The sequence below is a fragment of the Sphaerospermopsis sp. FACHB-1194 genome (assembly GCF_014696235.1).
Taxonomy (GTDB): domain Bacteria; phylum Cyanobacteriota; class Cyanobacteriia; order Cyanobacteriales; family Nostocaceae; genus Sphaerospermopsis; species Sphaerospermopsis kisseleviana.
The window spans coordinates 1-115,343 of record NZ_JACJPU010000004.1; the positions used below are offsets into that span (position 1 = coordinate 1).

The following is a 115,343-nucleotide window of genomic DNA, read 5'->3' on the forward strand; positions in this document are numbered from 1 at the left end:
AGTCAGGAGTCAGGAGTCAGGAGTCAGGAGTCAGGAGTCAGGAGTCAGGAGTCAGGAGTCAGGAGTCAGGAGTCAGGAGTCAGGAGTCAGGAGTCAGGAGTCAGGAGTCAGGAGTCAGGAGTCAGGATAAAGAAGCATATTTATTCCCAGTCACCAATCACCTATGAAATAGAAAAAGAATTACCACAGCTACAGGTAGAAATGGCTATGGGGTTGTAGAAGCGAAAACCTCCACCCATAAGATCCTCTGAATAGTCCAGGGTCAAACCGTTAATATATTTTATGCTTTCTTTGTCTATGACTAATTGAATATTGTTAACGTCAAAAACCTGATCTTCAACTTTAACCGCTTCATCAAAGGAAATATCGTATAACCAACCCGAACAGCCACCTGGTTTCACCTGCAAGCGAAACAAGATATTTGGCTGTTGTTTGGATTTTAATCGCTCCATCTCATTGGTAGCTGCTGGACTTAATTGAATCATGGAATTTTTGTAGCAATCGGAAAATCCATATTCAATATTACAGGAGTTCAGGGAGCAGGGGGCAGGGGGCAGGGAGCAGGGAATAGTAAGAATTTAGTTTTTACCCAGTCACCAGTCACCAGTCACCAGTCACCAGTCACCAGTCACCAGTCACAAGTCACCAGTCACCAGTCACCAGTCACCAGTCACCAGTCACCAGTCACCAGTCACCAGTCACCAGTCCCCAGTCCCCAGTCCCCAGTCACCAGTCACCAGTCACCAGTCCCCAGTCCCCAGTCACCAGTCACCAGTCACCAGTCACCAGTCACCAGTCACCAGTCACCAGTCACTTATCACTACGAGCGTAGTCATCTTGGTAGCGAATAATATCATCTTCTCCTAAATATTCGCCGTTTTGAACTTCTATCAAAACCAAGGGAATAACACCCGGATTTTCTAAACGATGAACTGTACATTGTGGTACGTAGGTTGATTGATTGTTACTGAGTAAAATTTCACTCTCACCACACACGACTTTAGCAGTACCGGAAACAACTATCCAGTGTTCACTGCGGTGATGGTGCATTTGCAAACTGAGGCGATGTCCTGGTTTAACTTCAATACGTTTAATTTTATAACCTTTACCTTCTTCTAAAACTGTAAACGAACCCCAAGGACGCATTTCACTGGCTGCTATTCCTTTTGTGCTAATGCTTGCACTTAAAGATAGTGTATTATTTGTGACTTTTTCAGTAAGTTGAGCCATAATGACCTCGTTGTACAATGTACAAAATTTTAAGATTCTTAATATTTAGTGAAAAAATTTAATGAACTTTTTAAGAAATAAAATTAATCCATTAATTTCACTGTTATTACCATAGCAAAAATAACTCCGATCAAGTACTCCTTAATTATTCAAAATCAGCTTTCTACATTAATTCTTCATGAATGAAATATTAACTTATTCTCAACTTTAAATAGGGCTTGCTGAAAAAGTCTTGTCGTGATGACAGGTGACAGGTGACAGGTGACAGGTGACAGTTTCAAGAGTTGGATGGGAACGATTTTTCCTTTGAGTAAGAATTAAATGCAAGGTTTTTAAGTTTCTACCTCGTAAAAGCTCGCACTTTTTTAAGTTCCAGCAGGCTAAGACCCTTTACCTGTAATCTTTTCATCTTTATTCAGCAAGCCCTAAATATGAACAAGTTTATTATCCTGCGACAATATGTAAATGCAAAACTTAATAATATCTATTCAGAAATATTATTGAAAATTTTGCATTTTTTACGTGGGATTGACCGTTTACCTATGGTTAATAAAGATACCTATACCGTTATGAACACGGGCGGCTGTATTTGGTGAACGGTCGAGTAATTGCCCTCCCAAGTATAAACTTGTGGAACTGCCGCCGTCGAGGTTGAGGGCGTTAACACATCCCATGACCTGCATTAGTTGGGCGTGTTCTGCTAGGGTGGGTCCTAGTCCTCCGGCGCGGTTGTGGACTGCTGCTATGATTAAATTACCTGTACTGGTGGTACAAATGGCACTGCGGGCGGCTCTTTCGATGATAAAGGCGTTGCTAAATTTCTCACTTTGAGCATCGAGGACTATTTGGCGGTTTTGGATTAAAAGCGGACCTGCGCCGATAATGTGGGGGTAACGGTTAAAGTTAGCAGAGTTAGTGGAACTGGTAATGTTAACTTTTGTGCCAATAGATAATTTTGCGGCGTTGCTGGTAGCAGTACCCCGTAAAGTGAGGAGGTAGCCGTCTTTGGGGATGGGAACAGGGGTGACACCTGCTTTACCTCCTGGTGTTTGGTTGGTGATTTGGTTATTTTGAACTGTGAGGATAATTTCGTTATCTAGTAGGGGTGTGTAAGTTTGTCCCCAGGTGGGTGTATAACGAGCGATGCCGTTTTGTACGTAGGCACTGTTTAGGAAGAGTATGGGTAGGGTTTGGTTATTACTGGTGTTTAAAGTTTCGTTTAAAGTGAGACGACCAAAATAAAATTCTCCGTTGTTATTCCAGGCGATCGCACCTCTATTAAGTATGGGTCCTGATAACCATTGATTGTCTCTTTTAACTGCCCCTAGTGGTAATTTATTATTGCGGTTAAAATAACCACCATTAATTCCTGCTACTGCTAAATCCCGTTGTGCTGTTTGGATTAAGGGTGCTATACCTGTTTGACTGTCCAGACTAGAAGATATTGGTTTTAAAGTTAACCCAGCTTGACGGGGGTTAATTTCTAGCCAAACGACGGGAAACCTATCCTGACCTACATTTATAAATCTTTGTTGCCAGCGTAATCCCTGATTCCAGGTAATATCCTTTGTTACTAAAGCATCTGGGATAATGTCAACGAGTAAACGATTAGGGTTAGCTAGGGTAGTAATGCGGGGAGATGAACCAAAGGGAATACTGAGAGTAATCCTAGTTTGATTATTAGTTTGATTATTAGTTTGATTATTTACTGTTTCTACTTTTTGGATCAGTGCGTCCGGGTCTGGTGTGGTTGGTAGTTGTTTTCTTTGGTCTGGTGGTGTGGTTGGGGGTTGGGGTGGATAACGTTGAATTAAGCTATTATCAGCCGTACTATCTAGGGTGATGATCCATTCTCGGTTGGGTGGTGCTGGAGGTGTAGAACTGAGATTTTTGGGATCTGCTGATTTTCTAATGATTTGACCTGGTGCAGCTTTCCAAGGTGTGGGACGATCTAAATCAAAGACTAGGCGATCGCCTGTAGGTCTTTTCCCCTGACGAATATTATTGATTTTCGCCGGAGGGGTAGAAATTACTAGCTGATTTCCGTTAACTTGGATTTGCCAGCCGTTGGTTTGGGCAAAATTAGAAATATCTAAATAACGATATCCAGGAGAAAATTTAGCTTTGAGGGTGGAAGATGATGCAGAAAACCACTCTATTGGTTGCAATTCAGGATTCGTGGTATTTAATAAATCTATGCCTATTAATTGCCTGAGTGCAGCATCACTAACATAAGTGCTTACAGTTCCCGACGTTCCTGGTTGTTGTATCCAAGCACCTGGTAAATTTTTACCATTGAGAAAAATTTGATTACCTGATAATGGTGTTGGTAGTTGAGAAATCATCAGGGGGAGAGATTGAGAACGGATGGGAGATAGTTGAGCGTTAGTAGTATCAGCAATAAGTAAACTAAGTGCTGTTACTAGCATTGAAGACACAGAGTAGAGGAAAAATCGCAGTTTGTTCATTTCGATCATGAGCATTTTTACTATTTGTCAGTTTTGGGGGAATAGGGAATAGGGAACAGGGAGTAGCAAGAATTGAGTTTTTACCCAGTCACCAGTCACCAGTCACCAGTCACCAGTCACCAGTCACCTGTCACCTGTCACCAGTCACCAGTCACCAGTCACCAGTCACCTGTCACCTGTCACCAGTCACCAGTCACCAGTCACCAGTCACCTGTCACCTGTCACCAGTCACCTGTCACCTGTCACCAGTCCCCAGTCCCCAGTCCCCAGTCACCAGTCACCAGTCCCCAGTCCCCACTGGTTAAAATCCTAGATCCAAATATCAGCAAAAATTTTGCTATTTTCCTTGATATATTTATACAAACCAGTTTAAATTAGTCCATTGTCCCAAATAAGCACTTTTACGAGTATTACAGATTAATCTACCTTTAATTTTATATTTATTCACTCATGGCTAAAGTAAAAACCACTAAAACCGATAACGAAACCTTAGAACAAAAGCTGTGGAAGTCGGCGGACAAGCTACGGAAGAACATGGACGCTGCCGAATACAAGCACGTTGTTTTAGGGTTAATCTTCTTAAAATATATTTCCGATTCCTTTGAGGAATTACACCAAAAATTAATAGAGGGTGAAGGAATCTATGCAGGTGCAGATCCAGAAGATAAAGATGAATATATAGCCGAAAATGTGTTTTTTGTCCCAGAAAATACTAGATGGTCTTATTTACAAGCTAAAGCTAAACAGCCAGAAATTGGTAAATTTGTAGATGAGGCAATGATTACCATTGAAACAGAAAACACCCAATTAAAAGGAATTTTACCGAAAGTTTACGCACAACAGAAATTAGATAAAGCCTCACTAGGAAGTTTAATAGATTTAATTGGTAGTTGTAAATTAGTTAAAGATGAAAAAAGCAATGTTGAACAACTAGATTTAGACTTAGAACAGAATGCAGCCAAACTAAAAGGTGATGTTTTAGGACAAGTTTATGAATATTTCTTAGGAGAATTTGCCTTATTAGAAGGACGCAAGGGAGGACAATTTTACACCCCAGAAAGTATTGTTAAATTATTAGTAATAATGATAGAACCCTATTCTGGGAGAGTATTTGACCCTTGCTGTGGTTCGGGGGGAATGTTTGTTTGGAGTGAGAAATTTATCGAAGCACACCAGGGAAAGGTTGATAATATTTCTATTTATGGACAAGAAAGCAACGAAACCACCTGGCGTTTATGTAAGATGAATTTGGCAATTCGGGGGATAGATACTTCTCAAATTAGATGGAATAATGAGGGGTCATTTTTAAATAATGCTCATCCAGATTTAAAAGCCGATTTTATCTTAGCTAACCCTCCCTTTAATGATAGTGACTGGGGAGGGGAATTATTACAAAATGATGGACGCTGGGTATATGGTAAACCCCCCGTAGGTAATGCTAACTTTGCTTGGGTACAGCATTTTATTTATCATTTAGCACCTACAGGAAGTGCTGGTTTTGTGTTGTCCAATGGTTCGTTATCTTCCAATACTGGAGGAGAGGGAGATATTAGACAGAAATTAGTAGAAGCTGACTTAGTAGATTGTATTGTCATGTTACCAACTCAGTTATTTTATAATACTGGGATTCCGGCTTGTTTGTGGTTTATTAGTCGTTATAAAAATGTTAAACAGAATGGGAATAAAAACCGCAGTCGAAAGGGTGAGGTGTTATTTATTGATGCTTCCGAAATGGGAGAAATGATAAATCGCCGGAATCGGATTTTAATTGATAATGATATTAATAAAATTGCTGATACTTACCATCAATGGAAACTGGAGAAGGGGAATTATCAAGATATCAAAGGTTTTTGTAAGTCAGCAACTATTGAGGATATCAAAAAACATAATTTTGTGTTAACACCGGGGCGGTATGTGGGAATACCTGATGTTGTGGAGGATGGAGAATCATTTCAGGAATTGATGGAGAAATTAACGCTGGAGTTGGGGGAACAAATGCGAGAGGGGGAAGATTTAGATAAGGAGATTAAGGAACAGTTAGCCAAGGTGGGGTTTAGAATTGATTAAAAAATATAAGATAGACCTAACCCCCCTTTTACCCCTTTCCTACAAGAGAGTATTTGCAGAATCTCATTTATATTTCTACCGTAACCGTTCTAGATTTAGTGACTGGCAAGGAGTTATAATATATCCATCTCGCAATATAGAACAAAGTGATATTTACCCCCATCGTGGATTGCTAAATAGCGAACAAGTTCATAGAATATATTTAGATGAATTGGGAGATATTCAACAATTACCTGTATGGGTAGGGTTAATGGTACTGACGACCTTAAAAGAAAGTCAAGCACCAGCAGCAGCTAGGTATTTATTAACAAGAAGTAATCAAGAAAATTCATCAAATGAGATGATTTTAGAAATGATTACTACAATAATGATGTATAGGTTTGAAAATCTGACTTTACGGGAGGTTCAAGTCATGTTGGGAATATCATTAGAAAGAAGTCGCGCTTACCAAGAAATTAAGCAAGAAGGACGAGAAGAAGGAAGACAGGAAGGACGAGAAGAAGGAAGACAGGAAACTGCTTTAAATTTAGTCATTCGACTGTTAACTAAACGGTTTGGAGAATTACCGGAGGAAGTAATAAATAATATTGCTAAGTTATCTTTGACTAATTTAGAAAATCTGGGTGAAGCGTTGTTAGATTTTACCAGTTTACAAGATGTACAGATTTGGTTAAGTCAATTGCAAGATTAATTGATTTATTATAGGGGTTTAGCAGTGCTAAACCCTTAATTTAATTATTCATATCAGAGGTTCAAGTTATGCAAAGTAGTAGAGGTAAAATTATGACTCTGGAACAAGCAGTTTTAGAAAATTTGCGAGATTTACCCACAGATAAACAACAGGAGGTTTTAGATTTTATTCAATTTCTCAAGTATAAATTATCAGCTAAAATACCAGTCGCTATATCTGGGAATCAAGAAGTTTTAACAGAGACTCAAGAGGTTAATGATTTTTGGTCAGCTTTACAAGACTTTAGACAAAGGGTGGATTTAGAAAGTATTGATGATGATACTTTTGAGAATTTACGGGATAAGTCACCAGGTAGAGAGGTTAATTTATGAGTCTCAAGTATTTACTAGATACTAATATTTTATCGGAGGCTAAACGCCCTCTACCGAATGAGAAGGTAATGGCAAAGCTCAGGTTATATAGACAAGAAACAGCCACAGCTTCCGTAGTTATCCATGAGATGTTATATGGTTGTTTACGTCTGCCTGTGTCTAAAAAACGTCAAGATATAGAGGATTATATAAATAATGTAATTTTAGCACAATTGCCTTTATTTGATTATACTCTCCAAGTCGCACAATATCACGCACAGGAGAGAGTAAGGTTATCTAAGGTTGGTAAAAGTCCGGCTTTTATTGATGGTCAAATTGCCTCTATTGCGGTGACGAATGATTTGATTTTGGTAACTAATAATGTGGCAGATTTTCAAGATTTTGATGGTTTGCAAATAGAAAACTGGTTTAGTTGATTTAGTAAAGGTGGGGTGTTAATTATGAGTGAGTGGAAAGAAACAGAAATAGGTTTAATTCCTAAAGATTGGGAGCTTGTAAAATTTGATGATGAGATTGAGATAAAAAAAGGACAGGTTAATCCAAATAAAAATCCTTATGCTGATATGTTGCATATTGGATCTGAAAATATCACACCCAATTCAGGAAGGCTTTTAGAACTTAAAACAAATAAAGAACTTCGGATCTCAAGTGGAAATTACCACTTCACAGAAGAGGATATTTTATATTCTAAAATTCGCCCCTATTTTAATAAAGTTTCACTTCCTTTATTTGAAGGAACTTGTAGTGCAGATATTTATCCAGTACGTCCTAAAAATTCCTCATTTGATAAGTTTTTTCTATTTTATTATTTGCTTTCAGAGTTTTTTTTAATCCAAGCCATTTCTTTTCAAGCTCGTACAGGAATCCCAAAAATAAATAGAGAAGAAATAGGAAAAACTATTTTAATTAAGCCACCAATAGAAGAACAAAAAAGAATAGTGGCTGTTTTATCTTGTTTAGATGCCAAAATAGACAACCTCAGACGACAAAACGAAACCCTAGAAAAGATAGCACAAACCCTATTTAAGCATTGGTTTATTGATTTTGAATTTCCCAATGAAGAGGGTAAACCTTACAAGTCCTCTGGGGGTGCAATGTCTCCTTCTGAATTAGGCGATATTCCCGCAGGTTGGAAGGTTGGGAAGTTGGGGGATGTTGTAAAAAAAGCTAATACAGGTGCAGATGCTATACAAAAAGCTCCTATAGTAGATAAAGATACTGGTATTAAATGTTTACGAATTGGAGATTTAAGCAATAATAAACCTTATTATGATTGGGGATTTTGTGAAATTTCAGATAGTAATTACCAGCAGTTTAAGTTATGCAAGAATGATATTTTAATTACTCGTACTAGCATTCTTGGTTTGAATAAGTTTATTGTTGACGATATTAATGCTGTCTATAATAACGGTTTAATCAGAATCAAAATAAAAGAAGATTATTATCCACCATATATTTATGGCTTTCTAAGAAGTAAAAGATATTTTGATTATATCAGCATGATTAATAATGAAACTTCAACACGCCCAAACATGAAAATAAATTATTTACTTGATTTTCCAATACTTATATCTTCCAATTCACCAGTCAACCAATTCTCTAAAATTCAATTAGATTTTTTACAAAAAATTGAAAACAATAATCAACAAATCCAAACATTAACAAAAACCCGTGATGCACTCCTACCAAAATTAATGAGTGGAGAAATCAGAATTAAAGAATAAAAATAATTGTAGGTTGGGTTGTTCGCGTTAGCGTTGCGAAGCATGGAACGAAACCCAACATTTACCCAAAATTGATATAAGCACTTGTTGGGTTTCACTGCGTTCTACCCAACCTACAAACTAATAAACAATAACGCCATAGAGACATCATGTAAAAATCAAATTATAATTGAAATAACCTACTTAAAACCTGAATCATGACTGAAATTACCATTCACCAACTAGAACCAGATATTACCAAACTTTTAGAACAACGTGCAGCCCAAAACGGAAATACCATAGAAGCAGAAATAAAAGCCATCCTGCAAAGTGTATTAATACCAGAAAAAACACCGCAAATTAACTTAACAGATGCCATTGAAAACCGCTTTGCAAAATTGGGAGAATTTCAATTACCAGAAATTAACAGAGAACCTATTAGAACACCACCCAATTTTAATAAGCTGTTACACAGCTAAATTGTATAATCCTAATGTTCTGAACTCTTGTTTAACAGGCAAGATGCCTGTTCCACTTATACAAATTAAATGCACAACAGCTTACAACAGAAATATGAAAATAGTTCTCGATACTAATGTACTCTCAGAACTAATGAATACCCAAGGTTCAAAAAGAGTAAAAAATTGGGTGGCTACACAACCGAGAGAAAAACTATTTATTACCACCATTACCTAAGCAGAAATTCTCTATGGTATTGCTATTCTACCGGATGGTAAACGTAGTCAAGCCTTGAAAGAAACCGCCCAGGCTATGTTTATTGAAGATTTTGCTGAAAAAATTCTCCCCTTTGAAGAGAAAGCGGCTGTATGTTTTGCAGAAATTGCTGCACATAGAAAGAAAATTGGTAGACCTATTTCTCAAGCTGATGCTCAAATTGCTGCTATTTGTTTAGCCAATAATGCCGAAATTGCTACTCGTAATGTTGAAGACTTTAGAGAATGCCAAATTAACATTATTAACCCTTGGGATATATGGACAAACTAAACGAAGATAAAACCGAAGAATACACCATAGAACTATTACAAAATATTGGCTATGCTTATATACACGCTGCTACTATTGCCCCTGACAGCGACAACCCAGAACGCCAGTTAGAACGCCAAAAATATGATGATGTCATCCTCAAAAACCGCCTCACCCATGCCATTAACACCATTAACCCCCACATCCCCCTAGAAGCCAGAGAACAAGCACAACGCATCATTACCACCATTAGCAGTCCCGACCTAATTAATAATAACGAAACCTTCCATAAATACCTGACAGAAGGAATAGATATAGAATATCAATTAGACGGAATTACCAGAGGTGATAAAGTCTGGTTAATTGATTTTCAAACCCCAGAAAATAACGAATTTTTAGCAGTTAATCAATTTACCATCATTGAAAATAACCATAACTGCCGTCCAGATATTATATTATTCATTAACGGCTTACCCCTAGTAGTCATAGAACTAAAAAACCCCACAGACGAAAAAGCCACCATAGAAAAAGCATTTAATCAACTCGGAACATATAAAGCCGAAATCCCCAGCTTATTTACCTATAACGCTTTCTTAATAATTGCCGACGGTTTAGAAGCCCGTGTAGGTTCATTATCTGCTGACTTCTCCCGGTTTTTGAAGTGGAAACTTTCTGAAAAAAACGAACCCCAAGCAGGAAAAGAAATTGAAATAGAAACCGTAATTAAAGGACTATGTAATAAAACCACATTATTAGATTTTATTCGTCACTTTACCGTATTTGAAAAAACCAAACAAGAACACCCCCAAACCAAAATTACCACCATCAAAACCATTAAAAAAATAGCAGCATATCATCAATATTACGCCGTAAACAAAGCCGTTGATAGAGTCATTCAAGCTGTAAACCAACCCGTAGAAATAACTCAGGAATTATCACCAGAAAATAATTATCATCAAACTAGAAAAGGTGGCGTACTGTGGCATACCCAAGGCAGTGGTAAATCTTTATCAATGGTATTCTTAACTGGAAAACTGGTTTTAACCCTAGATAACCCTACCATCATCGTATTAACCGACCGTAACGACCTAGACGACCAATTATTTGATACCTTTGCAGCATCCCGTCAACTCCTGAGACAAGAACCCCAACAAGCAGAAAACCGCCAACAGGTACAAGAACTTTTAAACGTCGCCTCCGGTGGTATCGTTTTTACCACAGTGCAGAAATTCTCACCCCAAGAGGGAGAAACTATTTATCCCCTCATTTCCCCCCGTGCTAACATCGTTGTTTTAGCAGATGAGGCACACCGTAGCCAGTACGGTTTCAAAGCCAGAGAAATTGATATCAAAGATGAAAATGGCGTAATTATTGGTAAACAAACCCGCTATGGTTTCGCTAAATATATCCGTGATGCCTTACCTAATGCTACCTTTGTCGGTTTTACGGGGACACCAGTAGAAAAAACAGATCAAAATACCCCCGCCGTCTTTGGAGACTACATAGACATTTATGATATTGCCCAAGCCGTCACAGACGGGGCAACAGTTCCTATTTACTACGAAAGCCGACTGGTAAAAATAGACCTAGACGAAACCGGAAAACAATTATTAGCAGAACTAGACGAAGACTTAGAAGGACTAGGAGAAGGTGAAAACGTCCAACAAGCCAAAGCCCAACGCACCAAATTAGAAGCTGTCATCGGTGCAACCCAAAGACTAGAAACCATTGCCCAAGATATCATCCAACACTTTGAAACCAGGCAACAGGTATTTTTTGGTAAAGGTATGATAGTTACCTTTAGCCGTGCTATTGCCGTGCAACTCTACCAAGAAATAATTAACCTACGTCCTGAGTGGGGGAGTAACCAACTGGACCAGGGAACAATAAAAGTAGTCATGACTGCCGGTGCTAGTGATGGTGCAGAAATGGCTAAACACCACACCAGCAAACGAGAACGGAGTATTTTAGCTGGCAGACTCAAAGACCCCCAGGACTCACTACAGCTAGTAATAGTCTGTGATATGTGGTTAACCGGGTTTGATGCCCCCTGTTTGCATACCCTCTACATTGACAAACCCATGAAAGGTCATAACCTCATGCAAGCCATAGCCAGGGTAAACCGTGTTTATTTAGATAAACCAGGGGGGTTAATAGTTGACTATTTAGGAATAGGAAATGACTTGAGAGAAGCCCTAGCTTTTTATGCAGAAAGTGGAGGCAAGGGAGAACCTACATTAGACCAAGAAGCGGCTATTAATTTAATGTTGACTAAATTAGAAATAGTAGAACAATTAATGGCTGGTTGTGCTTATAGTGAATATTTCACCAGTGACACTGGACGGAAACTGCAAATTATTTTAGAAGCTGAGGAACATATATTAAGTTTAGAAAATGGTAAGGACAGATTTAATCAAGAAGTTACTGCACTGTCTCAAGCCTTTGCTTTAGCTGTTCCCTCAGCAGCAGCTATGAATGTAGCTGCACAAGTATCATTTTTTCAAGCTGTAAAAGCCAGATTACAAAAATTTGATAGTAACAGTAATGGACTTTCTCATCATGATATTTCCACAGCTATTAAACAAGTGGTAGACCAGGCATTAGTATCAGAAGGAGTAATAGATATTTTTGATGCGGCGGGAATTAAAAAACCAGATATTTCCATTCTTTCTGATAGTTTCATGGCAGAAATTAGAGGTTTAGAACATAAAAATCTGGCTGTGGAACTCTTGAAAAAACTCCTCAATGATGAAATTAGAACCCGTCAAAAAACTAATTTAGTGCAAAGTCGGAGTTTAAAAGAATTATTAGAAAATACTTTAAGAAAATATCAAAACCGTGTTATTAGTGCAGCAGAAGTAATTGAAGAACTGATTAATATAGCTAAGGAAGTTACCAAAGCCGACCAACGGGGGGAAGAATTAGGTTTATCTAATTATGAACTGGCTTTTTATGATGCTTTAGCTGAAAATGACAGTGCTAGGGATGTCATGGGAGTAGATAAACTGCGAGAATTAGCTATTGTTTTAGTGCAAAGAATCCAAAAAAACGCCAGCATTGACTGGAATATTAAAGAAAATGTCAGAGCGAGAATGAAAGTCATGGTAAAAAGGTTATTAAGGGAGTATGGTTATCCTCCTGATATGCAAGCTTTGGCTACAGAATTGGTGTTAGAACAAGCTAAATTATTTAGGGTTTGCTGAAAAAGTTATCTGTATTCTACCACTCCAGGCGATCGCTAATCTTGGTTAAGTCGCTTTATTTGTCTACTGGACAACCTGACAAAATTTTTGTCCACCGAGTGACTGGACAAACTAAAATTGTCCACTAGGAGAGTTGACAAACCCAGATGGACAGTCAAGACACAGAACTGATTAAAATTCACCTGTCACCTGTCCCCAGTCACCAGTCACCAGTCACCAGTCACCAGTCCCCAGTCACCAGTCCCCAGTCACCAGTCCCCAGTCACCAGTCCCCAGTCCCCAGTCCCCAGTCCCCAGTCCCCAGTCACCATTCCCCAGTCACCATTCCCCAGTCACCATTCCCCAGTCACCAGTCACCTGTCCCCAGTCCCCAGTCCCCAGTCACCAGTCCCCAGTCCCCAGTCCCCAGTCCCCAATTATCAGGGAATCTTAAAAAATTGTAATTTTTTTGGTCAATAAAGGTGATAATATGTATATTCCCTATTTATCTATTGAAAAACCATTCACCAATCATCCCGCTAAAACTACCAACGCTCACAGTTCTCAATAACACATCTCAATCACACTTTTAGAGAAACGGTTTATAATAGGGGTTCTAACTGATTTAGACCTTACGCAAGTGTCACACCAAAAATATGTCTTACGGTGCTTTAAACTGCATAAATCCAGTAAATCAATAAATTGTTGATATCTGATGCACCCTACCAATGTGACATTGATTATTGATAGATAGGGTTTGCTGAATAAACCTAAAACCTTGATATATCAAAGGTTAGAGGCTGATAAACACAGAAATTAGTGCAAGGGTTTTGAAGGGTATACCGGAAAAAGTGTGCATTTTTTGGGATTTCAAGAGATGGCAAAGAAATTTTCAAATCTCCTCCTGACTCCTGACTCCTGACTCCTGACTCCTATGCCCTCACGGAAAGACTTTCTCAGCAACCCCTAGATAGTTTCCTAGTTCTCAAACAGAGAAATAGTGTTGTAAAAAAAGAAACTCTCTCTTTAAGTGAAAGGGTGTTTAAGTGTGATAACTGTGGATTTGAATTTGACAGGAATTTAAACGCAGTTATTATTCTCTTAAAAACTATCAGTTAGGCAGTGTTTGCCTGTGGTGAATGGGGTAGTGCCGACATTACCAACATGAAGCAAGAAGTAAACTAACCTCAAAGTATATTTGAGTAGGTTTTATATAGTGGTTTACATAACGGCATATAGTGTTATATTTTGTAATACGCTGTGCTTGTTGCTGCAATAGGAAAATTGCTGGACAAAAGATAGCGGTATGTTCTTTTGCAATTAAATCTCAGGTAAATCCCAAATGGTGATCCTGAACAAATGGCCTATATCTGGCTAAAAGGGGATTAAAAAACACCAAGCTTCACTATCTAAATAAACGTAATAAACGTAATGTCAGGGAAAGCAAATTATCTAGATCAAGGTACTTCTTCTAAAAGTGCGGTGCATAAACACTTAAAAAAATAACGCGGCCATTTTAACATGGGTGAGCAGAAATGTAAACCTCAAGTTAAAATTTTTTTTCCCTAATTTTCCCTTAATTTTTAGTGATTATGTATTTCCCGACCGCTAAATCTTAGATTTTTTTCTTTGCGGTAGCAACATTTGTCACATTAATAACTCAACAATTTCACGATTCTTTCAGGAATAAAATATGAATCATCAATCATTGAATCAGGGTCAAAACATCACAATGACAAATATGGAAAATAGGTCAACTTATCAAGGTCAAAGATGGTTAGTTGAAGAACGGGATGCTTGTGGTGTAGGCTTTATTGCCCATCGCTGCAATATTGCCAACCATGAAATTTTGGCTAAAGCTTTAGATGCGCTGACTTGTTTAGAACATCGGGGTGGATGTAGTGCGGATCAAGACTCTGGAGATGGGGCGGGTATTTTGACGGCGATTCCTTGGGAATTATTGCAACAAGAAGGATTTAAAGTTGCTAATACTGGTAACATGGCTGTAGGAATGATCTTCTTACCCCAAGATGGGGAATCAGCCAAAAAAGTTAAAGAAATCTTTGAACAAGTAGCAAAGGAAGAAAATTTAACTGTACTGGGTTGGCGTAAAGTTCCTGTACGTCCAGAGGTTTTGGGGATACAAGCAAGAGAAAACCAACCCTACATAGAACAAGTTTTTCTTTCTTCGGCTGATAAAAGCGGTGATGAACTAGAACGGGAAATGTATCTTACCCGTCGTCGTGTGGTGAAAGCGGCGAAAAATATTTCTGAAGAATTTTATGTCTGCTCCCTTTCCAGCCGTACCATTGTTTATAAAGGTATGGTGCGATCGGCGGTATTGGGAGATTTTTACCAAGATTTAAAAAATCCAGCTTTTAAATGTGCCTTTGCTGTTTATCATCGTCGCTTTAGTACCAACACCATGCCCAAGTGGCCTCTAGCTCAACCCATGCGGTTACTAGGTCACAATGGGGAAATTAACACTCTGTTGGGTAACATTAACTGGATGATGGCGCGGGAAGCTACTTTAGATCATCCGATTTGGAAAGGACGCGCTGAAGAATTTAAACCACTGGTAAATACTGAAAGTAGTGATTCTGCGACTCTTGATAACGTGCTAGAGTTATTGGTACGTTCAGGACGTAGCCCTTTGGAAGCTTTAATGATGATGGTTCCAGAGGCTTACAAAAATCAACCTTCTTTAAAAGATCATCCTGAAATTGTTGATTTCTATGAATATTACAGTGGTTTACAAGAAGCTTGGGACGGTCCGGCGCTGTTGGTATTCAGTGATGGTAAAAGAGTTGGTGCGACTTTAGATAGAAATGGTTTAAGACCGGCGCGGTATGTCATTACCAATGATGACTATATCGTAGTTGCTTCCGAAGCGGGTGTAGTTGATTTCCCAGAAACGAGTATTATCGAAAAAGGTAGACTCGGACCAGGACAAATGATTGCTGTAGATTTAAACAGCAATGAAATTTTGAAGAACTGGGAAATTAAACAACGTATTGCTAAGTTACATCCTTACGGCGATTGGTTGCAAAAATACCGTCAAGAGTTGCCAGATTTGGTAAAACCATCAGCTAATGGAAATGGTAACGGTAATGGTCATTATGTAACTGAAAGTTCTGAAATACCCGATAAACAAACTTTACTGCAACAACAGATCGCTTTTGGTTACACTAGCGAAGATGCAGAAATGATTATTCAGCCGATGGCGAATACTGGTGCTGAACCGACTTTCTCTATGGGTGATGATATTCCTTTGGCGGTTTTATCGGAAAAACCCCATCTGCTGTACAACTACTTTAAACAGCGTTTTGCCCAAGTAACAAACCCACCCATTGATCCGTTAAGAGAAAAATTGGTAATGTCCTTGACGGTGGAACTGGGAGAAAGAGGTAATTTATTAGATCCGCAACCAGAACACGCGAGAAGATTAAAGTTAGATTCGCCTGTTTTGACTGATGCTGAGTTAGAAGCGATTAAATTATCTGGTTTTGGCACTGCTGATTTATCAACTCTGTTTTCTATTGATGCAGGTCCTGATGGTTTGAAGGCGGCGGTAGAATCTTTGCAAAAACAAGCTGCGGAGTCGGTGCGGGCTGGTGCGAAGATTTTGATCTTGAGTGATAAGGTTGCCCCAAGTGGTGAAAAGGGTATCAGTGCTGATTTGACTTATATTCCGCCTTTGTTGGCTGTAGGTGCAGTTCACCATTATTTGATCCGCGAAGGTGTGCGGATGAAGACTTCTTTGGTGGTGCATACCGCCCAATGTTGGAGTACACACCATTTTGCTTGTTTGTTGGGCTATGGTGCGGGTGCGGTTTGTCCTTATATGGCTTTGGATACGGTGCGTGACTGGTGGGCTGATCCTAAGACTCAACAGTTTAGGGAACGGGGTAAGCTGAATAATATTACTCTGGATCAGGCGATCGCTAATTATCGTCAAGCTGTAGAATCAGGTTTGTTGAAAATTCTCTCAAAAATGGGAATTTCCCTGCTTTCTAGCTATCAAGCGGCGCAAATTTTTGAGGCGATCGGTATTGGTGGCGATTTGTTAAATTTAGCTTTCCGGGGTACTACTTCCCGCATCGGTGGTTTAAGTTGTGCTGAACTGGCTCAAGAAGTGCTTTCTTTCCACAGTAAGGCTTTCCCAGAGTTGTCTGCTAAGAAGTTGGAAAATTTGGGCTTTGTTCAGTATCGTCCCGGTGGTGAATATCACAGTAATAGCCCGGAACTGGTGAAGGCGCTGCATAAGGCTGTAGATGGTAAGCAGTATGACCATTATGAAGTTTATAAACAGCATCTAAAAAGCAGACCTGCAACGGCTTTAAGAGATTTATTGGATTTTGCGAGCGATCGCCCATCTATTCCTTTAGAAGAAGTAGAGTCTGTCAGCGAAATCGCTCAACGTTTCTGTACTGGTGGTATGTCTTTAGGTGCGCTTTCTAGAGAAGCACACGAAACTTTAGCCATTGCTATGAACCGCATCGGTGGGAAATCTAACTCTGGTGAAGGTGGGGAAGATCCAGTTCGTTACAATATATTAAATGATGTTGACGAAAACGGACATTCACCCACTCTACCCCATTTGAACGGTTTGAGAAATGGTGATACTGCTTCCAGTGCCATCAAACAAGTCGCTTCTGGTCGTTTTGGTGTGACACCGGGATATTTAGCCAGTGCTAAACAAATCGAAATCAAAATTGCCCAAGGTGCAAAACCCGGTGAAGGTGGACAGTTACCTGGTCCCAAGGTTAGCCCTTATATTGCCATGTTGCGCCGTTCTAAACCTGGTGTAACTTTGATTTCACCCCCTCCCCATCATGATATTTACTCAATTGAAGATTTAGCGCAGTTAATTTTTGACCTGCATCAAATTAACCCCAAAGCTCAGGTTTCTGTGAAGTTAGTGGCGGAAATCGGTATTGGTACGATTGCTGCCGGTGTAGCAAAAGCTAACGCTGATATTATCCAAATTTCTGGACATGATGGGGGTACTGGTGCATCTCCTCTGAGTTCTATTAAACACGCTGGTAGTCCGTGGGAATTTGGATTATCAGAAGTGCATCGGGTGTTGATGGATAATGGGTTACGCGATCGCGTAATTTTAAGAGTTGATGGTGGTTTAAAGAGTGGCTGGGATGTCCTGATCGCTGCTTTAATGGGTGCTGAGGAATTCGGTTTCGGTTCTATCGCCATGATCGCCGAAGGTTGCATTATGGCGCGGGTGTGTCATTTAAACACCTGTCCCAAGGGTGTAGCGACTCAGAAAGAAGAACTGCGTCTACGCTTTACAGGTATTCCTGATCACGTTGTTAACTTCTTCTATTTCATCGCTGAAGAAGTGCGGAGTCTGTTAGCTAAACTGGGATATCGTTCTTTAAGCGAGTTGACTGGTAGGGCGGATCTGTTCACTGTGCGTTCTGATGTCAAGCTTACAAAAACCCAATCTGTGAATTTAGATTGTTTAACTAAGTTACCAGATGCTAAATCCAACCGTAGCTGGTTAGAACATGAAGAAGTTCACAGCAATGGATCAGTTTTAGATGATCAGTTCTTAGCTGATGCAGAAATTCAAGCAACCATCAAAAATCAATCTACTGTCACCAAGTCTTTCAAAGTTGTGAATACTGATAGAACCGTAGGATCAAGGTTAGCGGGTGCTATTGCTTCTCAATACGGTGATAGTGGTTTTGAAGGTCAAATTAACTTGAACTTCCAAGGTAGTGTAGGTCAAAGCTTTGGGGCGTTTATCTTACCTGGTTTAACCTTAACTTTACATGGGGAAGCTAACGACTATGTAGGTAAGGGGATGCACGGTGGGGAGATTATTATTAAACCCCCAGCAGATGCGACTTACAACTCAGCCGAAAATGTGATTGTGGGTAATACCTGTTTATATGGTGCAACTGGTGGGGTGTTGTTCGCTAGAGGTTTAGCGGGTGAACGCTTTGCGGTACGTAACTCTAAAGGTACGGCGGTTATTGAAGGGGCTGGGGATCACTGCTGCGAGTATATGACTGGTGGTGTAGTTGTGGTTCTGGGTAAAGTCGGCCGCAACGTCGGCGCTGGTATGACTGGGGGGTTAGGTTACTTCTTGGATGAAGATGATTCTTTCCCTGAGTTGGTGAATAAGACCATTGTGAAAATCCAGCGTGTAGCAACGGAAGCTGGTGAGAAACAACTCTATGACTTGATTAAAGCTCATAGCGATCGCACTGGTTCACCAAAAGCGCAGTTAATTTTACAAAACTGGTCAGAGTATTTACTCAAATTCTGGCAAGTTGTACCACCTTCAGAAGCTGATAGTCCAGAAGCTAATGTGGAAGCTGAAAAGGCTGGTAAACAGTTGAGTTCTGTTTAGTTAGCGATCAGTATTGCAGGAGGAAAACTCTAAAGTTGTTGGGAGTAAGTGTCATGTTTAGATGATGCTTACTCCTGGTTTTTAAGTGAAAGATTTGGTGATTGGAACTACATTTTTATATCTCACGCAAAGGCGCAAAGGAAGAAGGAAAGAAGAAGAGAGAGTTTTATTTTAAGCCGTGGCAGATGAAAGCCGCCCAGTAAACTGGATGTGAAAAGGGGCATTGATGGTTATAAGTTTTAATTTGATAAATCTGATATGCTAATTTTTGATATTTTTGATATTCACGATCATACTCTAAATACTTTGCATTATCTTCTTCTCCATGCGCTCCCATACCAGCAGCTATCTGTTTTATGGTTTGCACTAAATCTATATCTATCAGATGTTTGTTATTATCTAAAATTTCTGGTTCTTCTCCTCTCGAAGAATTTAGCAATTTATTAATTAATTCAAAATAAGCTTGTTTTTTTGCTTCATCCATTGGTAAAATCTTATCTGTAGGTATTATTTACAAATTTATTCAGCCCAAAATCTCCCTCAACTTCTCCATCAAGTCTTCCGCCAAATCTAACATTTCAATTTCATCAATTCCTCCATCACTAGAACCGCGATTACTTCCTAAAACCGCAACACCACCAACTAACAAATCCTTCGCAGCAAAAATTCTGTCATTCTCTGTTAATTGACTCAAACAATCTTCTAAACCTGCAATAATTTCATCAATAGATTTATCCTGTAACTGCTTGCGTACCTTCACAGCTACTATATCATCACTTTCTAAGAAAGCCGTCAATTTTTCTATATAACCTGGTTCATCCTCATCATCTCCCCAAGTTTGTAACCAATCACTATCTATATTCTCAAAATATAAATCTACACAATCAATACCATGATTTATCCAATCTTCCTGTAACCTTTTACCTGCTTCTAAATGTTCAAGGTATTGTGTAAAATTATCTGTTTTTTTAATTTCTATTTCTTTTACCATGATGACACTTTATCCTCAAACTGCAAATACAACTAAAAAGCTATAAATTAAATTTTAAGTAAATTCCTATCGGCAAATGATAAGTAAGTTCTAGCATCAATAATTATCTGTTGCAGGAAAAAGAGGACAAACTTTTTAGCAGTCAAAGAACCAGGTTTAACATCTTTAACCCAACGATTAATTTGTTTTAACCTAATTTCTAAACTGGGATCTATGGTTGATGCTGCCTCAATTAATGACTTGAGTTGTTCCTTAATCTCTTGTGGACGCAAAAATATACACCTAAAAAAGTGATTTTATGTTATCTATTTTAACAGTATTTAATAGTTTTGTCCAGCGAAAAAAAATGAAAAAGTAAAATTCTAAAATTCATTCCCATACAGAGTATGGGAACGAGAAAACGAGAAATATTTACCTCCTGCCTCCTTTCTCCTGCCTCAAGGGGCAACTTCTTATCAATTGATAATTGACAATTGATAATTGACAATTGTTTCATTCAAGGTTTAAAACCTCCTCTTTCAAGGGGAAAAAATCAAAAAATTCCGTTTTTTCAATCCTCTCCCTAGAAGGGAGAGGTAATTGTCAATTGTTCATTGTCAATTGTCCATTATTTAATAGCAGCTAACTGTTGCTGTTGATCTTGCATTTCCAAGAGTTCAGGAACAGTAACAAATTTATAGCCTTGCTTACGGAATCTACTGATAATTTCTGGTAAGGCTTGGACGGTGTGAGTGCGATCGCCTCCACCGTCGTGCATTAAAACAATACCCCCTGGTTTTGCCGATTTGAATATATTGTTAATAAGTCTAGGTACAGCAGGACGGGAATAGTCTATAGAGTCAGATGACCACATAATAATTGCATACTTATTATTTCTGGCGTAGGATACGACACCATTAGTCATAATTCCACCAGGTGGACGAAATAAACCGGATTTCACCCCTGTAGTTTTAAAAATAATATCTGTGGTATTGGCAACTTCATAGGCTGCGGCTTGGGCGTTCATGTGATGATACCAATGATGCCAGGTATGATTAGCAATAGAATGGCCTTCAGCAACTATACGTCTAGTTAAATCAGGATAATTTTTTACATTTTGCCCAACAACGAAAAATGTACCTGGAATATTATTTTTTTTGAGAATATCTAGAACCTGGGCAGTGCTTTTTGGCCAAGGACCATCATCAAAGGTGAGGGCAATAACTTTCTGGTTTGGAGGTAGGGTTGCAAATTTAATTGTTGCTCCTTGAAAGCGTGATGGTACATCAGTGATAATACCTTTTGCTTGTGCTTCTTTTTGCCAAGTAGTAAGCATAGCAGCTTTGAATTTCTCAATTCGCTGCTGAGTGCCTGTATTAGCCGCAATCTCATTGATTTTGATATGCTGGTTATTTTGAGCTTTAGAGGTATTTGCCCTCACAAGCATCATTAACCCAATACCCAAAGTACCAGTTAAACATAGCAATACAATCAAAATTCCCTGCGGCCAAAAAAATGACTTATTATTTTCCACTGCATAGCTCCTTCAAGGGTTAAACCGTCGCTCACGTTGATGACGGTAGTTTATAACATATTTTTTTTCTAAATGTTAGATACTCAGTTAGGTACTGGTAATCATCAAAACTACAATGGTAAATTACAGAAATTATTAAGTAGACAATTTATACTTACTGGAATTTGGTTGCCTCAAACGGTGAAATTTACCATTCAGTTACTTCCTTAAGTATGGAATCTATGACTTGTTTACTTTTATCCATAACTACAGGTAATAAATTAATAATTATTCCACATAACCAGCTTTGAGGAATAGAGTATCTAACCCAAAATAAGGACACATACTATCATTAACATTACTAGAGATGTATATTTTAACCTTGAAGTTTCTTCCTGCCTGTAAAAGAAAAAATAAAATTTTTCACTTGATTTTGTTGTTTTTAGAAATCTATCGAATAGATAGACAAAAAACAACTAATCATAGTTTCCCATGATTGAGTCTGAATTATTTGTTAATATAGATACTGCTGTATAAATAATTCTGAATTGGATTTTATTTGCGCCAAATTACTAAGATTACTCCTGTAACAATAAAACCTAATCCTACAAGACGCATCACAGAAATAGGTTCTCTTAAAATAAAGAAACCCAATAAGACGGAAAATATATAACCAACGGATACCGCAGGAGCAGCAACGCTAAGGTTAACTCTTGTTAGTAGTAATATGTATGCTATAGCACCAATACCATAACAGGTTAGTCCTAATAATAGTTCTGGTATGGTGATCATGTTGAGGATGAGATTAATAATGTTACCTGCATGAACTTTTCCTAGTTTCATGGCTCCTGTTTTGAGGAAAAATTGTCCAGCAACGCTGATGAGGACTGAGAAGAGGAGTAGGCTAAATTCTTGGGGTGACACTGGTATTTCCTGAGTATTTTAATGGTGATTTTTTATTAAACAAAAAGATAGACAAATTAGGGAATTAAATAATTAGATTATTTGAGCTAATTAAGTTTTTGTCAAACCTCCCATTTCCTTTACTGTATAAAGAGGACGACCTTTGACTTCTTCATAAATTCGACCAATATATTCACCTAAAATACCAATACAAATTAACTGCACTGAACCTAAGAAAAAGATGGCAATAGTAATTAATGTGTAACCTATTAAATTAGATACTGGTGCAAATATTCGCCAATAAATAACTAACAAGATCATAATTAAGGCAATAGTAGCTGATATGATACCTAAATAGGTTGCCAGTCTTAAAGGAACTGTGGAAAATGAGATAATACCATCAATTGCTAAGGATAGAGATTTACCAAAGGTATATTTTACATCTCCTGCATAACGAGGGCTTCTTTCAAAAAGTACGGATGTTTGACGAAAACCTACCCAAGCACGTAAACCACGAATGTAGCGGTTACGTTCTGGCATAGCATTGAGAATATCTACTACTTGTCTATCCATTAAACAAAAGTCGCCTGTATCTACAGGGATGTCAACTTTAGCCAAACGTTTGAGAATGCGATAAAAAAGATATGCTGTTAAGCGTTTGAACCAATTTTCTTTTTGACGGGACTTGCGCTGGGCATAAACTACTTGGTATCCTTCATGCCATTTGTCAATCATGGTTAAAATTAATTCTGGTGGGTCCTGTAAGTCAGCATCCATGACGATAATGCTTTTACCTTGGACAAAATTTAGACCTGCTGTGACTGCGACTTGATGACCAAAATTTCTCGCTAGACTTAGGTAACGGACTCGACTATCATGATGGTGTAATTCGCGGATCATGCTTAAAGAGCGATCGCGGCTACCGTCATCAATTAAAATCAGTTCAACTTCACCGTCTAATTGTTCCATGACATGAGTGAGACGGCGATACATTTCTGTGATGTTTTCTTCTTCGTTGTAGATGGGGATGACTAGGGAGTATATGGGCTGATTCACGGTGATAATTGATTTGATGGATAATTTATAATTACGGTTGGTTAAGTTGAGAAGTTAAGAGTACAAAGATAGTTTGCAGAAAATCAAGAAAATAAGTTTAAAGTATAGTAAAATTGGAGTATAAGCTAAAGAATTAACATGAATTTTACCACTAATTAACTTAACAATGTATAACGCAGAACTCCCAGATAACTTAGGTGATTTTGGAGAATTACTCGGTAGAGTTTTTTCAGGAGAAGAAGTTATTCTTTCTCAAGGTGGTACTCCTGTGGCTCGTATTTTACCTTTTTCCCAGCAGCCATTACCGCGAATACCGGGTTTAGATCGTGGTAAGGTGGTGATTGCTTCTGACTTTAATTCACCTTTACCAGAAGATATTTTAAAAGATTTTCTTAATCCCCTAGACATTGAGAATGAAAGTATTACTTGATACCCATGCTTTTATTTGGTGGGTTACAGACGACTTGCAACTTTCATCTACTGCTTACAAAATTATTACCGATCCTAGTAATGAGTTATTTTTAAGTTCTGCAAGTGCGTGGGAAATTGTGATTAAGGTACGTTTAGGAAAACTAAGTTTACCTGAACCTCCAGAAATATATATTCCTAAGCTGTTACACAGCTAAATTGTATAATCCTAATATTCTGAACTCTTGTTTAACAGGCAAGATGCCTGTTCCACTTATACAAATTAAATGCACAACAGCTTAGTCGGTTAAAAATAAATCGTTTCCAGAGTTTACCAATTCAAATGGCTAAAATATACAGTTATCAAATTATATACAAAATTCTCTACACTTATGGTTATAGATGATTATTAACTTTTTAGAAAAGATGATTCAGATTTACAAAGTGCGTCCATTCCAAGAAAAAGAATGGTTATTAGCTTTATTGGTAGCATCTCTATTTTTATGGATGATAGGTTTGGGTAATTTACCTTTAAGAGATTGGGATGAAGGTACTTATGCTATAGTCGCTAGAGAAATTTACCGTACTGGTAACTGGTTTTATCCTACCTTACAAGGAGATCCTTTTTTATTAAAACCTCCTTTGATGCAATGGTTAATTGCTGTTTGCTATCACATCGGAGGAGTGCAAGAATTTACTACCAGATTTCCAGGAGCATTTTTAACAGCTTTAGGAGTTCCTTTACTTTACTTAATTGGGCGTTTAGTTTTTTTAGAAACTTTACCAGCTTTATTTTCTGCCTTGGTTTATTTAACATTATTGCCTGTGGTGCGTCATGGTAGACTGGCAATGTTAGATGGGATGGTTATTTCCTTTTTTTTATTGCTATTATTTTGTGTGTTAAAAGCAAGAGAGAATAGAAAATATGCTCTGGGAATAGGTTTTTGTTTGGGTTTAATTACTTTAACCAAGGGAATGTTAGTGGTAGTGTTAGCGGGTATTGCAGGTTTATTTATTATTGCTAATAAACAATTAGCTTTATTGAAAAATCCATATTTATGGATAGGACTATTCTTAGGTAATTTACCTGCTATTGGTTGGTATGTAGCCCAATGGCAATATTATGGTGATACTTTCTTAGATGTGCATTTTCAAGACCAAGCTTTTGATAGACTAGGAACAGCAGTTGAAGGTAATACTGGTCCTGTTTGGTATTATGTACTTGAGGTAATAAAATATGGTTTTCCTTGGTTGTTGTTTTTGCCTGGAGGTTTATATTTAAGTTGGAAAAACCGTGATCGGGCTTGGGGTTATTTGGTGCTTATTGGTGCAATTGTTTATTTTTCTATAGTTTCTTTTATGAGTACGAAATTACCCTGGTATGTGATGCCTATCTATCCGTTTTTAGCTTTAGCAGTTGGGGCTAATTTAAGTTATATTTGGCATAAAAATCAGTTTAAAAGTAAATTTTTGATGGGATTTTTTGCATTTTTAACATTTGTTGGTTTAGGGGGTTGTGTTTATTTTAGTATTTTTGATAAACAGCCATTATTAATTATCATGAGTATTGTTTTAGCAATGACTATGGGCATAATATCATGGTTAATTAATCAGCATAACCGTCAATTTATCCCTGTTTTATTTACTGGAATTTATTTAGTTTTATCACTATTAATGCTTTCAAATTCTTGGATATGGGAGTTAAATGAAGCTTTTCCAGTGCAACCAGTGGCAGCATTAATTCGTCAGCATATTCCAGCAGGAACTACAATTTATACTTCTTTTGGTTATAATCGTCCTAGTTTGGATTTTTATAGTGATTGTAAAGTTATTGCTGTTACTGTAGAGGGTTTGCAGAAAATGTTAAATAAAGGAGCTTATTTGTTGGTTAATAATGATAGTCTTGAGAAAATAGATTTATCTGGAAGTAAGGTTTTCGGTAATGCAGAAAATTTTACTTTGATTTCACTAAAAACTAAATAGTTACTCATCGTCAGTTATTTTCCTCATCTAAGCAACCCATAAATCTCGTGCAAATCGTATAGAAAATGTCACCATTAGTATGGCAAAAAAACACATAACTGGGTATCTTATACGAGGATAACGTTCCAGGAATAAACCAAATGCAATGGATAATGAAACAATACCATAAGCATAGCGTTCAGCTGAAGCAGTAATTCCAGTATTTAAAATTAAACCATAGGAACACAGTCCATATACAAAGGTAACAAGAGGAATTTGATAACGGAAAAAGTATAATAAATATATCCCACCAAAAACAATCACTACTTTAAATAATTCATCTCCTGCTAACAACCAAAGTAATAACCATAGGAAATAAAATCCATAATGTACTTTTTGTAAACCTAATTGTAAGCGAAATCGCCATAAAATATAGCCAATAATGATAATTACTAAAAATAATAATGGATGCCAAGGTTGTTTAATATATCCAGATTGCCAATTATTAAAACCTATAACTACCTGCATTATCATTTTCCACCAACCTTCCCAAGCAAAACCTTTTGCATCTCCTCTCCATGCTTTTTGTGCATGAATAAAAGCCAAAGCATCACCAAATTGAATTTGACAATATAGACTATAAAAAATAATACCTAATGCAGTAGCTAAACTAGCAATATAGGCTTTTATAGGTCTTTTCTCTTTCCAGGAAACAAATAAAAAAGTAGGTAACAATGTAATTCCTGGTACTCTTGTTGCTGTAGATAATGCACCCCAAAAAGCTGCCCAAATATATTGTTTTTGATCAAAAGCTCGCAAAGCAGACGTAGTGCATAATAAAAACAAACCTTCAGTATAAATTACTGTACCATAAAGAGAATAGGGACACCATGCTAAAGCTGTTATTATCCACCTTGCAGCACTTTTCCCATAAAGTTCGTTTGCCCAAGAATAAAGTATAATTAGTGTTGCTAGAAATGCTAAGTTATTTACTAAAATACTGGACACTTTAAAAGGTACACCAGTAATCATTAATAAACGACATAATAATGGAAATAAAGGAAAAAAAGCTACTGTAGGGGTTTCTCTTAATTCACTAGAAAAATCATAGCCATGAGTGACAATTTTTTCATACCAAACACTGTCCCATGCGTGGAATACATCCCAGCTGAAGGTAGCAATAACACCGTTTGATGCAACTGGGAATAAGGGAGCAATTATTAACATTGTAACAGCTATCAGAAGTCGGCTAGATAGCCACATTGAGATAGTAAAAAATAAACCTTTTCTCGACAAATATTCGTAATGTAACATAGAAATTACTCGCATATAATATTCTTAAAACTATCATTTAACCCAGCCATTTATCTTGACCATATTTAATCCACTGTTCTACTAACATAAAGGCAGAAATTAAACTCATAAATAGCAAAATTTTATATTTCATATTACCAGGAATACATAGATAAAAATATCCTAAACCTACGAAAAATAATGGAGTAGCAAATATATATCTACCTAAGCTTAGTAAACGGTCATAAGTGAAAAACATAACCAGTGAATGAGCAGTAACAAAGTAAATACAAAGCCAAAAAATATAGTTTACAGCTAACTTGTTTGTATACTCAGGAAGTTTGATTTGCGATAAATTGATTTTATATTTTATTGATTGAATCAAATTGTAAGCATATACTAATATTAATAAAGGTGGATATATATATAAGGCATTCCACCAAATTCTATATTTAGGCAAAAATATATACTTCTGATTTTCAGTATATTTGTAATATGTGAAAATCAAAGCCAAGATCAAAATTATAAAAGGTAAATAAAGACCTATAATATCAACTAAAGGAGACTTAGGAAATAAAAGTAATTCTAGATGAATGCCTAATTTCTTACCCCAAAGACTTTGGTCATCAAAAGGAGCAAAAAAATTACCTCTAGTCTGGAGACAAAAGCTACCATAGACAGCATAGCCTAGTAAAGATGCAACCCAAATAGTTACAGTTGTTTTAATTAATAGATAATATTTTTGTAGATTATTTAATAAGTTATTCCAAGAATATATCTTGATTCTCAACATTTCCAAACCAATAATAGTTATTAAAGTTAATGTGGTTGCAAAAAATATTTGAATTAATACAGGTCTGGTTAAACTCATCAAAAATGTAATGATGAATAAAAAACAAAGTTTGAGATTTTGATTGATTTTATTATTAGGTAAACAAAGCCAGATAAATAACGTACTCAATAAAGAAAAAATGCTTTCTGTATAACCAAGAACTCTAAATATTGCCATTGGGTTAACAGTATACGCTAACATGATCAAAAAAGCTAATCTTGTACGTTTAAAAGCTATTTTTACAACCCAAAATAGTAAGAAATTATTAATAATAAATATCCCATTAGCAACAATCAAAAAATAATGTGCTGCTTGTTCTATGTTGTGGGGATGAAAGAGGTTACGAATAAGAAATGGCCAAAGAGGATAAAATGCTGTACAACTGGGTTTTATAGCCATTTCCGAATAATGTAAAACATCCCAATAATAACTTTTATAAGGTAATTGAGGAGGAATTTCTCTAGTTATTTGGGTTGCAGAAAAGAATTTATGAAAAGCATCAGGATTGAATAGCATTCCTAGTGATGCACAAATAATAAATATACCAGAGATGGCTAATGGTAATATCCAATTAATGTTTTTTATATTTTTTTTTCTTAATAACATTTAATCGCACATCCCTTATGAAGTTAAATCAACTTATAATTAGTACATAATCTCACTACCACTGCAAATATAATCCCAATAAATAAATAACCGGGAATTGGCGATCGCAGATAGTTAAATATCCTATCAAACTTATGTCTAACTAATTTTAATAATCTATTGTTTGCGGTGATCATCATAAATCTTATATTTTAATATTATAACTTTTAGCCTGGGAAATTTTCCACTCATAGAAGTAAGGCATATATACCATAATCTACTTGGTAGAAATTTTACAGTGATAGCATATTAACAAATACCATACTTTGGTTGCATCAGAGATATAACCAGCGGAAACATTAGAAAATCAATATACAACCTAGTTAAGCAATAACTATTACTAATATGTTAAACTGATATACATAGCTTTCTAATCAAACTAATCAAAAATATGCAACTCACAGAAAAGCAATATTACACCCCAGAGGAATATCTAGAATTAGAAGCAACTGCTGACTACAAAAGTGAATATATTGAAGGACAAATCATTCCGATGGCTGGTGCATCTATAAATCATAACCGCATTACAGGTAATTTTTACGCCGAGCTAAATTTTGCCTTTAGACAACAAGACAAATATGAAGTTTTTAACAGTGATATCCGTCTATGGATACCCCAAAAATTAATATATACTTATCCAGATGTAATGATTATTGCAGATGAACCAGAATTTTTCAATAATCGCAAAGATACAATTACCAACCCCCAGGTAATTATTGAGGTTTTATCTAAATCAACCAAAGGTTACGATAGAGAAGATAAATTTGCAGCTTATAGAACAATTCCCAATTTTCAAGAATATTTATTAATTGATCAAACCCGCATTCATGTAGAACAATTTTCTAAAACTGGCAAGAAAAGATGGAATTTATTTGAGTACGATGAAGAAGATGAAAACATATCTTTGGTAACTGTACCTTTGGAAATTTCTTTACAGAATTTATATAATAAAGTAAAGTTTGGAGTTGTGGAATCTGAATTGGAAAATAATAGTTAAATCTCGTCAAATTTAGCAGTATACTATACTTTGGTTCGGCTATATATCCAACGCAATAACAATATAATAAATTCAATCTTGACATAAGTGCAAATTAGACGGTGGTGAGTGTTAAAAGTGAGTCCTTAACAATTTATAGTTAAGAGTATCCGTAAATTGTTAAATCATTGTGAAAGCTATTACCCTTCTTGGTTCTACCGGTTCTATTGGTACTCAGACTTTAGATATCGTTTCTGAGCATCCAGACAAGTTTCGTATAGTTGGTTTAGCTGCTGGGCGCAATGTGGAGTTATTCGCAGCGCAAATTCGCCAGTTTCGCCCCCAAATAGCCGCCATTTCTGCTGCTGATAAGTTACCAGAACTTCAGGAAGCAATTAAGGACCTTGATCCCCAACCTATTTTACTCGCTGGGGAAGCGGGAGTGATTGAAGTTGCCCGTTATGGCGATTCCCAAAGTGTTGTTACTGGTATCGTTGGTTGCGCGGGTTTACTCCCTACTATCGCAGCGATTGAAGCGGGTAAGGATATTGCTTTAGCAAACAAAGAAACTCTCATCGCTGGGGGTCCTGTGGTTTTACCTTTGGTGGAAAAACACGGAGTGAAACTATTACCCGCAGATTCGGAACATTCGGCAATTTTTCAATGTTTGCAAGGTGTACCCAAAGATGGGTTAAAAAAGATATTATTGACTGCTTCTGGTGGTGCTTTTCGAGATTGGCCTGTGGAAAAATTGCCCACAGTTAAAGTTGCGGATGCTCTTAAACATCCTAATTGGTCAATGGGTAAAAAAATTACTGTTGACTCAGCAACTTTGATGAATAAGGGGTTAGAAGTAATTGAAGCCCATTATTTGTTTGGAATGGATTATGATGATATTGAAATTGTCATTCATCCCCAAAGTATTATTCACTCTTTAATTGAGTTACAAGATACTTCTGTTTTGGCTCAACTGGGTTGGCCAGATATGCGTTTACCGTTGCTTTATGCGATGTCTTGGCCAGAAAGAATTTACACAAATTGGGAAAGATTGAATTTAGTAAAATGCGGTAATTTAACTTTCCGTGAACCGGATCATCAAAAATATCCTTGCATGAATTTAGCTTATGCTGCTGGTAGAGCCGGCGGTTCGATGACTGCGGTTTTAAATGCGGCAAATGAACAAGCTGTGGCGCTATTTTTAGAAGAGAAAATTGGCTATTTGGATATTGCGCGGTGTATTGAATGGGTGTGCGATCGCCATCAAAATGATAACAAACAAAATCCTTCTTTAGATGACATTTTAGCAGCAGATCAATGGGCTAGACAGGAAGTTTTTACTGCTACTGAAAAGTTAGCTACTCAACCTCAGTTTATTTCTGTGGTTTAAGTTCTAGATTCCCGATTTCTTCAAGAAGTCGGGGATCTTCTGCGATCGCTACTCTTTCATGATATAATTAGAACGAATAAAAATAATATTGCTGCAATTGAAGCCATGGAGATAAATGCCATGATTACCCTAAATATAGATGAGATTCAAAACAATTTATCAGAATTTATCAAATTGATTCAAGAAGGTAATAGCTTGATCATTATTCAAGCAGATAAACCTATTGCTGAAATTAAACCCATACCAACAAAACCAACTCAAAAAGAACGCCGTCCTATTGGTTTATGTGAAGGTGAATTTGTTGTACCTGATAATTTTAATGATCCCCTTCCTGAAGAAATTATTAACCTATTTACAAATCCATGAAAATTATCTTAGATACTCATATCTTTTTGTGGTTTATTACTAATAATAAACGACTAGCAGACCAATATTATGATGCTATTAGTAATCAAGATAACGAGATTTATCTCAGTGTAGTGTCAGTTTGGGAAGCAACAATTAAATATCAATTAGGAAAATTACCATTACCAGCATCTCCTGAAATTTACCTTCCCCAACAGCGTGAAAAACATTTAATTTCCAGTTTATCTATTACTGAAACTACAATTACTCAATTAGCTAAATTACCACCGTTACATAATGATCCCTTTGATCGTCTTTTACTCTGTCAATCTTTAGAGCATGATTTCATCATTATGACAGAAGATAAAGCGATTCTCTCCTATTCAATGGTAAAGTTTTTCTAAAAATATAAAAAAGCGAATTGAGAAGTTTACTACCATTTTAATGGTAATATCTTAAACTAAAGTGCGATAGTTATTGATTTTGATCCTTTACAATCTTGCGTAAGCTCTAAATATACTGAATATTGTGATTATTTTATCACAGATGAATGCTTGCAAAATGATTAACATAACTAAATATCTTGCCATTTTCAAATATAATTGATAATCTAATTTAACAAAATTTTCTATTTTTTAGAAAAAGATGAGTATGATCATTACCTTAATAGTCGCTTGGATAATATTTGTCATCCTGTGGAAATTAGTCAAAACCACCATCAAAACTGCCGTAACTTGTGCAGCGATAGTGGTTTTATTATACTTCGGTTTTGGGATTACACCTCAAGATATTTGGCAGAAAATCTCTGAAATTACTCAAAATATCTCCCAAATACTTGTGCGTAATTAAACTTAACTTTGCGAAAAATAAATTTTTAATTGCTGATACTGTTAAGTAACATTTCAAAAGATTCCCAATCCCAAATCCAAAATCTAAAATTGTATTACTTGTATGAAGCCGAAATTTTCGCCAGTGCATCCTTCATTGCTGGAGGTAACTGACGCATAATTTTACCTCTTTCTCTGTCTAATGCTACCAATGTCACCTGAGCAGAAACATATAATTCTTGCTCATCAGCAGAAACAATTTTATAATCCCAGTTCATTCGCACACCGGTTACTTCCAACATCCGGGTTTTCACAACCGCCATCATTCCTAATTGCAGTGCGCGATGATAGCGTACTGATAATTCTACCACGGGTAAATCACAACCTAAAGCTACCAAATCAGCAAAATCAATACCTATAGAGCGCAAACATTCTACCCGCGCTGCTTCCATCCAAGTTAAATATGTACCATGCCAAGTAATGCCAGCATAATCTGTATGATGAGGCTGCACTCTGATCGGATATTCAAACCAAGTATCAAATTCAGTTTTTGTTAACTTGTCGATCGCACTGGTAGGTGGTAATTTTGGTTGACTTGGTGTTTCTTGAGTCATTTTCAATCTTCTGAATAATTGGTTTTCTTACCCATCAGATTTTAACAGACCTGCAAAACACTTGACAAAACCGCAAAAACAAGGTTCATTGTCGGTAATGGTGAAAAGGTGGTAGGCGTTGAAAAAACAAAGCCGCTATCACCAATTACCAATTACCAAAAAACAATTTCCTGTTTACCACAGCATATTGCAGGTAAATGAGGAACAAACAAGATCATAAACAAGATCGTAAAACAGTTTTGCACCAAGGCATTTTTACTGCTGAACACTTCTCTATCTTATTAGGCAATTTATCACTTCTTAACAAGAGTTTTATGACTTGTATAAGTTTGTATAGATTGCTTGACAAGATTAGCTAGTTCCTGCAATTGGCTAATTGCTTCTGCGCCTTCTAACTTCATCAATTCGCGGTCATCCCGCATTTCAGTCCAAGTAATTCCGTAATCTGATACTAAAAAGCGAATAAGATGATTATCTCCTAAACTTACCATGAACGAAGCACTGTTCATTTGGTCGCCACAGGTGTAGCAAGAAGCTGGGTAGCCATTACGCTCTAAAACTATTGCCAAGGCTTGCAAGTTCATTACCAAGTCTTGGACAAATTCCCTATGTTGATGTGCCAGTCTCAGAAACACTTTTTTCCTCCAGACACCACAGTCATTTGAGTATCTTTTATATTTTCTTTAGATTTTCCCATCCTTTGGTATTGTATACTATACAATTCCTAACAGATAGTTAAGTCTGTAATTAGTTACCCTGCTTAGGGTAGTGGATAACTATTCTGTATGTCGTATCAAACAATTCAGTTTGCAATATATAAATCTCAGATAAAACTAGCAAAGTTAACATTGTCTTTATATGTTTAGCACTAGTCTCCTGAGTTTAGTCAGCAATCAGCCTTCAGCCTAACTCAAATCTCCTGCTAGTCAACCCGGTAACAGTTGCATATTACACCTTTATAAGTAGTGTTTAACCGAATTAGCAGTATTTCTTAACTCTAGCGTAAGTTTTTGCCTTTTTCTTCCCATCTCTATTTTGGTGAATTTATGCTTCGTCTACTATTGATTAACAAAGTGCAAGCTTTCTGAGGCTCACAGTACCTAAAACCTTGCACAATTTTAATTTTAATCATCCTCAATCCCTTGATTTCTCTGAGTTTTACGTTTATTCAGCAAACCCTAAGTAAATTTCGTTAAATTTTATACTAAATTTTAGACACAGAAAACCCCAAATCTACAGACTTCCTCTGAAGATAGCGGAATCAAGGATCAGGTAGTAGCCATTTAGGCAATAGTTTCGATGTGACTGGGGACTGGGACAATATCTTAGGGGTTGCTGAGAAAGTCTTTCCGTGAGGGCATAGGAGTCAGGAGTCAGGAGTCAGGAGTCAGGAGTCAGGAGGAGATTTGAAAATTTCTTTGCCATCTCTTGAAATCCCCAAAAATGCACACTTTTTCCGGTATACCCTTCAAAACCCTTGCACTAATTTCTGTGTTTATCAGCCTCTAACCTTTGATATATCAAGGTTTTAGGTTTATTCAGCAAACCCTATCTTAGATTTTAGATTTTAGATTGGAGTTCATGAAATATAATCCAAAAACCAAAATTGTATCACCAATCACCAATCACCAATCACCAATCACCAATCACCTGTTCACTACTTTAAGCCACTACTTGCCACCAACCAAAAGCGGGTCCGATAAAACGGATTGTTACCCATACTACTACCATAGCGCCAATACCAATCCAAGCTCCGCGAGTAGTGATTTTCACAAACAATTCCGCTTGAGATTTAGTGATAGGAACCCAGGGTAAAATGCGAGTTTCTTGCCCGTATTGTTCTCCTAGTGTGCTTTTACGACGTTTTGCTTCACCCATAATCAATAATTTAAAGTTCGTTTTAGCTTCTTAATCTATGTTCGCAGGAATCACGGCGATTTTGGAAAGAAGTCAGGAGTGAGAATTTTTAGTTTTCCAATCACCAATCACCAATCACCAATCACCCATTTGAATTGTCTTCATTATTGGGAGAAAACAGACTGGGATCGAGATAATTTAAGCGTGCTAGAGGACTTAGAGCAGCGAGAATTTGAGCGCCATAACTGCGGTTCACAACACGACTATCAAGTAAAGCCACGATACCTTGATTTTCCCGGACTGGGGCGATCGCTCGTTGCAGTTCACTTAAAGCAGTAGGTAATAAATATAACCTAAACCAATCTTGGTGCGATCGCTTGTAATGAGCTACCCTACCAGCCACCAAAGGATTTTCCAAAGATGGTAAAGGCAAAGTTGCAATTATTAACAACCGGGGTGCTGGTAAAACATCTTGATGCGATCGCCAAAATTCCCAACCACTCACCAAAATTCCATTTTCATCCAAACAAGTTTTTTCCACCTGTACCCGTGAACCAAACTCCGAAGCCAAAATTGCCCCCACCCTTGCTTTCAGCGGCACATCCCCCACCAAAACCACAGTCATACCTGGAGATGTAGCACTTAAACAAACCAAAGTACGAACTTGATGAATAAACGCCCCTTGAAATTCCGGTGTATTAGGTAAAGGCAACTTATAGGGTGCATAAAGTTGAATTGCCTCCCCTTGACTATCACTAGAAAACTTCAAACAAGTCACATCCTCCAACCCCAAACGCTGACGAAATAGAGGAACTTCCGTTTCTGGTTCTACCGCACTACCAATCAATACCACAGGTTGCCGCTGCCAAATAGGGGCGAGTATTTTAGCCAATTCCATCGGGGCATAATGTAAAGAAAATAATCCTTGACGACGAGCAATAGTAGCCCAGAAAAGAGCAGAAGATAGGGTAATAGGGTGATGGGGTGATGGAGTGATGGTAGTAGGAGAAAAATCCTCGGTCAAGTTTTGGAACAGCAGCCAAAATTCCTGCCAGCTTTTTGGTAGATTACTTATAGACTCGAAGCTAGAATACAAACCTTGTAAAATTTCAATTTCCCTTTGAGAAATCAGATAACAGTGGTACGGGTTTTCTGGATGTTGGAATAATTCATGTGTCAATTGTACCCTAGCTTCCCGAATTACCTCAGCTTCCTGGGGACAAGCCAACATCAGTTGCTCCCAGTCATGAGGTTGAATATCTTGAGTTAGCTGATCACGTACCCAATCTTCCAAATCATCAACACCATCAATAATAGTAGGAATATTAGGGGGAAAACTACCATTATCAGCCAACTGCCCTTTTAACCAAGCTTGGGGGGAAGTTAACAGCAACCCTTGAAAATCAGAACCAGGCCAAACTTCACCTGTTCTAATGGGTTTATTAGCTGATAACCACTGCTGTAACCTGGGAATTTCTATATTTAGTAAACGCTGCTGGACAGTTGCCGATGCCACAATAATTACAGGACCATGCCACATCAAAGCAGACGCGATAAAACTGGTGCGATATCGACCCTGGTAGCCACAAACAGCCCCGACTTGAATTAAAGCACTACGTCCCAAACGCAAAGCCCGTGCTACCAACCGTGCCATCGTCAAGTGGTGAGGCCAAGTTGGAAAACCCTCTTGCGATCGCAGAAAGTTATGTAGTGATAAATGAACTTCAGCCTCAATCACGCGCTTTTCATCCCATAACAAATGACTTTTTTCCGAACTGCCACACTTTTATTATGTTGTCAGGGAATAGGGAATAGGGAATAGGGAATAGGGAATAGGGAATAGGGAATAGGGAATAGGGAATATTTATTTTTCTTCTTCCTCCTGTCCCCAGTCCCCAATCCCCAGTCCCCAGTCCCCAGTCCCCAGTCCCCAGTCACCAGTCCCCAGTCCCCAGTCACCAGTCCCCAGTCACCAGTCCCCAGTCCCCAGTCACCAGTCCCCAGTCACCAGTCCCCAGTCCCCAGTCACCAGTCCCCAGTCCCCAGTCCCTAATCACCATTCACTAACATCTTTACATTATGCCAACTTACAAAGGAATTTCCAGCGAAGCCTTCAGACATCCACTAGATCGCCAAGCCGAGGAAGCTTTACGCAGTTTACCGGGCTTTGATTTAATCGCTCGTAAATTTGTGGAATTTGTCTATGAACGTCCGCAATTAATTTATTTAATGGGCAATAATATCCAAGTTGGACCACGCCAATATTCCACTATTTACCAGATGTTTCGCGAATGTGTACGGGATCTGGATATTTACCCAGAACCAGCACTATTTATTTCACAAAACCCCCAAGCCAACAGCTACGCACTAGGGCAAGAAAATCCTTACATAGTAGTTAACACTGGTATACTCGACTTACTCAATGAAGCCGAAATTAGGACAGTATTAGCCCATGAACTGGGGCATATTAAATGTGGTCATACTATTTTAATTCAAATGGCGATGTGGACAATGAGCGCCGCTTCTACCATTGGCGAATTAACCTTTGGTTTGGGAAATTTAGTCACTCAAGCTTTAATTTTTGCCTTTTTTGAATGGCGACGTAAAGCCGAATTATCCGCAGATCGCGCCGCATTATTAGTCATGGATGACCTCAATACAGTCATCTCAACCATGATGAAAATATCAGGCGGTAGTAATAAATATGCCCATGAATGTAGTTTACAAGAATTTATTCAGCAGTCAGAAAAATATCAAACACTAGATGATAATAGACTCAATCAAGTATATAAATTTCTCATGTATAATGGCGCTCAAGGAATGATGATGAGTCATCCTTTCCCTGTAGATAGAGTGCATTATTTACGCACTTGGGCAGTATCAGAAGAATATCAGCAAATCAAGCAAGGTAACTATCAAAAAACCCCATCAGAAGGTGCAGTAAATGTTAAAGTTGAAACACCTGAAGATGAAGCAGAAACATTAAGAAAACAAATTGAAGAATTACAAAAAGAAATTGACAAAATGAGAAAGTGAGGTAATTGGTAATTGGTAATTGGTAATTGGTAATTGGTAATTGGTAATTGGTGATTGGGAAAAATACAAATAACTTCCCCTGCTCCCTGCTCCCTGCTCCCCTGCTTCTTCCCTAGTCCCCATTCCCCATTCCCCAGTCCCCATTCCCCAGTCCCCAGTCCCCAGTCCCCAGTCCCCAGTCACTAACTTTCTGGTTCGCAGTCAGGAACACCTTCTCTAAATACCCGACTAGCGAGAATATCAACCGCTTCAATGGTAATTAAATCTTGTTTATTTAATTTTTTGCCACTACTCAATAAACGATTAGCTTGACGCAAACGCGCCCTGTCTATAGCATTTCTCACACTACGAGCATTAGCAAAATGGGGCATATTCTTCCGTCTAATTAAATATTCACGGAAAGCTGTTTCTGCTTCTGAACTAAAACAATAGTTCTGATTTTTGACTATAGATTGAGCGATAATCATCAAATTATCAACACTATAATCATTAAACTCAATGTGTAACCCAATCCGGGAATTCATTCCTGGATTACTATGAAAAAAATGCTCCATTTGAGTTTTATAACCAGCAAGAATGACAACTAAATCATCTCGCTGATTTTCCATTACCTGCATCAAAATTTCAATGGCTTCTAAACCGAAATCTCCGGGATGATCAGGACGATATAAAGTATAAGCTTCATCAATTAACAAAACACCACCCATTGCATTATTTAACACTTCTCTGGTTTTGGGTGCGGTTTGTCCAATACCTTGCCCAACTAAATCATCTCTCGTGACTAAAATTACGCTTTCTTTGCGGATGTATTCTAAACGATAGAGAATTTCCGCCATCCGCATAGCTACAGTAGTTTTACCCATGCCTGGATTGCCTAAAAAGGTCATGTGTAAACTAGGCGCACCAGCATCTAAACCCAGACTTTTACGGATACGGTCAACCAACAACAAGGCCGCCATTTCTTTAATCTTGGTTTTGACGGAATTTAAACCGACTAATTCCTGATCTAATTTATCAAGAATGTCTTGTACTTGAGATTCCCGGAAAGCAGTCTCTAAATCAATTTCTCTTTCTTCAGTAAGGTTATTGTTGATTGCGGTTTTTTCTAATACCTGTTCACTCATGACTATCACCTCTGATCATGACTTTTGATAATGACTTTGATGATAGCGTCAAGTTGGGAAATATAAAAGAATGTAATTCTAATACCTCTTATATATATTTCTTTATTATCAATTTCTGAATTTAGTCATAGAGAAAAAATATAGGTAATTGGTAAAATTTCACCGGGTTTTCAATCTCTGTCCCTAAACGTAGGAAAATTGTGAGAGTATGACTTATTCTCCAGTCTTAAATTTGATTTAGGTTGTTCTCAACATGAATATTCAATTGACAAAACGGTTATTAGCGTTAGTGCTTGTTGTTTTTTTAGCTTTGTTATTACCAGAAATTACTATAGCTTCTGCTGATAGTTCATCTAGTTCATCTATTTCTCCTCAAGTCATTTTCACTGCATTTAGCGAAAATACTAAAGATACTATTACTGTTTCCGAAAATGATTTAACTCCCCAGGAACGTCAAAAACTGCAAGCTGTCCGTCAAAGACGCAACAAGGAAATTCTGGTAGTTTTAGATGTTGAACAACAGAAACAACTTGCCTATCATTTACATCATGGTAGTAACCTTAACGAAGCAATAGAAGCGGTTAATTTAAGCTCAGAGCAAAGGGATTTAATTAATGCAATTATGGATTTTACTAATTTGAAATTGCAGGGAATTTTTTCCCATCATGCTTTACTTGACCGTCGTCAATAAGTTTATAGCAATTCCCTTGAATTTAGTAAAGTAAAATATTTAGATACCCCTTATTCAGCAGTTCCCCGACTTCTTTTATTTCAGGACTTACGCAAAAAATAACGAAAGTAGAACACCGATTGATTAATCGTAAGGGCGAAGCATTCGGACAGGTCTAATGGTTTCAGCGATAGGTTATCACCCGAATGCTTCGCCCCTACAAGGTAAAGGGTTTTAGCTATTTTGACTTGTACTGAGCGACTTGTACTGAGCGACTTGTACTGAGCGCAGTCGAAGTAAGTCGAAGTAAGCCGAAGTGCTTTCAAAAAGTGCAAGCTTTTATGAGGTGGCAACTGAAAAACCTTGCACTTAATTCCTACTTAAAGAAAAAATAGTTCCTATCCAACTCTTGAAACTGTCACCGTGGCGTAGCATCTGTCACTGGTCCTTCACAGATAACTTTTTCAGCAAACCCTAACTAACCAGTAACTTCAGCCATTTCAATCACACGGCCTTCATAGTCCTTCACCAAAAAATTCAAAGGTTTTTGATTGCGAATTTTAAACTTCAAACCCCGCACTTCCACCCGCATTAAAATCAACTCCAAACAATCACGGTCAAAACAAACATGACGCTGTTGATTTTTAGTTCCTAAACTCGCACCAGTAATAATGTGCAGTTGAGTATTTTTCTTTAATTGATACCATAGTCCATCACTGCCATTAGTCATGGTTTTATTAGACCAACTGGGACTAGAAGACATATAAAGCGGATCAATCCCCGTTGCACCAATAGTTTGTTCGTAGTTGTAATAATAGTGCAAAGGTACTTCCGCAGCGGGCAAATCTAGCAAACCTTCATAGAGTTGTCGGGCAATTTCCAAATCTGACACCATCACAGTATAAACTTTTGGGGCGCTGGTAAGAAACATCCACATTGCACCAGCATAAGCCGCCAACAGCATAATCATAATGCCTTGGGTAGAGAAAAGGCTATCCAAAGGCAAGGAAGGTAAGAAAGAAGCTAAAGTCAAGGAACTATGCAATATAGGTATCAAATTAGCTGCTATAACCATGAATAAATGAAGATTGTATAAAGGAGCGGCTTTTAGTATCGTCAATAAAGACTAGCATATAGCCATTTTTTTAGTTTATCTCAGGAATAGGCGACTGGGGACTGGGGACTGGGGACTGGGGACTGGGGACTGGGGACTGGGGACTGGGGACTGGGGACTAGGAATCAATCCAAAAATTACGCAAAATATCTATCTCTCAAACCCTTAGTTCTCTGTGTTCTCTGTAGCTCTGTGGTTAGTTTATTCTATGGCTTGCGTGTAAGTCCTACAATTTCATTTTTCCCAATCACCAATCACCAATCACCAATTACCCATGACTGTTTACTAACCTTGACTATGTATATTTTAACAACCATTTACTAAAACGCTTGTGCAAATACCATCCTTTCCTGAAGCTAACCATCCGCTGGTGAAGTCGCTGTTTCATCACAGTGATCAAGAACTGCTGACTTTGTTGAGGCGCTATCCTGATCATGGCAAATACTTTACTGCTATTTTTTGCCGTTATAGCCCTATAGTCTATACTTTGATTCAACATTCGGCGCGATCGCCTGTCCAGGCAGATTATCTATTTGCGCTGACTTGGCGACATATATATTATGAACTCGGTGGACTATATTTAACTAACCCAGAAACAGGGGAAGAAGTATTAACTCTGCAAAACTGGTTAATCAACATTACAGCTTTTTGTATTAATGAAATGAAACTACCACCAACGGAGGCTATTCATTATTCACTTAAAGACACGTCACCCCCGTTATGGTGTTATATAGAACAGGCATTAGATCAAGTACCGCCATTATTGCGCTTGATTGTCTTAATGGCGCAAACTTTCCATTGGAGTGAAACTCGCATTTCTGCTTACTTACAAGCTGAAGGTGAAAAAATTTCTCCTCAACAAGTAGCCAATTTGCTTCAAGAAGGTTATCGTATGCTAGAAGACAAATTACCAGCTGATATTCACGCTATTTACTTAGATGAAGATACTGCTTAAAGCTGAAGATGCTATCCGTCGTCGCTTGGGTATAGCTCGTGATCATCAGGATTTTCACAATCAGATTTTTGCACTTAATAATCATTGATAATTTATCGCCCGAATGCTGATGCTTCCAGCACGCTTCGCAAATGCCCGTACAGGAGTCAGGATAAAAATGACTAATAACTAATAACTAATAACTAATAACTAATAACTAATAACTAATTCAAAAACACTGATCCATTTGATTCAATTCTCATTGCACTTCTATCCTGGTTGACATCAGTTGTTTCTTTTAATGTCACTTCTAAAATTCCTGTTTCTTCACCAGGTTTAGGTGTCACCATCAAAAGTCCTCGATCTTGTCTTTGAAATGTCACTGTGACAGGTGTATTCAAACCGCGAAGGGTGACATCTGATTTACCTGCTAATGTACGTGGTTCTGTATCACCAATTACTTGATAAGTTATATCTGCCCTTGTATCATTAATTAATTGGATATTTGCTTTACCATTTGCTAAATCAATTCTGGTGCTGGGTTCTTGTCTTTGTTCTGGTGCAGGTGGTTGTAACACCCTACCGGAAATGGGAGGAGTTGGTTGTTGTTGCGTATCACTTCCCGGTATATACCCCCGCTGGTAAAGATTATAAGGCGGTTCATTAAAAATACTAGGATTGGGATTAAGTGGTGATGGTGCTTCACCTCCAACACCTAAACCTCTTTGGTAAGGTAATGGGATAACAGGAATTGGTATTATCCCTAGTTGCATGAGTCTGAGAGTTAAAGCATTAGGGGGACATCCTGCGGGAACTAATACCCTATAATTATGTGGTTCTTCGTAGAAAATACCCGGACAAGGATTCACTTTAGAAGTCGGTTTTGGTGACATTTGTTGTGCCATTCCAACTTGAGGAATAACTGATAAACCAATCAGTAAACTACCACAAACAGTCCCAACTAATTGAGTATTTTGGGCAAAATTCATTCCTCTTACTCCTGTAATTTGATTTGAGATTTTGGATTTTGGATTTTAGATTGTAGATTTTAGATTGTAGATTTTAGATTGTAGATTTTAGATTTATATCCCCTCTTCCCTCTACCACTTTCACCAATTACCAATTACCAATTACCCATCACCAATTACCCATCACCAATTACCTAATTAACCTTCTTCCCAAAGTTGGCGAATTTTATCAGGCAACCAGATGGAAATTTCTTGAATTATTTCTGGTGATAATTCGTCTTTTGTGGCAGAAAATACAGCTTTAATTACTTGTTCTACTTCTACATTTGGTGGCATTCCACCTTCATTTGCAATTCTAAATAAAAAGCGATCGCTATCAATTCCTTTAAACATTCCTATCGGTTGTAAAGGTGGACGTATGCGGCTTAAAAATGCCACAATTGGATTTGTATCATGCCATAAATCAGCAATTTCTAATTGCAGGGATTTATCTTTAGTTATTTCTGCTGGTTCATGCAGTTCTACTTCTACTCTGTCAGCAGTTTCAGTATTCATTAAATCCCGCATTACCCGAAATACAACTTCTGTTAAATCTCTTGCATCAAAAATATCTGTCACCCCACTTTTAACCATCACCTTTTCTAAAAAAGGTAGATTTTTATCAGCAATAGCAACTGCTGGTTTTCCATTTGATACTTTTGGTTTATTATCTTCTAATTTCTCTAATAGTTTCTGACCTTTTTCCGTCATTTCTGCTTTTTTGAAAGTAATCAAATGTGGTAATGGTCCATCCGGTGCGCCCAGAGTATTAGCAATTCGCAAATCAAATTCCTGGGGATGAATTAAATCAGGAACATCTTCTTGAGTTGCGTAAGCATTACCTGTAAACTCAGCATTGATATAATGCTTTTGATTTAAATAATCTAAATGTCCTAAAAAGTCAGCAATTGTGATTCTATGTCCAGGAAAATCATCTTGATTAAAATGTATTTCGTGCATTCCCTGACCAGTTGCGTTGATTTTTTTGAGTAAATTGTAAGTGACATCTTCTCTGATATAAATTGGCATTTAATCCTCCTATATTCTATATAGAACCAATTTTTAATCAATATTAATAGACATTCCAATCTATCAATGAAATCAAAATTCAAAATTTAATTAGTGATGTGTACGGATTTTTGTTCAAAATTCAAATATTATTCCTATAGATATAGCGTTTCCCAGTCTCATGAGGTACACTCTAATTTATTTACTGTTCTCAATTCTCAATTCTCAATTCTCAATTCCCAATTCCCAATTCCCTAACATAAAAAACTTTGTACCTCACTAGCTTGGTAAATGCTATTCTCATATTAAATTATGCAACTAGCTTTCTTCATCTATCACAAGAAACAAATGTTGCATAAATAAGTAACTCAACCGTAAAAAATGTCATACCTAATATCCAGATCCCCGACTTCTACCGACTCTTGAGGGCAACCACAGGGGGTTTGCCCCTACTGAATTATATTTAATACTCCAGAGAGATGGGTAAAGTGACAATAAAAGTAGTACCTTTACCAACAACACTTTCCACTTGAATTTGTCCTTGATGATGTTCCACAATAGCTTGAGCGATCGCTAAACCCAAACCTGAACCAGTGCTATTTTCCCTTATTTCCCGACTTTGATGAGAACGCGCTGGATCTACACGATAAAATCTATCAAACAATCGTGGTAAAGACTCACTAGGAATACCAATTCCCGTATCACTGATTTTAATTTGTAAACAAGTAAAACCATAACGCATTCCCGCAACTCGCCCTAACTCCACCTGTACCTTTCCTTGAGTTGGAGTATATTGCAAAGCATTACCAATTAAATTTGTAAATAACCTTACCAGTTCATCCCAGTTACCCATCACAGTAAACCAATTTTCCTGTAATTCTGGGTCAATTTCCCCTGGCGGATCAACTAAATTCAAAGTTAGATAAATTTCCTTGTCTGTAGCTAAAAGTTGTTGTTCTTCCACCACTTCTATTAACAAAGCATCCACAGGACAAGGTGAAAATAAAACTGCACCAATACCACTATCTTGTCGTGCAAGAAATAATAAATCATTCACCAACCTACCCAAACGCTGAGTTAATCTTTCTACTAATTTTAACTGTTGACGATAATGAGAAATACTACTAGATTCTAAGTCTAAATCAGCCAACGCCACTTGTACATTAGTTTGAATTAAAGCGATCGGACTTCTGAGTTCATGGGAAGCATCAGCTGTAAATTGTTTTAACCGTTGGTAAGACTCCCCCACAGGTTCCATCGCTTTACCAGACAAAAACCAACCACTAGCAGCTACCGAAAGCACCATCAACCCAGTACCCAAACCCAAATCAAAAATTAACTGACGACTGGGTTTAGTCACTTCAAACCAAGGATGACTCACACGCAGATAACCTAAAACCTGTCTTCCCACCTCTACCCGATGGGTAACTTGTCGCAATAACAGTTCTGAGTCTCCCCATCCCCCCATCCCCACTAGACGCACAGTTTCACCCGTATTACTATGAATAGGAATATTTAAAGCTTCGGAAAAAGTTGACCACCGTAATTCACCAGTGGGACTAAACCATTCTAGGTCAATATGATCATCTTCCGCTGTATCAGCATTATTCCGAAAACTCGCTTCTACATTGACACGGAGTTCATCAGGTTGTACATTAACGGGTTCAATGACTAAAGAACGCTCTACCACTTCCACCACATGATTTAGGGTATCATCAATTCTTTCTATCAGAGTGCTGCGGACATATAAATATACCCCAGTGGCAAACAAGAGTAGTAAGATAGCAGTAACAGCAGTGTACCAAAGAGCAAGACGGCGACGAGTAGCTTGAAACATTACACTAGGGAATAGGGAATAGGGAATAGGGAATAGAACAGTTTGTTTTCGTCCAACTTACAACTTCTATATTTCCCCATTTTTAAATATCTCTTAACCAAAAATTAATATATTAGTTAGATTAATTAACTACTACATCTAAATATTAACTCTTACCTCTTACCTCGTGCCTTCTGCGTGACATCTACTAGCCCGTAATTAATTATGCCAAAATCTAAAAAGACTGCCCCTAGCATTAACCTGAATGATTCAAAATACTATATCAACCGCGAATTAAGCTGGTTAGAGTTTAATAGTAGAGTATTACACGAGGCTTGTGATCAACGCACCCCACTACTGGAACGGTTGAAATTTTTGGCTATTTTTAGTTCTAACTTAGATGAGTTCTTTATGGTGCGAGTTGCAGCCTTAAAGCAACAGGTAGACGCTAAAGTAAACTCCTTAACTCCTGATGGACGGACACCCGAACAACAACTAGATGAAATTAGGTTGCACCTGAACCCGTTGGTGAAAAAACAGAACGAACAATTTGAACAAGTTTTACAACCGCTGTTAGCCAATCATGGTATTCATATTCTGAAATATATAGAAATGAATGAAAAACAGCGAAATTATTTAGATAACTACTTTAAAGAACAAATCTTTCCCGTACTGACTCCTTTAGCAGTTGATCCTAGTCATCCTTTTCCCTACATTTCTAATCTCAGCTTAAATTTAGCTGTGGTGGTGAAAAACCCAGAAACAGAAGAAGAATTTTTTGCCAGAGTTAAAGTTCCTAATGTTTTACCGCGATTTATACCTTTACCATCAGAGTTAGGAATTGACAACAACGGAAAAACCGCTAACTGGATCGGTGTACCATTGGAACAGGCGATCGCTCACAATCTAGAACATCTGTTTCCAGGGATGAATATTCAGGAATATCACCCCTTCCGCATTACACGGGATGCTGATCTAGAACTCGAAGAAGACGAAGCCGATGATTTATTATTAGCTATTGAACAAGAATTGCGTAAACGTCGTATGGGGGGAACACCAGTTAGGCTAGAAATTCAATCCCAAACACCAGAAGTTTTACGTTCTCGGTTATTGCAAGATTTGGAATTAAGCGAAAATGACGTTTATGCCGTAGATGGTCTATTGGGACTACGAGACTTGATGTATTTTATGGCTTTACCATTGCCAGAACTGAAAGATCCCCCACGTCAGTCCGTTGTTCCTTCCCGCTTGCAACGCCTCAGAGAACCCAGTATAGACCCAGATGTATTAGACGTAGAAGAAGGAAAAGATTTTTTTGCTGTAATTCGGGAAAAAGACTTACTGGTACATCATCCCTATCAATCATTTTCCGGCACAGTGGAGCGTTTTATTACCCACGCTGCCTGGGACCCTCAAGTATTAGCTATCAAAATGACGCTTTACCGGACTTCCGGGGATTCACCTATTGTTAATGCTTTAATTGCCGCCGCAGAAAATGGTAAACAAGTTTCTGTATTAGTAGAATTAAAAGCTCGGTTTGATGAGGAAAATAATATTTACTGGGCTAGACGTTTAGAAAGAGTTGGTGTTCACGTTGTTTATGGTTTAGTCGGTCTAAAAACCCATAGCAAAATTGTCATGGTAGTGCGCCGAGAAAAAGATCGGATGCGTCGTTATGTACATATTGGGACAGGAAATTACAACCCAAAAACAGCACGACTATATACAGATTTGGGTTTGTTGAGTTGTCGGGAAGAATTGGGCGCTGATTTAACAGATGTGTTTAACTTCTTAACAGGATATTCTCGCCAAAAAACCTATCGAGAAATATTAGTTGCACCTGTGAATATGCGCGATCGCTTTCTCGAACTAATTAACCGAGAAATGGAAAATGTCCAAAATGGATTTTCCGGGCGCATTGTTGCTAAAATGAATTCCCTCGTCGATCCGGAAATTATTACTGCCCTATACAATGCTTCCCGTGCTGGCGTACAAATTGATTTGATAGTCCGGGGTATATGTTGCTTGCGTCCAGGACTCAAAGACATCAGTGAAAATATTCGCATTATCAGCATTATCGGTCGCTTTTTAGAACACTCCCGCATTTTTTACTTCTACAACAATAATCAAGAAGAAATATATATCGGCAGTGCTGACTGGATGCGTCGTAATTTAGATCGTCGAGTCGAAGTTATCACACCTATTAGAGATCCAGAAATTGCTAAAGATTTGCAAGAAATTCTGGGAATTATGTTAGCAGATAATCGTCAAGCTTGGGATTTACAAGCTGATGGTACTTATATCCAAAGACGACCCTATGATGATTCTCAAGAAGCTAATTCTCAAAAAATTCTCATGTCTATGGCTTTACGTTCTACACACACCACATAAACAGGGACTGGGGACTGGGGACTGGGGACTGGGGACTGGGGAAATGAAGAGGACAAGGAGCTTTCTAGCAGGGAGCAAGGGGGAAAATACCTCTCCCCTGCACCCCGCCCCCCGCCCCTCACAGGGGTAGGTTTTTAATATTATCTGTTGAGGCAGGACTAGGAAGACAAGGAGGGAAAGTAGACAAGGAAGATTTTCTCCGCACAATAGTCTTTTTGTTACCAAGATAATATGATTTTGTACGGTTTTCCTCCCTTGTCCACTATCCTTCCTTGTCCCCCAAGTCTTGCCCTCACGACAATGTAAAATACCTACCCTTGTGAGGACCCCCGCCCCCCTGCTTCTTCTGCCTCCTGACTCCTGCCTCAAAACTTCATCATTTCTTTATACACAAACACCCGTTATTCATCCGTAGGATAGAGTTAAGACAGGCACTTACTCCCATACACTATAGATACTCTTGTATATAATTTTCAGTTTCCGGGAATGGTAATGTTGTCCTGTGAGTCTTTTTCCTTGCGCGTTCTATTGGTTGATGATCATGAACTAACTCGTTTAACCCTACAGTTCGCTTTTTCTGCTCAAGAGAATATGCAAGTTGTAGGTTTAGCTAGTAATGGTCAAGAAGCTATAGAAATGGTCAAAAGTTCCCACCCTGACGTAATTGTGCTAGATTTACATATGCCAGTTATGGATGGTTGGCGTGCTTCCGGTTATATTAAATCTATATCTCCAAATACTCAAATCCTGGCTTATTCATCAATAGATGATGCACACTTGCAACAAACAAAGGCAATGCCCAGTTTTGATGAAGTTTGCAAAAAAGATGTACCCACAACAGAACTCATCGCTTTGGTTAGACAACTAGGCCAGCGTGCTATCAACAATTCAGTGATGGGTTAGTGAAGATTTTTTTAGGAAAATCAAGATTGTCGGCTGTACCGGAAAATTACGGTTGCCGACGTATATTTTGATTTTGCTTATTTTAGATTATTTAGGGTTTGCTGAATAAACCTAAAACCTTGATATATCAAAGGTTAGAGACTGATAAACAGGAAAAAAGTGCAAGGGTTTTGAAGGGTATACCGGAAAAAGTGTGCATTTTTTGGGATTTCAAGAGATGGCAAAGAAATTTTCAAATCTCCTCCTGACTCCTGACTCCTGACTCCTGACTCCTGACTCCTATGCCCTCACGGAAAGACTTTCTCAGCAACCCCTAATTAGTTTCTGATTCGGGAATATTGCGTCTAAATTCATCAATTAAATCATCTAATTCTTCTAAAGCTTGATTTACATCAACTCTCAAAGTGCCTAAATTTGGTTGTTCCAGAAGACTCAGCAAGTATTCACGTTTACTTTGAACTGAGGCAATTCGTTCTTTAAGTGTTTGTAGATCCATTGTTTTATTCCTATTTTACCTATTCTTCATTAAACTTAACGCAAAATCGGCTAAAGCTGATCAATCAAGAATAGATCCCTGACTTCTCAAAGAAGTCGTGGATCTGGGTAAGATGTTAAGAAATGATCAACATTTCAAATCATGCTGGGCAAAATTTCTTTGGGAACACTCGGTTTAACCTTGGGTAGCATATTAACCATTGTCGGTTTCGTCGCTTATGCTGCTGATAACGCGACTCTCAACTTGGTGGGCTTTTTTTATGGCTTTCCTCTCTTGCTGGGAGGTTTAGCACTCAAAGCTAATGAACTCAAGCCCATACCCTTTAGCCAACCTACCACAGAATCAGTATTAGCACTCAGAAAACAACAAGCTACTGTAACTCAAAATAAAATCCGCACTGACATAACTAGATTTTGCTACGGACAAGAAGCTCATTTAGACCGGGCGTTGACATACTTAGGTTTGAATCCTAACGATGAAGAACGTCCAGTAGTGACTGGTTTAAGAGAAATAGAAGTTAACGGTGCTTATTCCTTGATTTTAGAATTTGATTCGCCTTTTATTCCTCTTGATATTTGGCTACAAAAACATGAGAAAATGACTAAATACTTTGCTCCTAATGTTGAGGTGAAAATTACACAACCTGATGAAGATAGAATTGAACTAGAATTAATTACTACTCAAAATTAATGGGTAATGGGTAATGGGTAATGGGTAATGGGTAATTCGTAATTGGTAATTGGTAATTGGGAAAAATAAAATGATTACCCAGTCACCAGTCACCAGTCACCAGTCACCAGTCACCAGTCACCAGTCACCAGTCACCAGTCACCAGTCACCAGTCACCAGTCACCAGTCACTTTTCTAATCTCACAGCATACCACTGTAAATATTTTCCTGGTCCTACATCTAATTCACAACTGGTATCAATTAAATATTGTGCTTGTTCTGTGACAGAATCAAATTTCTGGATATCAGGAGTTAAGTCATCAAAAGCCAGTTGTTTTAAAGTATTTTCCAGCTTTTCTAGTAATTCTGATTTCGTCAAAAATTGTTCTTCTTGGTTAGTTTCGAGAACAACAAAATTGTCCTCTTCATACATTAATGGATGTGGCATTTATGAATTTATTTGCTAAATAAAGGTTAATTAAATTGTGTGTCAGGAGTCACCAGTCACCAATCACCTATGATGGATAAACTGGTAAAGTAAAATGAAACCATGCACCACCATGAGGATTTGCATCTACCCAAATTTGACCATAATGCGCTCTAATAATACGTTGACATAAAGCCAGACCAATCCCATAACCATCTGTTCCTTCATCTCGTTGCAGACGGAAATGATTTTCAAAGATGCGATCGCGGTTTTCTGGGGGAATACCAGGACCTGTATCACCAATACTAAACTGTACTTTTTGAGTGGTGCGGTGTAGTCCGGCTAAACTAATCATGCCTCCTTCGGGTGTATATTTAATAGCATTATCCAATAAATTTACTAAAACTTGACGGATACGCTCAGGATCGGCATATACATAAGGTAAATCTTTGGGGATATCTGTTTCTATTTTTTGAGCTTTGCTAATATAGCGATCGCGTAATTCTTCCAATACTTCATAACTAAGTTTTCCTAATTCTACTTTTTGTGGTATGATATTAAATTCTTTATCATTTCCCCTTCCCACTTGTAACAAGTCAGCTATCATCCGGTCAATGATTCGTGTTTGATTACGGGCTTGTTTTAAAAAATGTTCAGCCATAGCTGGTTTTAAACGGTGAAATGCTCCCTTTTCAGAATTGTAGTTATTTTGAAGCGTTTCTATAGCTATAGCAGCAGCAGTTAAAGGATTACGGAGGTCATGGGCTAACATTGCCATTACCCGGTCTTTAAATTGTAACTGTTCTTGCAGTTTCTCTTTTTCCTGCTTCAAGTTAAAAATTTCATCTGAGAGCTTGATCAACTCCGCAGAAACAGCAACAGAATGTATGGTAGATGTGGGTAATGTTGCCCGCACATTCTCATCTTTGAGTTCTTGTAAGTCTTCCTGTAACTTTAAGAAAGCGTCTACAGCAACTTGCCAGCGAGGCCACCAGTTTTTTAATTGGGTTATAATATTGCTTCCCGCCAGAGTCTGTTGAGGTTCTGGATGAATTTTAATTAAAGCCGGCGTTGCTACTAATTTAAAATGTTCCGCTAGATACGGTTGTTGGCCGACATCAATAATTTGTAGTTCAAAACTATACTCTGTTTCTAATTCTCTTAAATAAGAGCGTATGCGCTGTACCTGTTGTCGGGACTTTGGTCGTCCATCGACAAAAAGCAACAGCTGGAGTGGAGCCTCAGAATAGATAGGCTGATCCTGGGAAACTTGCATGTAATCTTGTTTCAGCACTGGTAACAACCTGGCGACGCTTTACAGAAAGTAAAATAAACTGACGGTTGTCGATGGTCGTTGTTTTCTTCCAATTTAATATCTATTTTAAATTTTTCATACACCCATCAGATTGGCATTTTTGACATGAGAAAAATCTTTGTGGGACTTTCACTGTCTTTGACGCTGGGTTTTACTCCCAGTTTTGCCTTAGCTCTGGAATATAAGTCTCAGTTAGACCTGAGTCAAAGTGTTGATTCAGTAGCAGGAGAAAATATATTTTATACCAAAGCTATGCAGCTAGTACAACAGCAGATTTATTTAATTGCTCGACTTGAGCAAGCACTGAGCAGTTCAGACCCCAACAGAATGAGATCCGTGAGGGGGCAATAACTGTTTATACCCATTCTGTAGAAACTTTTCTCAAACGTCAGTACCCAAGTCCGAAAACTTTGTGTACCGCAAAAGGAGATTTGTCTCAACAGTCTGATTTAACTGTGCAGTTAACTGATTCTCAATTACAAATTTACTGCTCTTTGTATGCTGCCAACCAGGAATTGTTAAAATTATCCCCAGTTACAGATCGGCTGTTGTCTCGACGGGGTGAGTTAGGGTTAGTGAGAAAGTTACCTTTGGTTTCTGGAGAAAGAAAATCAGATCTGGTGATTTCTATTGCACCAGTACAGCGTCCTGATCTTAGTAAACCTGCAACACCTTTTATTCCTAAAGAACCAAATTTAACTTCTTCCCCATTACCAGTGGTTGGCAGCCCGGCAAAAACAGCTATAGCTAAACTATAAACCGCCTATCCAGCCCGCGATCGCACCACCAGAGGAAGCTATCAGCACTCTTAGAACTGCCAATCAAATCTTGCAAGCAGCCCAAAAAAGATTTCCTGACAACATCAAATTTATCAATCCACAGGAAGACGCAGCGACACTAGACCGTTTTGCTTACGACATTGATTCCCAAGAAAAACAAATCTACACTCAGTTTTTGCAATTGCCTAACACGGGCATTTTTCGAGTTTTACCTGATTCAGCCTACCGTCGTCGGCCGAATACCCTCCAAAATCGATTACAACCAAGTGTTATTGAGCGTTATCCTTTTCCCTCTGTAGGTGAGGGTAAGGGAGATTTTACTCCTAGTTTAGCATTGAAAATGATTGACGATAACTTCCAGTTATTCCCTCAAGGAATAGATTATGGTTTTATCGTTAATATAGGTGATGTACCTTTAGAAAAATTGGATGGTAGACTACAAACTCTTGATCTATCAACGCGGGACTTTTTTCTCAACTACCAACCACCGAGAGAGTTAAAAGCCTTACAGGTAGATAGAAGGCGGTTTATTACAGGTAAAAATCAAAATTGGCAACAGTCGCAAATTTATTTGAGTGGTGCTAAAGCGGAAGTAAATAAAACTTATTTAGTGCGATCGCTCCAATTTCAACTCCCAGAAATCATCTCAGAACGTCAACCCGTACGCCGTTAAAATAGCCGTATCAGGCAACAATTAACAGAAGTGCCTAGTAGTGATACTATCATAGCCTTTCGTGCCGTGCGTCGCCGTCCTGATGGCAGCTACACTATTCTTTGGCGAGTTCTCAACCAGTTACCCGCACCGCAAATAAATGATTTAGAAAAATATGTGATTGGTGATTGGTGATTGGTGATTGGTGATTGGGGACTGGGGACTGGTGATTGGTGATTAGGTTATTTATCTCCCTGTTCCCTGTTCCCTGTTCCCTGAAATGCTAATGTAGAAATTGATAATAAATATCTATTTGTGATTTCCTGTGGTGCTTTATAAAAATCCTGTTATCTTTTTCAGTATAGCTGTTTTACTTTCTACCTTAACAGCCTGTGCTAATGGTCCTACTGCCAAAAATTTAGAACAGTCTTTAGCAGCAGATCCTAGACTGCAAACAAATACTGCGGTTTTTGGTGAAAACAAGAATCCAGAAATATCAACTGCACCTAAAGTTGAATTACCTGCTGACTTTCCTCAAGAAATTCCTATTTATCCCAATGCTAAGTTAGCAGAAATTCAACCTGCAAATAATAATTCAGATAATTCAGATAATTCAACAAATTCAGAAAATCAAACTGAAAATAGAATTGTAACTCGTTGGCAAAGTGCAGATCCTAGTAATATGATTGCCAACTTTTACAGCAGTGAGTTTAAAAATCAGAATTGGCAAATTTTACAACAACCACAAGACGATACAGAAGGAACTTTTGAAGTCAAGCGGAATGATTTATTATTGAAAGTAGCAATTAACCCAAAAACCGTTACAAATCCAACACCAAATCAACCACAAACAGCTACAGAATTAACAATTGAATATACATCTAATAAGAGTAATAGTGTAACTGCAAATTCTGGGACAAATTCTGGGACAAATTCTGGGACAAATTCTGGGACAAATTCTGGGACAAATTCTCAACCAGGAGATTCGCAATTTATTGGACCAGTTTCACCAGGGGTTGATGTTTCTAATCAACCAACAAATACAGAAATTACAGCAATTGAAAATTCACAACCTCAAGAATTTACTGATTTGAATAAAGTACCACCAGAATGGCGGAAACAGATTGAAGATTTAGGTAGATTAGGAGTTTTATCAATTGCATCAAACTCCAATAACAGCAATTCTAATCCTACAAATGCTCAACAATTTGCACCTGATAAAATCATCACTCGCAGAGAATTTGCACGCTGGTTAGTAACTGCAAATAATGTCATGTATGCTAATAATCCTGCGAAAAAAATTCGTTTATCGTCCACAAATACACAACCAGTCTTTAGAGATGTTTTACCTAAAGATCCTGATTTTCCAACTATTCAAGGATTAGCAGAAGCGGGATTAATTCCTAGTATTTTATCAGGAGATACAACCGCAGTTTTATTTCGTCCTGATGCACCTTTAACCAGAGAAAATTTATTAATGTGGAAAGTTCCTTTAGATACCCGTCAAGCTTTACCGAATGCTAATTTGGAAGCTGTGAAACAAACTTGGGGTTTTCAGGATACAGAAAAAATTGATCCTAAAGCATTAAGAGCAATTTTAGCTGACTTTCAAAATGCAGAACAATCAAATATTAGGAGAGTTTTTGGATATACTACTCTTTTTCAACCGAAAAAAGCTGTAACTCGTGGGGAAGCTGCTGCTGCCATATCTTATTTTGGTTTGCAAAGTGAGGGGATGTCAACTACTGAAGCTTTGAAGTTGAAAGGGGAGTAAATTGTCAGAGTGAGGATTTTTGGGATTTGGGTATGTACAGGATTGATTTATTTGTCTGAATCATGATGTCCGGGATTTGAGGATTTATGGCTAACGCCACGCTTCGCTATCAGGATGAGATTTAGGAAGATAGAAAACTGTTATTTTATAATTAAGGAGTGATAATTTTTGATAAAATAAGATATTGAATTATTATTTCTAGGGTAATCTTAATTAAGAACACATACACAAAAACCATGAATCAGCTTTTAGAACAAGCATTCGCTTTAGTATCACAGCTACCAGAACAAGAACAAAATGAAATTGCTCAAATAATTTTTCAAAAAATAGTTCAGAATCAACAATTACTGCAACCCAAATATATGGATAAAAATATAGATTTTATGCAATTTGCTGGTATTGCTAATTCAGAAGAATCTATATTGTTACAGCAGCTTGAACATGAGATTGAAGAACAAAGATTACTAGACTCATCAAGGGAAATTGAATTGTGAAAAAAGTGATGTTAGATACTAATATCATCTCATATTTTTTGCGAGGTGAAACACAAGTAGTTCAAAAACTTCGGGAATATCAAAAAGTTGACTTAAAAAATAATCTAAAGTTTAATTCCTAGTTATTCAAATTCCTTCTGGTTGGCAAATTTTTAGATTGTCAGAATCAGGATTTACAGGATTTGAGGATTTACAGGATGTTATTGTGAGAGATGTTCCAGGTTTAACTATAGGTCTAATTCCAATAATGTTTGATCATATCTACCAGTTAATAACCAGTATATTGGTGCTATTAAACCAAATGGTTTCCATATTTTAGGATTTTTAATACCTTGATATCTACCTTGACAATTTGCTTGTGAAGTATCTCCTATCATCCCAAATGCAGAATAAGCAAAATAAGCAACTGCACAATTCCAATTATTACTCCAAATTTGTAAGGCTAATTTTGTATGAGGAAATTTCAGATCCACAAATTGATGCAGATTATTTTTGTAAGGATATACTTCAGGTAGATCAAAATGAGAAAACATTACTGCTATGCGATATTGAGGTTTATCATTTTGATAGATTTTTAAATTTAATATCCTTTCTAATACTGTGAGACTGTGAGCTATTTCAATATCATTTATAGCTGTAGATTTAACCACTGCCTAATACTGGTACTTATTCTGGCATAAGATGGTGGTGAGTGGTGGTTTATTCAGTAATTGGGCGGACAATCTTGTTAGAATCTTTAATGCCAACCCACATCCTGTAAATCCTGAAATCCTGGATATCCTGATTCAGACAAAAAATCAAACTTCCATAAACTGCGGAGATTTGATTTCCGCATCCTCACCAAAATGCTTATCTACCAAAATAGCAACTTGTGAAGGTTGAACTTTAGTATACCGGGTTTTATCTGGCATGACTAAATTAGGTCCAGCCTTACAATTTTTCATGCAACCAGTACCTTTAAGATCAACTGTATCCTGTAAACCGCGATCGCTCAACTCAGACACCAACACCTGACACAACGCTTTACCACCGCGTTTCATGCAATCAGATTTTTGACACATTAAGATAGTTTGCTTTTTCGCTCGTTTGGGTTTACTCGTTTCCGGTGCTAAAGACACTCTTTCCATATTTAAATTAGGCGCAATTATTTCTACTTGAGAGCGCCCAGCCATTACCCGTTCAGCTTTTAACGTGACTTCCTCTTTTTTAGCGTCATACTTTTTAGTACCTACCACCTGTAACCAAGTACCACGAGGTAAACGCAAATCAAAAGCTACCCGTAAATGCTTGGCTAACTTTACATAACATTCACCGTCAGAAGTCGCTAATAATAAACCTTTTAACTTATAACCATCTTTAATCACAAAATCTAAAAATCTACCTTCTAGGCAAAATTCTGATACTTCTACACCAGTATAGATACTCATCTTTCGTTCACCCAAGATTAACTAACTACAAAGCAGATAAAAGGAAAACAGAAAATAATTACAAATTACAAGGCTTGATAACGCAAACGCAAACAATCTTTTAAATGACAAATTAAATCTTGACGAGAAGCTTTAACTTGTCTCACCACACTCCAAACTTGGATAGCTATTTGTGGGTTAGTAATTTCTACCTGCAATGGTTGGTTACTCTGACAATGACAAGGAATATCTAATTCATTTAAGCGTTGATAAACTTGCCAACGTTCTGACCAACTCACATCAATAACGTGCTGTGTTCCTAATTGTGAATTATGTGAATTAGAGAATTTCAAGTGAATTACCCTCAAAGTGCAACAAAATGGCAGTAAATAAAACAGAATAACCCCCTGTGACTGGGAGTTTATTGGACTTGAGCCTTATCAACCAGAATAGCGTAAGTGCAAATTATTGTCATTAAATTTGCAAAAAATTTTCATAAAACTTGAACCACCACACCCCGAAGGGTGTTATGCACAATGTGTAAATAAAGTCAAGGATATTAGCAAACAAACAGAGATGAAATTAATAGTTAACACCAGACATAAAAGGAAAACGAATACTTGCAGCGATAAAAATTAGAAATTCTGTCATATTTAGCAGACTGGCATGAAAATTTTTTAATGTTAAGATATAACAAAAAGCAGTAGTTGAAAAAAACAACTGCTACAAAGCGAGGAGAACCATGTCTGATACTCAAACTTTGATTCAAAATTTTGGTCAAGTATATGACAACCCTGTATTACTAGATCGCAGTGTTACCGAACCAGTAATTGAAGGATTTAATATTGCATTAGCTAGTTTTCAAGCACTTTACCTACAGTACCAGAAACATCATTTTGTAGTTGAAGGTGCAGAATTTTATTCACTGCATGAGTTTTTTAAGGAAAGTTACGAGGAAGTACAAGATCACATCCATGAAATTGGTGAACGTTTAAATGGTTTGGGTGGTGTTCCCGTAGCTTCTTTTACTAAATTAGCTGAATTATGCTGTTTTGAACCAGAAGCAGATGGTACATTTTCTTGCCGGAAGATGATAGAAAATGACCTAGTAGCAGAACAAGCAATGATTAGCTTAATTCGCCGTTTAGCCTCTCAGGCAGAGAGTTTGGGAGATCGGGGGACAAGATATCTCTATGAACAAATCCTGCTAAAAACAGAAGAAAGAGCTTATCATTTAGCACATTTTTTAGCTAAGGATAGTTTAACATTAGGTTTTGTTCAAAGAACCACAAACTAAATTTAACCTCATCTTAAATTTCTGCATTTATATAGATGCAAAATTTAGTAGAGTAGATTAGAACCGAAAATAAAAAATTGGCAGCTAGGTAAAACCACAGATGAGTTACCTATCTGTCATTTTTTGTATTTATCAGTGCAATTATTATTAATTATATAAAATGCAAATATTTGTCATTTGCTGATCAAGCAGGACTTACGGAAAACAGAAAGGAGGTAGGGGTAATTCATGAATTACCCCTACGAATAAAACATCACTAAAAATTGTTAAAAATCATATTTAACAGTTATTGAAAATAAATTTCAGGAAAATTTATCAACTCAGAAGCTATAAATTCTCAAAAATAATCTGAAAAATAGGATCATCATAAAATGAACATTCATCCTCAAAGCAAATATTCAGGAAAAAATCTCACAATAGCTGCAAACTATTTAGGACTTACGCAGAAGTTATGGAAGAATGAACCGCAGAGGCGCAGAGGACGCAGAGAATGAGAGTTTGAGAGGTATTTTGGGTGAGTCTTGAGTTTCTTCCTTTGCGTCTTTGCTTATTTGCGTCTACCCTGCGGGATCTCCTGACGGAGATTGCGCGAAACACAATATCTGGAAAAGAGAATTGTTCAGTTATTCTTTTACATCTGCGTTTATCTGCGTGTATCTGCGTTAAATTACTCAAGATAACCGAAAAATTAGGCTACACTGTTAAAAAATCTACCTAATCACAAGAACTAAGAAAACTTAATAATAAATATAAGGACTAGGGGTAAAGACCCTTAAAATAGTCAAGATTTGTATTTTCCTGATCTAAAGTAACAACTATGCCTCGTCGTCAAGATATCCACAAAATTCTTCTGTTAGGTTCTGGTCCTATTGTCATTGGCCAAGCTTGTGAGTTTGACTATTCTGGTACTCAAGCCTGTAAAGCTTTACGGGAAGAAGGTTTTGAGGTGGTGCTGGTAAACTCTAACCCGGCTACTATTATGACTGATCCAGAAACGGCCGATCGCACTTATATCGAACCGCTAACACCGGAAATGGTAGAAAAGGTTATTGCTAAGGAACGTCCTGATGCTCTTTTACCGACTATGGGGGGACAAACTGCTTTAAATATTGCGGTTGCTTTAGCAAAAAATGGGGCTTTAGAAAAGTATAACGTCGAATTAATCGGTGCGAAATTACCAGCGATTGAAAAAGCTGAAGATCGCAAGTTGTTTAACGAAGCGATGGATAAGATCGGGGTGAATGTTTGTCCTAGTGGTACAGCGTCAACCTTAGAAGAAGCTAAGGCGATCGCCGATCGGATAGGATCTTATCCTCTCATTATTCGTCCTGCTTTCACAATGGGCGGTACTGGTGGCGGTATTGCTTACAATAAAGAAGAATTTGAAGTGATGGCACAGGTTGGTATTGATGCTAGTCCTGTTTCTCAAATTCTTATAGATCAGTCTTTATTAGGTTGGAAGGAATATGAACTAGAAGTGATGCGGGATCTTGCGGATAACGTTGTCATTATCTGTTCTATCGAAAACTTCGATCCGATGGGGATTCATACAGGTGATTCTATCACAGTCGCCCCTGCCCAAACTCTCACAGATAAAGAATATCAACGTCTGCGGGATATGGCGATCAAAATTATCCGGGAAATAGGGGTGGAAACCGGTGGTTCTAATATTCAGTTTGCGGTGAACCCAGTAAATGGGGATGTGGTAGTTATTGAAATGAACCCTCGTGTTTCCCGCAGTTCTGCGTTAGCTTCTAAAGCAACTGGTTTTCCTATTGCAAAGATGGCCGCAAAGTTAGCTGTGGGTTACACTTTGGATGAAATTAGTAATGATATTACTAAGAAAACCCCCGCTTCTTTTGAACCGACTATTGACTATGTAGTTACAAAAATTCCCCGGTTTGCGTTTGAAAAGTTTCCTGGTTCTGATCCAGTGTTAACTACGCAAATGAAGTCTGTGGGGGAAGCAATGGCCATAGGAAGAACTTTTAATGAGTCTTTCCAAAAAGCTATGCGGTCCTTGGAAACTGGCCGCGCTGGATGGGGTGCTGATAAACCAGAAAAGTTACCCAGTGGGGAACAAATTCGCGCTCAGTTACGTACACCTAACCCAGAGAGAGTTTTTGCTTTGCGTCATGCAATGCTGTTAGGTATCAGTAATGAGGAAATTTACGAACTAACTGCCATAGATCCCTGGTTTTTGGATAAATTACAGCAAATTCTGGAAGTTGAGAAGTTCTTAAAACGCAGTCCTTTACAGCAGTTGACAAAAGAGCAAATGTATGATGTCAAGCGTAATGGTTTTAGCGATCGCCAAATTGCTTTCTGTACCAAAACCAAGGAAGATGAAGTTAGAGCATATCGTAAACAGTTAGGTGTTATCCCCGTTTACAAAACTGTGGATACCTGCGCTGCGGAGTTTGAAGCGTTCACACCTTATTATTATTCTACCTACGAGGAAGAAACGGAAGTTTTACCCACCGATAAACCCAAGGTAATGATTTTGGGAGGTGGTCCAAACCGTATTGGTCAGGGGATAGAATTTGATTATTGTTGCTGTCATGCGGCATACTCTTTGAAAGCTGCGGGTTATGAAACCATGATGGTGAACTCTAACCCGGAGACGGTTTCTACTGATTACGATACTAGTGATCGCCTATATTTTGAACCTCTGACTAAAGAAGACGTACTCAATATTATTGAAGCGGAAAACCCTGTAGGTATTATCGTCCAGTTCGGTGGACAAACTCCATTAAAATTAGCAGTTCCCCTACAACAATACTTACAGCAATCACCAATCACCAATCACCAATCACCAATCACCCAAATTTGGGGTACTTCTCCTGATTCTATCGACATGGCAGAAAATCGGGAACGGTTTGAAAAGATTCTTCAAGAGTTGAATATTGCCCAACCGCCTAATGGTATCGCTAGAAGTTATGAAGATGCGTTAATTGTCGCTAAACGGATCGGCTACCCCGTTGTGGTTCGCCCTAGTTACGTTTTGGGTGGACGAGCAATGGAGATAGTCTACTCTGATGCAGAGTTAGAAAGATATATGACTTTTGCAGTGCAGGTAGAACCAGATCATCCAATTTTAATTGATAAGTTCCTAGAAAATGCCATTGAAGTGGATGTAGATGCGATCGCCGATCATACGGGTAGAGTGGTTATTGGTGGCATTATGGAACACATTGAACAAGCGGGTATTCACTCAGGAGATTCGGCTTGTTCTCTCCCTTCCATTTCCCTCTCTCCCGCAGTCCTTAACCAAATTAGAACTTGGACAGTTGAACTGGCAAAAGCTTTATCTGTAGTGGGTTTGATGAATATTCAATTTGCCGTTGTTGGTGCAAATAGTTATTCTCCCCAAGTCTACATTTTAGAAGCTAACCCCCGTGCATCTCGCACTGTTCCATTTGTGTCTAAAGCAACAGGCGTACCTTTAGCTAAGTTGGCATCTTTAATTATGTCTGGTAAGACTTTAGAGGAATTAAACTTTACTCAGGAAGTCATTCCCTCTCATATAGCTGTGAAAGAAGCAGTTTTACCCTTTAATAAATTCCCCGGTACTGATACCATCTTAGGTCCTGAAATGCGTTCCACTGGGGAAGTTATGGGAATTGATGCTGATTTTGGGCGGGCATTTGCTAAAGCGGAAATGGGCGCAGGAGAAAAATTACCCCTCCAGGGTACTGTATTTGTGTCTATGAGCGATCGGGATAAAGCCTTAGTTGTGGATGTGGTGAAAGAATTTATCAACCTGGGTTTTCATATTATCGCTACCCAAGGTACACGCCAATATCTGAAAGAACAGGGTTTAAAAGTTGAGCAAGTGCTGAAACTTCATGAAGGTCGTCCTAATGTGATTGACGCGATCAAAAATCAACAAATTCAGTTAATTATTAACACACCATCAGGGGAAGAAGCCCGTACAGATGGACAACTGATCCGCCGTACAGCTTTAGCCTACAAAATTCCCATAATTACAACTATAGCAGGTGCGCGGGCAACAGTAGCCGCTATCCGTTCCCTGCAAAACACCACCTTAGATGTGAAAGTGATCCAGGAATATTGTCCTATCTAGGTGACTGGGGACTGGGGACTGGGGACTGGGGACTGGGGACTGGGGACTGGGGACTGGGGACCTCACAGGGGTAGGTTTTTAATATTATCTGTTGAGGCAGGACTAGGAAGACAAGGAAGGCTTGTCCTGAGCGTAGTCGAAGGGATGGACAAGGAAGATTTTATACGGACAATGGTTTTTTGACGGACTATTTTTGTGACTAAGAATACAGAATTTGTACTGTTTTCCTCCCTTGTCACCTTGTCCACCAAGTCTTGCCCTGACGACAATGTAAAATACCTACCCTTGTGAGGGACTGGGGACTGGGAAATAATTTTCTCCCCTGCTTCCCCATCTTCCTATTCCCTATTCCCTATTCCCTATTCCCTATCCCCTGTTCCCTGTTCCCTAAACATTAAGCAATCATTATAAGAGAATCCTTATAGTTAATATTGAGATATTTTAACAAATATGAGGAAACCATCTACTTCTCATTTTTACTTCTAAACTCCTGACTCTTGTCTTATGACTCCTGTCTCCTGCCTCCTGACTCCTGCTTCCTATAATATTTCAGTACAATTACGACATAACCTAACCTGATGTAACCAGGAATTTTCCAGTTACTCGGTAGTCAAGCTTTTTTAATAAATGTTACAATTATTAACAATCACATCAAACGGAAAATGTTAGACAGATCATGGTATCTCTAAGTACAGGTACTTGTAATTACAAGTAAATAACTGTACCGTCTAGCAGTTAATAAGCCTAAATTGACGACATACCGGAAACAAAGCGGATCGGGTATGTAAATTGCAAACCAGAGCATAGTTTTCTAGTTAACCTGGGTATTATCTTCTCAAGGCATCAGCTAATGACACTACCAACCAACCCAACATCAACCAAGAGTAGCGCCATGAAGACGGCTCAGACACCTACAGACCTCGTGCGGACCTACCTAAGAGAAATTGGTCGCGTGCCACTTTTAACGCATGAGGAAGAAATTCACTTTGGGAAACAGGTACAAAGATGTACCGCGTTGTATGAGGTGAGAGATAATCTTGCTACTCAGTTAGAACGTCAACCAACTGTAGAAGAGTGGGCAAATGTAGCTGAGTTAGAAGTAAAAGAATTAAATAGAGCGATCGCCGAAGGTGAAATTGCTAAACGGAAAATGGTAGAAGCTAATTTGCGTTTAGTAGTGTCTGTAGCGAAAAAGTATATTAAACGTAATGTTGATTTACTTGACTTAATCCAAGAAGGTAGTATAGGAATGCAACGGGGTGTAGAAAAATTTGACCCCACAAAAGGCTATAGATTTTCTACTTATGCCTACTGGTGGATACGTCAGGCGATCACTCGCGCCATAGCGGAAAAAGCCCGCACTATTAGGCTACCTATTCATATTACGGAAAAATTAAACAAAATTAAGAAAGCCCAAAGGCAATTATCCCAAAAATTGGGACGTGCGCCTAGTATTTCTGAACTAGCTGACGAATTACAATTAACGCCTAAACAGGTGCGGGAGTGTCTAGAAAAAGCACGTTTACCCTTGTCTCTTGATTTGCGTCTAGGTGATAATTATGACACCGAACTAGGGGAAATGTTGGAAGATACAGGTGCATCACCTGAAGATTTTGTGATGCAATCTTCTCTATCTTGCGACATAGAACGGATGATGTCAGAACTCACACCCCAACAAAAAGAAGTCATTAGATTGAGGTTTGGGTTATCAGATGGACAATCTATGACATTAGCCCGAATTGGTGAAATACTTAATATTAGTCGGGAACGAGTGCGACAAATTGAAAGAGAAGCCTTAACAAAACTTCGTAAATCCAAACATAGCATGAATGAGTATCTTGCTAGTTAGTCAGGAGTCAGGAGGCAGGAGTCAGGAGGCAGGAGTCAGGAGAACATTAATAACTTTATTACTTATTCCCTTCTTTTGCCTTTTGCCTCTTGCCTCTTGCCTTCTTACTGTCACCTAGATTCATTCGCAATAATACGCTGTTTTTGGTACGGTTAAACCGACTCCCCCGACTGAAATAACCTGTTACATTGAATGACATAGACACAAAGTTAAATTTTCGTTGTCATTAAGTCGTCATTAAATAGAAAACAGGTTATTTATCATTGTAGTCACAATTACCATAGATAGTAGTTGTAGCAAAGGAGATCAAAAGTGAGTAACCAACCTAATCGAGTATCAGAATTTTTCAACGGTGAAACAGAAAATAGCAACTTATTATGGCAGTACGTTAAATCTCTAAGTCCAGAAACCGTAACACAGTTATCTAAACCTACTTCTGCGGAAGTATTTCAAGTGATGGAACGAAATATTGTGGGACTGTTGGGAAATCTACCTTCTGAACATTTTGGTGTTACCATTACAACTAGCAGAGAAAATTTAGGTAGATTATTAGCTTCTGCAATGATTAGTGGTTATTTTCTGCGGAATGCAGAACAAAGAATGAACTTTGATATGGCTATACAAGGAACAGAAGCAAGCAGTAGTGATGTTGCTGAATAAGTTAACAAATTAGCACCAATTAAATAAATTCTCTGATAAATCCAAAATGAAGATACCAGAATTTTAATAATTGGTGTTTTTTTATGACGTAAATGTTAAAATTAGGTAGTTTTCAGTTTTCAGATCCCCGACTTCTTTAAGAAGTTGGGGATATATAACGATTTTAGAATGATTAAATTTTACCATAATTATTATGACAGAAATATCAAATGTTACCCATAAAATTATTGGTGTTGCTGTTATTTGGAACAACGAAAAACAGATTTTAATTGATCGTCGTCTTCCCACAGGAACAATGGCGAATTTATGGGAATTTCCTGGAGGTAAAATTGAAACAGGAGAAACTATAGAAGAATGTATAGAAAGAGAAATTTTAGAAGAGTTAGGAATTAAAATAGAAGTTGGCAAACATTTGATTACTGTTGATCATACTTATCCTAATTTACGAGTAACTTTGACAGTGCATCATTGTCATTATTTATCAGGTATTCCCCAAGCTATTGAATGTGCGGAAGTGCGTTGGGTGGGTTTGGATGAGTTGGATAATTTTGATTTTCCTGAAGCAAATGGAGAAATTATTGCTGCTTTGAGAAAAAGGTAAGAACAATTATTTAAATTCATCAAGTTATCAAAGATGATAAGCGAAACCTAAAAAATAAAGCAGGGTTAGAAATTGGTGAAATAAAAATGGAAGAAAACAGAATACTTACTGATAAATTTCCCACACCTAATCCTTTAGAAATTGTGGTGACATTAAGACAAGAAGAAGATAAACCTGATGATTTAGCTGCATTTTGAGAGTCTTTGCGTTATGGGTTTGGACATTATAAAGAATGGACAACAATACCCGCACCTCTATTTTTTGAAAGAGTTGTCAGAGACTATATTAGTGAGTTTTTGATTACTGATGATGTGGATGATGAAGAATTAGAAATAGAAGACAATCAGACAAATGAAGGAGAACCTAGACAACTAAGTTTATTTTGATTGATTAACGGAGTTGGGATTTCAAATCAAATTTTTTGAGACAATTAATAGTGTTGGGTTTCCTGACCTCAACCCAACCTACAAAATAAATTTCTTTTCCAGATTAAAAGTAACAATCTATTAAAAGTTTTCATTGATTAGTCATCAATTACCTACAATAATAAAAAAGACTTTTATAAAAGGTGTAAGTAAAAAAAATGCTTAAAACCGTTGCAGAAGTGATGACCCATAATCCAATTATGGTTAATCCTCAAACTCCTTTAAAAGAAGCTATCCAAATCTTAGCAGAAAAACGCATTAGCGGTTTACCTGTAATTAATGATGCAGGGAAATTAGTGGGGATCATATCCGAAACAGACTTGATGTGGCAGGAAACCGGTGTCACTCCACCTGCATACATCATGTTTTTGGATAGTGTAATTTATTTACAAAATCCTGGTGCTTATGAACGGGATTTACATAAAGCTTTAGGACAAACTGTAGGGGAAGTAATGAGTAAAAATCCTCTCACTATTACCCCTGATAAGTCCCTAAAAGAAGCTGCAAAAATCATCCAAGAACATAAAGTACATCGTTTACCTGTGCTGGATAGTACGAGTAAAGTTATTGGTATTCTGACTCGTGGTGACATTATCCGCGCTATGTCCGCTGAGTAGGTGACTGGGGACACTTCGACAAGATCAGTGCATCGCTGGGGACTGGGGACTGGGAAAGATTAATAACCCAATGCCCAATGACTAATAAAATAGGATCATTAAAAATAGGATCATTAAATGAGTATATCTGCTGAATCTGTAAAAGAATTACTGAGTTCTGATAACTTGGGCGATCGCCTCCGTGCAGTCAATCAAATTCGTGAACTCGAACCCAAAACCGGTTTAGAATTAGTACAAGTCGCTATCCGTGATAAAAATTCCCGTGTGCGTTATTCTGCTGTTAGTCAAATGGACACATTGGGAGAACAGGATTTAGATTTATCCTTGCAGATATTACGGGAACTACTCAACGATCCTGAAGCAGATGTACAAGCAGCAGCAGCAGACTGTTTAGGGGCGCTGAAATTACAGGCAGCTTTTGAAGATTTACAGGAACTCTATCATCAAACCCCAGAATGGCTCGTACAATTCAGTATTATTGCTACCTTGGGAGCATTGGGAGATCCACGGGGTTTTGAACTCCTCAAACAAGCACTTGCTTCAGATAATGGTTTAGTGCAAACTGCGGCTATTAGTTCCCTGGGAGAGTTGGGAAACCCAGATGCAGTTTCCCTTTTAGCAACCTATTCTACTAATTCAGATTGGCAGGTGCGTTATAGAGTTGTTCAGGCTTTGGGTAATTTAGGTGGTGCAGAAGCTAAAGCTATTTTAGAGACTTTGGTTAATGATGAAGTAGAAGCGGTTGCTAAAGAAGCGAAAAGAGCAAGTCCTAAGTTGACAATTTCATAGACAAAACTATACTTATATTGACAAAAATCAATATATTTTTAGGAAAAAATCAACTACTTGATATATAATACGGTGATATCAAGTATTGAATTGAGACTATTGCCGACGCGAAAACCAAGCAATGATGGTGGTAGTCTTTTTCAGAAACTTAATTGGAACACAATCGCGTCTGGCTAAGGCGTGAAAGTCTACTGAGGGATAACTGCTCCCATGCTCCCGTTGAAGTAGAAAGTAAAGTCTAGTTTTGTCTAGGTTTTATATAGCAGCAAACCATAGTTAAAATACTACCCACCAAAAACCTGTGTCCATGTAGTCCAAATAAAAACTACCACCGCACTCACAGCAAGAACACCCTGAAGTAAATTCCCTACTACTGTTCCTACAGTGATTCCTATACCTGCTTTCACTGCTTTACCCAAATCTTTTTGATACAGCAACTCACCAATAATTGCCCCTAAAAGTGGACCAATTAACATTCCCAACAATGGTCCACCGAAGGGTAAAGCTGGCAATAATCCGAAAAATCCCAGAAGTAAACCAACAAACGCCCCTATTTGTCCCCATTTACTTGCACCGGCTTGTTTTGCGCCTATGTAACCTGCTAAAAAATCAACAGCCATACTTAGAAGTAGAACAATACCTGTAACAATCAGGGGTATTTTAATAACTGCTACAGAACCATTAACAATTCCCCAGATGATGATAGCGGCTAATATTAAACTACTACCAGGAATTGCAGGAACTACAGAACCAATCACACCCACAAGCATTAAAGCTATTAATAAACAGTAAATAATTTGCATAGTTTTTTAAGGAGTCAGGAGTCAGGAGTCAGGAGTCAGGAGTCAGGAGTCAGGAGGTAAAGATTTCCCCCCAGTCACCAATCACCAATCACCAATCACCCATTACCAATCACCAATCACCCATTACTAAGATTAACAGCTAATTTATCAGCTATTCCCGCAATCCAATTTTCATCTTGTTTTGTATAACTGCGGGGAGCATTTGCTCCTAAAATTAACACACCTTCTTTACCAATAGGTTGACAAATTACACCTTGGGTATTTTCGGGTAAATAATCAAATTCAATTTTGCCAGGATAGACTTTTAAAGCTACTAAATAAACCGGTTTTTGGGTTTCTAATACTCTTTTCAATATTGCACCAGGGGTAACTTCTGATTTAGCACCCAGAATACCGCGACGTAACAGAACTTTACCTTGGTAATAAACTACAAGCGATCGCGTAACTGTATTAGTTAACAATAACCTTGATGCCCAAGCTAATTCTGTTTTCACGGTTTCTGGTAAATCAGGATCTAACACAAAACCCTCTTCTCCGATCAGTTCTACTGTATCAGGGGTTTTAGGTTGTACTTGTTGCCAAATTAAACCTGTTAAAATTAACACTGCACTCAAAATCACTCCCAGCACATCCCCCCGTGCTTGAGAGTCTGTCAGTTCCGGTGTTAACAACCGATTTACAAACAAAAGCACAGCACCTAAACCCCCAACTACCAAGGGTAAACGCCGTAAAACTCGATTAGGATCAGATTTGGTCATTGGTAATGGGTAATGGGTAATGGGTAATGGGTAATGGGTAATGGGTAATTGGTAATTGGTAATTGGTAATTGGTAATTGGTAATTGGTAATTGGTAATTGGTAATTGGTAAGAATAAACTTTTGCCTCTTGCCTTTTGCCTTCTTACTGTCACCTGTCACCTAATTACTCTTCCCCTGCTTCCAGGATGCGTTGAAATAGATAACCAGTACCTCTAGCAGTAAGTATAAGTTCTGGGTTGCTGGGGTCATCTTCTAATTTTGCCCGTAACCGGGAAATATGTACATCTACTACGCGAGTATCTACATGGCGTTCTGGTGTGTAACCCCAAACTTCTTGTAAAATTTCAGAACGAGAAAAAGCCTCTCCAGAACGACTAACTAATAGTTCTAATAAGCTAAATTCCATGCCGGTTAAGCGGATGCGTTCATCCCCTTTGTAAACTTGGCGTTTATTGGTATCTATCCTGATGTTTCCAACATGAATCACTCCAGAACTGGGAATACCACTAGCACCAGTTTTATCTACTCTGCGTAAAACTGAGCGAATACGCGCTTCTAGTTCTTTGGGAGAAAATGGCTTAACTACGTAGTCATCAGCGCCTAATTCTAGTCCGGTGATCCGATCAGCTACATCACCCAAGGCTGTTAACATGATGATGGGAACATCGGATTCTTTGCGTAGTTCTTGACAAACACCGTAACCATCTAGCTTTGGCATCATCACATCCAAAACTACCAGGTCTGGTTCGGATTTGTGAAAAGTTTCTAAGGCTTCTTCTCCATCACCTGCTGTCACTACATCATAGCCAATCATGGAAAGGCGTGTTTCCAAAATCCGCCTAATGCTTGCTTCGTCGTCTACTACCAGGATTTTTTCTTTATGACTTTCCAAGTTTCTTCACGCTCCCTAACTAAATTTTTAACATTATGAATTTTATTACCATAATATTAAGATATCATTGCATCAGTTAATCTGAAAAAGCTGTAACTACTACTATTATTTAACTTGAGTTTTTTCTAAAACTTAAACAAAAATTAAGATTCTTAAATAAAAATTACCCATGGCAAAGCCCAAAACTATTTTTATATGTAGCAAATGCGGAGCCGAGTTCTCCCAGTGGTTCGGCAAGTGTGCAAATTGTGACACTTATGATTCTTTAGTGGAAGAGAATGCTACACCTTTTGGAGTAGATATACCCAGTCGGGGGGGAGTAGGTAACTGGCACGCTGCACCAGGGGGAATTAAACCCAGCAGCAGTAAACCCGCTAAACCAAGGGCTTCTCTGACTTTCGATCAAATTAGCGATCGCCAAATTGCTCGGTGGGAATCCGGTTATGGCGAGTTAGATCGGGTACTTGGTGGCGGTGTTGTCCCTGGTTCGATGGTTCTCATCGGTGGTGATCCCGGTATTGGTAAATCTACTCTCTTACTGCAAGTTTCTAACGAATTATCCCAAAGATACCGTATTCTCTACGTTACTGGTGAGGAATCAGGACAACAGGTAAAATTACGCGCTTCTCGTTTGGGAATGTCTAAACCGATCAATGTTGTCACTGAAGAAAATTCGGAGAACGAAGAAGAAGGTAAAGATACTGATAAAGTATGTAAAAATACTGAAGAAATCATAGAACATCATACCATTGGTTCTGATTTATATGTCTTACCAGAAACGGATTTAGAGGAAATTTTGCGGGAAATTGATTCTCTCAAACCTAATCTGGCGGTGATTGATAGTATACAAACTGTGTTCTTCCCAGCTTTGACATCTGCACCCGGTTCAGTAGCGCAGGTGCGGGAATGTACCGCCGCTTTAATGAAGGTGGCAAAACATGAAGATATTACAATGTTAATTGTTGGTCACGTTACTAAAGAAGGAACTATCGCAGGACCGAGGGTTTTAGAACATTTAGTAGATACGGTTTTGTATTTTGAAGGCGATCGCTTTGCTTCCCACAGATTATTAAGAACTGTTAAAAATCGTTTCGGAGCTACCCATGAAATTGGTATATTTGAAATGGTGTCTAATGGATTAAGGGAAGTACCCAATCCTTCAGAACTGTTTCTGGGAAACCGCGACGACCCCGCACCCGGTACAGCTATTGTAGTGGCTTGTGAAGGAACAAGACCGATAGTTGTAGAATTGCAAGCTTTAGTTAGTCCTACCAGCTACCCTTCACCCCGACGCGCTGGCACGGGGATAGATTATAACCGCTTAGTGCAAATTTTAGCAGTATTAGAAAAGCGGGTGGGGATACCCATGTCAAAATTAGATTCCTACGTTGCATCTGCGGGGGGTTTGAATGTAGAAGAACCTGCGGTAGACTTAGGAATTGCGATCGCCATTGTTGCCAGTTTTCGAGATAGAATAGTTGATCCCGAAACAGTATTAATAGGGGAAGTAGGTTTAGGGGGACAAGTGCGATCGGTTTCCCAAATGGAACTGAGGTTAAAAGAAGCAGCAAAACTGGGATTTAAACGAGCGATAATACCCAAAGGTCAAAAGTTTCCTGATTTAAACATAGAAATTTTACAAGTTTCTAAAGTCATAGATGCCATAATTGCTGCTATTCCTCATCAATCTTTGGAAGATATTGATTTAGAAACAGATGAAAAAGATGAGGATGAATAACAAATATCCGCGTTCATCTGCGTTTGATGTTTATTCAACGAACCACTCCAGACACAGAGTTTTGATCCCCGCTAAAAATTTTAATTTTTTCCTGTTTTAAGGGAGATCAGATTTTTTAACTATCAATAACTAATTTTAAAACTTGATCCCATTCTGGCATTTTTAACCCAAAAGTATCAGAAAATTTTTGATTATCTAACAAAGAAAAAGCTGGTCTAGATGCAGGTGTAGGATATTCTGGAGTAGTAATAGGAATTAACCGTTTTAATTTACGTTCATTATTGGGAAAATCATCATTAAAAATCGCCTTTGCAAAACCATACCAGCTAGTTTTTCCACTAGGAGATAAATTATATATTCCTCCTTTATTAGCCAAAAAATCAGTTAGGTTATTTTGACCTTGAGTAATAACTTGTGCTGTGATTTCTGCAATCATTCTACTCCAAGTCGGTGCGCCAATTTGATCATCAACTACTTTAATTTCTTCTCTTTCTTTTGCTAATCTTTGCATCGTTAATAAGAAGTTTTTACCACGCAAACCATAAACCCAGCTAGTACGGAAAATAAGATGATTAACACCGACAGATGTAATTGCTTCCTCACCAGCTAACTTAGTTTTACCATAGACATTTTGGGGATTTTTGAGTTCATCTTCTTGATAAGGAAGACTGTTATTACCATCAAAAACATAATCAGTAGAATAGTGAATTATAGCTGATCCCAAACGTTTAGCTTCTTCAGCTATAATACCAGGTGCAACACCATTAATTGACATTGCTAAATCGGGTTCTGATTCTGCTTTATCCACCGCAGTATAAGCAGCAGGATTGACAATTAAATCTGGTTTTATATCCCTAATTATAGCACTAATTGTATCTGGTTGTGCTAAATCTAATTGATTTCTTCCCACAGAAATAACATCACCCATAGTCATTAAAGTACGTTGTAATTCCCAACCCACCTGGCCAGAAACACCAGTTAATAGAATTTTCATTGATAAACCTCCGCTTCTGAAAATAACTTACCTACTTTATCCTTAGTAGAAATAATTGGTTCATCTTCAATCGGCCAAGCAATAGCTAAATCAGGATCATTCCATAAAATAGTGCGGTCATATTCTGGTGCATAATAATCAGTGGTTTTATACAAAAATTCCGCATATTCAGAAAGCACCAAAAAACCATGAGCAAAACCCGGTGGTATCCACAATTGATGTTTATTTTCTGCTGATAAATGTACACCTACCCATTGACTAAAAGTAGGAGAACTTTTTCGCAAATCAACAGCAATATCAAAAACTTCACCAACTACAACTCTGACTAATTTTCCTTGTGGTTTTTGAATTTGATAATGCAACCCGCGTAACACATTTTTCACTGAACGCGAATGATTATCTTGAACAAAATGAGGTAATATTCCGGTTTTGTCTAAAAAAACTCTTTCATTAAAACTTTCATATAAAAAACCCCTGTCATCTCCAAAAACTTTAGGTTCAATTAATAGCACATCAGGAATTTCTATATTTATAATCTTCATCAAATCATCCTCTTGTGTAGTTCAAACCTTATATCCTGGTTATTTGTTATTAACTAACTCTAGATCATAGCTGATTACTGATTACTGATAGCTGAATACTTAGGTTTTCTCAATTAAAAGTAATTTCATCTTCTAAAATTCGTCTTAAATAAAGACCATAACTACTTTTACCCATAGACTCAACCAAATAACTAAGTTGTTGAGTATCAATATATCCTTGATAATAGGCAATTTCTTCAATACAAGCTATTTTCAATCCCTGTCTTTGTTCTAAAGTTTGGATAAAATTACTAGCTTGATGTAAAGATTCATGTGTACCCGTATCTAACCAAGCATATCCTCTTCCTAAAATTTCTACCTTTAATTGATCTTGCTTTAAATAAGCTAAATTCACATCAGTAATTTCTAGCTCACCCCGTGCAGAAGGTTTCAAACTAGCAGCTATTTCTGTAACTTGGGAATCATAAAAATAAATTCCCGGTACTGCATATTTTGATTTAGGACTTTTTGGTTTTTCTTCAATACTAATTGCTTTACCTGTACTATCAAATTCAATCACACCATAACTTTCAGGGTGAGTGACTTTATAACCAAAAACTAAACCTCCATTTTGCAATTGAGCAGCACGGGTTAAAACTTCTGTGAAACCATGACCATAAAAAATATTATCTCCTAAAATTAAACATACTGAATCATTTTTGATAAAATCTTTTCCCAAAATAAAAGCTTGTGCTAAACCTTCTGGTTTTGGTTGTTCTACATAACTAAACTTTAAACCCCATTGACTACCATCTTTTAGCAATCTTTGAAAAAGAGGTAAATCTGTGGGTGTGGAAATAATCAAAATTTCTCTAATTCCCGCTAACATCAACACCGATAAAGGATAATAAATCATCGGTTTGTCATAAACCAACATTAATTGTTTACTCACAACTTGTGTTAATGGATAAAGTCTTGTACCCGAACCACCTGCGAGAATAATACCCTTCATTTTACCATCCTTATACAGCGAATTAATTATTACTAAATAAATCCTAAATAAATCCTAAATAAATCCAGGACTTACGCAAAATAAAACGGAAGTGGGGGGAATTCATGAATTACCCCTACTCCTTTAACGACTTTCGTAATTTTTCTGAATCCAGTTTTTATATTCTCCTGTAAAAATAGATTCTACCCAAGCAGAATTATCAAGATACCATTGCACAGTTTTTAACAAACCACTATCAAAATTTTCCTTGGGTTGCCATCCTAATTCTTTGGTGATTTTACTACAATCAATAGCATAGCGGCGATCATGTCCAGGACGATCTTTAATAAAGGTAATTAAAGATGAATATTGAAAATTCTCTTTGGGTGCTAACGTATCCAAAATTTCACAAATTTTATTCACAACTACTAAGTTAGTTTGTTCATTCAATCCCCCAACATTATAACTTTCGCCAATTTTACCTTCCTTTACAACCAGATAAATAGCATCACAATGATCACTTACATATAACCAATCTCTAATATTTTGACCGTCACCATAGATAGGTAATGGTTTACCATTTACAGCATTGAGAATCATTAAAGGAATCAGTTTTTCAGGAAACTGTAACGGTCCATAATTATTGGAACAATTAGTAGTTAAAGTAGGTAAATTATAGGTGTGATAGTAGGATCTAACTAAATGATCTGCACTAGCTTTAGAAGCTGCATAAGGGCTATTTGGTGCATAAGGTGTATCTTCTCTAAAAGCTGGATCTTCTGGATTTAAAGAACCATAAACTTCATCGGTAGATATATGCAAAAATCGGAATTTTTCTTGTTTTTCTGATTTGAGTTTTTGCCAATAAACTTTACTTGCTTCTAATAAATGAAACGTTCCTAATACATTAGTTTGGATAAAGTTAATGGGTGTTAAAATAGAACGATCTACATGAGTTTCTGACGCAAAGTTAATTACTGCATCTGGTTGATATTTTTCTAACAAATAACTGACTAATTCAAAGTTACCAATATCTCCTTGAATAAAAGCATAATTGGGATCATCTTGTAATTCAGCTAAATTTTGTAGATTACTAGCATAAGTAAGTTTATCTAAATTAATGATATTAGCCCAATGATTTTTTCTAGCTTGGAGAACAAAGTTAGCCCCTATAAATCCTGCACCACCTGTAACTAATAAAGTTGGCAGATCATTTTTCGGTACGTTTGACATATAAACAGATTTTTCCTATGTGTTATTGTTTGATTTTTAGTGGAAATGTGGTAATTTCAATTGTTGGAATGTCACGGCTAATCATCGGATTACAGCTATTTTCAGGTAAATAAACCACATTTTGATTTAGGTTTCGCGTCAACAATGTAGGGGCGTTCGCGAAGCGTGCTGGAAGCATCAGCATTCGGACAATTAATTATCGGTTTTTACCTAAGACTATCATCCGAATGCTTCGCCCTTACTGTGGTCTAAAGACATGAAAACTGCTGTAAAAACCAGAGATATGAGGTAGATAATTAAACAATATCTTACACTAAAGAAGAGAAAAACTTAATATTGAGTATAGAAATTAACTAATAATGAATAAATTAAAACCTCGAAAACAAGCTAATCTATGGTTGGAAAAGTTAATGGCGATCGCAGCCAGTCTTAACTTAGGGTTAGTAGTGTTTGATTTGAGTTACGTACCTTGGCGGGATTTCTATTTTCGCCAACTTCCCCAAATCACCCAGATTTATGACCCGATTAAAGGTATTGAACCCCATCGAGACACGAAAAATTATCTAGAAACAGTAGCAGCTTTAGAAGCACAAGTTAGCCAAACCGGTTTAAACTCCCCTCAAGTAAAAATCAAGTTAGCAGAAATCAGCCGTCTCAGCAACGAGATGATTGATAGTAATCCCTTTGCAGGTGCTGGTAAAAGTGGAACTCTGGAAAAAATTAAAAACCGGATGCGGGAACACATCGGTCAAGAATCAGCCAAACGCGCCTTTGCTACTTTTTGGAGTGTGGAATATTTATCTAAACGGGGTTGGATACAAGAAATTAATTTTTTTAACCAGCAAATTCGTCCAGGCATTGCCTCTAATTATTATCGCAAAATAGGCGAAAATGGCGAATTTATAGATGATTTTTGGTTAATTGATTTACCGTTTGTCGTGATATTTGGCTTAGAATTGCTATTACGTACTTTTTATATAAAACGTCAAAATCGCCATTTAAGCTGGTTAGAAGCGATTTTATGGCGTTGGTATGACCTATTTTTAGTAATTCCCTTTTGGCGTTGGTTGCGAGTTTTGCCAGTATTAGTTCGTCTAGATCAAGCCGGGTTAATTGATCTACATTTAGTGAGAAGGCAAATTCACCAAGGTATAGTAGCCAATTTTGCCGAAGAAATCACAGAAATTGTGGTAGTGCGGGTAATTAACCAAATGCAGGTTTCAATACAGCGCGGTGATATTACTAGGTGGTTATTACAACCGGAAAAGGAGCGTGCCTACATTGATATTAATAATATTAACGAAGTAGAAGCACTTTCAGGATTGTTAATACAAACCATCGTTACTCAAGTCTTACCAAAAATACAACCAGAAATGAATGCCATTTTGCGGCACAATATCGAACTTGCTTTTAGGCAAGTACCTGTTTATCGTAACCTGCTCATGCTGCCAGGAGTAGGACAGGCACAAAATCAGCTAAGTGAACAATTGGCCAATCAAATCACCACAAACCTATATCTTGCCTTGGTTAGCGCCTTTAAAGATCCAGTGGCAGCCCAACTTTCTAGTCAGTTAGTGGAAAAATTTAATACGGTTTTAGGTGCAGAAATCCAGGAAAAACACGTAATTTCAGAGATTCAAAGTTTGCTCAATGACTTTTTAGAAGAAGTGAAAATTAATTATGTTCAACGTCTATCCCAAGAAGATATTGAGCAAATTATCGAACAAACAAGAAGGATGCGATCGCAAGCTACTGTTCCCACAGTTATTGATAAAAGCTTTAGAGCATAAAAGTGTACAGTTGTTGTGTGTATAGGTGTATAGGTAAATTAATAACCCAATCACCAATTACCAGTCACCAATCACTAATGACTAACGAAAAAAATACGCTACACTCATGTTAGGGGCGAACCAATACAGGTTCGTCACAAGACTTCTTGGAAGATATCCCTATCGCCGGAAGTGGGTAGAAGCCCACTTTTTTTATTGAATTTTCCCATGACTCATCCTTTAGTTCCACAAATTATTGAATTGGCGAAACCAGTAGCAGAAGAACTGGGTTTGGAAGTAGTTGGCATAGTTTTTCATACCAACCAACGTCCACCAGTTTTGCGGGTAGATATCCGTAACCCTCAACAGGATACTGGTTTAGACGATTGCGAACGAATGAGCCGTGCTTTAGAAGCCTCCTTAGACGCGACAGAGATGATTCCAGATGCTTACGTATTGGAAGTCTCCAGTCCTGGAATTTCCCGACAATTGAACACAGACAGGGAGTTTATTTCCTTTAAAGGATTTCCCGTGGTGATCTCCACTTCTGAACCCTACGAAGGAAAACAAGAGTGGATTGGTAACTTGATGCGCCGGGATGAAACAAAAATTTACTTAAACCAAAAAGGTCGTGTAGTACAGATACCCCGTTCCCTCGTTACCAGGGTGCAACTCGATGAGGGCAGTTAACTAAAATTGAGATTTTAGATGCAGGGTTTTAGATTCAGGGTTTTAGATACAAATCTAAAATCCCAGATTTAAAATACAAAAAATTGCTGGTTGCTGACATAAAAATTTAAAAATTAAGGAGATGTTGCTTATGTCAATGGTTGCTTTACCTGGATTAAAAGATTTAATTGAAAGCATTAGCCGCGAGCGAAATTTACCACGTTTAGCAGTGCAATCATCTATTAGAGAAGCATTACTTAAAGGTTACGAACGTTATCGCCGCGCCCAAAATTTAGAGCGCCGACAATTTGATGAAAATTATTTTGATAATTTTGAAGTAGAACTTGATATTGAAGGAGAAGGATTCCGAGTTCTTTCTACCAAAACAATAGTCGAAGAAGTTACTAATACAGATCATCAAATTTCCTTAGATGAAGTACAACAAGTTGCGCCAGAAGCTCAATCAGGTGATTCTGTGGTCTTAGATGTCACCCCAGATCAAGGAGAATTTGGACGCATGGCAGCCATGCAAACTAAACAAGTGCTGGCACAGAAATTGCGGGATCAACAACGTCAAATGGTGCAAGAAGAATTTCAAGATTTAGAAAGTACCGTTTTACAAGCAAGAGTTTTAAGATTTGAAAGACAATCAGTAATTTTGGCAGTTAGCAGCGGTTTTGGTCAGCCAGAAGTAGAAGCAGAATTACCAAAAAGGGAACAACTACCCAATGATACATACCGTTCCAATACCACCTTTAAGGTATATCTAAAAAAAGTTTCCCAAGGACAGCAAAGGGGTCCACAGTTATTAGTATCTCGTGCTGATGCTGGGTTAGTAGTTTATTTATTTGCCAACGAAGTCCCAGAAATTGAAGACGAAGTAGTGCGAATAGTGGCAGTAGCTAGAGAAGCAAATCCTCCTTCCCGTTATGTCGGTCCACGGACTAAAATAGCAGTAGATACACTTGATCGAGATGTAGACCCAGTTGGAGCTTGTATTGGCGCGAGGGGATCACGCATTCAAGTGGTAGTCAATGAATTGCGGGGTGAAAAAATAGATGTAATTCGCTGGTCTCCAGATCCAGCAACTTACATTGCCAATGCCTTGAGTCCGGCCAGAGTTGATGAAGTGCGCTTAATGGATCCCGAAAGTCGGCAAACCCACGTTTTAGTAGCAGAAGATCAACTGAGTTTAGCTATTGGGAAAGAAGGACAAAACGTGAGATTAGCTGCCAGACTGACAGGCTGGAAAATTGACATTAAAGATCAAGCTAAATATGACTATGCCGCAGAAGATGCGAAATTTGCAGCTGTGAGAGCAAAATATCAGGCAGAAAATGATGAAACCGAGATGGAACAACTAGAAGATGAATATCAGGACAAATTAGAATTAGAGAATGATAATTTTGAAACTAACGAGGAAGAGACAGATTAATTCTCAAATGTTTTTTGACAATAGTCTGTTCACTATCAACAGTTCACGGTAAACTAGAAGACATTTAGCAAGTGTGAAAATTAACAAAAACAAATCTGAGGTAAGTATCTCAAGCAAGTAAAAACTGCTCACCTGACTGAACAAAAACCCGATGAAACCAAACTATCGGCGTTGTATTAGTTGTCGCCGGGTAGGACAAAAACAAGAGTTTTGGCGGATTGTCCGCGTCTTTCCATCTAGGAAGGTACAATTAGATCAGGGCATGGGGCGTTCTGCCTATATTTGCCCGCAAGCTGACTGCCTACAAGCAGCACAGAAAAAAAATAGATTAGGGCGATCGCTACATGGAACAGTGCCAGAAACACTGTATCAAACATTGTGGCAGCGACTTAGTGAACGCAATCCCCCAAATCAAATTTAATTAAACTAAATATTCTGGTTTGCCCAAGGTAGTCTACTGCCTGATTTCCGGCCAGATCAAAGGTTAAAATACCAGAGAGGCTGTGTCAGACAAAGGTTAAAAGCTAGTTAGTGTTTTCCTAAAAAAAGCTAACAAATGCTCACATTTGATCAAGATTTATGTCTACTCATTGACAAAAAAACTTGAGAATTGAGAATACTAAAGATCCTGTAGCCTGAGAGTCAGCAGACAGGGCAAACAAGAAAATGCTATTATTGATAGGTATTTTAGGTGAGAACCAAGCCTAAATACTTAATAGTAGGGTGAGATAGACCCAATCTGAAAGCCTGTAGACTAGATAGTGCCGACACTTCTAGGAGTTCAGTGAGAGTAGTCGAAACTGATGAAGCAGGAAGGAAAAGCATCAAAGCTTGTTAGCATTAGTTAGCTTTTTGTATCGGATTAGTGCCAAAATAGTAAATGGGTGTAAAAGGCAAGTGGCTCTCTAAAAATGGAGAGAGACGAAGCAATACTCCCAACAAGTTTTACTCGATTGTGTTGTGGAAGACTCAGAATCAGCAAAACAAAAACCTAAAAAATGGCAACCTGGTAGCGTTAAAGCGCAGTTCGGCATCAAGGATGCCCAAAAAAATTTTTTATTGAGAAAAATTTTATGGGGTCCAGTCAACCATCATTCCCGGTGGGGATGCCAGTATTAAACCGAAACATCTCTCTTTCCTAATTATTGGAGGCACCGGCAACATCACCAAGGGCAACCTAAAAAACAGTGATCAAAGGATGGAGATGTCGCAAACCAGGCAACCATCCGTTAAAACTGTAAATTAAAGGGGAAAGAGTGGATGAACAACGGCAAAGTTAGAATCTACGAATTATCAAAGGAATTGAATTTGGATAACAAAGAGCTATTAGCAATTTGCGACCAGCTCAACATCGCGGTCAAAAGCCATAGCAGCACGATTTCAGAAACAGAGGCAGAACAAATTCGACAGGCTGCGGAAAAACTCCCAGCCACGAGTGTCACGCCCAAAAAGGAATTAGGTACAAATAGCCATAAACCAAATTCACAAAAAACTGGCTCCCGAAACCGACCTGCTGCACCCCATAAACAACAAATTTTGGAAATTCGCAAACCCAAAATCTTGAGAAACACTACCTCCAACGCCTCAGAAGCGTCAGTTGCTACCAATAGCCAAGTTGCTTCGTCTGATAGTGTACATGGCGAAGTTACAGCTAATTCTCCATCACCTCCACGGCCTTTCGCTACACCAGTCTCACCCATGAAACCGACGGCACCAACTCGACCTGTACCCCGGAATCAATCTGAGACACCACAGAAACCTGTGGCAGAAACAGATCATAAACCCAATGTCCAAGCAGCCCCAGAAAAAATAAAAGCGGAAAAACCAGAAAAACCGGCTGGTCATCGACCCAAACCGGAAAAACCCCAAAAACCGCAACTGGTTGCTCCACCAGCAAGGCCTGTGGAAGAAAAAGCTTCTGCCACAGAACAGCTATCTCCTGCGGAAAAACCAATTCTCAAACGCGATCGTCAGCAACGGCGTGAAGAAGAAAGAGAACACTCAAAACCCAGGGGCAACAAAGGAACAGCAGAGCAGACACCACAAAAACAGGGTCGCTCAACTCCATCACCTGTGAAACCAGAACACAGGGGAAGTAAATCTGCACCCACACCATCAACTGAGGTGCAACGACCCAGCAGGCCAACACGTCCTGCTGAACCTGTAGCCACCATGCCTGTAGCCACTCCACCCAAACCAATGTCTGGAGGAGGTAAAAAAGAGGCATTGGTGGATGAGCCGATCGCACCAGCTTTGCTGGATTTGAAACGGCCAACACCACCACGCCTATCTAAAGGTGGGAAGAAGTGGCAAGAAGAAGAAATAATTGACGAAATCAAAGAGAAAGCCAAGGTTGGACCTAAAGGCAAGCGAGCTAAACCCATCCTCGATGATGATTTTGAAGAAGACGACTTACTGGATGAAGAAGGTCTGGAAATTCCAGCCGCAGTCCAAGTCAGCCTGTCTATAGCTCGTCCACCCAAGCCCAAGGCTGCTCGACCTGCACAGCAACCAACATTGGTTACATCTGCACCCACGAAAAACAAAAAGCCTGGTTCCCAACGCGACCAAAATCGCCGTCAGCAGGAAGTAGAAGTTAAGCGTGAGCGTCCAGAAAAACTGGTTGTCACAGGACCAATGACAGTACAAGAGTTGGCGGATGCTTTGGTCATTGCCGATACAGAGATTGTGAAAATCCTGTTTATGAAAGGCATGGCGGTAAGTATCACCCAAAATCTGGATATTCCCACCATTACCCTAGTAGCTAAAGAACTAGAGGTAGAAGTGGAAACGGCTGAACCAGAAGCAGAAGCCCGCAAAGTCACAGAAATGATTGACATTGAGGATCTGGAGCATCTGATTCGTCGTCCTCCCGTGGTGACAATTATGGGTCACGTAGACCACGGTAAAACTACTCTACTGGACTCCATCCGCAAAACTAAAGTGGCGGCGGGTGAAGCAGGTGGTATTACCCAGCATATCGGCGCATACCATGTTGATGTAGAACATGATGGTAAGCAACAACAGATTGTCTTCCTAGATACTCCTGGTCACGAAGCTTTCACAGCAATGCGGGCTAGAGGTGCGCGGGTGACAGATATTGCGATTTTGGTTGTAGCCGCAGATGACGGTGTACGTCCGCAAACAGTGGAAGCGATTAGCCATGCTCAAGCCGCAGGTGTACCGATTGTTGTCGCTATTAACAAGATTGACAAAGAAGGCGCACAACCAGAGCGGGTTAAACAAGAACTGACCAATTATGGTTTAACCGCAGAAGACTGGGGTGGTGAGACAATTATGGTTCCTGTGAGTGCGATCAGGGGCGAAAACCTGGATACACTCCTAGAAATGGTTCTCTTGGTGGCAGAAGTTGGAGAACTTTCCGCTAACCCCAATCGTGTGGCTAAGGGAACAGTCATAGAAGCTCACTTAGATAAAGCTAAGGGTGCGGTTGCTACCTTGTTGATTCAAAACGGTACTCTCCAAGTGGGAGATATGCTAGTTGCGGGATCGGCATTTGGTAAAGTCCGGGCAATGGTAGATGATCGAGGTAAGCGTGTAGAAGCTGCTACTCCCTCCTGTGCGGTTGAGGTACTAGGCTTAAGCGATGTACCCGCAGCAGGTGATGAGTTTGAAGTGTTCGAGAATGAAAAACAAGCACGAGCGATCGCTGCTGATCGAGCCGACAAACAACGTCAATCTCGTTTGTTACAAGGAAGAGTTACCCTCACAACCCTATCGGCTCAAGCTCAAGAAGGCGAGTTGAAAGAACTCAACTTGATACTCAAAGGCGATGTCCAAGGTTCTGTAGAAGCTATTATCGGCTCTCTCAAGCAAATACCTCAAAACGAAGTACAAATTCGGATGTTATTGGCTACTGCGGGAGAAATTACAGAAACAGATATCGACTTAGCTGCGGCAAGTAACGCTGTCATCATTGGCTTCAACACTACTTATGCTAGTGGTGCTAGACAAGCTGCCGATGAAGCAGGTGTGGATGTGCGGGAATACAACATCATCTACAAACTACTAGAAGATATCCAAGGAGCTTTGGAAGGTCTACTAGAACCAGAGTTAGTGGAAGAACCTTTAGGACAAACAGAAGTCCGTGCTGTCTTCCCAGTCGGTCGTGGCGCAGTTGCTGGTTGTTATGTACAATCTGGAAAACTGGTTCGTAACTGTAAAGTGCGAGTTCGTCGCGGCAGTAAGGTGATCTACGAAGGTGTTCTTGATTCCCTCAAACGGATGAAAGAAGATGTGCGCGAGGTCAACTCTGGTTATGAATGTGGTATTGGTATTGATAAGTTCCATGACTGGGCTGAAAATGATATCATCGAAGCTTACCAAATGGTAACTAAACGCCGTACCCTGACCTTAACTAAGTAGTCTTGAGTACCAACTTTTGAGTGCTGAGTAAATTGATGAGTGTTGAATGGATATAGGTTTTATTTCAACATTCACATACATAAATCTCAGCACTCATATAGCAGGTGGCAGGTGGCGGGTGACAGGTGAGAGCGAAGAGATAAAAGAAAAAAATAACTATCTATCACACAGATAAAACAGTTTAAAACCCATAAGTAAGTTGGCATAAAAAAACTGAGGTATATTACAAAATGTAAAATCGCTAAAAGTCTCTTGCCTCTTGCCTTGCCACAACGATAAATTTCAACGCCCACTTACTTAGTTAAAAATCCTTTGGTTAATTTAAAAAGCTTATTTGGCAGAATTTTACCGAAAATATCCTTAGTTTTAGTGATCAATCACACAGAATTTGTTGCTGTGTAACCGTTATCTTGAGAAAAGATTAAATAAGATTGCAAAATTTTCGGGGTAGGTATGGATCACCTCCTGCCCCATTTAAAAAATGTTAGATTTAGCTTATTTGGTTTCTTTGTTGTCGTTCTAGGCAAAACAATAATCCATTTCAAGTCTAAAATCTAAAATTGTTTGACTCTAAAATTGAAAAACGAGGAATGAGGAACTATGGCTCAAATTTCAGCTTCTATCACCGGCCAGCTTTCTCGTGATGCTCACATTTGGCAAAACCTGAAGTATGCCATTTCTGCTAGTTCCGGTTTCCAACGCTGGCAACTAGAAAGTAATGCTCAGTTAAAGGGTTTGCGCCTAGAACAGCAAGTACAACGGTATTTACGAGAAACTTTAGAAACTTTAGCTTATTAAGAAAACAACATTTTTCACAATAACCAGGTATAAAAGGAGTCAGGAGTCAGGAGTGATTGATTTTGGATTTTGGATTTTGGATTGTTTTTGTCAACTCTAATCTAAAATCTAAAATCTAAATTTTTAGTAACTATATGTGAAATCTTCCACCAGCATTCCTGGAACTAAAGTACCACCTAATTGACGACTTTCATAAGTACCGACTTCGGGAATAAATTCTTGAAAGTTGGTTAAGTCAACTAAATTTTCTGATCCCCAACAGCGATAAAGACTTTCATCAAAACGGAGGTTTTCTATAGGTGCAACTATTTCTCCATTTTCTACCCAAAAACAGGCATAACGAGTCATACCTGTAATTCTAGCAGTTTGGCGATCGCTCCAATTTAAATAATGCAAATTAGAAACATACAACCCAGTATCTAAACTGCGTAAAATATCAGCAAAAGCTAAATTACCTGTGTTTATTTCTGGAGAACGTAAAGTTTCTGAACTATTAGCACCATTGGCAGGTTTATTATATTCTTTCGCTGTGCGAGAATTAATTAAACTATTTACCAAAACCCCATTTTCTATTAAAGTTAATTCTTCTGGTGCAACTTCTCCTAAATCATTAAACCTGGGAACTAAACCAGATGTGAAATTTTCTTTTAAAACGAATTTAGATGAAAGTTGTTTTTCCTGACGTGATAAAGCAGATAAAGCACTATTTCCCTGTTGAATAGCAGCTTCACTAATAGCACCCCAAGAAAGCATAGCTAATAATTCCGATACAGCAGCAGGAGCAAAATAGGTTTTATAATTTCCCCTGGGTAACTCTTTGGGTTCACGAGACAATAATACTAATTGTTTTTTCCCATCATTTATCTTATCTACATAAGCAGATTCATCCCATTTACTACCAGCAAAAGTACCTTTTACCGCTTTTCCTGATTTGATAATTAAAGAATAATCTAAATTAAAAGAATCAGTTGCAAACCAGTGTTTTTGCCCATTAGAATCACCATAACCTCTAATAATCACTCCCCCAGCATAAATACCAGTAAAATCTAAATTAGCAACCGATTCTAAAATAGAATTAACCACATTTTCCGGTGCTAATAATTTACCTGTATGTACTTCTCTACTAACATTATTTCCTGTAGGTAAAACCAAATAAGGATCAACGGGTAATAGATGTAATTCTTCTCGTAAATCTTGTAAAGCTTGGTATGCTGTTTGCCAATCTATATCCCAGTTACCAGTAAAAGGAAATTTACAGAAACTACTGCGCTGATTTTCCATTAAAGTTAGGGTAATTGAACCATCAGCAACTAGTCCTGTTTGTCTAACTTTAGCATGATTAAAACGGGTAAATTGACTTCTTTCGCTGTTAAGTCTGACGGTAAAATGTTCGCTATCTGCTTTTTTTGCAAGCAGCATTTCTATCAGTTGATTAAAGTTACTTTCTAAGATTGATAATTCTTCAATTTGCATTTTCATTTTTTTAAAAGTCGCTTTAAATGTTCTCAGGATCAATATTTAATTCTCGCAATTTTGCCGCTAAACGTTCTGCTCTTGCGTCTGCTTGTGCTGCTCGTTTAGCTTCTTGGTTTGCTCTTTTCTCTGATTTTACTGCTTTCTTAGTTTCCTCTTCTGCGGTTTCTTCTGGTGTGCAGTTCTGTTTCCACTGGTGGTTCATCACTATATAAATCACTAGGGGGAAATGTGACCTCTGGGGAGATGTCTTTTGTTTGTTCTAAGTCTTGTGCAATCATCATATTGATATAGCATCAAGTAGTTATTGGTTGATTGTAGCATTGATTATACATTTGGCGGTAATTCAATTTGCATAATCTGAAACCGTTTTAGAGACAATTCATGAATTATTCCTACCATAAATGATTACTTTTTAGTGCAATAGATAATTGTCGCCATTTATCACTAACTTCTAAATTAGATGTTTGAGAATCAAATTAAGCATAATTTGCTTTCTAATTATTTAATAGGACAACTAAAACGTCCAGATATTGCTATGTCAATGGTTTAGTCTTTAGGCGCTCGGTGCGGCGTAGCCGCACCATCGCTTGTGCCAGTTGCGTAAGTCCTAATAGTAATAACCTGTGTCAAGATTGAAACAGGTTTAAATTTTAATTTTTTGTGTCTTTTTTATAAAAAGATAATACTTATTTTGAAATATTATGTAGATAATTAAATTTGTGTAAACAACGACTTGGGAATAAATAACCAAGATCACTGAAACAAATTGAGGAAATAGAAACAGCAATTCAAGATAATGAGAAGATTATAAATTACATCCACACAAACAAAACCTTGGGAAATGAGATAAAATAATAATATGATAATAATAATTATTCAAGAGGTGAATCATGGTTCAAACAATAATTAAACCAGTAACCTTTGAGGAATTTATCGAATGGTATCCAGATACAGGATTACGCTATGAATTACATAATGGAGTAATTGTTGATATGAACCCACCATTAGGAGATCATGAATTAGTTATTGGTTTTTTAGTCCGTAAATTATCAGCAGAATTAGATAAACTTGATCTTCCTTATCTCATACCTAAAACAACATTGATTAAATCATCAAGTTCTGAATCGGCTTTTTATCCAGATATTTTATTACTAAATCCTGAAAACTTAGTTAATGAACCTCTGTGGAAAAAAGAATCAACAATTACTCAAGCTGCTTCTGTTCCTTTAGTAATAGAAATTGTTAGTAGTAATTGGCAAACAGATTATTCGACTAAAACTAATGAATATGAATTAATGGGTATTCCTGAATATTGGATTGTTGATTATGCTGCTTTCGGTGGTAGAAGGTTTATTGGTAATCCTAAACAACCCACGATTTCAGTTCATACTTTAATTGATGGAGAATATCTAGTTAATCAATTTAGAGGAGATAATTTGATTGTATCCCCACTATTTCCAGAGTTAAAATTAACTATTGCGGATATTTTACAAAGAATATAATGATCTGGTGTTGTTGCAGATCCCCGACTTCTAATATTAACTTATAAGTTGTAAAAATTAAGTAAATAAAAAGTCGGGGATCTTATTTAATCGGTCTCTAACCACCACCAAAAACTTCTACATTTGCAAATACACAAACAGGTGAACCATGTCCTACCCAAATAGTTTGATTAGGTTCTCCCTTACCACAAAATGGTGTACCGTACATTTCCCAATTTGCATCATTCCCAACTTTAATTAAACTGTGCCAAAATTCGGGCGTAGTAGCTCTATAATTAGGATTACGCAAGGTTTTAGTGAGTTTACCGTTTTCAATTAATTTGGCATATTCACAACCAAATTGAAATTTATGTCTTCTATCATCAATTGACCAAGAACGGTTGGATTCCATGTAAACACCATGTTCTATATCCGCTATCATTTCGGAAAAATTTGTGTTTCCTGGTTCTAAATTTGGTTCTAAATTTAAGTTAGCCATTCTATCAATGGGTGGACGATTCCAAGAAGTAGCACGCGCACAAGCTACCCCTGGCAAACCAGAACGATTTTGACTTTCTAAACTACCTAAACCTCTTTGTAAAATGCCATCTTTAATGATATATTCTCTGGTGGCTTTTGTACCAGTATCATCAAAACTATAACTGGCAAATTCACCTTCAACGGTAGGATCAAAAGTAATATTCATTAAAGGTGAACCGTATGCTAATTTACCAAAATCTTCGGGTTTCACAAAACTACCACCTGCGTAGTTTCTTTCATCTCCTAAAATGCGGTCAATTTCCAAAGGATGTCCCACACTTTCATGAATTTGTAGCATCATTTGATCTGGCGCTAAAACTAAATTAGTGCGTGTATTTGGACATTCTGCTGCTGTTAATAATTCTAATCCTTGTTCAGCAATTTGTTGGACTCGATGCCATAAATTATCTTGTTTTAATACTTCCCATCCACCTTGATAACAATTAGCGTGCATTCCGTTATTACTACGTTGTTGCACAATATTACCATCTTGGGCAATAACACCAAAATGGTTTCCTAAAGAAATGATTTTTTGATAAACTTCTGAACTGTTACTGCTAACAAACCAAGTTTCTTTTTCAGATGTGTTAATATTGGCTACGGTTTGGACGATTTTATCACTAATTTTTAAGCCGTGACAAATTCTCATTAATAAATCATTTATTTCCCCTGGACTGATAGAATTTAATGGTTCAAAAAAGGGTGAGTTATATTCACCGACGACTTTGGGACGGGTATTTTTACTAAAGGGATATATCCAAAATTCACTTGCTGCAACTGCTTGTTTATAAGCTATTTCTGCGGCATTTTGCAATGATGATAATGCTAAAGAGTTGGTAGCAGCATAACCCAAACTACCATTAACCATGACTTCTATCATTGCTCCCATTGTTAATGATTTACCGTTGCTTTGGGGTAAACCATCTCTGACAAAATGGGTTCTGGTTGTTTCTTTGACTGCACGAATACCGATCCAATCAGCAGGAATGTTAAAATTAGATATGGCGGTTGTTAGTTCTTTCCACATAGGTTAAATTGAAAATTAAAAAATTCAAAGTTAAAAATCTGTTTTTACATCATAAGTTATATATGGTGTAAAGAATAATAAACCACAGAGGACACAGAGGAAAAGAGTTTCTGAGATATTGGTTAGTTGTGAATAATTTTTCAAGAGAATGAACCACGTTCAGCGAAGCTGTTCCCGCAGGGTAGGACGCAAAGAACACGAAGGAAGAAGCTATGTAGGGTGCGTTAGCGGTAGCGTAACGCACCATAATTTTAATCAAGGTGCGTTACTAATGGTCATTTTGTTATAGGTATAATTTCAGGATGCCAAAATGTTCCATCTTTTGTGTCAGTTAAAACCACTCCTTTTGCTAAAAGTTCATTACGAATGCGATCACTTTCTGCAAAGTTTTTTGCTTTTCTGGCTTCCCATCTTTTTTGAATTAACTCCTCAATTTCTGCATTACTTATACCATCTTGTTTAGGAGTTTTTGTTTCTGGTTTGGCGGTTAAACCTAAAACATCTGCTAATGTGACTAGGGTTTGCCATTTTTTAAGTAACTCATTTGCTGGGGTTTCTGTTTTTCTTTGATGAACAATAATATTTCCCTGCTTACGTAATTCTTTGGCGATTTCAAAAATAACCGCTAACCCACCAGGAAAATTAAAATCATCATCCACTGCATTAGTAAATTTCTCAACTTCTGATTTATCAATGTTGGCGTTATTTAATTCGATATTTTCCCAACCCAACTTTTCACCGTGTTGATGTCCAAAAAGCAGACCTTCCTTAATAGTATGCCAGCCGTTTGTTGCTGCTAAAATTGCTTCATCTGTGAAATCAATGGGTTTACGATATTGTGCCATTAACACAAATAATCTTAATGCCATTGGGTCAACTCCACGATCTAATAAATCGCGGATTGTGGTAAAATTGCCTAAAGATTTAGACATTTTTTCACCATCAACTTTAACCATGCCATTGTGTAACCAATAGTTAGCTAAAGGTTTACCGGTTACTGCTTCTGATTGGGCAATTTCGTTTTCATGGTGTGGGAAAATTAAGTCAGCACCACCAGCATGAATATCTATAGTATCACCCAAGCGATCGCGCACCATTGCAGAACATTCTATGTGCCATCCGGGGCGGCCTTTTCCCCAAGGTGACTCCCACGCAGGTTCGGAAGGTTTTGCAGCTTTCCACAAGGCAAAATCAAAGGGATCTTTCTTTTTCTGATATTCTGGATCTTCTACGTTTACTCTTTCGCTTGCACCTGCTTGTAAATCTTCTAATTTCCGTCCTGAAAGTTTACCGTACTGATCAAACTTTCGCACCGCATAATAAACATCACCATCAGCAGGATAAGCAAAACCCTTGGTTTCTAAATCATGAATTAATCTTTGGATACCATTCATGGTATGAGTTGCACGAGGATATTCATCTGCTTCTTTTATCCCCAAACGTCCCATATCTTCAAAATATGCCTGGATATAGCGTTCTGAAACCGCTTCCATTGTTGATTTTTCTTCCCGTGCGCGGTTAAGAATTTTATCATCAATATCCGTGAAATTTTGGATATACCGCACATCATAACCAATAAATTGTAAATAGCGACGCACTACATCCCAAACAATACAAGCTCTAGCATGACCCAAATGGCAATAATCATAAACCGTCACACCGCAATAATACATTTTTACCTTACCAGGTTCGACGGTTTTAAATTCTTCTTGACGACGGGTGAGAGTATTGTAAATAGATAGGGTCATAATATAAGGGATAAGGCAATCTAACGATTAGCAATGATAGCGTATGTAGTGAGTAACCGGATAGGTGAGACAGATTAAGTTACAGATACAGTAAAAAGCGATCGCTCTTATCATCTATGATATCTAAATATAGTTCTCTAGTTGATTTCCAGTAATATCATGTAATATAGTTGTCAGAGTTAGGTAACTTATGATTCTAGCTTTACCCAGAACTAAACAAGTAAATTTTGCAGAGTTGGCGTAATTTAACCCAAGATCAAAATGATTTAACTTTATATTTAGGTTTAGGTATAATTTCTGATATTGCAAATCTTCAAACAACAACTATTGCTATTGAGAATTGCATCAATGAAAACATCACTTTAAGCAATTTATAAATGATTCAAAAAATGATAAAATAACTAGCTAACAAACACTTCCCAAGTGACAATTAACAGCTACTCGGATTTTTGCAAATCACGCTAACATTCAAAATAGACTCAAACCCTACTTCATAAATATGACATCAGCAGTTACTTCAGAATCTCACGTAATGGAAGCAACCAAACAGGGATTACCTGTTACCATTATCACTGGTTTTCTTGGCAGTGGTAAAACTACCTTACTAAATCATATTCTTACTAATCAGCAAGGTGTAAAAACTGCTGTTTTAGTGAACGAATTTGGCGAAATTGGTATTGATAACGAATTAATTGTTTCTACAGATGATAATATGGTGGAACTTAGTAATGGTTGTATTTGTTGCACCATTAATAATGACTTAGTTGATGCTGTTTACCAAGTTGTAGAACGTGAACAAAAGCTAGATTATCTAGTAGTTGAAACTACAGGTTTAGCAGATCCTTTACCTGTAGCAATGACATTTTTAGGATCTGAATTGCGAGATTTAACCCGATTAGATTCAATTGTCACTGTAGTAGATGCGGCAAATTATAGTTTGGATTTATTCAACTCTCAAGCTGCATTTAGTCAAATTACTTATGGTGATGTAATTCTGCTCAATAAAACCGATTTAGTTGATGAAGCTGCTTTAAATTCATTAGAGAAAAAGATTAATGATATTAAGGAAGGTGCAAGAATTATCAGAACTAAAAATTCTCAAGTTCCACTTCCTTTAATTCTCAGTGTTGGGTTATTTGAATCTGATAAATATTTTGATTCAGAAACCGATGAACATGATCATCATCATCACGATCATGATCATTCTACCTGCGAACATGAACATCACGACCATGATCATTCTACCTGTGGACATGACCATCACGACCATGATCATCACCACTCTGATCACTTAGAAAATGATGGTTTTACATCCATATCTTTTCAAAGTGATCAACCTTTCTCGATTAGAAAATTTCAATATTTCTTAGATAATCAACTACCCACAAATGTCTTCCGCGCTAAGGGTATTATGTGGTTTGAAGAAAGTCCACAACGTCATATTTTCCACCTTTGCGGTAAACGCTTCACTATTGATGATGATCAATGGAAAGGTGAAAAGAAAAATCAACTGGTTTTAATTGGTCAAAATTTGGATCAAGAGACTTTACTTCAGCAATTAGAAAATTGTCTGTGTTTACCTTCAGTTAGCAAAGGTAAAGGTTTCGGGAAATAGATAATTGGTGATTGGTGATTGGTAATTGAGAAATAAGGGTACAGGGAACAATTAAAAAATTTTCACCCCATCACCCCATACCCTGACTCCTGTGAGGGTTTAGCATTGCTAAACCCCTATCTTTATCGTTAGTAAAAAATCTGAAATATGCGCGTTATTGTTCAAAGAGTTAAATCATCCCAAGTAACTATAGACGGGGAAATTGTTGGTAAAATTGGTCGAGGTTTAAATTTACTTGTGGGTATTTCTCATACTGATACTGATGGGGAAATTGATTGGATGGTGCGTAAATGTTTAGAATTACGTTTATTTCCCGATGATGAAGGTGGTGATAAATGGCAAAAATCTGTACAAGAAATTAATGGGGAATTATTAGTAATTAGTCAATTTACATTATACGGTGATTGTCGTAAAGGTCGTCGTCCTTCCTTTGACCGTTCTGCTACACCCACATTAGCAGTATATTTATATAATCGCTTTGTATCAAAATTACAGGAAAGTGGTTTAAGGGTAGAAACTGGTAAATTTGGCGCGATGATGCAAGTTGCAATTGAAAATGATGGACCAGTTACTTTAATTTTGGAAAAAGAAGCTATTTAGCGACACCCACCCAAAATGAAAAACAGATTTAATCAAGATAGCCAAATCGCTGCTATATGATGAGAGAATATTAACCTAAAGATCATAAAACTTAAACAAACATTCATCATGGCAAAAATCCAATTTTCTAGAGGCATTGACGAACCAGTAGTTCCAGAAGTAAAGTTAACAAGATCACGTAGTGGTGATAGTGGAACAGCAACATTTACTTTTGAAAATCCCCAAGCCTTCAGTGAAAATAGTACAGAAGAAATTACAGGGATGTATATGATTGACGAAGAGGGGGAAATTATCACCCGTGAAGTCAAGGGTAAATTTGTTAATGGTAGACCAGAAGCAGTAGAAGCTGTTTACCTGATGAAAAGTGTAGAAGAATGGGATCGTTTTATGCGGTTTATGAATCGGTACGCTGAAGAGAATGATTTAGGATTAAGTAAATCTTAAATTACTTAGTGGTGATTGGTGATTGGTAATTGGTGATTAGTGATTGGGTTATCAACACTCCACACTTCGCACTCCGCATCCTGCACCCCATCACCCGATTTAATTATATTGTTAAAATAGTAAATATCAGCAGTCAGCAGTTTATAGGAGTAATAATCATGACAGTTGCAACTGCTAAAAAAATGACTTTTGCAGAATTTCTAGAATTTGATGGCGGTACAGATAATTTCTATGAGTTGGAAAATGGGGAATTAATTGTTATGCCTTCTGAAAGTGAACTAAATCAAAGAATAGCAATGTTTTTACTTGCCTATTTTCTCAAATTAGGTATTCCCTATTATCGGTTAAGAATGAAAACAGAAATAGCTGTAAATAGTAAAATGGTAGGGGTGAGAGTTCCTGACTTAGTGATATTTTCCGAAGAACTAGCAGAAGAAATGAAAGAAGCTAAACGTTCCCTAGTTTTAATGGACATGACACCCCCATTATTAGTAGTTGAAATAGTCAGTCCTAACCAAGAAAATCGGGATTATCGTTACAAACGTTCAGAATATGCAGCGCGAGGTATTGCTGAATATTGGATAGTTGATCCCATGCAAAAAAAGGTAACAGTTTTCGAGTGGGTAGAAGGTTTTTATGATGAGCATATTTTTACTGATGATATGGTGATTTATTCCCCTTTATTTTCTGATATTAAGTTAACTGTGGGTGAGGTTTTACAGGGATAAAAATTGATGAAAACTTTAGCAGTAGCAGCAGCAAAACTCACCCAATAATTGAAAAAAGGCCTAAGTATTTATTTCTATATATAGATTATCAAAATATAACATTTCTTCTTCCTTTCTTCTTCCTTTCTTCTTCCTTCCTTCTTCCTTCCTTCTTCCTTCGTGTTCTTCGTGCCTTCGTGGTTTATTAAATCAGTATTATTCCGGTAGGAAGGGAGTAAACTATAGCAAAATTAATAATACAGGACTTACGCAAAAGGGAACGAAAGTAGGGGTAATTCATGAATTACCCCTACGCAAGAATAAGGTTTTCAGTGACATCTTGCGTAAGTCCTATAATAGTAATTGCATTTTCCATATCCATATATGATCAAATCACATCCACATCCAGATAGAGAAAATATCACAGTAAAATGTGCAGTTGTTACCGTCAGCGATACCCGCACATCAGAAACAGATAAAAGTGGAAAATTAATACAGGATTTATTATTATCTGCTCATCATTTAATTGCAGATTATCAAATAATCAAAGATGAACCAGACAAAATCCAAGCATATATAGAAAGTATCAGTAAAAATCAGAATGTAGATGTAATTATTTTTAATGGTGGTACAGGAATAGCACCCAGAGATACTACTTATGATGCGATCGCTAATTTATTAGAAAAGACTTTACCAGGTTTTGGCGAAATATTCCGTTTTCTCAGTTATCAAGAAATCGGTTCTAGAGCGATCGCTTCTCGCGCTGTAGCTGGTATTTATCAAAATAAATTAATCTTTTCCCTTCCCGGCTCTAGTAACGCAGTCCGTCTGGGAATGGAAAAATTGATATTACCAGAAATCATCCATCTTTTCAAACAAATGCAAAATCACTAAAAAACAAGATCCCCGACTGCTCAAAAAATCGGGGATCTAGGCTGTGTTATTGATATTTTGTTAAAAATCTCAAAATTTAATGCTTGTCAAGCATATAGTAGCCAAAATTGCAGCAATGATATAAAACGCACCAACTACTTGCAATTCTGTCCAACCAGATAATTCTAAATGGTGGTGTAAAGGGGCCATTTTAAATAACCGTTTACCTTTCCCATCTGGTCCCTTGGTAGCTTTGTAATAACTGACTTGAGCCATCACAGACAGAGTTTCCACAAAGAAGATACCGCTGAGAATGAACAAGGCTACTAAACTATTAGTAAGCAGTGCTACAGCAGCCAACGCACCACCCAAAGCCAGAGAACCTGTATCACCCATAAAAACACGGGCTGGGTTGCGGTTATGGGCTAAAAAGCCTACACAACTACCACTCATAGCCGCACAGAATATCATCAAATCAGGTGAAGTGGGTGCAATTAAAGCGCCTAAAGCAAAAATTGCGATCGCCACCGTTCCCCCAGCCAACCCATCAATACCATCAGTTAAATTAGTAGCATTGCTTTCTGCAACCAACACAAAACCAGCCACAGGCCAGAAAAGTAAACCCAGAGGCAAAGATAAACCAACCCAAGGCAAGGCAATATTTGTTATACTAAAATCTCTGTTAAACATCATCCAGACACAGAAACCAGTTGCAAAAACAATCTGCAAAACCAATTTCATCTTTGGAGATATACCTTTATTTGATTTTCGATGCAAAATTTGCCAATCGTCGATCCAGCCTATTAAGCCATAGCTGAGAGTTAACACAGAAACAGCAAGTACATCCTGAGCAAAATTAGACAAAATACAAGCAACTGTTACAGCTACAGGTATGAAAAAGATCCCCCCCATAGTCGGAGTACCAGCTTTTTTCAGATGCGCTTGCGGTCCATCTTCCCTAATTATTTGTCCTGTTTTCAAAGCTTGTAGCAACGGCACAACCCAAAAACCAGCAGCACCAGCGCCTACAGCACATAGAAAAAACGGCATAGTCAGCGAATTAGCTTGCCAGAATACTCTATGTCCTAGCCCATCTAAAATCAATGCAGTTGTAGTCAGCGAGAGAGCTAACAGAGAGGCCAGCCCAATTCCAGAAATGTTTAATCCTTGGTTTGGAGATAATTTAGCGTCCACAAAAAATTTCCCTTCACTCCACACTTTTAAAAAACCGAAAACCGAAACTATTGATCAAACCCAGTCCCCACAGTCCTCAAGACTAGTCCTCATCTATACTGATATCGCCATCATCATCATAGTCAAGGTCAGCAATTCCATCTTCTCCCGCCAAAAAATCAGATATTTCTTCTTCAGGCTCCGAAAAAGTCGATTCGTTAAAGTCACGAGCGATGAGACGACCGCTAGACTGCAACCAGTCCAACATCGAAGACTTTTGCTTCAAGGGAATTACAGTAGCTCTTTGGTTCCGGGGTTGCTCATTTAGGGGAGAATTTAACATATCAACGAAGACAGAAAAAGGTACAAGTTCTGGACATTAAGAGTCTATCATTTGATACGGGATAATTTAGTTAATGATTCAACTCTTTGATTGATCTATCCGAATTAAACACAAAAATTTATTTAATAGCCCTACGCCAAACAGCAAGCTATTCTTCGACGATTACACCAGCCTATACATATAACATTTAACCCTTGTTAATCCTGATTTCATAGCTATATTTTGAGGTCAAGAGTTATGGTAACAAAAAGTACGCTTTTAGATGCAATTGCTGGTACAAACCGGGGTTTACTGGCAACTGAAACCCAAAAACAGGCTATCCTAGCAGCGATCGCCAGTCTAGAAGACTTTAACCCCACACCCCGCCCAATGCAAGCCAGCCATTTACTAGAAGGTGATTGGCGATTACTTTACACCACCAGCAAGGCCTTATTAAACCTGGATCGTTTCCCTCTTTGTAAACTTGGTCAAATTTACCAATGTATTCGAGTCGAAACTAACAGTGTTTATAACATTGCTGAAATTTATGGACTACCGTCTTTGGAAGGATTAGTTAGCGTCGCTGCTAAATTTGACCCTGTTTCCGAACGTCGAGTCCAAGTCAAATTTCAACGTTCTATTTTTGGCTTACAAAGGTTAATTGCCTATAAATCACCTGCAACGTTTATCCAACAAATTGAATCAGGCAAAAAATTTACCGCTTTTGATTTTCCCATCAACAGCGACCAACAACAAGGATGGTTGGACATCACTTATCTAGACAATGATCTGCGTATTGGCAGAGGTAACGAGGGGAGTGTCTTTGTGTTAAGCAAAGCTTAAAAGGCATAGGCAATTTATTCGCAAAAAGTGTTTGCGAACGACATTATTCTATTATAGGTACTTTGTCAAGTAGGGTTTGATACTTTTTCGGGTAATTGGTAATTGGTAATTAGGTTATTCATCTTCCCCAGTCACCAGTCACCAGTCACCAGTCACCAGTCACCAGTCACCAGTCACCAGTCACCAGTCACCAGTCACCAGTCACCAGTCACCAGTCACCAGTCACCAGTCCCCAGTCACCAGTCACCAGTCACCAGTCACCAGTCACCAGTCCCCAGTCACCAGTTCCCTAACTTATGACAAATAACTTAACAAATACGCTAGTAAAGACCTTCTAGTTGTAGAGTGAAATCAAATAGCCCTAATTTATTCTCAATTGAACATTCAAAGGGAAGATAATCATGGTTCAACGTGGTTCTAAAGTACGTATTCTCCGCCCTGAGTCCTACTGGTTTCAAGAAGTAGGTACTGTTGCTACTGTAGATCAAAGCGGAATTAAGTACCCTGTAATTGTACGTTTCCCCAGTGTTAATTACGCTGGTGTTAACACCAACAACTTTGCTTTAGATGAATTAGTAGAAGTGGAAGCACCCAAAGCTAAACCTGCTGCTAAAAAGTAAGCAATACAACAGTCATGAGTCCTGAGTGCTGAGAATTGAGTATAAAAACATGGAAAAGCAGTAAACTAAATATGCTGGTTCCATGCCCTTAATCTACGGTTGAGGTATGACTCTAAACTAAACACCCAGCAATCATTACTCTGAAAATGCCTGAATTGCCTGAAGTTGAAACAGTACGACGGGGTTTAAATCAATTAACCCTAAATCAAGAAATTACGGGGGGCGATGTGTTGCTACCACGCACCATCGCCCACCCTTTTTTTGTTGAAGAATTTATAGAAAAAATTAAAACCAGTGCCATTACATCTTGGCATCGTCGCGGTAAATATCTTTTAGCTGAACTCTCCCCTTTTTCCTGGTTAGGCGTTCATCTGCGAATGACAGGGCAATTATTATGGTTAAATCGAAATGAACCCTTACACAAACATACAAGAGTAAGATTATTTTTTGGAGATCAGCAAGAATTACGCTTTGTAGATCAGCGCACCTTCGGGCAAATGTGGTATGTTCCTGGGAATGTACCTGTAGAAAGTATTATTACAGGTTTAGCCAAACTAGCAGTAGACCCATTTTCCCCAGAGTTTACAGTTGAGTATTTAGCAAATAAACTGCAAAAAGTCCGTCGTCCGATTAAAACAGCCTTATTAGACCAGTCAATAGTAGCAGGATTAGGTAACATTTATGCTGATGAGGCTTTGTTTAAAAGTGGCATCTTACCTACCACCATCTGTACAGAATTGCAGAAAAAACAAATAGAACCTTTAAGAACAGCGATAATTGATGTTTTATCCGCCAGTATTGCCGCAGGTGGGACAACTTTTAGTAATTTCCTCAATGTTAAAGGCGTTAACGGCAATTATGGCGGTGAAGCGTGGGTTTATAACCGTGCTGGAGAGCCTTGTAAAGTTTGTAGTAATATCATCCAGCGTATTAAACTAGGTGGGCGTTCTAGTCATTTTTGTTCTCAGTGTCAAAGTTAGTGCTGAGTCTATATCGCTGTTAAAATTTTATGAGGAGAAAAATTATATCTGAAAATGGCGGCCAATTTAGCCGCTTTTTTGTTGACGTTACAAAAATTTATGATTAGAATAGCGACTAGGCAGTTTTGGTAAATATTTATTACTATTTATTACCTAGATTGAAATTATGTTAAGAAATGTGTTTACAAAAGTAACGATTTCTTAATATAATCTAATTAAAAGAAAAATGCAAAATTGATTGTCAACAGTGATGAATCCGATACAAATTCCTTGGCTATCAGCCATAATTTTTTTGCCGTTAGTGGCATCCTTAGCCATTCCCCTCATTCCCGACAAAGACGGTAAAACCATTCGCTGGTATGGTTTAGGAGTAGCTTTTGCAGATTTAGCATTAATGATTTATGCGGTTTGGCAAGGTTACGACTTCCAAAGTTCAGCTTTACAACTCACAGAAACCTATAGTTGGATACCTCAAATTGGTTTAAATTGGGCATTAGCGATTGATGGTTTATCAATGCCCTTAGTATTACTCACAGGTTTAATTAACACATTAGCTATATTCGCGGCTTGGAAAGTAACCAATAAGCCGCGTTTATTTTATGCGTTAATGCTGGTAATGTACAGCGCCCAATTAGGTGTATTCCTCGCCCAAGACTTGTTATTATTCTTCTTAATGTGGGAAATCGAATTAGTACCTGTTTATTTATTGATTTCTATTTGGGGAGGCAAAAACCGCCGTTACGCAGCTACTAAATTTATTCTCTACACAGCAGCCGCATCTATATTTATTCTCGTAGCTGGTTTAACAATGGCGTTTTACGGTGATAACTTCACCTTTAACATGACAGAATTGGGACTTAAAGAATATCCCCAACTGTTAGAATTAGCTCTCTATGCAGGTTTCTTAATTGCTTACGGTGTAAAATTACCTATTTTCCCCTTTCATACCTGGTTGCCTGATGCCCACGGTGAAGCGTCTGCACCTGGTTCTATGATTTTAGCTGGTGTGTTATTAAAAATGGGTGGTTATGCCCTAATTCGCTTTAACATGGAAATGTTAGGTGATGCCCACGCTGTTTTTGCTCCAGTTTTAGCAATTTTAGGTGTAGTCAATATTGTTTACGGTGCTTGTTGTGCTTTTGCCCAAACTAACCTCAAACGCCGTTTAGCTTACTCTTCTATTGCCCACATGGGTTTTGTGTTAATAGGCATTGCATCTTATACCGAAATTGGTATTAGTGGTGCAGTGTTACAGATGGTTTCTCATGGTTTAATTGCTGCTAGTTTATTCTTCTTGTCTGGTGTTACTTATGAACGCACCCATACTTTAATGATGAACCAAATGGGTGGTATTGCTAAGGTAATGCCGAGAACCTTCGCTCTTTTTACTGCTGGTGCAATGGCTTCTTTAGCTTTACCCGGTATGAGTGGTTTTGTGGGTGAGTTAATGGTGTTCTTGGGTATTGGTACTAGCGACGTTTACAGTTCTAGTTTCAAGGTTGTAGTTATTTTCTTATCAGCAGTGGGTGTGATTTTAACACCTATCTATTTACTCTCAATGTTGCGTCAGGTGTTCTACGGTAAGCAAAGTGAAGAGTTACATTTAGATACTGTAGTTGCTGATGTGAAACCCCTTGAGTTGTTCATCACTGCTTGTTTGTTACTGCCTATCATCGGTATTGGTTTCTATCCTAAGTTAGTAACAGAAACTTATGATGTAAAAACTGTAGAAGTTGCGGCTCATGCCCGTCAAGTGTTGCCTGTGATCGCTCGTCAACAACCTACAAGTTTATATTCTCAAATCTTTTCTGCTCCCACTTTAGCTAGTGCTGAGTAGTTGTTAAGTTACAAGTTGTTTTGGGGGTGGTTGTGGAAACTGCCCCTATTTTTTTCTCACGCAGAGACGCAGAGGCGCAGCATTCGGGGGATAAGTTATCCCTGAAACCATTGATTTTCTTTCCGAATGCTTCGCCCTTACTTATTTGAAAATACTTGTAATTGCTTATGCACAGAAGATGGTTATTCCTCATCAAAACCAGCATAACAGGGTTTTCAGGTGGTGTCAAGGGGTCTACTCTTTACTATTGCGGAAATTTTGATTTTTGAAATTAATGTTGAGTTTCCTTGCGTCAACCCAACCTACTACTAAAATATTGTAATCATACTATTCTAAAATTCCTAACAAAATTCTCATTAAATCTTCTAAATCATCAGGAATACGATATAATGAGATATCTTGAAAAATTTGCTGATTTGTTTTATCTAACCTACCAAAACGCCAAGCATCCCCAATAGTTACACATCCATAAAAAATATCACCTTCTTCAACTTCAGAAATAGCAATTAATTCTACAGCTAACTGAGTAAAACCTCGTGTTAAATCATCATTTTTTGCCTCAACTACTAATAAACCGGGATTTCGTTTTAGGAAATAATCTAAATTACCTTTTAACCAATTATTCACAGATAATGGATACTCGATTCTGATTTGACATTGACAATAACGAGCAACTTCTAATAATGTAGGTGCTACTAAAGTTTCTCGTCGTGCTGTTTCGCTACTTAAACTGACTAGAGTTAAAGATTCTTCAATTCTTTGTTTTAACTCTTCTAATCTTTCTAAAGGATGATTACTTTTAGGTAAATCAATATGTCTTCTGAGTAAAGAATAACCTAATTCTGCTAATATTTCATCAGCTTCATAGGTCATTTCAAAGTAAGATCGGAATGTGTAGGATTGATTTTCTGATAATATTTTTCTACGAGTCATAATTTGTCTGAATCAGGTGGTTATCGAGCGACCTGTACTGAGCCTGTCCTGAGCGGTGTCGAAGGGCGCAGTCGAAGTAAGTCAAGATAATATCCAGGATTTGAGGATTTACAGGATGTTTATTACCATCATACATGAGAATAATTAATTTATTGCTACGGAAGATTTAGTAAGTGATGACAAGAAAGTGATTATTTCTTGAATTAATGGATGTTGTTGTAATATTTTAATTTCTTCATCATTGATATTACTAAATATTTTCTCATTGATTGATGTTTCTTTACCTAATACTGTTTCTAAAAATTCCTTGGGTTTACTTTGGGCAAGTTGCCATTCTAAATCATTAAATTCACGTTGGGCGATTTTTTCAATTAATGGTTTATTTTGGAGAAATATAATTTCTATTTCAGGAGTAGCAAGGGAGATTTGAAAAGGAATACCTGAAGATACTTGACGTAATAAATAATTAATTAAATCTTTCTTTTCAAATACTTTAGATGGGTTATCTGTAACTGCATCTATAATAAGAAAAACAGGTATTTTTTGAGTCGCAAGTAGTGAACTAGCTAAAGAACGCGCTCTGTAAGAACTTGCACCTGCTATAAATTTAATATCTTGAATTAAATTTTTTGGTAGCAATTTCTGTAAAATTTCTATATCTTTATCACTTTCTGTCAGGATGTATGCTAGTGTCATGAGAAAATCTCCGTTGTAATGTCGTAATTAGGTATACATTTTTGAACACAAACACGATATTTTTTGACTAGGAATTTACATATACATTTATTTGTGAGTGAATATTCAATTTCTTCTCCTCCCCATAGTAGAATAGTTTGCGGAGAAATAAACCCAGTTAATGTTACTGTTGCTTCTGTAAATCCACTGCGACTAAACACACTACCAATAGCTGATGCTGGTCTTCGTAGCAATTGATTTCTTAGTTTAGCTATAGGTTCAATATTAACCTCGTCACTTGTATCTTTACATTCTATCAAACAGGCTAGGCTATCTGTATAGATTACTCCGTCAATTTGTTCTACTATTTTATCTTGAATTTTGACGATGTAAGGCCAAGCTACTTCTGCACCATCAAGTTGAAATGCACGTAATACCAGATATTCTAATGCTTTACCTGCATCCCAAAAGTTTGAGGTCTTTTTTGCTTTAATTTCTGACCATAATTTGATTAAATCATCCCAGTTATAGCTGGTAATTCTTGCTTGATATTCTGCATCTGTGGTCATGATTTAATTTTAGTTTTTCAGATTTTTATATATTACTATTATGTGCTGTTTGTGATTGTTGTTGGGTTTCCTTGCGTCAACCCAACCTACTAAATTACTAATTTTTAACGAACCACGAAGACACGAAGGACACGAAGATAAGATACAAAGAGAAGAAAAAGAAGCATTATAAATGATTTAATTATATATGATTGTTATAGTTTATTAGATCAGCCTAAAAATTACCATAATGCTCTTTCCGGTTTTATTTCTTTTTCTTTTTCTAACCGAGATTCAATTTCCAATTGCCAACGAGCAATTAATTCTTGTGCTTTAATATATACTTCCCTAGAAGCATCAATTTGTTGAGCTTGGGAAATGGCGCTCTCTAAACCAGCAACCGTACCTATCCAAGCACTTCTTTGGGCTTCACCCAAAACAATAAAATCATCAATTTCTGATTGTAATTCAGCAATAGGCGGAGTTTTTCTAGCAATTTCTAATGCTGTATCTGCATCTTTCTCATTCATTTTCTCCTGTGCTAATTTGAGTATTTTTATAACAAATTCAGATTTTAACTTTTGGGATTCTTGATATACATAACTTTCAGGTTTAATCGCCTCAGCTAATCTAATAGCTTTGAGTAAATTATCTACATTGGGACTTTTTGCTAAATCTTCTGCTTTGTAAAGTTTATCCCGATCTTCCCTAACTTCGACAATAATTTTATTATTAAGTTGGTTCAATGCAGCAATAGCAAAAAATCCCACACCTAAACTAATTAACCATTGCCAAGGTTTATGTTTTTTCTGAATTGGTTTAGCCGTTGTTGTGACTGGTTTACCTGGACTCACTGCAACAGTCCCAGAAGCACTATTTTTAGATTGAATCTTTGTAGTGTTTCTGAAAATATGAACTTGATTTAAACCTTGTTCAATTTCCTTTAATCTCTGTAAAATAACTCTTGTATTTTCAGGACGCTGATTTGCGGTAGGCGCAATTAAGTTATCAATTAAATCTGCTAAAACAGGAGAAATATTAACTGCATATTTTCGCCAATTTAACTCATTAGTCAGAGGATCATAAATAGCTTTATCCTGTGGTTCTTTACCTGTCAGTAAAAATATAAAAGTCCGTCCCAAAGCAAAAAAATCAGACTGTTGTACAGAATAACCGTTTTGTTGTTCTGGTGGTGAATAACCTTGGGAAATAATTCTAGTATGGGAGTTTCCCGCTAAAATTGTGGTGGTGATTTGTCGCACTGCACCAAAATCAATTAAAACCAGTTGCCCACTAGGTCGCAGCATGATATTCTGAGGTTTAATATCACGATGAAAATATTTTTGAGCGTGTACTAAAGCCAGAATTTCTACAATTTGTTTCAACCAATGGATAGCTTGAGTTTCAGTAATAGGTTGATAATTGCGAATTTCCATCCATTGCTCTAAATTTACCCCTTCAATTTTCTCCATTACTAAACAGTGCAATGGTACAGAACTATTTTTAGGTAAAACCGTAAAATAACCATCTGCTTCGACTTTGGGAATACCTGCACTATTTAACTGACTCAAAACCTTAGCTTCTTGTTGAAACAGTTCCACAGCTTTGGGGTTATTCTCAGTCAGCACTTTTAAAACTTTGGTTTTTCCACCGTCGTCAATTTCAAAAGTGTTACCAAAACCACCTTGACCTAGTTGTTTAAGTACCCGATAGCGATTTTGCAGTAGTATTTGTGACCCACAGTTACAGCAAATAGGATTATTTGCATTTGCAGGATCAGCAGGTTTGGCACAGTGAGGATTGATACAATAGGACATCGCGCAAAAATCCGCCCCATCAATAAATGACTGTTATTCATCACCAGTACAGGAATTAAGAATATAAAGTAATCATAATATGTTTAAATATACTCTAAGTAGATTAACATAGTTGTCGTATTTTTGGCAACTGGTTTTACTATAAATAACAAAATAAGTAACGTCTGCTGTTCCCGCAGCGTGCCATTAAGCATATAAATACAAAACTGAATCAAGGGATTCAGGGATAAAAAGGGGAAGAAAATCCCAGGAATAGACATTACAACCATCAAAAGCTGCCCACTTTTCCCCCTGACTCCTGTACGGGTTTAGCACTGCTAAACCCCTACTGACTCCTGACTCCTGACAATTTAATTCTTATTAGTTGTTGTAGTATTTTGAGCAGCTTGTTTACCTAAAATTTCCAAAGCTTTAGCAAATTGGGGATCTTCTAAAGTAGCCAGTTTATCACGTTCGTTTAACCACAACTCTTGTCTTTGGGCATCAGTTAAATCTACTTTGATATCAGGGTCAATACCGTGCTTGTTAATATCTTTACCGCTAGGAGTATGATATTTAGCAATAGTCACCGCTAAACCAGAACCATCTTCCAACGGACGCACAGATTGTACCAAACCCTTACCAAAAGTTTGTGTACCCACTATCGTCGCCCGTTTATTATCCTGCAAAGCACCGGACAGGATTTCACTAGCACTAGCAGAACCCTTATCCACCAAAACTACTAAAGGTTTATTAGTTAAAGCACGTCCTCTGGCTATTTCCCGTTCTTGCTCACCTTGACGATCAATAGTGGAAACAATCGTACCTTTATCTAACCACATCCGGGAGATTTCTATACTGGAAAATAATAAACCACCAGGATTACCACGCAGATCCAAAACGTAACCAGTGACGTTTTTAGCTTCTAACTTATTAATGGCATCTCTCATTTCTTTGCCAGCATTAGCACTGAATTGATTCAGTCGAATGTAGCCAATATTACCTGCTGGACTTGGTTTTTCAGCAAACTTAACCGGATGAATTTCGATTCGCGCCCTGGTGATGTCAAATATTTTTTGCTGACCATTTCGGAGAATTTTCAGTCTGACCTGAGTTCCCGCTTCACCGCGAATTAAAGATACAGCTTGGTTAGTATCCATGCCTTTAGTGCTTTTGCCATCAATTTCTAAGATGACATCTTTAGCTAAAATTCCTACTTTAAAAGCTGGTGTATCTTCAATAGGGGAAATTACAACTAATTCCTTTGTTTTTTCATCCTGACTGATAGTGATACCAATACCTGTTAATTCTCCAGAGGTATCAACCTGCATACTCTTAAATTCCTCTGGATCCATAAACCGGGTATAAGGGTCTTCTAGCTTTTTCAGCATCTCCCGGATGGATGTATAAGCTTCCTGCTGATTACTGTAGGACTTGCTTAAATATTCTTTACGAACAGCTTGCCAATCTACTTGATTAAAAGTCCCGTCTACATATTGACGGTAAACAATTTGCCAAACTTCGTCTACCAATTCCTTGGGACTTGCTTTAAACAAAGCCTGACCACGGGAATTAATACCAAGACTAGTAACAGCAATTGTAGAAAGCGTCACTGCTGTAGCACCTAAAACAAGTCTACTTTTTGTAATCACCATAATGACATCTATGTCAGAGGGAAAATCTATTGTCAGTATGCCCAATCTAACACAGGATTTGGTGATGGGTGATGGGTGATGGGTGATAGGGGAAAAATATTTCTCTCCCGACTTCTCTACGGGCGAAGCATTCGGGCTACCAATTCTCAATTTTATGAAAAGGTTATTTTCCGAATGCTTCGCCCCTACGACTCCCGACTCCCCATTCCCCAAATTAAGGATCTACCCAACGTCCATCAGCTTTAATTAAATTGATCAATTCCTCTACACCTTGATCTTCTGGAACTTTTTTGATTTCTTCTCTGCCACGGTATAAAGAAATAAAACCAGGATTTTTACCTACATAACCATAGTCAGCATCGGCCATTTCTCCTGGTCCGTTGACAATACAACCCATGACGGCAATATCTAAACCTGTTAGGTGTTTGGTTGCTTCCCGGACTTTGTGTAACACTTCTTCTAAGTTAAATAAAGTTCTTCCGCAAGAAGGACAAGCGACATACTCAACCATTGTTTTCCGCAAACCTAAAGCTTGCAGAATGCTGTAACAAACGGGAATTTCTTTTTCTGGTGCTTCTGTCAAAGATGCGCGAATTGTATCACCAATACCATCGGCTAATAATGTAGCTATTCCCGCAGTAGATTTAATTCTGCCATATTCCCCATCTCCGGCTTCGGTTACACCCAAATGTAAAGGATAATCCATGCCTAAATCATCCATGCGTTTGGCCATTAACCTATAGGCTGCTACCATGACGGGAACTCGTGAAGCTTTCATGGAAATAACGATGTTGCGAAAATCCAAAGATTCACAAATGCGGATAAATTCTAAGGCAGATTCTACCATTCCTTCGGGAGTGTCACCGTAGGTAAATAGCATTCTTTCTGCTAACGAACCATGATTCACTCCTATCCGCAAAGCTTTACCTTGATCTCTTAGGGAAACTACCAAGGGTTCTAAGGTTTCACGGATTTTCTCGCCAATTTCGTCAAATTCGGCTTTTGTGTATTCGGTGCGGTTGGTGTTGGGTTTTTCAAATACATACAACCCTGGATTGATACGTACTTTTTCGATATGTTTAGCTACTTCCAGGGCAATTTTCATGCCATTGTGATGCACGTCGGCAACAATGGGAACATCACGGTAAGTTTGCTTTAATTTCTGTTTAATTTCTGCTAAGGCTTTGGCATGAGCCATACTAGGAACTGTAACGCGGACAATTTCGCAGCCAATTTCATGAAGACGACGAATAGCTGCTACAGAACCATCAATATCGAGGGTATCTTCGTTAATCATTGACTGTACCACCACAGGGTAGCCTCCGCCAATGGTGACATCTCCTACCTTGACAGGACGAGTTTTGCGGCGTTTGATGGTGGTGTCAAAGACGGGTTGACTGGATGTAATGTTGTTAGTTTCAAGGGGTGGTAGGGTTTGCATAGCCTCAACAGGTAGATTTTCTGTAGCTAAAATATCAGATTGCAAGGGGTTATGTTTCTCAGATTGCCATAGTTGAGGCTCTTTTGGGTGGTGAAGTGGAAAATTTCCAACTTCATTTTGTTAGCATTTATTAAATGGTATTGATAGGTTCAACGCTATTGATATGAATCCTACTGTCACTCGATTACAGGAACACATTGAATATCCCCGTGAGGGAGTTTTAAGCAAGGTGCTGGCAAAAGATACAGTTTGTCAATATACTCTCTTTTGTCTAGCAGCTAATACGGAAATTTCTGAACATACCTCTACACGCAATGCTACTGTCAATGTTTTGGAAGGTAGAGGTTTATTAACTTTATCAGGAGAAGAAATTCTACTCGAACCCGGAGTTTTTATTTTTATGCCTGCTAATGCCCCTCATGCGTTACAGGCTGAATCTAATTTATCATTTCTGCTCACACTTTCTGAAAGGTCAGCAGATATTAATTAATCATTTTGGGAGGTTTGGAAAATGTTAACAGCAATTTCTACCTTTACTCAGCATTTAGATTTTTCTCAATCAGAAATAGAAGCAATACTTTCTACACCTTTAGATGAGGTACTGAAATCAGAAGCACTAAAACAAGAATTAGACAGTTTAGATATTCAATTACTGCGTGAAACTTTACCCACAGCAGGACAAGTTTTAGCTGAAAATTTACCGCTTTTCTATCATTGGTTAAAAAACGAATTAGGGGTTAAGCGTGTTCCTGATAGTCCAGATCATACAACAAAATGGGTAATTAATTTTCTCCATCATCAAGAAAGTTTAAATCACCTCGTTGAGTTACATCATCCAGTTCCACCAGCAGCTTTAGAAGAAGCTGTTCCTCGTTTAGTTAGTTTATTTGATGGTGTGGAAGATGTCAAAGTTCGTCAGGAATGGGAAAAAGCGGTTGCTGCACTTTGTTTAGTTTTGGTTGTTGATAAAAGACAGAATAATTCGTAATTCGTAATTCGTAATTCGTAATTGCTGTCAAAATTAAAAATTTACAGAATTTTAGGAAAAACTTGATTGATTTTTGCTGACCATCCTGTAAATCCTGAAATCCTGGATATCCTGATTCAGACAACATTACCATCTTATTAACACTAACTCAGAGATTTGGACGATGTTGAATCCAAGGATTAGCGGTTTCTAATTGTGCTGCTAAACTAATAATAGTAGACTCGTCCGCAGGTTTACCTATTAATTGCACACTCAGGGGTAAACCATTACTATCAAAACCTACAGGAATCGCTATTGCAGGTAATCCTGTTGCGTTTGCTACTGGACAAGGTGCAACCCATTTGATAATATTTTGAAATGTCTCTTCTGGGGTTAAATTTTGCCATTCACCAACTTTAATGGGTGAGTGCAAATAAACCGGTAATACTAACACATCAATATTATCAAAAAAGGCGACAATTTGCCGGGAAACTATCTGCATTTGTGCTAAAGCTTGCAAATATTCACCCGCAGAACCGGTTCTAGATAATAAAAATTGATTCAATGGTTGCAGTGCTTCTAGGGGTATTCCTGCTGCTGCTACTCCAGATTGCCATACTATTTGAAATGGTGCTACTAAACCACTCATATCAGGACATTTTTCTGCTATTTCATGTCCCATTTCTGCTAATAATTTAACTGTTTTTAATACTCCTTGTTTGCAGTTTGTGTCAGCATCTCCCAAGGGAGTAATACTGGTACTAAAAGCTATTTTTAACTTCTGGGTTTTTACTTGGGTTGCTGCTAAAAATGAAGGTTCTGGATTTGTCAACCAGTAAGGATCTCCGGTAATATATCCAGAAATCACATCTAACATGGCTGCTGCATCTGATACAGTTCTAGCTATGGGACCATGAACAGCAATTCCTCCCATACGATCGCCTACCGGTGCTTGTGTGACTCTTCCCCTTGCTGGTTTAATTCCCACTACACCACAACAAGCCGCAGGTCCTCTAATTGAACCACCACCATCTGAACCTTGAGCGATCGCACATAATCCTGCTGTCACAGAGGCCGCAGCACCACCACTAGAACCCCCAGGAGTATATTCTAAATTCCAAGGGTTTCTAGCTGGGGGAAAACCTGTAGGTTCACTGTAAGGATAAGAACCTAATTCAGACGTGGCAGTTTTTCCCAAAATTGTAAAACCGGCTTGTTTAATCTTGCTCACTACGCCATCATCATAGTTAGAGATATTTTTAACGAAAGCTGGATTTCCGTAAGTGCAAGTAACACCAGCTACGGCGTTTAAATCTTTAATAGAAATGGGAACACCAAAAAATGGCGGTAATTCTGAAGCGGTTGTGAGTAATTCTGTTTTTGCTTTAGCGTCAGCAATAGCTAAATCTGCTGTGACAGTAAAATAACTTCCTAATTGGGGATTGAAGCGAGAAATTCTATCTAAATATAGTTCTGTCAATTCGAGAGGTGAAACTTCCCGACGACGAATTAATTGTGCTAACTCTAAAGCTGGGGTAAAAGCTAAATCAGTTTCATTCATTGTTGTAATTTGCAACTTTAAATTTGCAACTTTAAATTTTATACATCTATCAGAAGTTATAAATCTTCCATATTTCACAAATATTAACTTATAGCCCAACACAGGGTAGTTAAGACATCAATTTATCATGAAAGTCTTACTAAAATAGGCATATACTCCTGACTTCTGACTCCGGTTGGTGAGCGACTTGTACTGAGCGCAGTCGAAGTAAGTCGAACCACTGACTCCTACTATATTACTTTTTCACACTTGACCACCCCAAACTTGTAGACTGTTGATAAATCTTCTTTAAAGTATTCACATCTCTGCTAGAAATAGATACAGGGTTACGAACTTGAGAAAAATAAAGTGCGTCAGTTTCTACGGGACTATGACCCCAAATTCCTAAAGCGTGTCCCATTTCATGACGTGCTGCTGCTTGCAAATGTTCCCCTGTTTGAGTGGGACTTAATAAAATAGTAAAACGGTGTAATAAAAAATTATTTTGATTATATAACTCGTATGTCGCTAATGCAGAACGCGCACGGGGAATTTTACTAATGGGGTTTATTTGTAAAGGTGGACGTTGACGCATAATTTTAATATCAGCTTTAATATCAGTAATTTCTGAATTTTCTACTAATTCTAAAGGTAAAAAATTATTCCACTCTTTAATAGCTTGTGAAACTTGATTTACCCATGTTTGCGCTTGTTGTTGATTGATATTTGTAGGAGTTTCAATATTTACTTTAATCGGGAAATGTGACCAAATTAAATAACCATATTTTGTAGGTTGAATTTGCTCAAAATAATCACCACTATTATTTTGATCTTGCCATTTTTCTAAACTTAGTGGTAAAGGATGGGGTTTTTGTATTGATTTTTCCCCTAACCTCTCTGCTACAAGGAAAGGGGAAATTATAGTCTCCTTCCCTGCTAGGGAACGGGGTTGGGGGTTAGGTTCTTTGGCTTGAGTATGAAAATTCGTCAAAATAACTAACAGTCCTGAAATTATGAATAAAGTCAGAACTGTTAATAATTTCCACCCAAAAAAATGATGATTTCTATTTTGGGTTTTGGATATTGATTTTTGGGATATTTTTCCCATTTTTACTTATCTAGGTTTTACTTATTTAGGTAGCCAGTTAGCACTTAAAACCACTGTTAAACCGAGAAAAATTACTACTAACGCCCAGGTGACACGATTTAATGTATTTTCTGCGCTTTTGGTACTGCTAAAGAGTTGAGCTTGGCCACCAATAGCACCGATACCATCACCTTTAGGGCTATGTAGTAAAACCAGGACAATTAAACCTAAGGCAGAAAACGCCCAAATTCCTTGCACAATGTTAGTAATCGACATACGTAATTAAAAATTCCCAAAGATGATCTTGAATATTATTTAACGTAACACGGTTAATTAAAAATTTGATGATTGGTGACTGGTGACTGGTGACTGGTGACTGGGATAATATTACCAATTACCAATTACCCATTACCCATTACCCATTACCCATTACCTCTAAAAAACAGTTAACTGTGAAAAGTTAACTGTCAAAGAAGAGAAATAGATTACAACCCTACTTGTACAGGAGTACGAGAAAGTTGTAAATCATATTCTGCGGCTCTTAGTAGAGATTTACCAGTCATTTCTTCTGGTTGAGGAATTTGTAAAATATCCAAAATAGTGGGTGCAATATCAGCTAACTTACCATCATGTCGCAAGTCAACATTTGCACCATATCCGGGTATTTTCACTTTTTCCCCTTCTACCAAAATGAAGGGAACGGGGTTAGTTGTATGTGCCGTCCAAGGATTACCATCCTCATCTGCCATATACTCAGCGTTACCGTGATCGGCTGTAATTAGCATTGTACCGCCAACTTTGCCGACACTTTCTATAAGTCTGCCTAAACATCGGTCAACGGTTTCAATCGCTGTGACTGTAGCTTCTATTTTTCCTGTGTGGCCTACCATGTCAGGGTTAGCGTAGTTCATCACTACTAAAGAGTAAATACCCTTTTCAATGGCAGCGATCGCCACATCTGTCACCGCCTGGGCGGACATTGCGGGTTCTGTATCGTAGGTGGCTACCATTGGACTGCTGACCAGTTCCCGATCTTCTCCCTTGTATGGGTCCTCTAGTCCCCCATTAAAGAAATAGGTGACATGAGCGTATTTTTCCGTTTCTGCCGTGCGGAACTGTTTTAGACCATGATTTGCAATCACTTCACCCAGAATATTCGTCAAGTTCTGGGGAGTAAAGGCCACAGAGACAGTTAACTCTGGGTCATATTGGGTAAATGTCAGAAAAGACAGAGGTGTAATTTGCTGTCTCTCAAAACCCTGAAAATCAACACTAACAAAAGCTTGAGTTAATTCTCTGGCGCGGTCGGGACGGAAATTGAAAAAGATCACCCCATCGCCAGGTGCAACTGCGCCAGGAGTAATTCTGATGGGAACAATAAACTCGTCGGTTACGCCTTCAGCATAAGAGGCTTGCAAGACTTCTAACGCTGTTTTTCCGTTGCCAGCGCCTTCTTGCGTCATTACATCATAAGCTCGTTGGACTCGATCCCAACGGCGATCGCGGTCCATCGCATAATAACGACCGCTAATAGTGGCTATCTGCCCTATTTCCACGCGGTCTATATAATCTTGCAGTTGTGCGATGGCTTTTATTCCATCTGCGGGAAGAGTATCACGCCCGTCCATGATAGCGTGAATACATACATCAGCAATTTGCTGTGATTTGGCTAAGTCCAGTAACCCAAAGAGATGGGTAATGTGGGAATGTACCCCACCGTCAGAACAAAGCCCAATCAAGTGTAACTTGCCATTTCGTGATTTCACTTCCTGGCAAATGTTTACAAGTGCTGGGTTAGCGGCCAGAGAACCGTCTTCAACCGCATCGGAGATGCGTACCAGTTCTTGGGGGACGACACGCCCAGCGCCAATATTCAAATGACCAACTTCCGAGTTGCCCATTTGACCTTCTGGCAACCCTACGGCTTTTCCTGAAGTGCGAATGAGGGTGTGGGGGTAGGCCGCCCACAAACTGTCCATAATGGGAGTTTTAGCGGCAGCGATCGCGTTTCCTCGCTTGTCCTCACAGTAGCCCCATCCATCTAAAATGACTAGCACCACAGGAGCAACAGGTGCTTTGGTCATAGTAAAATTGCCCTTTACTTTTTGTAATAACCGAATGATACCACTACTAACCGCTAGTTGAAGAAAGAAGTTGGAAAAGATAGTATTTGCAGGAGTTATAGCTGTTAGAAGTCAAGAGGCAGAAGTTAGGAGTCGTAGGGGCGAAGCATTCGGGCGACCAATTATCAATTTTATGAGAAGGCTATTTTCCGAATGCTGATGCTTCCAGCACGCTTCGCGAACGCCCGTACAGGAGTCAGGAGTCAGGAGTTTGACTGTTATCCCTGTAACCAATTTTCTAAACTTAAACCTTCAACTCTTGCTAAATCACTATCATTAGAAACCACGGTTAAACCTTTAATTATCGCTGTAGCCGCAATTAAAACATCTTCACTTTGAATCGGTAAACCTTTTAATCTTAAATTCGCATGAATTTCCGCAGCTTTTTCTAAAATCGCTAAATCATCTAGAAAAATTATCGGATATTTTTGACAAAGTTGGTTAAATCTTTCTCCTTGTTTAGGAGCATCAAACGCTAAAAAACCTCTTCTCACTTCAAAATAGGTGATACAGCTAATGTAAATATCTATCCCCTCAAATTTGATGACTTGTAGCCTTTGCTTGATGCGAAAATCATTTTTAATCGCTAAAGAAACAATATTAGTATCTAACAAATAACCCATAATATTTACTTATTCACTCACTTACGTTTAATTGCTTCATCAAAAATAGCCATTTGTTCAGGTGTCAAATCTTCCCCAATTTTGGATAATACTTCTGTTGACATCACAAAATCACAATTTTCCTTTAACTTTTCATCAGACATATTATTAAATCTTTCAGGTGTGAGATTTTCCTGAACAATTTTCAATATATGTTTCACTATTGCAGCATAATCAAGATCCTCTTTAAATATAGGATTTTCTTCCATTAAAATAGATACCACTTTCTCAACTCTCTTAATCACGGATTCTTGCTCAATGTTTGTTGATAACATAATATTATCCTCCTGTTATAAATTTAAACTATAAAATTTAAGTATTAAAATTATATCATTTTTAATTAGGGAACAGGGAACAGTAAAGAAGTTAGGTATACCTCATGAGATTGAACAAAGCTATAATATATTAACTAATAATAAGATGTGTGTTTTTTTATGTATTATAGAGTGATTTCATTGAAAGCCGGGTAAAATAAAAAATATAGATAGGCCATGACCAACCTATAGAGAAATATCTAGAAAAAACACAATATCAGGAGGTCAACAGTTATGATAAATGCAACTGTTGTCTTTATTGACTCCTCTGTTACGGATCGTGAAACCCTACAGACGGGAGTTGTTGAAGGTGTAGAAACAAGCATCCTTAACCCAAATCACAACGGAATTGAGCAAATTACCGCAGTTTTACAACAGCATCCCCAAGTTAACACCATACATATAGTTGCTCACGGAACGCCGGGATGCTTATATTTAGGCAATAGTCAGCTGAATTTAGAAAACTTACAAACTTATAAATTACTCATTGCCAATTGGAACGTTAAAAATATTCTTCTCTATAGTTGTAATTTAGCTGCTGGTGATGCTGGAGAAGAATTTATTCGCCAATTATATCAGATTACCAATGCAACCATTAGCGCATCAACAACAAAAACCGGCAATGCAGTATTAGGAGGAAATTGGGAATTAGAAATTACCTTGGGTAAATTCACCCCTAACCCAGTCTTCACCGCAGCAGCAATGGCTCATTATGCAGGTGTTTTAGCAGCCCCCGTACTGGTAAATAAAAGCTTCACAGTTAACGAAGGCAGCAGCATCATCGTTACCAATAGTATGCTGCGGACAACAGATGCAGACAATACCGATGCTCAACTTATTTACACCCTGAAATCACTACCTACAAATGGCACATTACGCTTAAATGGCGTTAATTTAGCCCTGAACAGCAAATTTACCCAGGATGACATCAATAACAACCGTCTGAGCTACATCCACAATGGCAGCGAAACCATAGGTGATAGCTTTAACAGGGTCTTATAGTACACTTGCTTTGGCTAGGGCTGTACAAGTTGTTGGTAACTATGCTTATGTTGCTAGTGACTTCAGAGGTTTGACAATTATCAATATTAGCAACCCCTCTTCATTGACAAAGACAGGAAGTTATGAAACATCGGGTTATGCTTTTGGTGTGGCAGTAGTAGGGAGCTATGCTTATGTTGCTGCTAGTGATGCAGGACTGCAAATCATTAATATTAGCAACCCAGCTGCTCCCACCCTCAAGGGTAGTTATCAAACATCCGGTATTGCTTATGGTGTGAAAGTAGTCGGTAATTACGCTTATGTTGCTGCTGGTGATTCTGGACTAG

General features: G+C 37.9%; 123 protein-coding genes and 1 pseudogene (1 of these 124 running past the window's edge). 69 read left to right on the plus strand and 55 right to left on the minus strand.

The annotated features are described in order from the left end of the window. Positions 1 to 161: 161 nt before the first annotated feature. A complete protein-coding gene (locus tag H6F45_RS03480; RefSeq protein ID WP_187041166.1) occupies positions 162 to 485 on the minus strand; it encodes an iron-sulfur cluster assembly accessory protein in 324 nt (107 codons plus the stop codon). Here H6F45_RS03480 and H6F45_RS03485 point away from each other — a divergent pair. Further along, positions 477 to 851 carry a hypothetical protein gene (locus tag H6F45_RS03485; RefSeq protein ID WP_190346468.1) on the plus strand — a complete coding sequence of 125 codons (375 nt, stop codon included), beginning with the start codon at positions 477 to 479 and terminating at the stop codon, positions 849 to 851. The two genes, H6F45_RS03480 and H6F45_RS03485, sit on opposite strands and share 9 nt — an antisense overlap. Here H6F45_RS03485 and H6F45_RS03490 read toward each other — a convergent pair. Next, positions 811 to 1,230, minus strand: a complete 420-nt coding sequence (locus H6F45_RS03490; protein ID WP_096570173.1) for a cupin domain-containing protein — start codon at positions 1,228 to 1,230, stop codon at positions 811 to 813. The genes H6F45_RS03485 and H6F45_RS03490 overlap by 41 nt on opposite strands. A 536-nt stretch (positions 1,231 to 1,766) precedes the next feature. Then, on the minus strand, positions 1,767 to 3,713 hold the full coding sequence (locus tag H6F45_RS03495) for a phosphodiester glycosidase family protein (RefSeq protein WP_190346469.1): 1,947 nt from the start codon (positions 3,711 to 3,713) through the stop codon (positions 1,767 to 1,769). Between the two features lie 57 nt (positions 3,714 to 3,770). Here H6F45_RS03495 and H6F45_RS03500 point away from each other — a divergent pair, with 57 nt between their 5' ends. The 13 genes from H6F45_RS03500 to H6F45_RS03555 all read left to right on the plus strand — a co-directional run bounded on the left by H6F45_RS03500 (position 3,771) and on the right by H6F45_RS03555 (position 19,072). Next, positions 3,771 to 4,076: a hypothetical protein gene (locus H6F45_RS03500; protein ID WP_190346470.1), complete on the plus strand. Its 306-nt coding sequence runs from the start codon at positions 3,771 to 3,773 to the stop codon at positions 4,074 to 4,076. Positions 4,077 to 4,148: 72 nt separating this feature from the next. Next, positions 4,149 to 5,765 carry a class I SAM-dependent DNA methyltransferase gene (locus H6F45_RS03505; protein WP_190346471.1) on the plus strand — a complete coding sequence of 539 codons (1,617 nt, stop codon included), beginning with the start codon at positions 4,149 to 4,151 and terminating at the stop codon, positions 5,763 to 5,765. Further along, positions 5,758 to 6,456: a DUF2887 domain-containing protein gene (locus tag H6F45_RS03510; protein WP_190346472.1), complete on the plus strand. Its 699-nt coding sequence runs from the start codon at positions 5,758 to 5,760 to the stop codon at positions 6,454 to 6,456. The genes H6F45_RS03505 and H6F45_RS03510 overlap by 8 nt, the downstream gene beginning before the upstream one ends. Positions 6,457 to 6,524: 68 nt before the next feature. Then, the gene (locus tag H6F45_RS03515) at positions 6,525 to 6,827 is read left to right on the plus strand and encodes a DUF2281 domain-containing protein (protein WP_242052549.1); all 303 of its coding nucleotides are present in this window, start codon (positions 6,525 to 6,527) and stop codon (positions 6,825 to 6,827) included. Continuing rightward, on the plus strand, positions 6,824 to 7,243 hold the full coding sequence (locus tag H6F45_RS03520) for a type II toxin-antitoxin system VapC family toxin (RefSeq protein WP_190346473.1): 420 nt from the start codon (positions 6,824 to 6,826) through the stop codon (positions 7,241 to 7,243). Before H6F45_RS03515 ends, H6F45_RS03520 begins: the two co-directional genes overlap by 4 nt. Positions 7,244 to 7,267: 24 nt before the next feature. Next, positions 7,268 to 8,551, plus strand: coding sequence for a restriction endonuclease subunit S (locus H6F45_RS03525; RefSeq protein WP_190346474.1), 1,284 nt, complete (start codon positions 7,268 to 7,270; stop codon positions 8,549 to 8,551). Positions 8,552 to 8,748: 197 nt separating this feature from the next. After that, positions 8,749 to 9,009: a plasmid stability protein gene (locus tag H6F45_RS03530; protein WP_190346475.1), complete on the plus strand. Its 261-nt coding sequence runs from the start codon at positions 8,749 to 8,751 to the stop codon at positions 9,007 to 9,009. 43 nt (positions 9,010 to 9,052) lie between these two features. Further along, a complete protein-coding gene (locus H6F45_RS27250) occupies positions 9,053 to 9,226 on the plus strand; it encodes a hypothetical protein (RefSeq protein WP_347237700.1) in 174 nt (57 codons plus the stop codon). A 6-nt stretch (positions 9,227 to 9,232) separates the two neighbouring features. Further along, a complete protein-coding gene (locus H6F45_RS03535; protein ID WP_347237704.1) occupies positions 9,233 to 9,535 on the plus strand; it encodes a VapC toxin family PIN domain ribonuclease in 303 nt (100 codons plus the stop codon). Beyond that, positions 9,523 to 12,717 (plus strand): type I restriction endonuclease subunit R, encoded by a 3,195-nt coding sequence (locus tag H6F45_RS03540; protein ID WP_190346476.1) that lies wholly within the window; start codon positions 9,523 to 9,525, stop codon positions 12,715 to 12,717. Before H6F45_RS03535 ends, H6F45_RS03540 begins: the two co-directional genes overlap by 13 nt. A 146-nt stretch (positions 12,718 to 12,863) precedes the next feature. Then, positions 12,864 to 13,160: a hypothetical protein gene (locus H6F45_RS03545; RefSeq protein WP_190346477.1), complete on the plus strand. Its 297-nt coding sequence runs from the start codon at positions 12,864 to 12,866 to the stop codon at positions 13,158 to 13,160. Between the two features lie 574 nt (positions 13,161 to 13,734). Next, on the plus strand, positions 13,735 to 13,815 hold the full coding sequence (locus H6F45_RS27255; protein WP_236104013.1) for a transposase: 81 nt from the start codon (positions 13,735 to 13,737) through the stop codon (positions 13,813 to 13,815). Positions 13,816 to 14,389: 574 nt separating this feature from the next. Next, on the plus strand, positions 14,390 to 19,072 hold the full coding sequence (locus H6F45_RS03555; RefSeq protein ID WP_190346478.1) for a glutamate synthase-related protein: 4,683 nt from the start codon (positions 14,390 to 14,392) through the stop codon (positions 19,070 to 19,072). 166 nt (positions 19,073 to 19,238) lie between these two features. Here the strand turns inward: H6F45_RS03555 and H6F45_RS03560 are convergent, their stop codons facing one another. The 6 genes from H6F45_RS03560 to H6F45_RS03585 all read right to left on the minus strand — a co-directional run bounded on the left by H6F45_RS03560 (position 19,239) and on the right by H6F45_RS03585 (position 23,514). Continuing rightward, entirely contained in the window at positions 19,239 to 19,556 is a 318-nt protein-coding gene (locus H6F45_RS03560) for a hypothetical protein (RefSeq protein ID WP_096570182.1), read from the minus strand. Positions 19,557 to 19,595: 39 nt separating this feature from the next. Next, positions 19,596 to 20,063 carry a hypothetical protein gene (locus H6F45_RS03565; protein ID WP_190346479.1) on the minus strand — a complete coding sequence of 156 codons (468 nt, stop codon included), beginning with the start codon at positions 20,061 to 20,063 and terminating at the stop codon, positions 19,596 to 19,598. A gap of 47 nt (positions 20,064 to 20,110) precedes the next feature. Continuing rightward, a complete protein-coding gene (locus tag H6F45_RS03570) occupies positions 20,111 to 20,335 on the minus strand; it encodes a hypothetical protein (RefSeq protein ID WP_190346480.1) in 225 nt (74 codons plus the stop codon). A 335-nt stretch (positions 20,336 to 20,670) separates the two neighbouring features. Further along, entirely contained in the window at positions 20,671 to 21,576 is a 906-nt protein-coding gene (locus tag H6F45_RS03575) for a polysaccharide deacetylase family protein (RefSeq protein WP_190346481.1), read from the minus strand. Positions 21,577 to 22,110: 534 nt separating this feature from the next. Beyond that, the gene (locus H6F45_RS03580) at positions 22,111 to 22,479 is read right to left on the minus strand and encodes an EamA family transporter (protein ID WP_137666813.1); all 369 of its coding nucleotides are present in this window, start codon (positions 22,477 to 22,479) and stop codon (positions 22,111 to 22,113) included. A gap of 90 nt (positions 22,480 to 22,569) precedes the next feature. Next, a complete protein-coding gene (locus tag H6F45_RS03585) occupies positions 22,570 to 23,514 on the minus strand; it encodes a glycosyltransferase (protein ID WP_190346482.1) in 945 nt (314 codons plus the stop codon). Positions 23,515 to 23,680: 166 nt separating this feature from the next. Here H6F45_RS03585 and H6F45_RS03590 point away from each other — a divergent pair, with 166 nt between their 5' ends. The 3 genes from H6F45_RS03590 to H6F45_RS03600 all read left to right on the plus strand — a co-directional run bounded on the left by H6F45_RS03590 (position 23,681) and on the right by H6F45_RS03600 (position 25,905). Next, a complete protein-coding gene (locus H6F45_RS03590; protein WP_190346483.1) occupies positions 23,681 to 23,944 on the plus strand; it encodes a type II toxin-antitoxin system prevent-host-death family antitoxin in 264 nt (87 codons plus the stop codon). Next, entirely contained in the window at positions 23,928 to 24,140 is a 213-nt protein-coding gene (locus H6F45_RS03595) for a type II toxin-antitoxin system VapC family toxin (RefSeq protein ID WP_228051742.1), read from the plus strand. The genes H6F45_RS03590 and H6F45_RS03595 overlap by 17 nt, the downstream gene beginning before the upstream one ends. Before the next feature lie 184 nt (positions 24,141 to 24,324). Further along, positions 24,325 to 25,905 carry a glycosyltransferase family 39 protein gene (locus tag H6F45_RS03600; RefSeq protein WP_242052550.1) on the plus strand — a complete coding sequence of 527 codons (1,581 nt, stop codon included), beginning with the start codon at positions 24,325 to 24,327 and terminating at the stop codon, positions 25,903 to 25,905. Positions 25,906 to 25,932: 27 nt separating this feature from the next. Here the strand turns inward: H6F45_RS03600 and H6F45_RS03605 are convergent, their stop codons facing one another. Genes H6F45_RS03605 through H6F45_RS03615 form a run of 3 tightly spaced genes read right to left on the minus strand, consistent with a single transcriptional unit; the run spans position 25,933 to position 28,794 of the window. Next, positions 25,933 to 27,213 carry a hypothetical protein gene (locus H6F45_RS03605; RefSeq protein WP_228051744.1) on the minus strand — a complete coding sequence of 427 codons (1,281 nt, stop codon included), beginning with the start codon at positions 27,211 to 27,213 and terminating at the stop codon, positions 25,933 to 25,935. Between the two features lie 22 nt (positions 27,214 to 27,235). After that, a complete protein-coding gene (locus H6F45_RS03610; protein WP_190346484.1) occupies positions 27,236 to 28,615 on the minus strand; it encodes a mannosyltransferase in 1,380 nt (459 codons plus the stop codon). 23 nt (positions 28,616 to 28,638) lie between these two features. Beyond that, positions 28,639 to 28,794: a hypothetical protein gene (locus H6F45_RS03615; RefSeq protein ID WP_190346485.1), complete on the minus strand. Its 156-nt coding sequence runs from the start codon at positions 28,792 to 28,794 to the stop codon at positions 28,639 to 28,641. 251 nt (positions 28,795 to 29,045) lie between these two features. Here H6F45_RS03615 and H6F45_RS03620 point away from each other — a divergent pair, with 251 nt between their 5' ends. From H6F45_RS03620 to H6F45_RS03640, 5 genes are all read left to right on the plus strand, one after another. Further along, entirely contained in the window at positions 29,046 to 29,651 is a 606-nt protein-coding gene (locus H6F45_RS03620; RefSeq protein ID WP_190346486.1) for a Uma2 family endonuclease, read from the plus strand. A gap of 169 nt (positions 29,652 to 29,820) precedes the next feature. Then, on the plus strand, positions 29,821 to 31,017 hold the full coding sequence (dxr, locus tag H6F45_RS03625) for a 1-deoxy-D-xylulose-5-phosphate reductoisomerase (RefSeq protein ID WP_190346487.1): 1,197 nt from the start codon (positions 29,821 to 29,823) through the stop codon (positions 31,015 to 31,017). 120 nt (positions 31,018 to 31,137) lie between these two features. Continuing rightward, complete coding sequence (locus H6F45_RS03630) at positions 31,138 to 31,383, plus strand: type II toxin-antitoxin system Phd/YefM family antitoxin (protein WP_190346488.1); 246 nt, start codon at positions 31,138 to 31,140, stop codon at positions 31,381 to 31,383. After that, the gene (locus tag H6F45_RS03635; RefSeq protein WP_190346489.1) at positions 31,380 to 31,766 is read left to right on the plus strand and encodes a type II toxin-antitoxin system VapC family toxin; all 387 of its coding nucleotides are present in this window, start codon (positions 31,380 to 31,382) and stop codon (positions 31,764 to 31,766) included. The genes H6F45_RS03630 and H6F45_RS03635 overlap by 4 nt, the downstream gene beginning before the upstream one ends. A gap of 247 nt (positions 31,767 to 32,013) precedes the next feature. Continuing rightward, entirely contained in the window at positions 32,014 to 32,211 is a 198-nt protein-coding gene (locus tag H6F45_RS03640; protein ID WP_096570202.1) for a hypothetical protein, read from the plus strand. A 94-nt stretch (positions 32,212 to 32,305) separates the two neighbouring features. Here the strand turns inward: H6F45_RS03640 and H6F45_RS03645 are convergent, their stop codons facing one another. The 5 genes from H6F45_RS03645 to H6F45_RS03665 form a co-directional block, all read right to left on the minus strand. Further along, entirely contained in the window at positions 32,306 to 32,803 is a 498-nt protein-coding gene (locus H6F45_RS03645) for a thioesterase family protein (RefSeq protein WP_096570204.1), read from the minus strand. Positions 32,804 to 33,096: 293 nt separating this feature from the next. Further along, positions 33,097 to 33,438, minus strand: a complete 342-nt coding sequence (locus tag H6F45_RS03650; protein ID WP_096570206.1) for a DUF1815 family protein — start codon at positions 33,436 to 33,438, stop codon at positions 33,097 to 33,099. Positions 33,439 to 34,465: 1,027 nt separating this feature from the next. Next, positions 34,466 to 34,681: a DUF2839 domain-containing protein gene (locus H6F45_RS03655; protein WP_096570208.1), complete on the minus strand. Its 216-nt coding sequence runs from the start codon at positions 34,679 to 34,681 to the stop codon at positions 34,466 to 34,468. Between the two features lie 121 nt (positions 34,682 to 34,802). Next, the gene (locus H6F45_RS03660) at positions 34,803 to 36,398 is read right to left on the minus strand and encodes an ATP-dependent DNA helicase (RefSeq protein ID WP_096572759.1); all 1,596 of its coding nucleotides are present in this window, start codon (positions 36,396 to 36,398) and stop codon (positions 34,803 to 34,805) included. Between the two features lie 59 nt (positions 36,399 to 36,457). Then, entirely contained in the window at positions 36,458 to 36,619 is a 162-nt protein-coding gene (locus tag H6F45_RS03665; protein WP_190346490.1) for a hypothetical protein, read from the minus strand. 120 nt (positions 36,620 to 36,739) lie between these two features. Here H6F45_RS03665 and H6F45_RS03670 point away from each other — a divergent pair, with 120 nt between their 5' ends. Together H6F45_RS03670 and H6F45_RS26880 are read left to right on the plus strand one after the other, a co-directional pair. Beyond that, complete coding sequence (locus tag H6F45_RS03670) at positions 36,740 to 37,696, plus strand: M48 family metallopeptidase (RefSeq protein WP_190346491.1); 957 nt, start codon at positions 36,740 to 36,742, stop codon at positions 37,694 to 37,696. A gap of 54 nt (positions 37,697 to 37,750) precedes the next feature. Next, positions 37,751 to 37,882 (plus strand): hypothetical protein, encoded by a 132-nt coding sequence (locus tag H6F45_RS26880; RefSeq protein WP_277876952.1) that lies wholly within the window; start codon positions 37,751 to 37,753, stop codon positions 37,880 to 37,882. Here the strand turns inward: H6F45_RS26880 and H6F45_RS03675 are convergent. Further along, complete coding sequence (locus tag H6F45_RS03675) at positions 37,879 to 38,820, minus strand: AAA family ATPase (protein ID WP_096570212.1); 942 nt, start codon at positions 38,818 to 38,820, stop codon at positions 37,879 to 37,881. The two genes, H6F45_RS26880 and H6F45_RS03675, sit on opposite strands and share 4 nt — an antisense overlap. A 253-nt stretch (positions 38,821 to 39,073) precedes the next feature. Here H6F45_RS03675 and H6F45_RS03680 point away from each other — a divergent pair, with 253 nt between their 5' ends. Next, positions 39,074 to 39,511 (plus strand): hypothetical protein, encoded by a 438-nt coding sequence (locus tag H6F45_RS03680; protein ID WP_096570213.1) that lies wholly within the window; start codon positions 39,074 to 39,076, stop codon positions 39,509 to 39,511. 457 nt (positions 39,512 to 39,968) lie between these two features. Here the strand turns inward: H6F45_RS03680 and H6F45_RS03685 are convergent, their stop codons facing one another. Beyond that, a complete protein-coding gene (locus tag H6F45_RS03685) occupies positions 39,969 to 40,565 on the minus strand; it encodes a glyoxalase-like domain protein (RefSeq protein WP_190346492.1) in 597 nt (198 codons plus the stop codon). Between the two features lie 370 nt (positions 40,566 to 40,935). On the opposite strand from H6F45_RS03685, the gene H6F45_RS03690 reads away from it, so the two are divergent. After that, positions 40,936 to 41,559, plus strand: coding sequence for an RNA polymerase subunit sigma-70 (locus H6F45_RS03690; RefSeq protein ID WP_096570217.1), 624 nt, complete (start codon positions 40,936 to 40,938; stop codon positions 41,557 to 41,559). 203 nt (positions 41,560 to 41,762) lie between these two features. Here H6F45_RS03690 and H6F45_RS03695 read toward each other — a convergent pair whose 3' ends face one another. From H6F45_RS03695 to H6F45_RS03705, 3 genes are all read right to left on the minus strand, one after another. Next, positions 41,763 to 42,527 carry a hypothetical protein gene (locus H6F45_RS03695; RefSeq protein ID WP_190346493.1) on the minus strand — a complete coding sequence of 255 codons (765 nt, stop codon included), beginning with the start codon at positions 42,525 to 42,527 and terminating at the stop codon, positions 41,763 to 41,765. Positions 42,528 to 42,704: 177 nt separating this feature from the next. Further along, positions 42,705 to 43,175 (minus strand): DUF2267 domain-containing protein, encoded by a 471-nt coding sequence (locus H6F45_RS27260; RefSeq protein WP_307722546.1) that lies wholly within the window; start codon positions 43,173 to 43,175, stop codon positions 42,705 to 42,707. Between the two features lie 841 nt (positions 43,176 to 44,016). Beyond that, a complete protein-coding gene (locus H6F45_RS03705) occupies positions 44,017 to 45,390 on the minus strand; it encodes an ATP-binding protein (RefSeq protein ID WP_096570223.1) in 1,374 nt (457 codons plus the stop codon). Positions 45,391 to 45,594: 204 nt separating this feature from the next. Between H6F45_RS03705 and ppk1 the strand changes: the two genes are divergently transcribed. Beyond that, positions 45,595 to 47,760: a polyphosphate kinase 1 gene (ppk1, locus tag H6F45_RS03710; RefSeq protein WP_137667378.1), complete on the plus strand. Its 2,166-nt coding sequence runs from the start codon at positions 45,595 to 45,597 to the stop codon at positions 47,758 to 47,760. Between the two features lie 492 nt (positions 47,761 to 48,252). Continuing rightward, on the plus strand, positions 48,253 to 48,663 hold the full coding sequence (locus H6F45_RS03715; protein ID WP_137667379.1) for a response regulator transcription factor: 411 nt from the start codon (positions 48,253 to 48,255) through the stop codon (positions 48,661 to 48,663). Positions 48,664 to 48,976: 313 nt separating this feature from the next. On the opposite strand, the gene H6F45_RS03720 is transcribed toward H6F45_RS03715, so the two are convergent. Further along, positions 48,977 to 49,159: a hypothetical protein gene (locus H6F45_RS03720; RefSeq protein ID WP_096570227.1), complete on the minus strand. Its 183-nt coding sequence runs from the start codon at positions 49,157 to 49,159 to the stop codon at positions 48,977 to 48,979. A gap of 141 nt (positions 49,160 to 49,300) precedes the next feature. Between H6F45_RS03720 and H6F45_RS03725 the strand changes: the two genes are divergently transcribed. Beyond that, the gene (locus H6F45_RS03725) at positions 49,301 to 49,849 is read left to right on the plus strand and encodes a DUF2854 domain-containing protein (protein WP_096570229.1); all 549 of its coding nucleotides are present in this window, start codon (positions 49,301 to 49,303) and stop codon (positions 49,847 to 49,849) included. A 49-nt stretch (positions 49,850 to 49,898) separates the two neighbouring features. Beyond that, on the plus strand, positions 49,899 to 50,027 hold the full coding sequence (locus H6F45_RS26125; RefSeq protein ID WP_199301751.1) for an alpha/beta hydrolase: 129 nt from the start codon (positions 49,899 to 49,901) through the stop codon (positions 50,025 to 50,027). Here H6F45_RS26125 and H6F45_RS03730 read toward each other — a convergent pair. Together H6F45_RS03730 and H6F45_RS03735 are read right to left on the minus strand one after the other, a co-directional pair. Then, a complete protein-coding gene (locus H6F45_RS03730) occupies positions 50,016 to 50,276 on the minus strand; it encodes a chlororespiratory reduction protein 7 (RefSeq protein WP_096570233.1) in 261 nt (86 codons plus the stop codon). The genes H6F45_RS26125 and H6F45_RS03730 overlap by 12 nt on opposite strands. A 67-nt stretch (positions 50,277 to 50,343) precedes the next feature. Beyond that, positions 50,344 to 51,549 carry a histidine kinase gene (locus H6F45_RS03735; RefSeq protein WP_190346494.1) on the minus strand — a complete coding sequence of 402 codons (1,206 nt, stop codon included), beginning with the start codon at positions 51,547 to 51,549 and terminating at the stop codon, positions 50,344 to 50,346. 126 nt (positions 51,550 to 51,675) lie between these two features. Here H6F45_RS03735 and H6F45_RS27265 point away from each other — a divergent pair, with 126 nt between their 5' ends. The 6 genes from H6F45_RS27265 (at position 51,676) to H6F45_RS03750 (ending at position 55,269) form a co-directional block, all read left to right on the plus strand. After that, the gene (locus H6F45_RS27265) at positions 51,676 to 51,921 is read left to right on the plus strand and encodes a hypothetical protein (protein ID WP_347237701.1); all 246 of its coding nucleotides are present in this window, start codon (positions 51,676 to 51,678) and stop codon (positions 51,919 to 51,921) included. Between the two features lie 80 nt (positions 51,922 to 52,001). Continuing rightward, on the plus strand, positions 52,002 to 52,328 hold the full coding sequence (locus tag H6F45_RS27270) for a hypothetical protein (RefSeq protein ID WP_347237702.1): 327 nt from the start codon (positions 52,002 to 52,004) through the stop codon (positions 52,326 to 52,328). Between the two features lie 70 nt (positions 52,329 to 52,398). Beyond that, the gene (locus H6F45_RS27275) at positions 52,399 to 53,022 is read left to right on the plus strand and encodes a hypothetical protein (RefSeq protein WP_347237703.1); all 624 of its coding nucleotides are present in this window, start codon (positions 52,399 to 52,401) and stop codon (positions 53,020 to 53,022) included. Positions 53,023 to 53,052: 30 nt separating this feature from the next. Further along, positions 53,053 to 53,196, plus strand: coding sequence for a hypothetical protein (locus H6F45_RS27280; protein ID WP_242027437.1), 144 nt, complete (start codon positions 53,053 to 53,055; stop codon positions 53,194 to 53,196). A gap of 130 nt (positions 53,197 to 53,326) precedes the next feature. Continuing rightward, on the plus strand, positions 53,327 to 54,775 hold the full coding sequence (locus H6F45_RS03745; RefSeq protein WP_190346495.1) for an S-layer homology domain-containing protein: 1,449 nt from the start codon (positions 53,327 to 53,329) through the stop codon (positions 54,773 to 54,775). A gap of 236 nt (positions 54,776 to 55,011) precedes the next feature. Beyond that, a complete protein-coding gene (locus tag H6F45_RS03750; protein ID WP_137667381.1) occupies positions 55,012 to 55,269 on the plus strand; it encodes a hypothetical protein in 258 nt (85 codons plus the stop codon). Between the two features lie 227 nt (positions 55,270 to 55,496). Here the strand turns inward: H6F45_RS03750 and H6F45_RS03755 are convergent, their stop codons facing one another. The 3 genes from H6F45_RS03755 to H6F45_RS03765 form a co-directional block, all read right to left on the minus strand. Then, positions 55,497 to 55,919: a hypothetical protein gene (locus H6F45_RS03755; RefSeq protein ID WP_190346496.1), complete on the minus strand. Its 423-nt coding sequence runs from the start codon at positions 55,917 to 55,919 to the stop codon at positions 55,497 to 55,499. A gap of 147 nt (positions 55,920 to 56,066) precedes the next feature. Then, positions 56,067 to 56,696 (minus strand): (2Fe-2S) ferredoxin domain-containing protein, encoded by a 630-nt coding sequence (locus tag H6F45_RS03760; RefSeq protein WP_190346497.1) that lies wholly within the window; start codon positions 56,694 to 56,696, stop codon positions 56,067 to 56,069. Positions 56,697 to 56,761: 65 nt separating this feature from the next. Further along, complete coding sequence (locus tag H6F45_RS03765; RefSeq protein ID WP_096570245.1) at positions 56,762 to 57,028, minus strand: Asr1405/Asl0597 family protein; 267 nt, start codon at positions 57,026 to 57,028, stop codon at positions 56,762 to 56,764. 389 nt (positions 57,029 to 57,417) lie between these two features. Here H6F45_RS03765 and H6F45_RS03770 point away from each other — a divergent pair, with 389 nt between their 5' ends. The 10 genes from H6F45_RS03770 to nblB all read left to right on the plus strand — a co-directional run bounded on the left by H6F45_RS03770 (position 57,418) and on the right by nblB (position 67,000). Continuing rightward, entirely contained in the window at positions 57,418 to 57,972 is a 555-nt protein-coding gene (locus tag H6F45_RS03770; RefSeq protein WP_137667384.1) for a Dps family protein, read from the plus strand. An 817-nt stretch (positions 57,973 to 58,789) separates the two neighbouring features. Then, positions 58,790 to 62,059 (plus strand): carbamoyl-phosphate synthase large subunit, encoded by a 3,270-nt coding sequence (gene carB / locus H6F45_RS03775; RefSeq protein ID WP_190346498.1) that lies wholly within the window; start codon positions 58,790 to 58,792, stop codon positions 62,057 to 62,059. Positions 62,060 to 62,951: 892 nt separating this feature from the next. Next, complete coding sequence (locus tag H6F45_RS03780; RefSeq protein WP_137667387.1) at positions 62,952 to 63,908, plus strand: RNA polymerase sigma factor, RpoD/SigA family; 957 nt, start codon at positions 62,952 to 62,954, stop codon at positions 63,906 to 63,908. Next, complete coding sequence (locus tag H6F45_RS03785) at positions 63,889 to 64,026, plus strand: hypothetical protein (protein ID WP_190346499.1); 138 nt, start codon at positions 63,889 to 63,891, stop codon at positions 64,024 to 64,026. Before H6F45_RS03780 ends, H6F45_RS03785 begins: the two co-directional genes overlap by 20 nt. A 194-nt stretch (positions 64,027 to 64,220) precedes the next feature. Next, a complete protein-coding gene (locus H6F45_RS03790) occupies positions 64,221 to 64,568 on the plus strand; it encodes a DUF760 domain-containing protein (RefSeq protein ID WP_096570254.1) in 348 nt (115 codons plus the stop codon). A gap of 193 nt (positions 64,569 to 64,761) precedes the next feature. Further along, positions 64,762 to 65,169, plus strand: a complete 408-nt coding sequence (mutT, locus tag H6F45_RS03795) for an 8-oxo-dGTP diphosphatase MutT (protein ID WP_190346500.1) — start codon at positions 64,762 to 64,764, stop codon at positions 65,167 to 65,169. A gap of 86 nt (positions 65,170 to 65,255) precedes the next feature. Beyond that, a complete protein-coding gene (locus H6F45_RS03800; RefSeq protein WP_190346501.1) occupies positions 65,256 to 65,366 on the plus strand; it encodes an RNaseH domain-containing protein in 111 nt (36 codons plus the stop codon). Between the two features lie 6 nt (positions 65,367 to 65,372). Further along, a complete protein-coding gene (locus H6F45_RS03805; protein WP_190346502.1) occupies positions 65,373 to 65,555 on the plus strand; it encodes an RNaseH domain-containing protein in 183 nt (60 codons plus the stop codon). 197 nt (positions 65,556 to 65,752) lie between these two features. Continuing rightward, positions 65,753 to 66,211 (plus strand): CBS domain-containing protein, encoded by a 459-nt coding sequence (locus tag H6F45_RS03810; protein WP_190346503.1) that lies wholly within the window; start codon positions 65,753 to 65,755, stop codon positions 66,209 to 66,211. A gap of 117 nt (positions 66,212 to 66,328) precedes the next feature. Further along, the gene (gene nblB, locus H6F45_RS03815; protein WP_096570262.1) at positions 66,329 to 67,000 is read left to right on the plus strand and encodes a phycobilisome degradation protein NblB; all 672 of its coding nucleotides are present in this window, start codon (positions 66,329 to 66,331) and stop codon (positions 66,998 to 67,000) included. A gap of 284 nt (positions 67,001 to 67,284) precedes the next feature. On the opposite strand, the gene H6F45_RS03820 is transcribed toward nblB, so the two are convergent. The 3 genes from H6F45_RS03820 to rpaB form a co-directional block, all read right to left on the minus strand. Further along, positions 67,285 to 67,803 (minus strand): DUF456 family protein, encoded by a 519-nt coding sequence (locus tag H6F45_RS03820; RefSeq protein WP_096570264.1) that lies wholly within the window; start codon positions 67,801 to 67,803, stop codon positions 67,285 to 67,287. 116 nt (positions 67,804 to 67,919) lie between these two features. Then, complete coding sequence (locus H6F45_RS03825; protein WP_096570266.1) at positions 67,920 to 68,561, minus strand: cofactor assembly of complex C subunit B; 642 nt, start codon at positions 68,559 to 68,561, stop codon at positions 67,920 to 67,922. A 164-nt stretch (positions 68,562 to 68,725) separates the two neighbouring features. Further along, the gene (gene rpaB, locus H6F45_RS03830) at positions 68,726 to 69,454 is read right to left on the minus strand and encodes a response regulator transcription factor RpaB (RefSeq protein WP_096570268.1); all 729 of its coding nucleotides are present in this window, start codon (positions 69,452 to 69,454) and stop codon (positions 68,726 to 68,728) included. A gap of 169 nt (positions 69,455 to 69,623) precedes the next feature. Between rpaB and radA the strand changes: the two genes are divergently transcribed. After that, a complete protein-coding gene (gene radA, locus H6F45_RS03835; RefSeq protein WP_190346504.1) occupies positions 69,624 to 71,192 on the plus strand; it encodes a DNA repair protein RadA in 1,569 nt (522 codons plus the stop codon). A gap of 115 nt (positions 71,193 to 71,307) precedes the next feature. Here the strand turns inward: radA and rfbD are convergent, their stop codons facing one another. The 4 genes from rfbD to rfbB all read right to left on the minus strand — a co-directional run bounded on the left by rfbD (position 71,308) and on the right by rfbB (position 74,931). Further along, on the minus strand, positions 71,308 to 72,186 hold the full coding sequence (gene rfbD / locus H6F45_RS03840) for a dTDP-4-dehydrorhamnose reductase (RefSeq protein ID WP_190346505.1): 879 nt from the start codon (positions 72,184 to 72,186) through the stop codon (positions 71,308 to 71,310). Then, positions 72,183 to 72,728 (minus strand): dTDP-4-dehydrorhamnose 3,5-epimerase, encoded by a 546-nt coding sequence (gene rfbC, locus H6F45_RS03845; protein ID WP_190346506.1) that lies wholly within the window; start codon positions 72,726 to 72,728, stop codon positions 72,183 to 72,185. The genes rfbD and rfbC overlap by 4 nt, the downstream gene beginning before the upstream one ends. Positions 72,729 to 72,837: 109 nt before the next feature. Beyond that, on the minus strand, positions 72,838 to 73,719 hold the full coding sequence (rfbA, locus tag H6F45_RS03850) for a glucose-1-phosphate thymidylyltransferase RfbA (RefSeq protein WP_190346507.1): 882 nt from the start codon (positions 73,717 to 73,719) through the stop codon (positions 72,838 to 72,840). 123 nt (positions 73,720 to 73,842) lie between these two features. Continuing rightward, a complete protein-coding gene (gene rfbB, locus H6F45_RS03855; RefSeq protein ID WP_190346508.1) occupies positions 73,843 to 74,931 on the minus strand; it encodes a dTDP-glucose 4,6-dehydratase in 1,089 nt (362 codons plus the stop codon). 359 nt (positions 74,932 to 75,290) lie between these two features. On the opposite strand from rfbB, the gene H6F45_RS03860 reads away from it, so the two are divergent. From H6F45_RS03860 to H6F45_RS03885, 6 genes are all read left to right on the plus strand, one after another. Next, complete coding sequence (locus tag H6F45_RS03860) at positions 75,291 to 76,721, plus strand: hypothetical protein (protein WP_190346509.1); 1,431 nt, start codon at positions 75,291 to 75,293, stop codon at positions 76,719 to 76,721. 207 nt (positions 76,722 to 76,928) lie between these two features. After that, positions 76,929 to 77,390: a ribosome maturation factor RimP gene (gene rimP, locus H6F45_RS03865; protein ID WP_096570282.1), complete on the plus strand. Its 462-nt coding sequence runs from the start codon at positions 76,929 to 76,931 to the stop codon at positions 77,388 to 77,390. 130 nt (positions 77,391 to 77,520) lie between these two features. Next, complete coding sequence (nusA, locus tag H6F45_RS03870) at positions 77,521 to 78,804, plus strand: transcription termination factor NusA (RefSeq protein WP_190346510.1); 1,284 nt, start codon at positions 77,521 to 77,523, stop codon at positions 78,802 to 78,804. Positions 78,805 to 78,955: 151 nt separating this feature from the next. After that, entirely contained in the window at positions 78,956 to 79,225 is a 270-nt protein-coding gene (locus H6F45_RS03875; protein ID WP_096570286.1) for a YlxR family protein, read from the plus strand. Positions 79,226 to 80,064: 839 nt separating this feature from the next. Then, positions 80,065 to 83,190, plus strand: a complete 3,126-nt coding sequence (gene infB / locus H6F45_RS03880) for a translation initiation factor IF-2 (protein WP_137666007.1) — start codon at positions 80,065 to 80,067, stop codon at positions 83,188 to 83,190. 600 nt (positions 83,191 to 83,790) lie between these two features. After that, positions 83,791 to 83,988 carry a hypothetical protein gene (locus H6F45_RS03885; RefSeq protein ID WP_096570288.1) on the plus strand — a complete coding sequence of 66 codons (198 nt, stop codon included), beginning with the start codon at positions 83,791 to 83,793 and terminating at the stop codon, positions 83,986 to 83,988. Positions 83,989 to 84,111: 123 nt separating this feature from the next. On the opposite strand, the gene H6F45_RS03890 is transcribed toward H6F45_RS03885, so the two are convergent. The 3 genes and pseudogenes from H6F45_RS03890 to H6F45_RS26345 all read right to left on the minus strand — a co-directional run. After that, positions 84,112 to 85,461, minus strand: a complete 1,350-nt coding sequence (locus H6F45_RS03890; protein WP_190346511.1) for a TldD/PmbA family protein — start codon at positions 85,459 to 85,461, stop codon at positions 84,112 to 84,114. A gap of 22 nt (positions 85,462 to 85,483) precedes the next feature. Then, on the minus strand, positions 85,484 to 85,669 hold the full coding sequence (locus H6F45_RS03895) for a hypothetical protein (protein ID WP_242052554.1): 186 nt from the start codon (positions 85,667 to 85,669) through the stop codon (positions 85,484 to 85,486). Continuing rightward, positions 85,629 to 85,745: pseudogene (locus H6F45_RS26345) on the minus strand (Uma2 family endonuclease); the annotation flags it as partial. The pseudogene H6F45_RS26345 and the gene H6F45_RS03895, both read right to left, overlap by 41 nt. A gap of 609 nt (positions 85,746 to 86,354) precedes the next feature. Between H6F45_RS26345 and H6F45_RS03900 the strand changes: the two are divergent. Then, complete coding sequence (locus tag H6F45_RS03900; protein WP_187038931.1) at positions 86,355 to 86,966, plus strand: Uma2 family endonuclease; 612 nt, start codon at positions 86,355 to 86,357, stop codon at positions 86,964 to 86,966. Between the two features lie 97 nt (positions 86,967 to 87,063). On the opposite strand, the gene H6F45_RS03905 is transcribed toward H6F45_RS03900, so the two are convergent. Together H6F45_RS03905 and cysS are read right to left on the minus strand one after the other, a co-directional pair. After that, positions 87,064 to 88,512 carry a TldD/PmbA family protein gene (locus H6F45_RS03905; RefSeq protein ID WP_190346512.1) on the minus strand — a complete coding sequence of 483 codons (1,449 nt, stop codon included), beginning with the start codon at positions 88,510 to 88,512 and terminating at the stop codon, positions 87,064 to 87,066. Between the two features lie 275 nt (positions 88,513 to 88,787). After that, entirely contained in the window at positions 88,788 to 90,260 is a 1,473-nt protein-coding gene (gene cysS / locus H6F45_RS03910; protein WP_190346513.1) for a cysteine--tRNA ligase, read from the minus strand. Positions 90,261 to 90,487: 227 nt separating this feature from the next. Between cysS and H6F45_RS03915 the strand changes: the two genes are divergently transcribed. The 6 genes from H6F45_RS03915 (at position 90,488) to H6F45_RS03940 (ending at position 94,520) form a co-directional block, all read left to right on the plus strand. Continuing rightward, positions 90,488 to 90,637 carry a hypothetical protein gene (locus tag H6F45_RS03915; protein ID WP_162501819.1) on the plus strand — a complete coding sequence of 50 codons (150 nt, stop codon included), beginning with the start codon at positions 90,488 to 90,490 and terminating at the stop codon, positions 90,635 to 90,637. Positions 90,638 to 90,759: 122 nt separating this feature from the next. Then, complete coding sequence (locus tag H6F45_RS03920) at positions 90,760 to 91,875, plus strand: GTP-binding protein (protein ID WP_190346514.1); 1,116 nt, start codon at positions 90,760 to 90,762, stop codon at positions 91,873 to 91,875. Between the two features lie 147 nt (positions 91,876 to 92,022). Then, on the plus strand, positions 92,023 to 92,475 hold the full coding sequence (gene dtd, locus H6F45_RS03925) for a D-aminoacyl-tRNA deacylase (RefSeq protein WP_137665999.1): 453 nt from the start codon (positions 92,023 to 92,025) through the stop codon (positions 92,473 to 92,475). 108 nt (positions 92,476 to 92,583) lie between these two features. Beyond that, on the plus strand, positions 92,584 to 92,919 hold the full coding sequence (psb28, locus tag H6F45_RS03930; protein ID WP_096570300.1) for a photosystem II reaction center protein Psb28: 336 nt from the start codon (positions 92,584 to 92,586) through the stop codon (positions 92,917 to 92,919). Positions 92,920 to 93,077: 158 nt separating this feature from the next. After that, positions 93,078 to 93,647 carry a Uma2 family endonuclease gene (locus H6F45_RS03935; protein ID WP_190346515.1) on the plus strand — a complete coding sequence of 190 codons (570 nt, stop codon included), beginning with the start codon at positions 93,078 to 93,080 and terminating at the stop codon, positions 93,645 to 93,647. Between the two features lie 366 nt (positions 93,648 to 94,013). Continuing rightward, positions 94,014 to 94,520, plus strand: coding sequence for a molybdenum cofactor synthesis domain-containing protein (locus tag H6F45_RS03940; protein WP_190346566.1), 507 nt, complete (start codon positions 94,014 to 94,016; stop codon positions 94,518 to 94,520). 69 nt (positions 94,521 to 94,589) lie between these two features. Here the strand turns inward: H6F45_RS03940 and mraY are convergent, their stop codons facing one another. Together mraY and H6F45_RS03950 are read right to left on the minus strand one after the other, a co-directional pair. Beyond that, positions 94,590 to 95,693: a phospho-N-acetylmuramoyl-pentapeptide-transferase gene (mraY, locus tag H6F45_RS03945; protein WP_236103950.1), complete on the minus strand. Its 1,104-nt coding sequence runs from the start codon at positions 95,691 to 95,693 to the stop codon at positions 94,590 to 94,592. Positions 95,694 to 95,775: 82 nt separating this feature from the next. Then, a complete protein-coding gene (locus H6F45_RS03950) occupies positions 95,776 to 96,015 on the minus strand; it encodes a DUF3134 domain-containing protein (protein WP_096570306.1) in 240 nt (79 codons plus the stop codon). 237 nt (positions 96,016 to 96,252) lie between these two features. On the opposite strand from H6F45_RS03950, the gene H6F45_RS03955 reads away from it, so the two are divergent. The 5 genes from H6F45_RS03955 (at position 96,253) to H6F45_RS03975 (ending at position 100,274) form a co-directional block, all read left to right on the plus strand. Beyond that, a complete protein-coding gene (locus tag H6F45_RS03955) occupies positions 96,253 to 96,837 on the plus strand; it encodes a PAP/fibrillin family protein (RefSeq protein ID WP_190346516.1) in 585 nt (194 codons plus the stop codon). A 102-nt stretch (positions 96,838 to 96,939) separates the two neighbouring features. After that, on the plus strand, positions 96,940 to 97,137 hold the full coding sequence (locus H6F45_RS03960) for a hypothetical protein (protein ID WP_190346517.1): 198 nt from the start codon (positions 96,940 to 96,942) through the stop codon (positions 97,135 to 97,137). A gap of 101 nt (positions 97,138 to 97,238) precedes the next feature. Next, positions 97,239 to 97,457, plus strand: coding sequence for a photosystem I reaction center subunit IV (locus H6F45_RS03965; RefSeq protein WP_096570310.1), 219 nt, complete (start codon positions 97,239 to 97,241; stop codon positions 97,455 to 97,457). A gap of 146 nt (positions 97,458 to 97,603) precedes the next feature. After that, complete coding sequence (locus tag H6F45_RS03970; protein ID WP_137665995.1) at positions 97,604 to 98,437, plus strand: DNA-formamidopyrimidine glycosylase; 834 nt, start codon at positions 97,604 to 97,606, stop codon at positions 98,435 to 98,437. A gap of 250 nt (positions 98,438 to 98,687) precedes the next feature. Then, positions 98,688 to 100,274, plus strand: a complete 1,587-nt coding sequence (locus H6F45_RS03975) for an NAD(P)H-quinone oxidoreductase subunit 4 (RefSeq protein ID WP_190346518.1) — start codon at positions 98,688 to 98,690, stop codon at positions 100,272 to 100,274. A 327-nt stretch (positions 100,275 to 100,601) separates the two neighbouring features. Here the strand turns inward: H6F45_RS03975 and H6F45_RS03980 are convergent, their stop codons facing one another. The 6 genes from H6F45_RS03980 to ispG all read right to left on the minus strand — a co-directional run bounded on the left by H6F45_RS03980 (position 100,602) and on the right by ispG (position 107,322). Continuing rightward, positions 100,602 to 101,207, minus strand: a complete 606-nt coding sequence (locus tag H6F45_RS03980; protein ID WP_190346519.1) for a hypothetical protein — start codon at positions 101,205 to 101,207, stop codon at positions 100,602 to 100,604. 144 nt (positions 101,208 to 101,351) lie between these two features. Then, positions 101,352 to 101,903 (minus strand): hypothetical protein, encoded by a 552-nt coding sequence (locus H6F45_RS03985; RefSeq protein ID WP_190346520.1) that lies wholly within the window; start codon positions 101,901 to 101,903, stop codon positions 101,352 to 101,354. After that, complete coding sequence (locus H6F45_RS03990) at positions 101,900 to 102,451, minus strand: restriction endonuclease (RefSeq protein WP_190346521.1); 552 nt, start codon at positions 102,449 to 102,451, stop codon at positions 101,900 to 101,902. Before H6F45_RS03990 ends, H6F45_RS03985 begins: the two co-directional genes overlap by 4 nt. A gap of 221 nt (positions 102,452 to 102,672) precedes the next feature. Then, complete coding sequence (locus H6F45_RS03995) at positions 102,673 to 104,247, minus strand: serine/threonine-protein kinase (protein ID WP_190346522.1); 1,575 nt, start codon at positions 104,245 to 104,247, stop codon at positions 102,673 to 102,675. Positions 104,248 to 104,597: 350 nt separating this feature from the next. After that, positions 104,598 to 105,881 (minus strand): carboxyl-terminal processing protease CtpC, encoded by a 1,284-nt coding sequence (gene ctpC, locus H6F45_RS04000; RefSeq protein ID WP_190346567.1) that lies wholly within the window; start codon positions 105,879 to 105,881, stop codon positions 104,598 to 104,600. Between the two features lie 214 nt (positions 105,882 to 106,095). Further along, positions 106,096 to 107,322, minus strand: a complete 1,227-nt coding sequence (gene ispG / locus H6F45_RS04005) for a (E)-4-hydroxy-3-methylbut-2-enyl-diphosphate synthase (RefSeq protein ID WP_096570327.1) — start codon at positions 107,320 to 107,322, stop codon at positions 106,096 to 106,098. Positions 107,323 to 107,485: 163 nt separating this feature from the next. On the opposite strand from ispG, the gene H6F45_RS04010 reads away from it, so the two are divergent. Continuing rightward, positions 107,486 to 107,812, plus strand: coding sequence for a cupin domain-containing protein (locus H6F45_RS04010; RefSeq protein WP_190346523.1), 327 nt, complete (start codon positions 107,486 to 107,488; stop codon positions 107,810 to 107,812). 21 nt (positions 107,813 to 107,833) lie between these two features. Continuing rightward, on the plus strand, positions 107,834 to 108,310 hold the full coding sequence (locus tag H6F45_RS04015) for a hypothetical protein (RefSeq protein ID WP_190346524.1): 477 nt from the start codon (positions 107,834 to 107,836) through the stop codon (positions 108,308 to 108,310). Between the two features lie 148 nt (positions 108,311 to 108,458). On the opposite strand, the gene H6F45_RS04020 is transcribed toward H6F45_RS04015, so the two are convergent. From H6F45_RS04020 to H6F45_RS04045, 7 genes are all read right to left on the minus strand, one after another. Then, a complete protein-coding gene (locus H6F45_RS04020; protein WP_190346525.1) occupies positions 108,459 to 109,850 on the minus strand; it encodes an amidase in 1,392 nt (463 codons plus the stop codon). A gap of 235 nt (positions 109,851 to 110,085) precedes the next feature. Next, positions 110,086 to 110,820 carry a peptidase gene (locus H6F45_RS04025; RefSeq protein ID WP_307722494.1) on the minus strand — a complete coding sequence of 245 codons (735 nt, stop codon included), beginning with the start codon at positions 110,818 to 110,820 and terminating at the stop codon, positions 110,086 to 110,088. Between the two features lie 138 nt (positions 110,821 to 110,958). Then, on the minus strand, positions 110,959 to 111,192 hold the full coding sequence (gene secG / locus H6F45_RS04030) for a preprotein translocase subunit SecG (RefSeq protein WP_096570332.1): 234 nt from the start codon (positions 111,190 to 111,192) through the stop codon (positions 110,959 to 110,961). Continuing rightward, on the minus strand, positions 111,179 to 111,310 hold the full coding sequence (locus H6F45_RS26885) for a hypothetical protein (RefSeq protein WP_268932381.1): 132 nt from the start codon (positions 111,308 to 111,310) through the stop codon (positions 111,179 to 111,181). Before H6F45_RS26885 ends, secG begins: the two co-directional genes overlap by 14 nt. 91 nt (positions 111,311 to 111,401) lie before the next feature. Continuing rightward, positions 111,402 to 113,000: a 2,3-bisphosphoglycerate-independent phosphoglycerate mutase gene (gene gpmI / locus H6F45_RS04035; protein ID WP_190346526.1), complete on the minus strand. Its 1,599-nt coding sequence runs from the start codon at positions 112,998 to 113,000 to the stop codon at positions 111,402 to 111,404. Between the two features lie 257 nt (positions 113,001 to 113,257). Beyond that, a complete protein-coding gene (locus tag H6F45_RS04040) occupies positions 113,258 to 113,662 on the minus strand; it encodes a type II toxin-antitoxin system VapC family toxin (protein ID WP_137665983.1) in 405 nt (134 codons plus the stop codon). Positions 113,663 to 113,679: 17 nt separating this feature from the next. Continuing rightward, the gene (locus tag H6F45_RS04045; protein ID WP_190346527.1) at positions 113,680 to 113,976 is read right to left on the minus strand and encodes a hypothetical protein; all 297 of its coding nucleotides are present in this window, start codon (positions 113,974 to 113,976) and stop codon (positions 113,680 to 113,682) included. A 273-nt stretch (positions 113,977 to 114,249) separates the two neighbouring features. On the opposite strand from H6F45_RS04045, the gene H6F45_RS04050 reads away from it, so the two are divergent. Next, positions 114,250 to 115,017: a DUF4347 domain-containing protein gene (locus tag H6F45_RS04050; protein ID WP_190346528.1), complete on the plus strand. Its 768-nt coding sequence runs from the start codon at positions 114,250 to 114,252 to the stop codon at positions 115,015 to 115,017. After that, positions 114,992 to 115,343, plus strand: partial view of a hypothetical protein gene (locus H6F45_RS04055; RefSeq protein WP_190346529.1) — the 5' portion only. 836 nt of this gene lie beyond the right edge of the window; the window shows 352 of its 1,188 coding nt (coding positions 1-352); its start codon is at positions 114,992 to 114,994; its stop codon lies off the right edge, out of view. Before H6F45_RS04050 ends, H6F45_RS04055 begins: the two co-directional genes overlap by 26 nt.

Excerpts from the sequence above, each read along its gene's own strand:
- H6F45_RS03480 (WP_187041166.1), bottom strand. The coding sequence starts at position 485 with ATGATTCAATTAAGTCCAGCAGCTACCAATGAGATGGAGCGATTAAAA.
- H6F45_RS03490 (WP_096570173.1), bottom strand. The coding sequence starts at position 1,230 with ATGGCTCAACTTACTGAAAAAGTCACAAATAATACACTATCTTTAAGT.
- H6F45_RS03495 (WP_190346469.1), bottom strand. The coding sequence starts at position 3,713 with ATGCTCATGATCGAAATGAACAAACTGCGATTTTTCCTCTACTCTGTG.
- H6F45_RS03505 (WP_190346471.1), top strand. The coding sequence starts at position 4,149 with ATGGCTAAAGTAAAAACCACTAAAACCGATAACGAAACCTTAGAACAA.
- H6F45_RS03515 (WP_242052549.1), top strand. The coding sequence starts at position 6,525 with ATGCAAAGTAGTAGAGGTAAAATTATGACTCTGGAACAAGCAGTTTTA.
- H6F45_RS03520 (WP_190346473.1), top strand. The coding sequence starts at position 6,824 with ATGAGTCTCAAGTATTTACTAGATACTAATATTTTATCGGAGGCTAAA.
- H6F45_RS03525 (WP_190346474.1), top strand. The coding sequence starts at position 7,268 with ATGAGTGAGTGGAAAGAAACAGAAATAGGTTTAATTCCTAAAGATTGG.
- H6F45_RS03530 (WP_190346475.1), top strand. The coding sequence starts at position 8,749 with ATGACTGAAATTACCATTCACCAACTAGAACCAGATATTACCAAACTT.
- H6F45_RS27250 (WP_347237700.1), top strand. The coding sequence starts at position 9,053 with ATGCCTGTTCCACTTATACAAATTAAATGCACAACAGCTTACAACAGA.
- H6F45_RS03540 (WP_190346476.1), top strand. The coding sequence starts at position 9,523 with ATGGACAAACTAAACGAAGATAAAACCGAAGAATACACCATAGAACTA.
- H6F45_RS03545 (WP_190346477.1), top strand. The coding sequence starts at position 12,864 with ATGGACAGTCAAGACACAGAACTGATTAAAATTCACCTGTCACCTGTC.
- H6F45_RS03555 (WP_190346478.1), top strand. The coding sequence starts at position 14,390 with ATGAATCATCAATCATTGAATCAGGGTCAAAACATCACAATGACAAAT.
- H6F45_RS03560 (WP_096570182.1), bottom strand. The coding sequence starts at position 19,556 with ATGGATGAAGCAAAAAAACAAGCTTATTTTGAATTAATTAATAAATTG.
- H6F45_RS03565 (WP_190346479.1), bottom strand. The coding sequence starts at position 20,063 with ATGGTAAAAGAAATAGAAATTAAAAAAACAGATAATTTTACACAATAC.
- H6F45_RS03590 (WP_190346483.1), top strand. The coding sequence starts at position 23,681 with ATGTATAACGCAGAACTCCCAGATAACTTAGGTGATTTTGGAGAATTA.
- H6F45_RS03595 (WP_228051742.1), top strand. The coding sequence starts at position 23,928 with ATGAAAGTATTACTTGATACCCATGCTTTTATTTGGTGGGTTACAGAC.
- H6F45_RS03600 (WP_242052550.1), top strand. The coding sequence starts at position 24,325 with ATGATTATTAACTTTTTAGAAAAGATGATTCAGATTTACAAAGTGCGT.
- H6F45_RS03605 (WP_228051744.1), bottom strand. The coding sequence starts at position 27,213 with ATGCGAGTAATTTCTATGTTACATTACGAATATTTGTCGAGAAAAGGT.
- H6F45_RS03610 (WP_190346484.1), bottom strand. The coding sequence starts at position 28,615 with ATGTTATTAAGAAAAAAAAATATAAAAAACATTAATTGGATATTACCA.
- H6F45_RS03615 (WP_190346485.1), bottom strand. The coding sequence starts at position 28,794 with ATGATGATCACCGCAAACAATAGATTATTAAAATTAGTTAGACATAAG.
- H6F45_RS03620 (WP_190346486.1), top strand. The coding sequence starts at position 29,046 with ATGCAACTCACAGAAAAGCAATATTACACCCCAGAGGAATATCTAGAA.
- H6F45_RS03630 (WP_190346488.1), top strand. The coding sequence starts at position 31,138 with ATGATTACCCTAAATATAGATGAGATTCAAAACAATTTATCAGAATTT.
- H6F45_RS03635 (WP_190346489.1), top strand. The coding sequence starts at position 31,380 with ATGAAAATTATCTTAGATACTCATATCTTTTTGTGGTTTATTACTAAT.
- H6F45_RS03640 (WP_096570202.1), top strand. The coding sequence starts at position 32,014 with ATGATCATTACCTTAATAGTCGCTTGGATAATATTTGTCATCCTGTGG.
- H6F45_RS03645 (WP_096570204.1), bottom strand. The coding sequence starts at position 32,803 with ATGACTCAAGAAACACCAAGTCAACCAAAATTACCACCTACCAGTGCG.
- H6F45_RS03655 (WP_096570208.1), bottom strand. The coding sequence starts at position 34,681 with ATGGGTGAAGCAAAACGTCGTAAAAGCACACTAGGAGAACAATACGGG.
- H6F45_RS03670 (WP_190346491.1), top strand. The coding sequence starts at position 36,740 with ATGCCAACTTACAAAGGAATTTCCAGCGAAGCCTTCAGACATCCACTA.
- H6F45_RS03675 (WP_096570212.1), bottom strand. The coding sequence starts at position 38,820 with ATGAGTGAACAGGTATTAGAAAAAACCGCAATCAACAATAACCTTACT.
- H6F45_RS03680 (WP_096570213.1), top strand. The coding sequence starts at position 39,074 with ATGAATATTCAATTGACAAAACGGTTATTAGCGTTAGTGCTTGTTGTT.
- H6F45_RS03685 (WP_190346492.1), bottom strand. The coding sequence starts at position 40,565 with ATGGTTATAGCAGCTAATTTGATACCTATATTGCATAGTTCCTTGACT.
- H6F45_RS03695 (WP_190346493.1), bottom strand. The coding sequence starts at position 42,527 with ATGAATTTTGCCCAAAATACTCAATTAGTTGGGACTGTTTGTGGTAGT.
- H6F45_RS03705 (WP_096570223.1), bottom strand. The coding sequence starts at position 45,390 with ATGTTTCAAGCTACTCGTCGCCGTCTTGCTCTTTGGTACACTGCTGTT.
- ppk1 (WP_137667378.1), top strand. The coding sequence starts at position 45,595 with ATGCCAAAATCTAAAAAGACTGCCCCTAGCATTAACCTGAATGATTCA.
- H6F45_RS03715 (WP_137667379.1), top strand. The coding sequence starts at position 48,253 with ATGTTGTCCTGTGAGTCTTTTTCCTTGCGCGTTCTATTGGTTGATGAT.
- H6F45_RS03720 (WP_096570227.1), bottom strand. The coding sequence starts at position 49,159 with ATGGATCTACAAACACTTAAAGAACGAATTGCCTCAGTTCAAAGTAAA.
- H6F45_RS03725 (WP_096570229.1), top strand. The coding sequence starts at position 49,301 with ATGCTGGGCAAAATTTCTTTGGGAACACTCGGTTTAACCTTGGGTAGC.
- H6F45_RS03730 (WP_096570233.1), bottom strand. The coding sequence starts at position 50,276 with ATGCCACATCCATTAATGTATGAAGAGGACAATTTTGTTGTTCTCGAA.
- H6F45_RS27265 (WP_347237701.1), top strand. The coding sequence starts at position 51,676 with ATGAGAAAAATCTTTGTGGGACTTTCACTGTCTTTGACGCTGGGTTTT.
- H6F45_RS03750 (WP_137667381.1), top strand. The coding sequence starts at position 55,012 with ATGAATCAGCTTTTAGAACAAGCATTCGCTTTAGTATCACAGCTACCA.
- H6F45_RS03760 (WP_190346497.1), bottom strand. The coding sequence starts at position 56,696 with ATGAGTATCTATACTGGTGTAGAAGTATCAGAATTTTGCCTAGAAGGT.
- H6F45_RS03770 (WP_137667384.1), top strand. The coding sequence starts at position 57,418 with ATGTCTGATACTCAAACTTTGATTCAAAATTTTGGTCAAGTATATGAC.
- carB (WP_190346498.1), top strand. The coding sequence starts at position 58,790 with ATGCCTCGTCGTCAAGATATCCACAAAATTCTTCTGTTAGGTTCTGGT.
- H6F45_RS03780 (WP_137667387.1), top strand. The coding sequence starts at position 62,952 with ATGAAGACGGCTCAGACACCTACAGACCTCGTGCGGACCTACCTAAGA.
- H6F45_RS03785 (WP_190346499.1), top strand. The coding sequence starts at position 63,889 with ATGAGTATCTTGCTAGTTAGTCAGGAGTCAGGAGGCAGGAGTCAGGAG.
- mutT (WP_190346500.1), top strand. The coding sequence starts at position 64,762 with ATGACAGAAATATCAAATGTTACCCATAAAATTATTGGTGTTGCTGTT.
- H6F45_RS03800 (WP_190346501.1), top strand. The coding sequence starts at position 65,256 with ATGGAAGAAAACAGAATACTTACTGATAAATTTCCCACACCTAATCCT.
- H6F45_RS03810 (WP_190346503.1), top strand. The coding sequence starts at position 65,753 with ATGCTTAAAACCGTTGCAGAAGTGATGACCCATAATCCAATTATGGTT.
- nblB (WP_096570262.1), top strand. The coding sequence starts at position 66,329 with ATGAGTATATCTGCTGAATCTGTAAAAGAATTACTGAGTTCTGATAAC.
- H6F45_RS03820 (WP_096570264.1), bottom strand. The coding sequence starts at position 67,803 with ATGCAAATTATTTACTGTTTATTAATAGCTTTAATGCTTGTGGGTGTG.
- H6F45_RS03825 (WP_096570266.1), bottom strand. The coding sequence starts at position 68,561 with ATGACCAAATCTGATCCTAATCGAGTTTTACGGCGTTTACCCTTGGTA.
- radA (WP_190346504.1), top strand. The coding sequence starts at position 69,624 with ATGGCAAAGCCCAAAACTATTTTTATATGTAGCAAATGCGGAGCCGAG.
- rfbD (WP_190346505.1), bottom strand. The coding sequence starts at position 72,186 with ATGAAAATTCTATTAACTGGTGTTTCTGGCCAGGTGGGTTGGGAATTA.
- rfbC (WP_190346506.1), bottom strand. The coding sequence starts at position 72,728 with ATGAAGATTATAAATATAGAAATTCCTGATGTGCTATTAATTGAACCT.
- rfbA (WP_190346507.1), bottom strand. The coding sequence starts at position 73,719 with ATGAAGGGTATTATTCTCGCAGGTGGTTCGGGTACAAGACTTTATCCA.
- rfbB (WP_190346508.1), bottom strand. The coding sequence starts at position 74,931 with ATGTCAAACGTACCGAAAAATGATCTGCCAACTTTATTAGTTACAGGT.
- H6F45_RS03860 (WP_190346509.1), top strand. The coding sequence starts at position 75,291 with ATGAATAAATTAAAACCTCGAAAACAAGCTAATCTATGGTTGGAAAAG.
- rimP (WP_096570282.1), top strand. The coding sequence starts at position 76,929 with ATGACTCATCCTTTAGTTCCACAAATTATTGAATTGGCGAAACCAGTA.
- nusA (WP_190346510.1), top strand. The coding sequence starts at position 77,521 with ATGTCAATGGTTGCTTTACCTGGATTAAAAGATTTAATTGAAAGCATT.
- H6F45_RS03875 (WP_096570286.1), top strand. The coding sequence starts at position 78,956 with ATGAAACCAAACTATCGGCGTTGTATTAGTTGTCGCCGGGTAGGACAA.
- infB (WP_137666007.1), top strand. The coding sequence starts at position 80,065 with ATGAACAACGGCAAAGTTAGAATCTACGAATTATCAAAGGAATTGAAT.
- H6F45_RS03885 (WP_096570288.1), top strand. The coding sequence starts at position 83,791 with ATGGCTCAAATTTCAGCTTCTATCACCGGCCAGCTTTCTCGTGATGCT.
- H6F45_RS03890 (WP_190346511.1), bottom strand. The coding sequence starts at position 85,461 with ATGCAAATTGAAGAATTATCAATCTTAGAAAGTAACTTTAATCAACTG.
- H6F45_RS03900 (WP_187038931.1), top strand. The coding sequence starts at position 86,355 with ATGGTTCAAACAATAATTAAACCAGTAACCTTTGAGGAATTTATCGAA.
- H6F45_RS03905 (WP_190346512.1), bottom strand. The coding sequence starts at position 88,512 with ATGTGGAAAGAACTAACAACCGCCATATCTAATTTTAACATTCCTGCT.
- cysS (WP_190346513.1), bottom strand. The coding sequence starts at position 90,260 with ATGACCCTATCTATTTACAATACTCTCACCCGTCGTCAAGAAGAATTT.
- H6F45_RS03920 (WP_190346514.1), top strand. The coding sequence starts at position 90,760 with ATGACATCAGCAGTTACTTCAGAATCTCACGTAATGGAAGCAACCAAA.
- dtd (WP_137665999.1), top strand. The coding sequence starts at position 92,023 with ATGCGCGTTATTGTTCAAAGAGTTAAATCATCCCAAGTAACTATAGAC.
- psb28 (WP_096570300.1), top strand. The coding sequence starts at position 92,584 with ATGGCAAAAATCCAATTTTCTAGAGGCATTGACGAACCAGTAGTTCCA.
- H6F45_RS03935 (WP_190346515.1), top strand. The coding sequence starts at position 93,078 with ATGACAGTTGCAACTGCTAAAAAAATGACTTTTGCAGAATTTCTAGAA.
- H6F45_RS03950 (WP_096570306.1), bottom strand. The coding sequence starts at position 96,015 with ATGTTAAATTCTCCCCTAAATGAGCAACCCCGGAACCAAAGAGCTACT.
- H6F45_RS03955 (WP_190346516.1), top strand. The coding sequence starts at position 96,253 with ATGGTAACAAAAAGTACGCTTTTAGATGCAATTGCTGGTACAAACCGG.
- H6F45_RS03965 (WP_096570310.1), top strand. The coding sequence starts at position 97,239 with ATGGTTCAACGTGGTTCTAAAGTACGTATTCTCCGCCCTGAGTCCTAC.
- H6F45_RS03970 (WP_137665995.1), top strand. The coding sequence starts at position 97,604 with ATGCCTGAATTGCCTGAAGTTGAAACAGTACGACGGGGTTTAAATCAA.
- H6F45_RS03975 (WP_190346518.1), top strand. The coding sequence starts at position 98,688 with ATGAATCCGATACAAATTCCTTGGCTATCAGCCATAATTTTTTTGCCG.
- H6F45_RS03980 (WP_190346519.1), bottom strand. The coding sequence starts at position 101,207 with ATGACTCGTAGAAAAATATTATCAGAAAATCAATCCTACACATTCCGA.
- H6F45_RS03985 (WP_190346520.1), bottom strand. The coding sequence starts at position 101,903 with ATGACACTAGCATACATCCTGACAGAAAGTGATAAAGATATAGAAATT.
- H6F45_RS03990 (WP_190346521.1), bottom strand. The coding sequence starts at position 102,451 with ATGACCACAGATGCAGAATATCAAGCAAGAATTACCAGCTATAACTGG.
- H6F45_RS03995 (WP_190346522.1), bottom strand. The coding sequence starts at position 104,247 with ATGTCCTATTGTATCAATCCTCACTGTGCCAAACCTGCTGATCCTGCA.
- ctpC (WP_190346567.1), bottom strand. The coding sequence starts at position 105,881 with ATGGTGATTACAAAAAGTAGACTTGTTTTAGGTGCTACAGCAGTGACG.
- ispG (WP_096570327.1), bottom strand. The coding sequence starts at position 107,322 with ATGCAAACCCTACCACCCCTTGAAACTAACAACATTACATCCAGTCAA.
- H6F45_RS04010 (WP_190346523.1), top strand. The coding sequence starts at position 107,486 with ATGAATCCTACTGTCACTCGATTACAGGAACACATTGAATATCCCCGT.
- H6F45_RS04015 (WP_190346524.1), top strand. The coding sequence starts at position 107,834 with ATGTTAACAGCAATTTCTACCTTTACTCAGCATTTAGATTTTTCTCAA.
- H6F45_RS04020 (WP_190346525.1), bottom strand. The coding sequence starts at position 109,850 with ATGAATGAAACTGATTTAGCTTTTACCCCAGCTTTAGAGTTAGCACAA.
- secG (WP_096570332.1), bottom strand. The coding sequence starts at position 111,192 with ATGTCGATTACTAACATTGTGCAAGGAATTTGGGCGTTTTCTGCCTTA.
- gpmI (WP_190346526.1), bottom strand. The coding sequence starts at position 113,000 with ATGACCAAAGCACCTGTTGCTCCTGTGGTGCTAGTCATTTTAGATGGA.
- H6F45_RS04040 (WP_137665983.1), bottom strand. The coding sequence starts at position 113,662 with ATGGGTTATTTGTTAGATACTAATATTGTTTCTTTAGCGATTAAAAAT.
- H6F45_RS04045 (WP_190346527.1), bottom strand. The coding sequence starts at position 113,976 with ATGTTATCAACAAACATTGAGCAAGAATCCGTGATTAAGAGAGTTGAG.
- H6F45_RS04050 (WP_190346528.1), top strand. The coding sequence starts at position 114,250 with ATGATAAATGCAACTGTTGTCTTTATTGACTCCTCTGTTACGGATCGT.